Source organism: Cysteiniphilum sp. GTC20157, from assembly GCF_055396795.1.
The window spans coordinates 115,344-230,686 of the sequence record NZ_AP044698.1 but is presented as its reverse complement, the minus strand read 5'-3'; the positions used below and the strand labels follow the sequence as shown (position 1 = coordinate 230,686).

The 115,343-nt window shown below is 37.7% G+C and carries 109 protein-coding genes (2 of these 109 cut by a window edge); 44 read left to right on the top strand and 65 right to left on the bottom strand.

Translation table 11 applies throughout. The features are described from left to right. The 7 genes from ACZ5V8_RS00875 to ACZ5V8_RS00845 all read right to left on the bottom strand — a co-directional run. On the bottom strand, positions 1-144 hold the 5' portion of the coding sequence (locus ACZ5V8_RS00875) for a hypothetical protein (RefSeq protein WP_464217993.1). The gene continues 1,242 nt to the left of window position 1, outside the view; only the first 144 of its 1,386 coding nucleotides appear in the window; its start codon is at positions 142-144; its stop codon lies beyond the left edge, outside the window. 16 nt (positions 145-160) lie between these two features. Then, positions 161-979, bottom strand: coding sequence for an SDR family NAD(P)-dependent oxidoreductase (locus ACZ5V8_RS00870; protein ID WP_464217992.1), 819 nt, complete (start codon positions 977-979; stop codon positions 161-163). Between the two features lie 5 nt (positions 980-984). Continuing rightward, positions 985-1,284, bottom strand: coding sequence for a hypothetical protein (locus ACZ5V8_RS00865; protein WP_464217991.1), 300 nt, complete (start codon positions 1,282-1,284; stop codon positions 985-987). A gap of 37 nt (positions 1,285-1,321) precedes the next feature. Then, on the bottom strand, positions 1,322-2,740 hold the full coding sequence (gene gatB / locus ACZ5V8_RS00860; RefSeq protein WP_464217990.1) for an Asp-tRNA(Asn)/Glu-tRNA(Gln) amidotransferase subunit GatB: 1,419 nt from the start codon (positions 2,738-2,740) through the stop codon (positions 1,322-1,324). After that, positions 2,737-4,188, bottom strand: coding sequence for an Asp-tRNA(Asn)/Glu-tRNA(Gln) amidotransferase subunit GatA (gene gatA, locus ACZ5V8_RS00855; RefSeq protein ID WP_464217989.1), 1,452 nt, complete (start codon positions 4,186-4,188; stop codon positions 2,737-2,739). Before gatA ends, gatB begins: the two co-directional genes overlap by 4 nt. A gap of 11 nt (positions 4,189-4,199) precedes the next feature. Next, positions 4,200-4,487 carry an Asp-tRNA(Asn)/Glu-tRNA(Gln) amidotransferase subunit GatC gene (gene gatC, locus ACZ5V8_RS00850; protein ID WP_440616606.1) on the bottom strand — a complete coding sequence of 96 codons (288 nt, stop codon included), beginning with the start codon at positions 4,485-4,487 and terminating at the stop codon, positions 4,200-4,202. A 132-nt stretch (positions 4,488-4,619) separates the two neighbouring features. Continuing rightward, a complete protein-coding gene (locus ACZ5V8_RS00845; protein ID WP_464217988.1) occupies positions 4,620-6,917 on the bottom strand; it encodes a putative bifunctional diguanylate cyclase/phosphodiesterase in 2,298 nt (765 codons plus the stop codon). A gap of 236 nt (positions 6,918-7,153) precedes the next feature. On the opposite strand from ACZ5V8_RS00845, the gene ubiG reads away from it, so the two are divergent. The 5 genes from ubiG to ACZ5V8_RS00820 all read left to right on the top strand — a co-directional run bounded on the left by ubiG (position 7,154) and on the right by ACZ5V8_RS00820 (position 11,586). Then, positions 7,154-7,855, top strand: coding sequence for a bifunctional 2-polyprenyl-6-hydroxyphenol methylase/3-demethylubiquinol 3-O-methyltransferase UbiG (gene ubiG, locus ACZ5V8_RS00840; RefSeq protein ID WP_464218697.1), 702 nt, complete (start codon positions 7,154-7,156; stop codon positions 7,853-7,855). After that, positions 7,818-8,516, top strand: coding sequence for an HAD family hydrolase (locus tag ACZ5V8_RS00835; protein ID WP_464217987.1), 699 nt, complete (start codon positions 7,818-7,820; stop codon positions 8,514-8,516). Before ubiG ends, ACZ5V8_RS00835 begins: the two co-directional genes overlap by 38 nt. Continuing rightward, a complete protein-coding gene (locus tag ACZ5V8_RS00830) occupies positions 8,492-9,259 on the top strand; it encodes a hypothetical protein (RefSeq protein WP_464217986.1) in 768 nt (255 codons plus the stop codon). Before ACZ5V8_RS00835 ends, ACZ5V8_RS00830 begins: the two co-directional genes overlap by 25 nt. Before the next feature lie 56 nt (positions 9,260-9,315). Then, entirely contained in the window at positions 9,316-10,266 is a 951-nt protein-coding gene (locus ACZ5V8_RS00825; RefSeq protein ID WP_464217985.1) for a hypothetical protein, read from the top strand. A 117-nt stretch (positions 10,267-10,383) separates the two neighbouring features. Continuing rightward, positions 10,384-11,586, top strand: coding sequence for an amino acid permease (locus ACZ5V8_RS00820; RefSeq protein ID WP_464217984.1), 1,203 nt, complete (start codon positions 10,384-10,386; stop codon positions 11,584-11,586). On the opposite strand, the gene ACZ5V8_RS00815 is transcribed toward ACZ5V8_RS00820, so the two are convergent. Then, positions 11,583-12,029, bottom strand: a complete 447-nt coding sequence (locus ACZ5V8_RS00815) for a hypothetical protein (RefSeq protein ID WP_464217982.1) — start codon at positions 12,027-12,029, stop codon at positions 11,583-11,585. The two genes, ACZ5V8_RS00820 and ACZ5V8_RS00815, sit on opposite strands and share 4 nt — an antisense overlap. Before the next feature lie 249 nt (positions 12,030-12,278). Between ACZ5V8_RS00815 and ACZ5V8_RS00810 the strand changes: the two genes are divergently transcribed. From ACZ5V8_RS00810 to ACZ5V8_RS00770, 9 genes are all read left to right on the top strand, one after another. Then, a complete protein-coding gene (locus ACZ5V8_RS00810) occupies positions 12,279-13,094 on the top strand; it encodes a carbon-nitrogen hydrolase family protein (RefSeq protein WP_464217981.1) in 816 nt (271 codons plus the stop codon). A gap of 21 nt (positions 13,095-13,115) precedes the next feature. Beyond that, a complete protein-coding gene (gene rimO / locus ACZ5V8_RS00805; protein WP_464217980.1) occupies positions 13,116-14,453 on the top strand; it encodes a 30S ribosomal protein S12 methylthiotransferase RimO in 1,338 nt (445 codons plus the stop codon). Positions 14,454-14,560: 107 nt separating this feature from the next. Then, positions 14,561-14,761, top strand: coding sequence for a DUF378 domain-containing protein (locus ACZ5V8_RS00800; protein WP_440616616.1), 201 nt, complete (start codon positions 14,561-14,563; stop codon positions 14,759-14,761). A gap of 251 nt (positions 14,762-15,012) precedes the next feature. Further along, a complete protein-coding gene (locus tag ACZ5V8_RS00795) occupies positions 15,013-15,882 on the top strand; it encodes an outer membrane protein (protein WP_464217979.1) in 870 nt (289 codons plus the stop codon). 292 nt (positions 15,883-16,174) lie between these two features. After that, complete coding sequence (locus tag ACZ5V8_RS00790) at positions 16,175-17,728, top strand: ATP-binding protein (protein WP_464217978.1); 1,554 nt, start codon at positions 16,175-16,177, stop codon at positions 17,726-17,728. Positions 17,729-17,844: 116 nt separating this feature from the next. Next, positions 17,845-18,603 carry a bifunctional demethylmenaquinone methyltransferase/2-methoxy-6-polyprenyl-1,4-benzoquinol methylase UbiE gene (ubiE, locus tag ACZ5V8_RS00785; protein ID WP_464217977.1) on the top strand — a complete coding sequence of 253 codons (759 nt, stop codon included), beginning with the start codon at positions 17,845-17,847 and terminating at the stop codon, positions 18,601-18,603. A gap of 9 nt (positions 18,604-18,612) precedes the next feature. After that, positions 18,613-19,233, top strand: a complete 621-nt coding sequence (locus ACZ5V8_RS00780; protein WP_464217976.1) for an SCP2 sterol-binding domain-containing protein — start codon at positions 18,613-18,615, stop codon at positions 19,231-19,233. After that, on the top strand, positions 19,226-20,890 hold the full coding sequence (gene ubiB, locus ACZ5V8_RS00775; protein ID WP_464217975.1) for a ubiquinone biosynthesis regulatory protein kinase UbiB: 1,665 nt from the start codon (positions 19,226-19,228) through the stop codon (positions 20,888-20,890). The genes ACZ5V8_RS00780 and ubiB overlap by 8 nt, the downstream gene beginning before the upstream one ends. Positions 20,891-20,894: 4 nt before the next feature. Then, positions 20,895-21,245, top strand: coding sequence for a histidine triad nucleotide-binding protein (locus tag ACZ5V8_RS00770; RefSeq protein WP_464217974.1), 351 nt, complete (start codon positions 20,895-20,897; stop codon positions 21,243-21,245). Here ACZ5V8_RS00770 and ACZ5V8_RS00765 read toward each other — a convergent pair. Further along, on the bottom strand, positions 21,242-21,823 hold the full coding sequence (locus ACZ5V8_RS00765) for a cysteine hydrolase family protein (protein ID WP_464217973.1): 582 nt from the start codon (positions 21,821-21,823) through the stop codon (positions 21,242-21,244). The genes ACZ5V8_RS00770 and ACZ5V8_RS00765 overlap by 4 nt on opposite strands. A gap of 235 nt (positions 21,824-22,058) precedes the next feature. Beyond that, positions 22,059-23,951, bottom strand: coding sequence for a molecular chaperone HtpG (gene htpG / locus ACZ5V8_RS00760; RefSeq protein WP_464217972.1), 1,893 nt, complete (start codon positions 23,949-23,951; stop codon positions 22,059-22,061). Between the two features lie 270 nt (positions 23,952-24,221). On the opposite strand from htpG, the gene ACZ5V8_RS00755 reads away from it, so the two are divergent. Then, positions 24,222-24,911, top strand: coding sequence for a helix-turn-helix transcriptional regulator (locus ACZ5V8_RS00755; RefSeq protein WP_464217971.1), 690 nt, complete (start codon positions 24,222-24,224; stop codon positions 24,909-24,911). A gap of 94 nt (positions 24,912-25,005) precedes the next feature. Here the strand turns inward: ACZ5V8_RS00755 and ftsH are convergent, their stop codons facing one another. Both ftsH and ACZ5V8_RS00745 read right to left on the bottom strand, forming a co-directional pair. Continuing rightward, a complete protein-coding gene (gene ftsH / locus ACZ5V8_RS00750; protein ID WP_464217970.1) occupies positions 25,006-26,967 on the bottom strand; it encodes an ATP-dependent zinc metalloprotease FtsH in 1,962 nt (653 codons plus the stop codon). A gap of 307 nt (positions 26,968-27,274) precedes the next feature. Next, a complete protein-coding gene (locus ACZ5V8_RS00745) occupies positions 27,275-28,024 on the bottom strand; it encodes a substrate-binding periplasmic protein (RefSeq protein ID WP_464217969.1) in 750 nt (249 codons plus the stop codon). Between the two features lie 203 nt (positions 28,025-28,227). On the opposite strand from ACZ5V8_RS00745, the gene ACZ5V8_RS00740 reads away from it, so the two are divergent. Continuing rightward, on the top strand, positions 28,228-29,103 hold the full coding sequence (locus tag ACZ5V8_RS00740) for an FKBP-type peptidyl-prolyl cis-trans isomerase (RefSeq protein WP_464217968.1): 876 nt from the start codon (positions 28,228-28,230) through the stop codon (positions 29,101-29,103). Positions 29,104-29,180: 77 nt separating this feature from the next. Then, positions 29,181-29,951, top strand: a complete 771-nt coding sequence (locus ACZ5V8_RS00735) for an exodeoxyribonuclease III (protein WP_464217967.1) — start codon at positions 29,181-29,183, stop codon at positions 29,949-29,951. On the opposite strand, the gene ACZ5V8_RS00730 is transcribed toward ACZ5V8_RS00735, so the two are convergent. After that, positions 29,948-30,382, bottom strand: coding sequence for a DUF29 domain-containing protein (locus tag ACZ5V8_RS00730; protein ID WP_464217966.1), 435 nt, complete (start codon positions 30,380-30,382; stop codon positions 29,948-29,950). The two genes, ACZ5V8_RS00735 and ACZ5V8_RS00730, sit on opposite strands and share 4 nt — an antisense overlap. Positions 30,383-30,548: 166 nt before the next feature. Next, positions 30,549-31,931 (bottom strand): LbtU family siderophore porin, encoded by a 1,383-nt coding sequence (locus ACZ5V8_RS00725; RefSeq protein WP_464217965.1) that lies wholly within the window; start codon positions 31,929-31,931, stop codon positions 30,549-30,551. A gap of 193 nt (positions 31,932-32,124) precedes the next feature. On the opposite strand from ACZ5V8_RS00725, the gene ACZ5V8_RS00720 reads away from it, so the two are divergent. Further along, a complete protein-coding gene (locus tag ACZ5V8_RS00720; RefSeq protein ID WP_464217964.1) occupies positions 32,125-33,372 on the top strand; it encodes an NAD(P)/FAD-dependent oxidoreductase in 1,248 nt (415 codons plus the stop codon). On the opposite strand, the gene ACZ5V8_RS00715 is transcribed toward ACZ5V8_RS00720, so the two are convergent. Beyond that, positions 33,366-34,010: a lysoplasmalogenase gene (locus ACZ5V8_RS00715; protein WP_464217963.1), complete on the bottom strand. Its 645-nt coding sequence runs from the start codon at positions 34,008-34,010 to the stop codon at positions 33,366-33,368. The genes ACZ5V8_RS00720 and ACZ5V8_RS00715 overlap by 7 nt on opposite strands. Before the next feature lie 133 nt (positions 34,011-34,143). Between ACZ5V8_RS00715 and ACZ5V8_RS00710 the strand changes: the two genes are divergently transcribed. The 7 genes from ACZ5V8_RS00710 (at position 34,144) to ACZ5V8_RS00680 (ending at position 40,738) form a co-directional block, all read left to right on the top strand. After that, positions 34,144-34,905, top strand: a complete 762-nt coding sequence (locus ACZ5V8_RS00710; protein ID WP_464217962.1) for a glycosyltransferase family 2 protein — start codon at positions 34,144-34,146, stop codon at positions 34,903-34,905. Positions 34,906-34,918: 13 nt separating this feature from the next. After that, the gene (locus ACZ5V8_RS00705) at positions 34,919-35,737 is read left to right on the top strand and encodes a glycosyltransferase family 2 protein (protein ID WP_464217961.1); all 819 of its coding nucleotides are present in this window, start codon (positions 34,919-34,921) and stop codon (positions 35,735-35,737) included. After that, positions 35,734-36,516: a glycosyltransferase family 25 protein gene (locus tag ACZ5V8_RS00700; protein WP_464217960.1), complete on the top strand. Its 783-nt coding sequence runs from the start codon at positions 35,734-35,736 to the stop codon at positions 36,514-36,516. Before ACZ5V8_RS00705 ends, ACZ5V8_RS00700 begins: the two co-directional genes overlap by 4 nt. Positions 36,517-36,565: 49 nt before the next feature. Next, positions 36,566-37,819, top strand: coding sequence for an O-antigen ligase family protein (locus tag ACZ5V8_RS00695; protein ID WP_464217959.1), 1,254 nt, complete (start codon positions 36,566-36,568; stop codon positions 37,817-37,819). Between the two features lie 80 nt (positions 37,820-37,899). Then, complete coding sequence (gene murC, locus ACZ5V8_RS00690; RefSeq protein WP_464217958.1) at positions 37,900-39,285, top strand: UDP-N-acetylmuramate--L-alanine ligase; 1,386 nt, start codon at positions 37,900-37,902, stop codon at positions 39,283-39,285. Then, the gene (rsmI, locus tag ACZ5V8_RS00685; protein WP_464217957.1) at positions 39,282-40,169 is read left to right on the top strand and encodes a 16S rRNA (cytidine(1402)-2'-O)-methyltransferase; all 888 of its coding nucleotides are present in this window, start codon (positions 39,282-39,284) and stop codon (positions 40,167-40,169) included. The genes murC and rsmI overlap by 4 nt, the downstream gene beginning before the upstream one ends. Positions 40,170-40,174: 5 nt before the next feature. Continuing rightward, positions 40,175-40,738, top strand: a complete 564-nt coding sequence (locus ACZ5V8_RS00680) for a YqeG family HAD IIIA-type phosphatase (RefSeq protein ID WP_464217956.1) — start codon at positions 40,175-40,177, stop codon at positions 40,736-40,738. Between the two features lie 142 nt (positions 40,739-40,880). Here the strand turns inward: ACZ5V8_RS00680 and hemC are convergent, their stop codons facing one another. Next, a complete protein-coding gene (gene hemC, locus ACZ5V8_RS00675) occupies positions 40,881-41,804 on the bottom strand; it encodes a hydroxymethylbilane synthase (RefSeq protein WP_464217955.1) in 924 nt (307 codons plus the stop codon). Beyond that, the gene (locus tag ACZ5V8_RS00670; protein WP_464217954.1) at positions 41,788-42,483 is read right to left on the bottom strand and encodes an alpha/beta hydrolase; all 696 of its coding nucleotides are present in this window, start codon (positions 42,481-42,483) and stop codon (positions 41,788-41,790) included. The genes hemC and ACZ5V8_RS00670 overlap by 17 nt, the downstream gene beginning before the upstream one ends. A 137-nt stretch (positions 42,484-42,620) precedes the next feature. On the opposite strand from ACZ5V8_RS00670, the gene ACZ5V8_RS00665 reads away from it, so the two are divergent. Both ACZ5V8_RS00665 and htpX read left to right on the top strand, forming a co-directional pair. Then, positions 42,621-43,199, top strand: coding sequence for a LemA family protein (locus ACZ5V8_RS00665; protein WP_464217953.1), 579 nt, complete (start codon positions 42,621-42,623; stop codon positions 43,197-43,199). Between the two features lie 3 nt (positions 43,200-43,202). Next, positions 43,203-44,261: a zinc metalloprotease HtpX gene (htpX, locus tag ACZ5V8_RS00660; protein ID WP_464217952.1), complete on the top strand. Its 1,059-nt coding sequence runs from the start codon at positions 43,203-43,205 to the stop codon at positions 44,259-44,261. On the opposite strand, the gene ACZ5V8_RS00655 is transcribed toward htpX, so the two are convergent. Together ACZ5V8_RS00655 and ACZ5V8_RS00650 are read right to left on the bottom strand one after the other, a co-directional pair. Beyond that, positions 44,258-44,623 carry a type II toxin-antitoxin system PemK/MazF family toxin gene (locus tag ACZ5V8_RS00655; protein ID WP_464217951.1) on the bottom strand — a complete coding sequence of 122 codons (366 nt, stop codon included), beginning with the start codon at positions 44,621-44,623 and terminating at the stop codon, positions 44,258-44,260. The two genes, htpX and ACZ5V8_RS00655, sit on opposite strands and share 4 nt — an antisense overlap. Then, positions 44,616-44,870 carry an AbrB/MazE/SpoVT family DNA-binding domain-containing protein gene (locus ACZ5V8_RS00650; protein WP_440617311.1) on the bottom strand — a complete coding sequence of 85 codons (255 nt, stop codon included), beginning with the start codon at positions 44,868-44,870 and terminating at the stop codon, positions 44,616-44,618. Before ACZ5V8_RS00650 ends, ACZ5V8_RS00655 begins: the two co-directional genes overlap by 8 nt. Positions 44,871-44,976: 106 nt before the next feature. On the opposite strand from ACZ5V8_RS00650, the gene ACZ5V8_RS00645 reads away from it, so the two are divergent. Continuing rightward, the gene (locus ACZ5V8_RS00645; protein ID WP_464217950.1) at positions 44,977-45,963 is read left to right on the top strand and encodes a hypothetical protein; all 987 of its coding nucleotides are present in this window, start codon (positions 44,977-44,979) and stop codon (positions 45,961-45,963) included. A 122-nt stretch (positions 45,964-46,085) separates the two neighbouring features. On the opposite strand, the gene ACZ5V8_RS00640 is transcribed toward ACZ5V8_RS00645, so the two are convergent. From ACZ5V8_RS00640 to bla, 6 genes are all read right to left on the bottom strand, one after another. Further along, positions 46,086-46,244 (bottom strand): hypothetical protein, encoded by a 159-nt coding sequence (locus tag ACZ5V8_RS00640; protein WP_464217949.1) that lies wholly within the window; start codon positions 46,242-46,244, stop codon positions 46,086-46,088. Positions 46,245-46,262: 18 nt separating this feature from the next. Then, positions 46,263-49,082, bottom strand: a complete 2,820-nt coding sequence (gene uvrA, locus ACZ5V8_RS00635; RefSeq protein ID WP_464217948.1) for an excinuclease ABC subunit UvrA — start codon at positions 49,080-49,082, stop codon at positions 46,263-46,265. Positions 49,083-49,473: 391 nt separating this feature from the next. Further along, positions 49,474-50,406: an RluA family pseudouridine synthase gene (locus tag ACZ5V8_RS00630; protein WP_464218696.1), complete on the bottom strand. Its 933-nt coding sequence runs from the start codon at positions 50,404-50,406 to the stop codon at positions 49,474-49,476. 1 nt (position 50,407) lies between these two features. Next, positions 50,408-50,596 carry a hypothetical protein gene (locus tag ACZ5V8_RS00625; RefSeq protein WP_440617314.1) on the bottom strand — a complete coding sequence of 63 codons (189 nt, stop codon included), beginning with the start codon at positions 50,594-50,596 and terminating at the stop codon, positions 50,408-50,410. A 189-nt stretch (positions 50,597-50,785) separates the two neighbouring features. Beyond that, a complete protein-coding gene (locus ACZ5V8_RS00620) occupies positions 50,786-51,166 on the bottom strand; it encodes a hypothetical protein (RefSeq protein ID WP_464217947.1) in 381 nt (126 codons plus the stop codon). Then, a complete protein-coding gene (bla, locus tag ACZ5V8_RS00615) occupies positions 51,163-52,038 on the bottom strand; it encodes a class A beta-lactamase (RefSeq protein ID WP_464217946.1) in 876 nt (291 codons plus the stop codon). Before bla ends, ACZ5V8_RS00620 begins: the two co-directional genes overlap by 4 nt. 83 nt (positions 52,039-52,121) lie before the next feature. Between bla and ACZ5V8_RS00610 the strand changes: the two genes are divergently transcribed. Next, on the top strand, positions 52,122-52,826 hold the full coding sequence (locus ACZ5V8_RS00610) for an HAD family hydrolase (RefSeq protein ID WP_464217945.1): 705 nt from the start codon (positions 52,122-52,124) through the stop codon (positions 52,824-52,826). On the opposite strand, the gene ACZ5V8_RS00605 is transcribed toward ACZ5V8_RS00610, so the two are convergent. The 3 genes from ACZ5V8_RS00605 to prfB all read right to left on the bottom strand — a co-directional run bounded on the left by ACZ5V8_RS00605 (position 52,823) and on the right by prfB (position 55,836). After that, the gene (locus ACZ5V8_RS00605; RefSeq protein WP_464217944.1) at positions 52,823-53,029 is read right to left on the bottom strand and encodes a hypothetical protein; all 207 of its coding nucleotides are present in this window, start codon (positions 53,027-53,029) and stop codon (positions 52,823-52,825) included. The two genes, ACZ5V8_RS00610 and ACZ5V8_RS00605, sit on opposite strands and share 4 nt — an antisense overlap. A 25-nt stretch (positions 53,030-53,054) precedes the next feature. Further along, positions 53,055-54,593: a lysine--tRNA ligase gene (lysS, locus tag ACZ5V8_RS00600; RefSeq protein WP_464217943.1), complete on the bottom strand. Its 1,539-nt coding sequence runs from the start codon at positions 54,591-54,593 to the stop codon at positions 53,055-53,057. A gap of 147 nt (positions 54,594-54,740) precedes the next feature. After that, positions 54,741-55,836 (bottom strand): peptide chain release factor 2 gene (gene prfB / locus ACZ5V8_RS00595; protein WP_464217942.1). Its coding sequence is split into 2 segments (ribosomal slippage): positions 54,741-55,763 and positions 55,765-55,836, totalling 1,095 coding nucleotides; the frame shifts between segments, so codons are not numbered across the junction. A 449-nt stretch (positions 55,837-56,285) separates the two neighbouring features. Here prfB and ACZ5V8_RS00590 point away from each other — a divergent pair. Beyond that, positions 56,286-57,035, top strand: coding sequence for a response regulator (locus ACZ5V8_RS00590; RefSeq protein ID WP_440617322.1), 750 nt, complete (start codon positions 56,286-56,288; stop codon positions 57,033-57,035). Between the two features lie 502 nt (positions 57,036-57,537). Here ACZ5V8_RS00590 and ACZ5V8_RS00585 read toward each other — a convergent pair. After that, entirely contained in the window at positions 57,538-58,140 is a 603-nt protein-coding gene (locus ACZ5V8_RS00585) for a helix-turn-helix domain-containing protein (RefSeq protein ID WP_464217941.1), read from the bottom strand. Positions 58,141-58,421: 281 nt separating this feature from the next. On the opposite strand from ACZ5V8_RS00585, the gene ACZ5V8_RS00580 reads away from it, so the two are divergent. The 12 genes from ACZ5V8_RS00580 (at position 58,422) to ACZ5V8_RS00525 (ending at position 72,437) form a co-directional block, all read left to right on the top strand. Further along, positions 58,422-59,009, top strand: coding sequence for a hypothetical protein (locus tag ACZ5V8_RS00580; RefSeq protein ID WP_464217940.1), 588 nt, complete (start codon positions 58,422-58,424; stop codon positions 59,007-59,009). 86 nt (positions 59,010-59,095) lie between these two features. Next, the gene (locus tag ACZ5V8_RS00575; protein ID WP_464217939.1) at positions 59,096-59,521 is read left to right on the top strand and encodes a hypothetical protein; all 426 of its coding nucleotides are present in this window, start codon (positions 59,096-59,098) and stop codon (positions 59,519-59,521) included. Positions 59,522-59,584: 63 nt separating this feature from the next. After that, a complete protein-coding gene (locus ACZ5V8_RS00570; protein ID WP_464217938.1) occupies positions 59,585-60,070 on the top strand; it encodes a DotD/TraH family lipoprotein in 486 nt (161 codons plus the stop codon). Positions 60,071-60,081: 11 nt separating this feature from the next. Beyond that, the gene (locus ACZ5V8_RS00565; protein WP_464217937.1) at positions 60,082-60,828 is read left to right on the top strand and encodes a type IV secretory system conjugative DNA transfer family protein; all 747 of its coding nucleotides are present in this window, start codon (positions 60,082-60,084) and stop codon (positions 60,826-60,828) included. Positions 60,829-60,837: 9 nt separating this feature from the next. Then, a complete protein-coding gene (locus ACZ5V8_RS00560) occupies positions 60,838-61,959 on the top strand; it encodes a type IV pilus twitching motility protein PilT (protein WP_464217936.1) in 1,122 nt (373 codons plus the stop codon). A 23-nt stretch (positions 61,960-61,982) separates the two neighbouring features. Beyond that, on the top strand, positions 61,983-62,240 hold the full coding sequence (icmT, locus tag ACZ5V8_RS00555; protein WP_117003638.1) for an IcmT/TraK family protein: 258 nt from the start codon (positions 61,983-61,985) through the stop codon (positions 62,238-62,240). Next, the gene (locus ACZ5V8_RS00550) at positions 62,233-64,584 is read left to right on the top strand and encodes a type IV secretory system conjugative DNA transfer family protein (RefSeq protein WP_464217935.1); all 2,352 of its coding nucleotides are present in this window, start codon (positions 62,233-62,235) and stop codon (positions 64,582-64,584) included. The genes icmT and ACZ5V8_RS00550 overlap by 8 nt, the downstream gene beginning before the upstream one ends. Beyond that, positions 64,581-64,868, top strand: a complete 288-nt coding sequence (locus tag ACZ5V8_RS00545) for a hypothetical protein (protein ID WP_440617335.1) — start codon at positions 64,581-64,583, stop codon at positions 64,866-64,868. The genes ACZ5V8_RS00550 and ACZ5V8_RS00545 overlap by 4 nt, the downstream gene beginning before the upstream one ends. Continuing rightward, on the top strand, positions 64,868-65,947 hold the full coding sequence (locus ACZ5V8_RS00540; RefSeq protein ID WP_464217934.1) for a secretion/conjugation apparatus DotM-related subunit: 1,080 nt from the start codon (positions 64,868-64,870) through the stop codon (positions 65,945-65,947). Before ACZ5V8_RS00545 ends, ACZ5V8_RS00540 begins: the two co-directional genes overlap by 1 nt. Further along, entirely contained in the window at positions 65,934-66,512 is a 579-nt protein-coding gene (locus ACZ5V8_RS00535) for a hypothetical protein (protein ID WP_464217933.1), read from the top strand. Before ACZ5V8_RS00540 ends, ACZ5V8_RS00535 begins: the two co-directional genes overlap by 14 nt. A gap of 157 nt (positions 66,513-66,669) precedes the next feature. Then, on the top strand, positions 66,670-71,196 hold the full coding sequence (locus tag ACZ5V8_RS00530; protein ID WP_464217932.1) for a non-ribosomal peptide synthetase family protein: 4,527 nt from the start codon (positions 66,670-66,672) through the stop codon (positions 71,194-71,196). A 29-nt stretch (positions 71,197-71,225) separates the two neighbouring features. Continuing rightward, positions 71,226-72,437, top strand: coding sequence for a PAS domain-containing sensor histidine kinase (locus ACZ5V8_RS00525; RefSeq protein WP_440616520.1), 1,212 nt, complete (start codon positions 71,226-71,228; stop codon positions 72,435-72,437). A 22-nt stretch (positions 72,438-72,459) separates the two neighbouring features. On the opposite strand, the gene ACZ5V8_RS00520 is transcribed toward ACZ5V8_RS00525, so the two are convergent. From ACZ5V8_RS00520 to ACZ5V8_RS00510, 3 genes are all read right to left on the bottom strand, one after another. Next, the gene (locus tag ACZ5V8_RS00520; protein ID WP_440616519.1) at positions 72,460-73,266 is read right to left on the bottom strand and encodes a helix-turn-helix transcriptional regulator; all 807 of its coding nucleotides are present in this window, start codon (positions 73,264-73,266) and stop codon (positions 72,460-72,462) included. After that, positions 73,214-74,080: a helix-turn-helix transcriptional regulator gene (locus tag ACZ5V8_RS00515; RefSeq protein ID WP_440616523.1), complete on the bottom strand. Its 867-nt coding sequence runs from the start codon at positions 74,078-74,080 to the stop codon at positions 73,214-73,216. Before ACZ5V8_RS00515 ends, ACZ5V8_RS00520 begins: the two co-directional genes overlap by 53 nt. 77 nt (positions 74,081-74,157) lie before the next feature. Then, on the bottom strand, positions 74,158-74,952 hold the full coding sequence (locus ACZ5V8_RS00510; protein WP_464217931.1) for a LuxR C-terminal-related transcriptional regulator: 795 nt from the start codon (positions 74,950-74,952) through the stop codon (positions 74,158-74,160). 214 nt (positions 74,953-75,166) lie between these two features. Here ACZ5V8_RS00510 and ACZ5V8_RS00505 point away from each other — a divergent pair, with 214 nt between their 5' ends. Continuing rightward, on the top strand, positions 75,167-75,925 hold the full coding sequence (locus ACZ5V8_RS00505) for a hypothetical protein (RefSeq protein ID WP_464217930.1): 759 nt from the start codon (positions 75,167-75,169) through the stop codon (positions 75,923-75,925). A 67-nt stretch (positions 75,926-75,992) separates the two neighbouring features. After that, a complete protein-coding gene (locus tag ACZ5V8_RS00500) occupies positions 75,993-77,420 on the top strand; it encodes an alanine-zipper protein (RefSeq protein WP_464217929.1) in 1,428 nt (475 codons plus the stop codon). 79 nt (positions 77,421-77,499) lie between these two features. Here the strand turns inward: ACZ5V8_RS00500 and ACZ5V8_RS00495 are convergent, their stop codons facing one another. The 33 genes from ACZ5V8_RS00495 to ACZ5V8_RS00335 all read right to left on the bottom strand — a co-directional run. After that, the gene (locus ACZ5V8_RS00495; protein ID WP_464217928.1) at positions 77,500-78,711 is read right to left on the bottom strand and encodes an FAD-dependent oxidoreductase; all 1,212 of its coding nucleotides are present in this window, start codon (positions 78,709-78,711) and stop codon (positions 77,500-77,502) included. 161 nt (positions 78,712-78,872) lie between these two features. Continuing rightward, a complete protein-coding gene (locus tag ACZ5V8_RS00490; protein ID WP_464217927.1) occupies positions 78,873-79,664 on the bottom strand; it encodes a hypothetical protein in 792 nt (263 codons plus the stop codon). A gap of 161 nt (positions 79,665-79,825) precedes the next feature. Next, positions 79,826-80,584 (bottom strand): hypothetical protein, encoded by a 759-nt coding sequence (locus ACZ5V8_RS00485; RefSeq protein ID WP_464217926.1) that lies wholly within the window; start codon positions 80,582-80,584, stop codon positions 79,826-79,828. A 36-nt stretch (positions 80,585-80,620) separates the two neighbouring features. Then, positions 80,621-81,760, bottom strand: coding sequence for a hypothetical protein (locus ACZ5V8_RS00480; RefSeq protein ID WP_464217925.1), 1,140 nt, complete (start codon positions 81,758-81,760; stop codon positions 80,621-80,623). A 108-nt stretch (positions 81,761-81,868) separates the two neighbouring features. Further along, positions 81,869-82,102: a hypothetical protein gene (locus ACZ5V8_RS00475; RefSeq protein ID WP_464217924.1), complete on the bottom strand. Its 234-nt coding sequence runs from the start codon at positions 82,100-82,102 to the stop codon at positions 81,869-81,871. Between the two features lie 129 nt (positions 82,103-82,231). Beyond that, the gene (locus ACZ5V8_RS00470; RefSeq protein WP_464217923.1) at positions 82,232-83,047 is read right to left on the bottom strand and encodes a hypothetical protein; all 816 of its coding nucleotides are present in this window, start codon (positions 83,045-83,047) and stop codon (positions 82,232-82,234) included. Between the two features lie 37 nt (positions 83,048-83,084). Next, complete coding sequence (locus ACZ5V8_RS00465) at positions 83,085-86,036, bottom strand: DotA/TraY family protein (RefSeq protein WP_464217922.1); 2,952 nt, start codon at positions 86,034-86,036, stop codon at positions 83,085-83,087. Continuing rightward, positions 86,033-86,488 (bottom strand): hypothetical protein, encoded by a 456-nt coding sequence (locus ACZ5V8_RS00460; protein ID WP_440616508.1) that lies wholly within the window; start codon positions 86,486-86,488, stop codon positions 86,033-86,035. The genes ACZ5V8_RS00465 and ACZ5V8_RS00460 overlap by 4 nt, the downstream gene beginning before the upstream one ends. A gap of 56 nt (positions 86,489-86,544) precedes the next feature. Beyond that, positions 86,545-87,171: a DotI/IcmL family type IV secretion protein gene (locus tag ACZ5V8_RS00455; protein WP_440616506.1), complete on the bottom strand. Its 627-nt coding sequence runs from the start codon at positions 87,169-87,171 to the stop codon at positions 86,545-86,547. Further along, positions 87,161-87,631, bottom strand: a complete 471-nt coding sequence (locus tag ACZ5V8_RS00450) for a type IVB secretion system protein IcmW (RefSeq protein ID WP_440616505.1) — start codon at positions 87,629-87,631, stop codon at positions 87,161-87,163. The genes ACZ5V8_RS00455 and ACZ5V8_RS00450 overlap by 11 nt, the downstream gene beginning before the upstream one ends. After that, on the bottom strand, positions 87,624-90,545 hold the full coding sequence (locus tag ACZ5V8_RS00445; RefSeq protein ID WP_464217921.1) for a hypothetical protein: 2,922 nt from the start codon (positions 90,543-90,545) through the stop codon (positions 87,624-87,626). Before ACZ5V8_RS00445 ends, ACZ5V8_RS00450 begins: the two co-directional genes overlap by 8 nt. A gap of 44 nt (positions 90,546-90,589) precedes the next feature. Beyond that, complete coding sequence (locus ACZ5V8_RS00440; protein ID WP_440616503.1) at positions 90,590-91,378, bottom strand: hypothetical protein; 789 nt, start codon at positions 91,376-91,378, stop codon at positions 90,590-90,592. 78 nt (positions 91,379-91,456) lie between these two features. Continuing rightward, the gene (locus ACZ5V8_RS00435) at positions 91,457-92,602 is read right to left on the bottom strand and encodes a TrbI/VirB10 family protein (protein ID WP_464217920.1); all 1,146 of its coding nucleotides are present in this window, start codon (positions 92,600-92,602) and stop codon (positions 91,457-91,459) included. A gap of 3 nt (positions 92,603-92,605) precedes the next feature. Further along, on the bottom strand, positions 92,606-93,394 hold the full coding sequence (locus ACZ5V8_RS00430) for a DotH/IcmK family type IV secretion protein (protein ID WP_464217919.1): 789 nt from the start codon (positions 93,392-93,394) through the stop codon (positions 92,606-92,608). A gap of 309 nt (positions 93,395-93,703) precedes the next feature. Then, positions 93,704-94,738, bottom strand: coding sequence for a hypothetical protein (locus ACZ5V8_RS00425; protein ID WP_440616500.1), 1,035 nt, complete (start codon positions 94,736-94,738; stop codon positions 93,704-93,706). A 146-nt stretch (positions 94,739-94,884) separates the two neighbouring features. Further along, positions 94,885-97,260, bottom strand: a complete 2,376-nt coding sequence (locus ACZ5V8_RS00420) for a hypothetical protein (protein WP_440616499.1) — start codon at positions 97,258-97,260, stop codon at positions 94,885-94,887. Between the two features lie 106 nt (positions 97,261-97,366). After that, positions 97,367-98,512 (bottom strand): type II secretion system F family protein, encoded by a 1,146-nt coding sequence (locus ACZ5V8_RS00415; RefSeq protein ID WP_440651589.1) that lies wholly within the window; start codon positions 98,510-98,512, stop codon positions 97,367-97,369. Beyond that, positions 98,509-100,137, bottom strand: coding sequence for a GspE/PulE family protein (locus ACZ5V8_RS00410; protein ID WP_440616497.1), 1,629 nt, complete (start codon positions 100,135-100,137; stop codon positions 98,509-98,511). Before ACZ5V8_RS00410 ends, ACZ5V8_RS00415 begins: the two co-directional genes overlap by 4 nt. 20 nt (positions 100,138-100,157) lie before the next feature. Then, positions 100,158-100,670 carry a hypothetical protein gene (locus ACZ5V8_RS00405; protein WP_464217918.1) on the bottom strand — a complete coding sequence of 171 codons (513 nt, stop codon included), beginning with the start codon at positions 100,668-100,670 and terminating at the stop codon, positions 100,158-100,160. Then, on the bottom strand, positions 100,660-102,096 hold the full coding sequence (locus ACZ5V8_RS00400) for a hypothetical protein (RefSeq protein WP_464217917.1): 1,437 nt from the start codon (positions 102,094-102,096) through the stop codon (positions 100,660-100,662). The genes ACZ5V8_RS00405 and ACZ5V8_RS00400 overlap by 11 nt, the downstream gene beginning before the upstream one ends. A 17-nt stretch (positions 102,097-102,113) precedes the next feature. Continuing rightward, positions 102,114-103,709, bottom strand: coding sequence for a hypothetical protein (locus ACZ5V8_RS00395; protein WP_464217916.1), 1,596 nt, complete (start codon positions 103,707-103,709; stop codon positions 102,114-102,116). Positions 103,710-103,719: 10 nt separating this feature from the next. Further along, positions 103,720-104,403, bottom strand: a complete 684-nt coding sequence (locus ACZ5V8_RS00390) for a TcpQ domain-containing protein (protein WP_440616493.1) — start codon at positions 104,401-104,403, stop codon at positions 103,720-103,722. 39 nt (positions 104,404-104,442) lie between these two features. Further along, positions 104,443-105,309, bottom strand: a complete 867-nt coding sequence (locus ACZ5V8_RS00385; protein ID WP_464217915.1) for a pilus assembly FimT family protein — start codon at positions 105,307-105,309, stop codon at positions 104,443-104,445. A 116-nt stretch (positions 105,310-105,425) separates the two neighbouring features. Continuing rightward, positions 105,426-105,965 (bottom strand): type II secretion system protein, encoded by a 540-nt coding sequence (locus tag ACZ5V8_RS00380; RefSeq protein ID WP_464217914.1) that lies wholly within the window; start codon positions 105,963-105,965, stop codon positions 105,426-105,428. Positions 105,966-106,535: 570 nt separating this feature from the next. Then, positions 106,536-108,041, bottom strand: coding sequence for a hypothetical protein (locus ACZ5V8_RS00375; RefSeq protein ID WP_464217913.1), 1,506 nt, complete (start codon positions 108,039-108,041; stop codon positions 106,536-106,538). Between the two features lie 21 nt (positions 108,042-108,062). Then, positions 108,063-108,614, bottom strand: a complete 552-nt coding sequence (locus ACZ5V8_RS00370) for a hypothetical protein (RefSeq protein WP_464217912.1) — start codon at positions 108,612-108,614, stop codon at positions 108,063-108,065. Between the two features lie 9 nt (positions 108,615-108,623). Further along, positions 108,624-109,121: a hypothetical protein gene (locus tag ACZ5V8_RS00365; RefSeq protein ID WP_440651591.1), complete on the bottom strand. Its 498-nt coding sequence runs from the start codon at positions 109,119-109,121 to the stop codon at positions 108,624-108,626. 12 nt (positions 109,122-109,133) lie between these two features. Next, on the bottom strand, positions 109,134-110,039 hold the full coding sequence (locus ACZ5V8_RS00360) for a hypothetical protein (protein ID WP_464217911.1): 906 nt from the start codon (positions 110,037-110,039) through the stop codon (positions 109,134-109,136). Positions 110,040-110,137: 98 nt separating this feature from the next. Continuing rightward, the gene (locus tag ACZ5V8_RS00355) at positions 110,138-112,606 is read right to left on the bottom strand and encodes a TcfC E-set like domain-containing protein (protein ID WP_440616486.1); all 2,469 of its coding nucleotides are present in this window, start codon (positions 112,604-112,606) and stop codon (positions 110,138-110,140) included. Positions 112,607-112,690: 84 nt separating this feature from the next. After that, positions 112,691-113,203, bottom strand: coding sequence for a hypothetical protein (locus ACZ5V8_RS00350; RefSeq protein ID WP_440616484.1), 513 nt, complete (start codon positions 113,201-113,203; stop codon positions 112,691-112,693). Positions 113,204-113,341: 138 nt separating this feature from the next. Then, positions 113,342-114,127: a fimbrial biogenesis chaperone gene (locus ACZ5V8_RS00345; protein WP_440616483.1), complete on the bottom strand. Its 786-nt coding sequence runs from the start codon at positions 114,125-114,127 to the stop codon at positions 113,342-113,344. A gap of 80 nt (positions 114,128-114,207) precedes the next feature. Then, the gene (locus ACZ5V8_RS00340) at positions 114,208-114,906 is read right to left on the bottom strand and encodes a winged helix-turn-helix domain-containing protein (RefSeq protein ID WP_464217910.1); all 699 of its coding nucleotides are present in this window, start codon (positions 114,904-114,906) and stop codon (positions 114,208-114,210) included. 199 nt (positions 114,907-115,105) lie between these two features. Continuing rightward, positions 115,106-115,343, bottom strand: partial view of a hypothetical protein gene (locus ACZ5V8_RS00335; RefSeq protein ID WP_464217909.1) — the 3' end only. Its footprint extends 992 nt past the window's final position; only the last 238 of its 1,230 coding nucleotides appear in the window; the start codon falls outside the window, past its right edge; the stop codon is at positions 115,106-115,108.

Genomic DNA, 115,343 nt, shown 5'->3' with positions numbered 1-115,343 from the left:
TTCAAAGTCATCTTTAAAAACTTGGTTAAAGCTTGAAATACTTTCTGCTAATGCGCGAATAGGGACATAAACAGGCAAAATACAGAAATATAAAATACTCGGATGACGTATACAGTTAAGCAAAAAGGCGCGTTGTGGTGACATCGATGATATTCCTTTATTAAAATCTACTTAATATTCGCTCAAGGGCGCGACTGGATAGCACCCATTTCAATAATTTAGCAATACTGGTAAATTTAGTGATACTGTAGCGTGGTGCTGGATTTTTCGCTTTAAGAATTTTCTCAACCACCTTAGCCACTGCTATCGGCTCTTCATTGAATGGCACAGGCTTATGATTTCCTGACATCAGTTTTTTATAATCACTTAAATGCACTGAAGTTTTAAGCTCAATATTTTTAACCGTTTTCATCGAATTCTCTCTGATTTTACTGCTGATCGGTCCAGTATTAAGTATGCTCATATGAATATTGGAACCTCGTAGTTCTTGGCGCATCGTATCAACCAATCCCTCTATCGCATATTTGCTAGCATTATATGCCCCGCGATATTTAAGTGATACTAATCCCAAAACAGAGCCATGTTGGATAATCTTGCCATAGCCTTGCTTACGCATAATTTTGAGTACTTTGCATGTGAGATTATGAAGCGCAAAAAAGTTAGTATCAAACTGCTCTTTGACGTGTTTTGTCGGAATATCTTCTAAAGCACCGGCTTGTGAATATCCGGCGTTATTAAATAACACATCTAACGTGCCCCCTGTTTTTTGTAGAATATCAGCCAATGCTGCATCTATTTGCGAATCATCTAACACATCAATCAAGTAAGTTTCAAAACCTTCAGCCGTGAGTCTTTTAACATCCTCTGGCTTTCTAGCGGAGGCAAAAACGCGATATCCTTGTGCTTTTAAATATTGCGCTGTAGCGTAACCAATACCGCCATGTGAGCAGCCGGTAATTAATATCGTTTGTTTATCCATTTAAGTTAACTCCAATTGATTTTCACCTTCCAGTCAAATGGTCGGTACATTTCTTGTAATATCTGTGTGATCTGTGCCTGTGCTTGCGCGATATATTGACCACTATTTGCCAGTTGGCTAATCGCTTTTACTTGGGCCACACTTGGATAAAACTTCACATTATCACTAGCCGTATAATGTTGATAAAACCAAGCACCACTAGCACCTGATGCAATACAAATCGCAAGTAGGGTTAATTTAGAAAAAATACGCATCATAGCACCAATACCACAAATAAAGCGATGATTAATATCAATAATATCCAATGTTTTATGCGCACATTTATATCCTTAAATACTGAAGTTATGCATCCAGTTTCTTATTTAGTATTTCATTCACTTGCTTAGGATTTGCTTTGCCTTTGCTATTTTTCATAATCTGACCGACAAAGAAACTCAAAAGCTTCTTGTTTCCGGCACGATAATCTTGCACTTGTTGTGGGTTGTTGGAGATTATCTCATCAACCAAGCTTTCAACGAACCCAAGGTCATTACTTTGGCGCACGCCCAATTGATCAACAATGCTTTGTATCGCTTGTGGTTGCTCATAATAGTGTTGTAATACAGCTTTGGCAGATTTTAAAGAAATCTCATCCTTGTCAACACTAGCAATAATTTCAAGTAATATCTCAACAGGCACGCGCTTTGCATCAAATGTGCTTTGTGCGCGATTAAACACAGCTTGCAACTCAACGGCGACCCAGTTATATGCGGTTCTTGCTGGAATGCTTTTTGCCAATGCACCATAGTAATCCGCGATTGTCGGGTTATCCATTAAGAAGTTGACCTCATCAGCATTAAGCGCCTTAGCATAGGTTTCACGTCGCACTTTTGGCAATAGTGGCATCTGTGAATGTATGTTTTCAATTTCTTCATTAGATAAGATAATGGGCAATAAATCAGGCTCAGGGAAATAGCGATAATCAAAGGCATTTTCCTTGCTACGCATGCTGCGTGTTTCATTGTTATCTGGATCATAAAGCCTTGTTTCTTGAGTGATTATGCCACCTTTGTCAAGGACATTGACTTGACGCTGATACTCATAATGAATGGCACTTTCGATAAAGCGAAATGAATTGATATTCTTAAGCTCAGCTCTTGTGCCAAGATCATCACCGGGTTTGCGAATCGATAGATTAACATCACAACGAAATGAGCCTTCTTGCATATTGCCATCACAAATCCCCAAATGCTGCACCAGTTGATGAAGATCTTTAAGATAACAGATCACCTCTTCAGCGCTACGAAAATCAGGGTGTGTCACAATCTCCAATAATGGCATGCCGGCACGGTTATAGTCCAGACCAGTTTGATCACCAATAAAATCATGCACTGATTTTCCCGCATCTTCTTCAAGGTGAGCGCGTTCAATGCGAATGGTTTTAAGGCCCTTACTCGTTGTAATCTCAAGCTGACCATTCTGCACAATTGGATTATTAGATTGACTGATTTGATAGCCTTTGGGTAAATCTGGATAAAAATAATTCTTGCGTGCAAAAAAACTATTCTTTGAAATTGTTGCATCAACGGCTAAACCAAACATCACCGCCATATCGATTGCCTTTTTATTAACAACAGGCAAAGTGCCAGGTAAAGCAATATCAAGGAAACTTACCTGTGTGTTTGGCTCCTGACCATATAGCGTTGCAGAATTTGAGAATATTTTGGTTTGTGTTTGTAGCTGGACATGCACTTCAAGTCCAATGACCATTTCATAACTCATGCACCGACTCCTTGTAATAGTTGCTGTGGCAGATGAAAGTCTGTTTCACGCTGAAACGCACAAACTGCTTGTAGCAATAAATGATCTTGGAAGTTGTTAGTCATCAATTGCGCACCAAATGGTAAATGTTCAATATTTCCAATAGGGAATGAAATCGCTGGAGCTCCTGTTAAATTCGCAATCAATGTATACATATCCGATAAATAAGTGGTTACTGGATCTTTTTGCGCCCCTAGTTTTGGAGCAGTCGTTGCGGCTGTTGGCAGTAAAACCATATCGACATTTTGGTAAATTGCATCAAGGTCTTGCTTTAATTTGGCGCGCACTTGCTGGGCTTTGTGGTAATAAGCATCGTATTGACTAGCTGCTAATACATAGTTGCCCATGACAATACGGCGTTTGACCTCCGCGCCAAATCCTTCTGTGCGACTGTTGATATATAACTCATCCAGTGTATTTGCCTGCTCACTGCGATAGCCATAACGTACCCCATCAAAGCGGGCTAAGTTAGTGGCAGCCTCAGCCGGTGCCAATATATAGTAGCTTGAAACAGCAGCTTGCAAATCGGGCAATTGAATATCTTTAATCTTCGCACCTTGCTTTTGGTAAACAGCAATACACTCCTGAAACAGTTCTTGTGCCTCAGGTGAGAGTTTTGACAATAATTGCTTATCCACACCAATACTCAGGTTTGTGATATCTTGTTGTAATGATTTGGTAAAAAAATCCGGATCAGTTGCAATATTTGTGCCATCATGATTATCTTTGCCTGCCATTGCCTGCAGTAAATAAGCACAATCCTCGGCATAATGCGCTAACACCCCCACTTGATCAAAAGACGAACCATAAGCCACTAAGCCATAGCGTGACAACGTACCATAACTTGGTTTTATCCCAGTAATACCACAGAAGCTTGCTGGTTGTCTTACGGATCCACCCGTGTCACTACCTGTAGCAAAGGGTGTAAGTCCAGCGGCAACAGCAGCGGCTGAACCACCGGATGAGCCGCCTGAAACATGATTTAAGTCATGAGGGTTTTTAACGGCACCAAAAAAGCTATGCTCATTGGTTGAGCCCATACCAAATTCATCCATATTGGTTTTACCAAGCAACGTCATGCCTTGTTTTTCGAGTTTATCAACAATCGTGGCATTAAATGGTGAGTTATAATTGCTTAATATCTTTGATCCACAGGTTGTGGTTAATATATCAGTACATAGATTATCTTTGTGTGCGATAGAAATCCCAGTTAACAAAGTCGTCTCACCTTTACCTATTAAATCATCCATTTCTTTAGCATGTGCTAAAGCCTGTGAATAATTGATTGATATGAAAGCGTTTAAAGCTTCATTTTTACGCTTTATTTCGGTTAGATATTCTGTTGCTAATTCGACGGCACTTATGGTTTTGCTATCGAGCTTTTGGCGCAATGTTTTTAAAATACTCACAAAACCTCCTCTTATTCAATGACTTTTGGCACAATAAAATAGTGTTCGCTAAATTCAGGCGCGATGCGCTTAAAATCCTGTTCATGGTTTTGTGCTTGAGGTGCATCTTCACGTGCTGGATAATGACTTAATAACGGTGAAATCATTGGTTTAATCTCATGTGTATCCACCAACTTAAGGTTGTCAAATAGATTAAAAATATTATTAAGATCATATTCAAACTGTACCAACTCTTTCGGCTTGGCACTGAGTTTTGAAAGCGTGAGAATGTGCTTTAATTCCTGCTGCGAGATTGCCATTTCCTGATTTCCAAAGCGATTTTTGCATGAGGCTTATCATATACCCATCACAAGGCATTTTACAGAATTTTTTCCTTTGCAACTAAACACCGCAGAATGCTTTACGATGGATGTATCACTATTACATAATAACTAAAACAATTGCTGATGCGGTTTGCGCTCTATAAAATGGGTTGCATCATAGGCGGATAATGGCACACTGAAATAATAGCCTTGAATGTAGTCACACTGCAATCGTTTTAATAATTGATATTGCTCAATGGTTTCAACGCCTTCAGCGACCACAGTGCTCCCTAAACGGTGGCTCAAATCAATAATGCTCTCAATAATAAGCTTATTATTAACATTGATTAACATATCATCAATAAAAATTTTGTCAATTTTGATATTATCAATTTGGGCGTGAGTCAAATAACTCAGCGAACAAAATCCCGTACCAAAATCATCAATTGATATTTTAAATCCCATATTTTTAAGGGTATTTAGCACTTGAGATGTATTGTCTACATTTTCCATAATCACCGTTTCGGTAACTTCAAAGGTAACGTATTCACTAGGGATATCCATTTGCGTCATCAAGCGTTCTAAAAATGCCAACAAAACCGAAGGATTATTTATCTGTACGGCTGAGAGGTTAATGGAGATACTTGGTTTATGGGTAATTGCTTCATCATCATGCCACTGATAAAGCTGGTAAAAGGCTTGGCGGATAACCCAAGTGCCAAGCTCAACAATCAGCTTAAGCTCCTCAGCAACAGGAATGAACTCACTCGGTGACACCTCACCCAAATAACGATTATGCCAACGAAGCAATACTTCAAAATGCATTTGTTGATTATCATTTAAATGAATGATCGGCTGAAACATAAGGTAAAACTCATTGTTTTTTACCGCATTAGCTAAATGCTTACCTAGCTCTAGTTGGCGAAAATAACGGGCGCCTATATTTTCATTAAAGATACAATAACTATTGCCACCTGCTTTTTTACAGTCTCTGATTGCCATATCGGTATATTGCATTAATGTCTCGCGATCATTTGCATGCTCTGGTGATATTGCCGCTCCTATACTTGCTTTAAGACTGATGGGATAATCGTTGACTAAAATTGACTGGTGAACCACTGCAAACAAATGACTTATAACGAGTTTGAGATCATCTAGGGCGCAAATATCTTTAAGCACAATCACAAACTCGTCACCGCCAATACGTGCGACAAAGTCACTTTTACGCACACTCAATTTTAAACGAGTGGCAATCTCGCGCAATACAACATTACCGAAATAGTAGCCAAAGCTGTCATTTATATTTTTAAAATGATCGATATCGATATGAAGTAATGCCACTTTTTTATTGTTTTTATTTGCTTCCACTAACATGTTTTCAAATACTGTTTCGAAATATCTACGATTTGGTAAAGCAGTCTGTTCATCCTCATTCAGTAGTTGATAAAATCGACTATTTTCAACGATGAATTTATTGAGCATGGGGCGCAATAAAAGGTATAGCAATAAGATAAAAATGATAACAAATCCCAAGATTGTTAGTGGGATATGTGATAAATTCCGCCAAACACTTGAGGCAACCGTTTTTTTGTTGACACTCAACGCCAATACTTGTTGTCCATTAATGCGTTCAAAGTAGTATTTTTTATCTTGGATCAAAAGGTTGGAATGTTCTTGTGTTTTTAATTGCGTTAATACTTCGCTTGGCAATGTCGTGAGATTGTTGGCAAAACCTGAGCTTACTGCCCGCCATGAGCTACCAATCTTGATAAACCAATAAAAATCACGCTTCTGTGTCAAATTTTCAGACTCAAACTTATTCAATAGTTTGCTTAAGTCAAAAGAAAGCCGATCATAGCCAATGATTTTTCGATCTTGCCCCATCCGTGTATAGATTGGGCTAGTTACAATTACAGTTAGTCCGCTGCCATCAACGGCAAAGGTAAGTGCTTTTTTATCAAAATGTTGACGTTGTCTTGCGCCTACTTCAACTAGTAGATGTCCATTGCTTTCAAATCGTTGTATTGATTGTAAAGCAGCACTTGAGACAAGCGCTGACGCGAGAATTTGTTTTAAGGCATTAACTTCATCCATAATGGGGGCACCATGCTGGTATTTGCGCTGAATTTCTTCGGTCAACCATGCCGCTTGCGTACGGCTACTTATCTGCAATGCAAGACTTCTTGCCTCTGATAAAGATAGTTGAATCTCTGTTTTATAACTGTCTAACACTTCTTCATAATAATGATTAATTGTGCGCTGTGTTTGTTGATAAAAAGGATAAAATGACAGAACAAAAACAGTAGAAGATAATAGAACAAGCAATACAATAGTGCTGATCAGGACACGCCAGAATATTTGTTTGCCGATGAGCTTGTCGACTTTTTTTGCTTTTCTAGTCTTTTTGATTCGTTCAAATATCTTCAAAACCCGTCATCCTTGTCGCTTTCAACTGCAAGTATTTGCCGTTTTCTCAGTATAGCGCTAATAATTTATTTTACGAGCGATCAACTGAACAATTCATGTATCCTCATCGTAAATCGTCTTGCAATTGGGATCAGCGTTCTCACCATTCGCTATTTGGTAATTTTTTATATCGCAACAATAGCGCGGTTTGTTATGATGATCTAAATTCTAAAACAGCAACATAGAAGCAATAAACTATCATGAATGTTGATCAAGCTGAAATTAATAAATTTAGTGCACTGGCGCACCAATGGTGGTGTGAGGATGGTGAGTTTCGCACATTGCATCAAGTCAATCCCTTGCGTGTGCAGTTTATTGAAGAATGCGCAGGCGATTTGGCGCAATTAAATATTGCTGATATTGGTTGTGGCGGTGGTATTCTCTCTGAGGCACTCGCTAAGAAAAATGCAGTCGTTACCGGACTGGATCTTGCTGAAGCCTCTTTGAGTGTTGCCAAGCTTCATCTACTAGAGTCAAACCTTTCGATTCGTTACTTAAAAGACTCAGTTGAAAATCTAGCGCAAAATGAGCCGCAAAGTTTTGATATCGTCACCTGTATGGAAATGCTTGAGCATGTGCCTGATCCTGAGAGCATTATTCGCTCATGTGCCGAGCTTTGTAAAGCAGGTGGTTGGGTGTTTTTCTCGACATTAAATCGCAATATAAAATCCTTTGCGCTATCCATTGTCATGGCGGAATACGTTATGGGACTTATTCCTAAAGGCACACATGAATATAGTAAGTATATTAAGCCGCTTGAGTTAATTAATACTGCAAAAAAACATGGACTTCGAGTCACTAAAATCAAAGGTGTGCATTATAATCCATTGACTAAAAACCTATCTTTAGGAGGTAATGCTGATGTTAACTACATCGCTGCATTTACCAAAGAACCCTAAATACCCGCTTGATCTATTATTGTTTGACCTTGATGGCACCTTACTTGATTCATCAGATGGCATCTTTGATGCGATCAAGTATGCATTTGCCTGCCATAAGCTCAAAGTTGACTTTAATGCCGACACACTAAGGCAGCATGCCGGTCGCGGTGTTGAATTTCTATTAAAAAAAATTAATCAACAGCTTACTCGTGAGCAATTGGATACGTTAAAGCATGATGCGTTTATGCATTATCAACAACATGCAGCTGAGATGACGCACTCCTTTACTGGCGCACATGAGTTAATGAATGCTTTACATCAGCAACAGCTTAGCTGGGGAATTGTCACTAACAAGACACGCACATTAACGGAAGCAGTGATTGCTAAAGTGCCACACTATCAGGATGCTAAAATCGTGATTTGTGCGGATGATTTATCTTATAAAAAACCGCACCCTATGCCAATCATCCATGCACTTAAAACGCTTAATAAAATACCGCAACATGCTGCTTATATCGGTGATACCAAGCCAGATATGTTGGCTGCCAAACACGCACATTGCTATCGCATTTTCGCTGATTATGGTTATGAAGCAAATACGATGAATGATGATGACTATGATTTAAAAATTTCAAATTTGGAGCAATTACGCCAGTGGATTATCTATACGCTTGTCTAGGCGAAAACACCCCGCGACCAGGATCTATTTATTATTATGCTTATCGCCATTGCTCTGTTGCTAAGACAAAAGTTCTTTATGCCTTGGATCAGTTAAAATATCAATGGCTTAAAGCATCTGAGCTATACTCAGAACCTTATCCTAGTCTACAAAAACTACAATGGTGGCAGCAGGCTTTAACCAATTTAAAGGATCGTCGTGACCACCCGTTGCTTACTACTTTGTGTCAGAATTTTGAGTTTGATATATTGCAAGAATGTTTAGCCAGTGACTTGGATTACGCCTTGCAGACGATTGCTGAAGGGCGCAATTATCAAGACTCTCTTGATCTGAGCAAAAGCTTTCTTGGTATTGCTAGACTTAAAGCACGTACCCTTCAATTTGATGAAACAGATCAAATCAAAACTTTAAACCACATCGATGAGTTATTACGCCACATATTGATGATTGGCAAACATTTTTCACGCAATATTATTTTGCACAGTGCGCTAACGCCACAAATCACGAAAGAAAACTTTCGCAAAGTAATGAATGAATTAATGCAACACATTCATACTTTAAAACGAAATTCAAACCTGACAGCGGCACAAATTAAGCTGCTTAAACCATTGGTTTCATTACATCAGCAACAGATGTTATGCGTGAAAAAATTTATCAAAAAAGTCGATAATCCTTTTATTGAGAGCATTCAGGTTTCGCCACTTGCTTTGCTATTTGCCAGTGTCTTTGCATCAAAACTTTAATCTGCAGTGTTTTTCTTATACAATCATCTATAATTTATTTATGTTGTATTGTTGTTATGAATAGAAAATGCTTAATCTTATTGCTGAGCTTAGTGGCTACCCACGGCGTATTTGCTAATACCAATTCATCCAAGTCGTTAGATAAAAGTGACCCACTATCAATCAAACCTTTGCTCAAAGATTTATTGATGCAAAATCAACAAACGCTTAATCACCTGATGAGCGAAGTGCAAGCGCTACAAAAGACAAGGCAAAAACATGCGCCAACCACACCCCAAAAAGTGAATAAAGCTAATTCGCCAATGGATCGTGAAGCAATGAATAGTCCGATTTTCTTACCCGGTGGTGCACCAATACCAGAAGGATATAATGATCGATATAAAGACCAACAAAAGCAACAACAACCAAGCACGCAGGATAATAAAGATAAATCGGCAGATGACGCCGCAAAAGCAAAAAATCAAAACAACGATAGCGCAAGCACAAGTTCATCTAATTACAATAACCCTTATAGCAACTACAACAATTCCTCTGGTGGTTATTACCCATCCAATTCAACAACCAACCCATTGTTACAATTTAGCCCTCAGCAAGACAAATATACTTATACCATTGCTAATACTAATAATACTGATGGAATTTCTCCATTTAATGAAGCATCAAGCAGCAATAGCATTAAAATTAGCTTTAATTTATCAACCTATAATCGCATTTCGTTTTGCACTTCAAGCAGCTTTAGTGATTGTAGCCAGACATTTAGTCTACCTGTAACAATTACTGATAAGTCAACGATTACCAATATCAGCTACACACCTCAAGCAGTCTCCGGTCAGCCAAGTGGTAGTAAATATTACATTGCGAACTTATATGTTCAGTTGACTAACACGAATAATGCTAATAGCAAAAGAACCTCTACAATATCCTTCCCAATTAAGTGCACGGTACAAAGTGATGCAAACGCTAACTTAAGCTGTACAATTACTAGCACAATGAGTGTAAGCGTGTAAGTGTAAGCAGTATGATTACCTTAAATAACAGACCTTTAATCAGTGACTAACAGCATTGCTGAAGCTTTGATTCATCGTTACAATGCCTAAACTTTATATTATCCATTAGAAATAATTATGTTGTTATCTTCACGCGGATTTGGTTCTGCCATGATCATCACTGGCACAAGTGTTGGTGCTGGGATGCTCGCCATTCCTGCTACAGTTGCTGCTTGCGGCTTTTGGTTGGCAAGCTTGCTATTGATTATGGTTTGGTTTGTTATGATGCTCACCGCTTTGTTGTTAGCCGAAGTAAATCTTGCCATGCCTAACGGTACGAACTTTAGTCGTATGGCACATGCAACTTTAGGTAAAGGGGGACGGCTCATCACATGGGTTTCATACCTATTATTGCTCTACTCATTAACAGCAGCGTATAGTGCTGGCGGCGGCAATCTTGTTGCCAGTGGCTTAAATAGATTAGGATTGTTTTTACCTAATGCAGTAAATAGCGCGATTTTCATTTTGATTTTGGGTTTCTTTGTCTATATTGGCACGCGCGCCGTTGATCATGCCAATAAGACCTTAATGCTTATTAAATTTCTGGCATTCTTTGCCTTTGTTGTTGCGATCGTGCCAAGCATTCAACAGACCTTGCTTGATGTTGAAACACGTTCATTTAATTTTATTTGGATTACATTCCCGATTTTAATCACCTCCTTTGGTTTCCATCATATCATTCCAACACTGCGCAGTTATGTTAATTCTGATCGCGCAACTTTGCGTAAAGCCATTATTTTTGGCAGTTTTATTCCCTTAGTCATTTATCTTGTATGGGTATTATGCACACTTGGATCGATTCCTATCTATGGTGCTGAAAGCTTCCAAAGCATCATTCAAAGTGGCAATACCTCGGCAGGAATTGTTGGCAGCTACCACAGTACACATATTGGTAGCTTTGCCTATCTATTTGAATCAGTTGCAATAACCACCTCCTTTTTGGGTGTCACTTTGGGACTGTTTGATTTTAACCGTGATACATATCGGCTACAAAGACCAACACATATCAATAAAGTGGCTGTTTTTGTGATTACGTTCTTGCCTCCATTTTTATTTGCTGTTTTTTATCCTCAGGGCTTTATTATTGCATTAGGCTACGCCAGCATTTTTGTTGCTATTTTGTTAATTGGATTGCCTGCCGCAATGACCTGGGTTATTCGTGCGCGTCAAAATAAAAACCACCTCCTAAGTAAAGCCTATCTTGGCATTATTTTACTAATCGCTGGCGCGATGATCCTGCTTGAAATATTAACGTTATTTAATGTATTACCAACGCTCTAATGCAGCGTTCTATTCTCACTACTTAGCACCATATCGTAACTATAGCTATTGGTTTTGCCGAGCTCTTCATCGATGAAGTCTTGCCAGTTAAGCAAATCATCGATTTCACCTTGGATCGCAATAAACTGTTGATATTCATCAAGGTAATAATCTAAGGCCTCATCAAGATCCGTTTGATGATCTTTAGCATACATGTACAACTGATATACTAACTCCATTTTTTTGTAGAATTCATCGAGTGTTAATGCGGTAAATACCTGACGCTGCTGCCCTTGATAAAAGACATTCACTGCATAAAGGACAACTTTTTTCTTATCATCGATACAGCATTGCGCTTGTACGTTATAGCCGAAATAAGACAAAGCTAATTCAAAATACTGACAGCAACTGTCAAAATGAATGCGTTGTTGTTTGGTAAACAATTGATCGATTGACGTAGTCATAGCGCATCCTCCTATTGTTGGTTAGCCGCATGGCCCTGCGCCGCCTGTTAGCCCTATGCTTCCAGCGCAGCTAACACCTTACCTACCCTTAGTATAGCAGCATATTAAAATACGCAACCCCTTTTTTGTCTTTTTTACTTTTTTACTTTTTTTGCAAAAAAAAAATATCTCAATGTGCGCTTAACTACTGCTTTATTGTTGCTTGATTGAGTTATATACTAACCCCATAGCTTAAAGGACAGCAGGGATATGATGACAAAGATTGCAATCGCTCAAATCAATGCATGTATGGCAGTTGGAGTTAACTTGCTTTGCTTGAAACGGATGATTGAGCGCGCAGCTGATAGTGGAGCTAAACTGATTATCTTTCCTGATCGCTGTGCGCTGTTTTCAATGAACTCATCAGACTATGAAATCAACAAAGAAATTCTAGGCGAAGGACGTATTCAAGATTATCTGCAGAAATTAAGTCGTGACAATAATATCTGGATTATCGCTAGTGGCATTCCCATTGTGTCGGAATACAGCAAAGAAAAATACTATTTAGCAAGTGTCGTTTATAATAGCGTTGGTGATTTATATGAAGTCTATTATCATTTGGCACCCACCTTACCTTGCGCCTTTCAATGGACGCACAGCTTACTTCAAGATCAAGAATATGGTGAAATGGTTAAAGTGATTAAAACACCGTTTGCCAATATTGGTTTAATTTCGACATATGATTTGTTTTTACCCGAAGTCTTTCGCTATTTGAAGAAACAAGGTGCCGATATTTTTGCAATAAGTGCGGCGTTCACTCAGGATATGGGTGCACACGCTTGGACGACACTTATTAAAGCACGTGCACTTGAGAATAGTAGTATGATCCTTGCTGCCAATCAAAGCGGCATTCATGAAGATGCCGATTTACTCTTCTATGGTAATAGTATGGTTATTGATCACAATGGACAACTTATAGAGCGCGTCGAGATGGGAGAGCAATTACTCTGTGCCGAGATTGATACAAAATATTTTAAAAATATTTGTTTTGACCAAAATCCATTCCAGTTACAATACCGCAGGTAACATTAACCTAAAGGTATTTATATGCAGGTAACCATTCCAAAAATTGGTTTTGTCAGCTTAGGCTGCCCTAAAAATTTAGTTGATTCTGAACGTATTATTACAAAATTAAAAACCGATGGTTATGAAATTGCTGCCGATTATAGTTATGCCGATTTGGTGGTGGTAAATACCTGCGGCTTTCTAAACTCTGCTATTGAAGAGTCGCTTGAGGCGATAGGTGAGGCCCTTGATGAAAATGGCAAAGTTTTAGTGACTGGCTGTTTGGGTAAAAAGTCAGATATGATTCGTGAGAAGTACCCCAAAGTTTTGGGCATTTCAGGTCCACAGGATTATGAGAATCTTGTCAAAGCCGTGCATGATAACCTACCGATTGAACATCATGACTTTACCTCACTGGTTCCTGCTCAAGGCATCAAGTTGACACCAAGGCATTACGCGTATCTTAAAATTTCTGAAGGGTGTAATAACAGCTGTACTTTCTGCATTATTCCCGATATTCGCGGCAAACTAAGCTCACGTAAGCTCGATGATGTTATGCTTGAAGCAAAACGCCTTGTTAATGCAGGAGTCAAAGAGCTTTTGGTCATCTCGCAAGATACTAGTGCTTATGGCGTAGATATCAAATATGCTGAGGCTAAATGGAATGATAAAACCTATCAAAGTCGTTTTATTGATTTAGCGCGCGCCTTATCAACGTTAGATGTTTGGATTCGCATGCATTATGTCTATCCTTACCCGCATGTTGATAAAGTGATCTCGTTAATGGCTGAAGGTAAAATCGCACCCTATTTGGATATCCCTTTTCAACATGCCTCACCACGCATTTTAAAACTAATGAAGCGCCCGGCAAATGCAACAAACACGCTTGAAGCAATCAAACGTTGGCGCGCGATTTGTCCAGAGCTTACCATTCGTAGTACATTTATCGTAGGCTTTCCAGGGGAAACTGAAGAAGATTTTATGACGTTATTAAACTTCCTAGAAGAAGCTGAGCTTGATCGCGTGGGTTGTTTTACTTACTCTGAAGTTGAAGGTGCTAAAGCCAATGATTTACCTGATCTTGTGCCAGAAGATGTTAAACAGCAGCGTCTTGAACGCTTTATGGCAGTGCAATCAAAAATCAGCGCTAAACGTCTGCAACGCCATGTTGGAACTATTCAGAAAGTTATTATTGATGAAATTCGTCATGATGAGAATATTGCATTAGCACGCACACAGTACGATGCGCCAGAAGTTGATGGTGTTGTCATTATTGAAGATGTTAATCATCATAAAGGTATTGCCAAAGGTGTATTCGTAAACGTTGAAATTTTTGCTGCTAATGAGCATGATTTATTTGCAAGGCTAAAAATGGATTAGCAATGAAGCACTGTTCTTTCTCTAGTAATTGAACTAAAATCGCAAGCAGGTTGTTTTCAAAACAAAAACCTACTTGTTTTTATTAATAAACATTATAAGGAGACATCATGCGCTTTTTAAATACACTATTGATGCTGCTGACAATTATCGGTGGCTTTAACTGGTTTATGTCATCAGTCTTTAGTTTCAATATTGTTACGAGTATTTTTCATGGTTCACCAACGTGGCAAAAAATCGCTTATGTGATTATTGGTCTTGCGTCGTTGTACTGCTTAAGTCTGTTGAAGCAAATTTATAAAACCAAATAATTCTGAAATTCTGCATAATCCGTTTGAGCTCATTATCTATTGTGTCAATACCCATTGTAAATCATTTTGCGGTGTTTGGTTGTGAAGTAGTTTGTGAAGATTTTGGCAAGTTGGATTGCAGGTAATAGCTAGGTCTATTATCAAAATGCAACTTGCCAAAAGCACGCAAAATACAAAGCAAAAAATTCTGTAAAATGGTTTGTGATGGGTATATACTCTAGAAAATTATGCGATATGGAAGCTATCTTATTATGTGGAAAAAAAGCATTGTTACTTCATTGTTAATGACTTCGTGTCTGGGCGCAGCATTGGCTGATGATGTCTCTCTCCCTTCGACAAATTTTAATTTTGATGTCAAAACGGTCTCCTCAGATTCGACTTATAAACCGATGTTGGGTTTTGTTGACCAAGGTAAAACCTATATTAAATTTCCACCAACGGTGACAAGCAATAATATGCCGTTGATTCTCGTGGATCAGCTAAGTGATGGTGACGCGCCAATTATTTCATGGGATCAGGGCTATGTTGTCATTAATCAGCCATCAACACATGTTAAGATCTATAACCCACGCACCAAGAAGCTTATCTATGACCTTAGTTTCTCTGATCAGTTTAACTATAGCAAAGTAACGCCTTCACCAAGAATTTTGCCTTATGAGTTTGCTGGATTCTTTATGGGTGCCACTGTTGGGATGTCCAATATTGGCAGCAAAGGTAATTCAGCATCAGGTGGTTTAAAGGCTGGTTATGATTGGCATTTCACTAAAGGATTCCTTGCTGGTTTTGAACTCGGGCTTAACTATGATGGCAAAGTATCAAAAGATTCGGTGGATTATAAGAGCTGGAATATTAATGCGATGCTTAGAGCCAAATATTTATTCCAATCTGGCTTTAATATTACGGGTAAGGCTGGGGTTGCTTATGTTAAAAACAGTCAATCAACACCGTCTGGTCAGCCAACAAATAGCATTGGCAATAGCATAGCTCCGCGTATTGGCACCGAGGTCGGTTATCTATTTACTAATGGTATCGGTTTAAACCTTGAGTATGATCACCTTTTCTCAAACTCAAAAGTGCTATCTGTGAATTCTTTCCAAGTGGGTATTTCTTATATTTTCTAACGCTTCAAGGGATTAATTAACAACGCTAGAAATAATGCACGAATCCAATATCGAATAAATTCATGATTCCGCTGGTTTTTGCTCGGATAATATTGCGATAATTTGCGGTTAAAGCAAAGTTTTGACTTAACGTATAAGCCACACCAACCGCAGGCGCTAAAAAGAAATCGGTACGTGTTGCTTGCTCATCTTGTGTTGACTGACTATTTGCATAGCTATGACTATTCCTAAGTCATGCGTTCTTTGCTACACTCTATGTCAGTAATGGCTTTACTTAAAGACATAATAACGCATGAAAAACTTACCGATTGGCTACTCAACCCTTGAGAAAATGCGTCAACCCAATATGATTTATGTTGATAAAACCAAGCATCTACTTAATTTAATTGAGCAAAATGCCTATTACTTTTTATCTCGTCCACGACGCTTTGGTAAGAGTCTGACTATTGACACATTAAAGCAGCTGTTTCTTGGCAAGTATGAGCTGTTTAAAGGCTTATACATTGAAGATAAGTGGGATTTCAATGAAGTATTTCCCGTGATTCACTTTAGCTTTGGTGGCTCTAAGGCAATCAATAGCGAAAAAACCCTGCTAGAAATCATTGACCAAACGTTACTTAATACCGCCAAGGCTTATGAAGTTGAGCTCCCAGACTTAGAGTACAGTGCTCAATTTGACGTATTAATCAAAGCATTAAAACATAAGTATAATCAACGCGTTGTATTCTTAGTTGATGAGTACGATAAACCCATTCTCGATGTCATTAGCGAATCCGATAAGGCACTACGCAACCGTGAGATCCTCAAAGGACTTTATAGCGTGATCAAAGACAACGATGCGTGTTTACGCTTTGTTTTTTTAACCGGAGTGTCTAAATTTTCCAAAGTCAGCTTGTTTAGTGGCTTAAACAATTTGGAAGACATCTCCTTCCAAGCACGATTTGCAGATCTATGTGGTTATACGCAAGATGAGTTAGAAAAAACTTTTGATGACTATCTACACAATGTTGATCTTGCTAAACTTAAAGCCTGGTACAACGGCTATAATTTCGCAGGTTCTGAAAAACAAAAAGTCTATAACCCTTTTGATATCTTGCTGTTTTTCAGGAATCAACAATATCAAAGCTATTGGTTTGAAACTGGCACACCCACTTTTTTAATCAAGCTCATTAGTAAACGCCGCGACATAATTCCTGAGCTTGAGAATTATGAAGCAACGCCTGATGCGTTAAATAGCATTGATGTTAACAATATTCCAATTGCGGCATTAATGCTGCAAAGTGGTTATCTAACGATAAAAGAGCAATTTTATTTTGGTCAAGATCTTTGGTATCGTTTAGGCTACCCAAATTTTGAAGTGAAAACAGCCCTAAACAGACAACTGACCAAAATTGGGATTACTCAGGAGGATGCCACCGCCAATCAGCTTGCCATTAACCGTGCGCTATTAAGCGATGATTGGGATCAATTCGCCAAAGCCATTCAAAGCTTTTACAGTAGCATTCCCTATGACTACTATACCAAAACACCCTTACATCGCTATGAAGGTTATTATTGCGCGATTATTTATAGCTATTTTGCTGCCCTTGGTTATGACGTTAAATTAGAAGACCACACCTCTGAAGGTCGTATTGATATGTCGATTATTATCACGGGTAAAAAGATCATTATTTTTGAGTTTAAGGTCAGTCAAGGTGAGGACTTAGCCGCTAAGGCTGTACAGCAGATTATCGATAAAAACTATGCATTGAAATTTACCCATCTTGAACTGCCAATCTATCAAGTGGGTATTTCATTTGACTATAATTTACGGACAATCAATGGTTTTGAGGTTATTGAAAGATAATCAAAGCTTTGGCATGGACAATAACCTAGCACACAATAGCAAGCCAAGAAACGCTGTAAAATAGCTTATTATGGGTATATACTGCCTAGCAATAATAAGCTTTGCTCATTAATTTTATGCATAAGAAACCACACGATCAAACCACGCATTTTGGCTTTGAAGAAGTCAACTGGGAAGACAAACAACAAAAGGTTGCCGATGTATTCCATTCGGTAGCGGCAAAATATGACATTATGAATGATGTGATGTCGTTTGGTGTACATCGTTTATGGAAGAAAATCGCCATTCAGAAAGCCTCAGTCAAAATGGGGCAAAAAATCCTTGATTTGGCAGGTGGTACGGGTGACTTAGCTTATCAATTTACTCAAAAAGTCGGTGATCATGGCAAAGTAATATTAAGTGACATCAATGCATCAATGCTCAATGTTGGTCGTGAAAAGCTAACCAACCGCGGTTGTGTTGGCAATATCGAATATGTTCAGGCTAATGCTGAGAGCTTACCCTTTGCCGATAATACATTTGACTGTATCACAATTTCATTTGGTCTTAGAAATGTTACTGATAAAGATGCGGCATTAGCCTCAATGCAGCGCGTATTAAAACCAGGTGGTCGTCTGTTGGTACTTGAGTTTTCAAAACCGATCCTGCCATTATTAAGTGAGATTTATGATCAATACTCTTTTAAGGTTTTACCGTTTATGGGACAACTTATTGCCCAAGATGCCGATAGTTATCGCTATCTAGCTGAATCTATTCGCAAGCACCCCGATCAGGAAACCTTAAAAGATATGATGCTAAATGCCGGCTTTGATAAGGTGGATTATCAGAATATGACCGGTGGCGTTGTCGCCCTACATATGGGCATTAAATATTAAGGTGATCACATGAATGAGCAGATGATCATTAAATCTATCAATTTTATACTCGATAAAGTGCTTAGCTTAGATCCGCAGAAAACCTATTTGCTCCAACAGCTGAGCAATCAGTCCCTGACTGTTGCTATTAGTGATCTTAATCTATGTTTTTGCTTTCAACCTCACGAAGATAACCTTATATTTGCATTAGCTGAAATCACCAATGCACAAAATCTACTTACGGCAAATTCAGGCACATTAATCGCGATGGCATTAAGTCAACATCCACAGAGCTATATTCAGCAAGGTGAAGCAGAGTTTAAGGGGGATATACGTGCGCTTGAGTGTTATCGCGACTTCTTCAAAGCGATTCGCCCCGATCTAATCTTCACGCTAACTTCAGGTCAAACCACTTCACTGAGTTCTTTTTTAGCTAAGCCGCTTGATATCATTAAAGCATGGTTGATGACCAGTAAAGAGCGTCTGCCGCATGAGTTTAGAGAATATATTCAATATGAAAAAGAGCTTTTTCCATGTAAAGAAGAAGTAGAGGATTTTTTCAGTGACATTCAGCTGCTAAAACAGGATTTAGAGCGCATCACTACCAAGATAAATCGCCACATTAATGTCTACGGTGATCAACATGACTAAACTCAAAAAATGGCTACGCCTGATCTATATTGGTTATGTTTTAAACAAATACAACGTCACCACGATGCTGGCGGATTTACCATTATTGCGCATACTTAAAATCACGCTTATCTTTAACCCCTATTATTGGTTTGCACGTAATAAGCTTGATCGCGGCACCCGCTTACGTTTAGCACTGGAGACTTTGGGCCCTATCTTTATTAAGTTTGGGCAAGCACTATCAACGCGTCGCGATTTATTACCACATGATCTTGCTAATGAACTTGCCAAGCTACAAGACAAGGTCCCTCCTTTTTCGGGCGAATATGCACGTAAAGTCATTGAAAAGGCATTGCAGCAACCGATTAGTGATGCCTTTGCACAATTTGATATTACCCCTTTGGCATCAGCGTCGATTGCTCAAGTTCATAGTGCCACGCTTGCTACTGGTCAAGAAGTTGTGGTCAAAGTTTTACGCCCAAATATCGAAAAAGTATTAGTGCAGGATACTGAGCTATTAAAGACCCTTGCACATATGCTTGAGCGTTATGTGCCGGCAACTCGGCGTTTACGTCCTGTTGAAGTCGTGGCTGAAATTAGTCGCAATCTTCTTGATGAGCTGGATTTGCAACGCGAGGCTGCCAATGCCTCACAATTAAAACGCAATTTCAAAGATAGCCACATCCATTACGTACCCGAAGTTTATTGGCAATATTGCCGCAGCAATGTGTTAACTATTGAGAAGATAAAGGGGATTCCTGTCTCTGATATTAATACATTAAAGTCACTCAACACCGATCTTAAACTCTTGGCTGAGCGTGGAGTTGAAATATTTTACACGCAAGTTTTCCGTGATTGTTTTTTTCACGCCGACATGCATCCGGGTAATATTTTTATCGATGCAACCAAACCGCAAGACCCTAAATATATATCTATTGATTTTGGCATTGTTGGTACGCTTACCCGTGAGGATCAACATTATCTTGCGGGCAATTTTCTAGCCTTTTTTAATCGTGATTATAAAAAAGTAGCCGAACTGCATATCGAATCAGGCTGGGTACCTTATGATACTCGTGTTGATGAGTTAGAATCGGCGATCCGTACAGTATGCGAGCCTATTTTTGAGAAACCGTTAGCTGATATCTCATTTGGTTACACATTAATGCGTCTATTCCAAGTGGCAAGACGCTTTAATATGTCAGTGCAACCGCAGTTAGTACTATTACAAAAGACTTTATTAAATATTGAAGGCTTAGGACGTGACCTGTATCCTGAGCTTAACCTATGGGCGACTGCTAAGCCATTTTTAGAGAAATGGATGAAGACACGCGTCGGTTGGCAAGGATTTGTCAAACGCTCTATGGCAAGCATCCCTGATTTGAGTGAGCGTTTACCTGATATGCCTGAGCTATTATTTGACTTATTGAATACCCAAGTCAACCAAGCTAAGCGTGATAGCTTATCTTCTCTAGATCAAAGCAAACAGGTCAAGCACTCTAAACGCCATGGCGTTATGATTGGGTTTGGTATCTCACTAACTGCACTTGGTATTATCTCAGGTTTCCAGGGTGAGCTATTAAACACCTTGCATCAATTTATAGACAAACATTTTGCTGTTGTTGGTGGAGTTGGTGTGGCGCTATTACTATACACTTTTTTCTCAAAACAAAAGGACTAAATCAATGAATGATTGTATTTTTTGTAAGATTATCAATGGTGAAATCAAATCAAACAAAGTCTATGAAGATGCTGATATTTTAGCGTTTCATGATGCTTTTCCGGTCGCTGAAGTCCATGTGCTTGTTGTGCCTAAAAAACACATTGATAGCTTAAATCATCTTGAAGATGAGGACATTTCTCTTGTTGGTAAAATCAATCTAGCGATCCCTAAGATTGCACAAACATTAGGGCTTAAAGCAGGCTTTAAGACTTTGGTAAATACTGGTAAAGCAGGCGGGCAAACTGTTAATCACCTACATTACCATATATTAGGTGGACGCTTTACCAAAAAAGATGCACTGCTGCATACTTAGTTTTCTTTGATGAACTCAGCCGTTGTGGTGATTTGCGCCAGACGCGATAAAGCACTCAAACTTGCTTCATGCGACTCTTTGGTTGCAGCATTACAGGCATCAGCGACAACAACCACTTGATAGTCACGATCATGCAACTCGCGAGCAGTGGCTTCAACCACATAAGTCGTTGACACACCACAAATAACAACACGTTCAATTTTATTTGCTCTTAATACTGGCTCCAAATTAGTACCATATAGCGCACTTACGCGATGCTTAGTAACAATGACGTCTTGCGGCTCAACATCCATTTTTTCATGAAACTCAGTCCCCCATGTACCGAGCTTTAACACACCATACTCTGGGGCTTTACCAAACATCGGTGAATGTTTAGGACATTCTGGGTAATTTTCTTCAAATCCCACTTTAACATGCGCAACTAACACATTATGTTTTCGCGCCCAAGCAATCACTTCATTCGCCTTTTCCATTGTCTTATCTTCAATAATACGTGCTGCATTATGCATACCAAAAGCACCTTTTGGATCAACGATTTCATTAATAAAGTCGGCAATTAAAACCAATGTATTTTGCATAATAAGCTCCTTATGTTTTATGATATTTCATTTAGCTCTACTCAGCGATAAGCAGCTAAACAATCGTTTATAATTAATTGTAGGCTGAGGTTATATTTATAATAACACTACTCAATGCTGCTTAGTTTAATTCAAAATAAAGCTAAACCGTTAATGATAAAAACTAAATAGCCTTATAGAAACTTTAAAGATTACAACCATCCGTAGTACAAGATTCCTTATTAGAAATACGCGATTATACCGCTAAGTATTTATTAACCAAGCCTACAAAGTTCGCAGGATCTTCAAGTTGCGCTCCTTCCACCAACAAGGCTTGTTGATATAAAAGATCTGTCCAGTCAGCAAACTGTGCATCATCTTGCTCTTGCTGCAAGTGCTTCACTAGCTTATGCTCAGCATTGATCTCAAGAATCGGCTTACCACCCATGCCTGGCATCATCATTTGCCCAGCATCTGCCATCATTTTTTGCAAATGCATGCTCATACCATAATCGTTAACAACGATACAGCTTGGCGAATTGGTCAAACGCTTAGAAAGGCGCACATCTTCGACTTTGTCTTTAAGCACTTCTTTCATTTGCTTAATAATGCTTTCAAACTCTTTTTGTGTTTCTTCTTGCTGTTTTTTCTCTTCCTCGGAATCCAAATCACCAAGATCTAAATCACCTTTAGCAACTGATTTTAACGTCTTACCATCAAATTCAGATAAATGTGATGTCATCCATTCATCGACGCGATCGCTTAAAAGCAAGACTTCAATGCCTTTCTTGCGGAACACTTCTAATTGTGGGTTATTCTTCGCTGCATTAAAGCTCTCAGCCGTCACATAATAGATAAACTTCTGATCTTCCTTCATACGTGACACATAATCAGCCAATGACACATCTTGCTCAGCAGTATCTTTGTGCGTTGAGGCAAAGCGTAATAATTTGGCAATTTTATCTTTATTCTCATGATCTTCAGCAGGCGCTTCTTTCAACACCTGTCCAAATGCCTTCCAGAATTTTTCATACTGCTCTTTATCATCTTTTGCCATTTTATCGAGCATATCTAGGACTTTCTTAGCAGTCGCTTTTTTGATCTTATCAATGACTTTATTGTGTTGCAAAATCTCACGTGAGATATTCAATGGCAAATCATTTGAATCAATGACACCTTTAACGAAACGTAAATATGATGGCAGTAAATGCTCATTCTCCATAATAAATACGCGTTGTACGTAAAGCTGCAAACCAGATTTACGCTCGCGATCCCATAAATCAAATGGCGCGCGCTCTGGCAAATATAATAAACTGGTATATTCAAGATTGCCTTCGACCTTATTGTGCGACCAAGTTAATGGATCGGTGAAATCATGTGAAATATGCTTATAAAACTCTTTGTATTCTTCATCGGTAATTTCAGACTTAGAGCGCGTCCACAAGGCTTTTGCCTTGTTAATCGTTTCCCATTCTTTGGTTTCTTTTTCTTTACCTTCTTCATCATGCTCAGTTTTAAACATTTGAATAGGTAATGAGATGTGATCCGAATATTTCTTAACGATTTGACGCAATTTAAAGTCATCAAGCAAATCATGCTCTTCATCCTTAAGATGCAGTACAATCTCAGTGCCACGCGCTTCTTTCGTGATATCTTCAACACTAAATGAACCATCTGCTTTAGACTCCCAACGCACACCTTGTGAAGCTTCAACACCCGCTTTACGTGTATTTACAGTGACTTTATCAGCAACGATATACGCAGAATAAAAACCAACACCAAACTGACCAATCAATTGCGAATCTTTACTCTGGTCACCACTTAATGCCTCTAAGAATTTCTTAGTGCCTGATTTTGCGATTGTGCCCAAATGCTCAATCACTTCATCGCGTGTCATGCCAATGCCATTGTCAGCAATCGTAATCGTTTTAGCCTCTTTATCAAAAGAGATACGCACCTTTAAATCGGCATCATTTTCAAAAATATCAGCATTACTTAATGCTTCAAAACGCAACTTCTCTGCAGCATCTGACGCGTTAGAAATAAGCTCTCTTAAGAAAATTTCACGGTTTGAGTACAGTGAATGGATCACCAAATGTAATAATTGTTTTACTTCCGTTTGAAAGTCAAAAACTTGCTTTTCAGACATGTTCGCTCCTATTTTGATTTGCTTTATTTAAAACTCGACCGCAAACAAATGGGCGTTAAAAAAGATATTTCAAGGAATAATTTAACCTAAATTCAAATTATAAGTGCATCTTTATCTGTTGACATATGTCAACATTGAACTATAATCCAAAATACTCTGATTAACCACACAAATGCATGAGACCTAAACACCCTAATAAAGAAATTGAGAAAGCCATCAAATATGCGGAAGTTAAGGGATGGCGCTATCAATCTAGCGGGAGCTCTGCACATGCTTGGGGTCGATTATTATGCCCACTTGAAAGCAGAGATGGTCACTCAATCAGTATATGGTCAACACCTCGTAGTGCTGAAAATCATGCAAAACAAATTAGAAGAATCGTTGATAACTGTGAGCATCAAGGAGAATAAAATGGCTGAAACTTATGAATTTACACTTATCCTTCAGGGAGTCGATGAAAATACACCTAACTTGGAAGATGCCTTATTTGAGGCAGGTTGTGACGACGCTATTATTAATTTTAAAAATGGCACTGTATATCTTGATTTTGACCGAGAAGATGTAAGCTTTGAACACGCAATTCTTTCCGCAATTAAAGATATTGAATCAGCTCAAATTAATGCTTCTGTAAGTAGTGTTGCGCCAGAACACCTTGTCAACTCAACTGATATTGCAAGTCGGGTTTCATTAAGTAAGCAAGCGCTATCGCTATACATTCTGGGCAAGAGGGGTAATAACACTTTCCCCAAACCAATTTTGAAAATTAGCAATAAAAGTCCACTATGGCGATGGACAACCGTAGCTGAATGGTTCTATCAGCAAGGAAAAATCAAAGATCATAAAATCATTGAGTATGCCACAACTGTAGAAGATATTAATGAGACTTTGGGTGCTCGAGCAAGAAAAGCATTTTCCCATCGTAAAAAAATCTATCATGATTTAGGCGCATTACAGAGGTAATTATTGGGATCCATTCGTTCCCTGAGCGTAGTTGATGGGTACAAGACACAACGGCTTCGACTGACGCTCAGCCAGCGTTGATGTTAAGCTAATATTATTTTTCAGACTGATCATCCGCCTGCTGCGGTTTAGTCGCTTCAGATGGTGCCGTAGTTAGCGCTTCTTTAGCTACTATCGGAGCTGATTTTTCTGATTTTTCTTTCTCATCTTTCGGGGTATAGCTATCACCCCAATCACCTGGCTCTCTGACCTCACGACGTGCCATTAGGTCATCAACCTGCATTGAATCGATTGTCTCATACTTCATTAATGCATCAGCCATGGCGTGCAAGATATCGGTATTTTCCTTAAGAATCGTTTCTGCTCTTGAGTAATTTTCATCAATTAAGCGACGCACTTCACCATCAATATCAAGGGCTGTTTTATCCGAAAAATGTTTCGGACTTTTACCCATGCTTTGCCCCAAGAAAGGCTGCTGGTCATCTTCATCAAATAGAATTGGTCCCATTTTATCAGACAAGCCCCACTTGGTAACCATGCTTCGCGCGATATTGGTTGCTACTTGAATATCATTTGAAGCACCGGTAGTGACTTTGTCATAACCAAAGATAAGCGCTTCAGCAATACGCCCACCAAAGATACTTGATAAACGACTTAATAGCTGCTCACGCGACTGGCTGACTTGATCGCCATCTGGCAAATACATTGTCACACCTAATGCACGCCCTCGAGGAATAATACTGACTTTGTAGACAGGATCATGATCTGGCACTAAGCGCCCAACAATCGCATGTCCGGCTTCATGATAAGCCGTTAAGCGTTTTTGCTCGTCACTCATTGCCATCGAACGACGTTCAGTACCCATCAAAATTTTGTCTTTTGCCTTTTCAAACTCTTCCATGCCAACGATTTCTTTGTTAACACGCGCAGCAAATAACGCTGCTTCATTGACTAAGTTAGCAAGCTCAGCACCTGAGAATCCTGGTGTGCCACGTGCGATCCAATCAACGCGCACCTCATCTGCTACAGCGATTTTGCGCATATGGACTTTTAGAATTTGCTCACGACCTTTGACACTTGGTAAGCCAACTGTTACTTGTCGGTCAAAGCGACCAGGACGCAAAAGGGCAGGATCCAACACATCCGGTCGGTTAGTCGCAGCAATCACGATAACACCTTCATTGTCGGCAAATCCATCCATCTCTACCAACATCTGGTTTAATGTCTGCTCACGTTCATCATGCCCACCTCCAAGACCAGCCCCTCGATGGCGACCCACCGCATCAATCTCATCGATAAAGATAATACAAGGCGCGCGACGCTTGGCTTGCTCAAACATGTCACGCACACGTGATGCACCGACACCGACAAACATTTCAACGAAGTCAGAACCCGAGATTGAGAAGAAAGGCACTTTTGCTTCACCGGCAATCGCACGTGCTAGCAACGTTTTACCAGTTCCTGGAGGACCGACCATCAAGACACCTTTAGGTATCTTGCCACCGATTTTCTCGTATTTGGCAGGATTCTTTAGGAAATCAACGATTTCAGCAACTTCTTCTTTAGCTTCATCCACACCGGCAACATCTGCTAATGTGACTTTGATCTGATCTTCACCTAAAAGTTTCGCCTTACTTTTACCAAATGAAAAAGCACCGCTTTTGCCACCTCCGGCACGCATCATTAGGAAAATAAAAAAGCCGGCAATTAGCAATAATGGCAACCAATTAAACAAAAATGCCAATAATAAACTTGGTTTCTCTGGTGCTTTCGCAGAAACTTCAGCGTTTTTAGTTAGCATCTGATCAACAATACTTTGATCCAACAATGGCGCATAGGTAGTGAACTTCTCACCAGTATCCGTTGTACCAGTAAAAGTGCGACCATCAACGTTAATTGATTGGATGCTGCCGCTATTTAATTGTTGCACAAAACTTGAGTACTTCAGCGTTGTTGATGGATCGGTCTTTGTACTCATGTTGCTAAAAATAAACACTAAACCTACGGCAATCAAGCCCCAGAATAGTGCATTTCGCAAGAACTCATTTTTCTTCATGCAAGTGTAATCCTATTGATTTTGCTTAATTATTTAACTTCCAAGCTCAAACCTAAAAGCCAATTTATTGGTTGGACATTATAGTATATCGCTGACCTTGTCGCGATGGCTTCACAACAAAATTTTGCAAACACTTAATTAGTATCAACCTTAGCACAAAAAAATATCGCTTCACAATTGTAATTCAGCAGATATTTAGCGAATGCGCTAACTCTCTATTTTCTAGCTTAATAAACTACTTATGAACCCAGCATAACGCATGCTCAGCAAGAAATTAAATATATTATCAAAATAAAATCAATAATTATTATTTATCGAAATTACAGTGTAGACTTGGATTAAACTTCATGCTTTTTAACCCTTTATTAAATAAGCTAATCAGTTTGGCTGACCCTGTTTGATCTTTTGCGGCAATCAGGTAATGCGTTTGTTGATCCGCAACAAATGCTTTGGTAAAAAGGCTAGCTCCATCTTTAACATGCGCAATATTTTCAAACGCATCATCACCTGCGTAGACAGCGGTCACACGCTTAGCTTTCAATTGACTAAAACAATCTTGCATCGTTAACGCAGTAATACGCGTCGCTGTTTTTTGCGCAAACATTTCTGCCAAATTACCATAAGCACCATAACCTTGTGGTACACAGACTTTCGCTCCTTGCAAAGCTTTGAAATCAAGGTGGTCATTTTTGCCGTCAGTCAACACCCAAATATAAGCAGATTTGGTATAAAGTGCATCACTATATAGATATTTTTGTGCACGCTCTTTGGTATAGCTCCATGGGAATGAAACAACGTGCAATGAGCCATAAGCTAAGCTTTTTATTGCCACACTCCAAGGCAACCATCTAATCTCGCCAAGATTCACACCTTGACTTTTAAAAACTTTTGTCACAAATTCAGTCAAACAGCCTTTGCTGCTTTCATGCTGATTCACATAAGGATAATAATAATCACCTAACGCATAATTTACTGTGTATTTAGTTTTATCATTAGCATACCCAACACCAATGCTTAGCATAGAGAACAGAATAATACCAAACTTTAACACGCTCACATCGCACTCCTCTTTCGCATTATTTATCCTTAACATTCATGCTCTTAGCATAAACGCAATCAATCCAAAATGCATTAACCATAACATTAACCCGATGAATATAGCATTTTTTTGCCGCATACACATATTGACTTATGCCAAATCAATTTCTACGATGTGATGCGTATTTAAACTAATAAATAATCTCAATCTAAGGAGAACACATGAAAAAGATTATTGCATTAACCACTGCCATGCTATTTGCTGGCTCAATTACAGCTTATGCAGCCGATGCGCAAACAACTGCAAATGCAGTTACTGCGACGCCTGCTGCTAAAACTGATGCAGCCAAGCCTGCTAAAGTTGACATGAAAGAAGTAAGCTATATCATTGGTCAAGAGATGGGTAAAGGCTTCAAATCACAAGATATCAAGCTTGATGTCAAACAATTAAATGCCGGTTTAGAAGCTGGACTTTCTGGCAAAGAATCTAAGGTTTCTGAAGCTAAAAGCAAAGAAATTATGCAAGCTTTCCAAATGGAAATGATTCAAAAAGCGCAAGCCAAAATGAAAGCTGAAGGCGCGGCAAACCAAAAAGCAGCCGATGCATTTATGGCTGATGTTGCCAAAATGCCAAACGTTAAAAAAGCAGCTGATGGTATCTACTACCAAATAATCACTGAAGGCAAAGGTGAAAAACCTGCTAAAACTGATACAGTAACGGTCAACTACACAGGCACAACACCTGCTACTGCTTTCAACAAAGATGCTAAAGCAGGTGCTGCAAAACTAGCCAAAGGCGAGCTTCTTGGTAAAACGTTTGACAGCTCTAAAAAAACTGGCAAACCAGCAACCTTCCCATTGAATCAAGTGATTCCTTGCTGGACGGATGCTTTAAGTCAAATCCCAGTAGGTTCAACAGTCATTCTTTACTGTGCGCCTAAGCAAGCCTATGGAGAGATGGCTCCACCACAAATCGGACCTAATCAAGTATTAAGCTTCAAAGTAGAATTAATCACAGCAGTAAAAGCAGAGAAACCTGCAGCAAATGATGACGCTGCAACTGATACTAAAGCAGACGCAACAGCTGCTGCAAAATAGTTTAACCTAACACACCATAATCTTAAGCCCGCTGTTGCGGGCTTTTTTATTTATTGTAGAAAGACAAGAAGGATGATATGAAAGTTATCTCATTTAATGCCAATGGCATTCGCGCTGCCACGCGCAAAGGCTTTTTTGACTGGTTCACCCAGCAAAACGCTGATTTCTTATGCATTCAAGAAACCAAAGCACAATTTGAGCAACTCAAAGATAATAACATTTATTTCCCTGAAGGCTATCACTACGCCTATACTGATGCCAAGCAAAAAGGTTATAGTGGTGTAGCAATTTACGCTAAGCGCAAACCTAAACGCATCATCCACACGCTTGGCATAGATTGGGCAGATGATGAGGGGCGTTACATTCAATTTGATTATGACGATTTAAGTGTTGCATCTATCTATATCCCTTCAGGCTCCAGTGGTGACGAACGTCAAGCGTATAAAATGGATTTTTTAGATAAATACAAAGATATACTCAAAGATCAAATGTACAACAATAAGCGCTTTATCATCTGTGGTGATGTCAATATTGTACATAAAGAAATTGATATTAAGAATTGGAAACAAAACCAGAAAACATCTGGCGTTTTACCTGAGGAACGCGCCTGGCTTGATCATGTCTTTGATGATATTGGTTGGGTTGATGCATTTCGCGTGATTAATCAACAAGCTGAGCAATACACTTGGTGGTCAAATCGCGGTCAGGCGCGCGCTAAAAATGTCGGTTGGCGGATTGATTATCAATGGATTACACCTGAATTAAAAGATAGCATTATCGCCGATAATATTTACACTGATTCATGGTTTTCAGATCATGCACCTCTGTCAATCACCTATAAAGCTTAAGGGTAAAACTCATCATCTAATAGTTGCACCAATGTATAAGGCAAGCATGCTGGAAACTCACTTTCAGCCAGTCCTGTTTCTTTTTGCGCTGCCAAAATCGCATCACCATAAACATCTTCGAGCATTTCCTCAATTTTTGCTTTTAAACTGGGAGTTTTTTTCAATCTTCTGACAATTTTTCGCCTTTGCTCTTTGATTGTTAACGACCAACTTTTACTTTGATAAGTCGGCTGATGTTCCCACTTAAGCAGGTGCATAATTAAGATAGTTAATCGACTTTCCATCTCGCGCTCTTGACTAACACCCATGTCTTCCAGCTCCTCACTTAGATGATCAAAATCAAGTTGTTCAATATCACGCGCTTTTAAAGCATGTGCCATTTTCATTGCCCATGCATAAAAGTCTCTCTCATATAGCTGTGAAACATTCATAGACTGCTCCATTTATTTAACATTATAAACACTGGCTATTATAGCAACAAACAACTCAATACACAGCACTTCACTCAAGATCAAACAAAAAAGCCTGCAGTTGCAGGCTTAAAATAGCAACAATAGAAGGTTGAGGAGTTCCTCCTAATTTTTACAGCTTTGATCTTTAGAAATATACTGAGATATCTAAAGTATAAGCATTGGTATGCTGATTGTTGTACATATGCATATAAGCATATTCCAAACCAAGCAATACATTCTCAGTAAAGAATGGGCGTTGTGCTGAAGCCACAACCATTTTATTCACGCCAGTAGCTGCTCCATAAGTTGAATAACTTTTATCCGCATTACCCGTTAACGTAATCGGCAAGTCATTGGTGTTATAAGCGCCATTGTAGGCAATATTAAAGTTAGTTGAACGACCATAGATCTCAGGTGAGAAACCAGCTTGCACATACCAAGCACCCGCATAACCATCATTCGTTTTATCTGATTTATTCGTCGTTTGCGCCCAGCCCGCACCAACGCCATAGATATCATAGTTTAAGCTGGCATCAAAGTTAACGGCACCAATGCGTGTTTTATTAGTTGTACCAGAACGAGTTGCATCCTTAAATGAGCTATTACCAGTACCATCAACGTTATAGACATAGCCACCGTTAATTCCATATGCCCACTTGCCAGACTCGCCACCATAAAACGCTGCATAAATAAAGTTACTGGTATGATCATCTGTTTGGAAAAGGGTTACGTTACTGCTTAAACCATCTTTATAATAAGCAAGAGAGACGTTATTAACACGACTTGGTCTAAATAACATCTGTGTTAATGAGCCAGTCCATGGACCACCACCTGAGAATGAGCCCAATGCTAAACGGTTTTTACCGACTGTTGCATAAAGCGGGAAATCATCCAAATTACCAAACATCACAAAAGCATCTTGTGCATTCACTTTATAGCTATCAGATGGATCTGCTGCTAACGTTGTTTCCGCTGTAACATAGCGTCCTAAGTTAGCTGCAACATATAAATTAGCCGTAGTAATTGGTAATCCCTTGCCTGACTGATAAGTTTGATAATCAGGTGCTGAGCTTGTGCCTTTATTATAAGTAATTGGACTACCATGCCAAACCTGTGGATCTGCTTCCAAATATCCGCCAAATACTAACGCACGATCGCTATACATATTACGCTGCTTTAATAACCCCAAGGCAAATTGTGATGAGCTTATCATCCCCATTGGTACTACGCCATCATGAATATCTGAAAATAAGAAATTCTGAATCTGCCCCATATTAGTCGGCACTGTAACATGATCCGTGCTGTCTGAGCCAGTACCCACACTTTCAACACTACCATGTTGCGTTTGAGTTGGCGTAGACTTCGCCATTGCTTCTTGGCTTGCTTGCAGTGCGGCAATCTCTTTTTTCAGCTCTGCAATCTGTGATTGCACTGTTTGATTGTCCGCATTACTGGTGTTAGCGTCTTGCGCATACACTGCCGTAGCAGCAGATGCAGCAAGCATTGCCAATGTGATTTTTTTTAACATTTGTCTTCCCCTTCCTGTTTTCTTTACGGGTAATTTTACCTACGAGCAAAAAATGCTCGATAACAAGATAACTGATGACAAAAAAAAAGAAAAGTACAAAAACTTGCTTTTTATGAAATTATTATAGAGTAACGCTTGGTTTTTGATTACAGTGAGCGCACTAACTTAAAACACTATTACTCAATAACTTCCAATGAATACTAAATCTAATGCCCTTAACGCTGATATTTTAACTATTGGCGCCGGTCCCTCCGGTAGTGTTGCTGCGGCAATATTGGCACAAAGAGGCTATCAAGTCACAATGATTGAATCCTCGAAATTCCCACGTTTTTCCATCGGCGAAAGCCTGCTACCTCAAGCTATGGAGTTTTTAGAGCAGGCTAATTTACTTCCATGTATTGAAGAAGCACACTTTCAATTTAAAAATGGCGCTGCTTTTTCTCGTCAACAACATTATACAGAATTTGATTTTAGCCAAAAATTTAGCATTGGCTTTAATAGCACATTTCAAGTCGAACGCAGTGTTTTTGATCAACGACTTGCCAATCAAGCTGATAAATTGGGGACGAACATTATCTATGAGCAACAGGTAACTGATATTCAACTAAGTGACGAAAGCCAGATGATCACTACGATGGATAAAAATGGCAAAACACATCAATATCACGCACGATTTGTACTTGATGCCAGTGGATTTGCACGCGTATTACCCAATCTATTAAAGCTTAATTTACCAAGTGAATTCCCGCCACGCATGTCTGTCTTTACCCATATCAATAGCGCACTTGATCAAAGACTATTTGACCAGAATAAGATACTGATCACCGTACACCCAACACATAGTGACATTTGGTTTTGGCTAATACCCTTAAGCGACAACAAATACTCACTTGGTGTTGTTGGCGAGCCTCACTTGCTACAACAAAGCGAAGATGACCCCAAAAAAATATTAATGCGACTTGTCAATGAAACACCTAACTTACATCAAATTCTAAAGGATATAAACCTTGATATGCCCGTGCGCAAAATTGTTGGCTATGCCCAAAACGTGAGCACACTGCATGGCACAGGCTATGCACTTCTTGGTAATGCTGGCGAGTTTTTAGACCCTGTATTCTCTTCTGGTGTGACCATTGCTTTAAAATCAGCCGTCCTTGCTGCTGAAACATTAGACAAATCACTACAAGGCGAGAACGTTAACTGGCAACAAGATTTTGCCATTCCGTTACAAAAAGGGGTTAACACTTTTAAAGCCTATGTCCGCGCTTGGTACAGCGGTGAATTACAACAAATTATATTTAGTAACACCCAGCCACCTGAAATCAAAGCAAAGATTTGCTCCATTCTTGCCGGTTACGCTTGGGATGAAACCAATGAATATGCAACTGATGCCAAACGCAAACTCAGTGTACTTGCGAAGGTGTGCAGTCACTTTCAATGAAGAACTATCGCAGCACTTGCAATTAAATATTGCGCCAAATAATAGCTAATCATCACAAGACTTGGTTCGTGTTTTAACTTGCATTTAAACTTATCCCACGCCAACACGGAATCTGAGAACATAAAGCATAGCGCACCTAACATCACATACAGGCTTGGTAACAATCTATTAGCAATATAAACATTAACAGCCACGGCACCCATTAGCACAATAATCACAATATAAACAGCAACGGCAATACGATCTGAGCCCAGTCTTGGATACAGCATGAGATAAAACACTATCGCGTATAGCAACATCACAACAATAACCCACCAATGAAATTGCGTCAGCTTCAATGAAAAAGCTGCAATATAAGCAATATGTGCCAACAAGAAACTAGCAAGCCCACTAGTGAAGCATTGAGCCTTTGTCGAGAGAAGAAAAATATCACCTATCAATGACAGCATTAATCCTAGCAAAATCAATACCACAAACAAGTTAATCTCAGGGCTAAAGCAAACTGCATACACTAAAATCAACAGCGTTGTTAACGGCTTAAATACGTAGCTCACAACACTCATTGTGCGATATTTATCGATAATATGTATGTTAGCGCATACTGCTATTAATAATGTTAATCCAATTATTCCTAACATAAGCTATTTATCCAACATCCAACATCCAACATCCAATTAAAGCATTCTAGCAAATTGTTGTCACAACGCACTCTTGTCATTGCTTAACTTATGTTATGATACTTGGCAATCAAATCCGGTCAACCTTGCACTTATGACTGAAAGAAGAAATACGCTTGGCGTCGTTGTTATCACCAAAAACGAAGAAAAAAATATCGCCCGTTGCTTAGAATCTGTCAAATGGGCGGATGAAATTATTGTTGTTGATTCAGGTAGTACTGATAATACACTTGAAATTGCCAAATCTTATGGAGCCAAAGTTTATCATCAGGATTGGCTCGGGTTTGGTGAGCAAAAAAATATTGCGATTTCTAAAGCGACAAGTAACTGGCTGCTTGCGCTAGATGCAGATGAAGTCATCACCAAGGAACTTAAGAAAGCCATTTTAACAGCCATTGAAAGCAATCGTCACACGGTATACAAATTCAAAAGATTATCTCAATTCTGTGGTCAATGGATTCATCATGGTGATTGGGGAAGAGATGTGATCACACGTTTATTCAAACGTACAGAAGCAAAATATTCAAGTGACATCATTCATGAGCGACTTATTACTACGCATCAACCACATCTTATATCTGGCATATTGCTGCATTACTCACAAGATAGCATCACCAGCTCATTAAAGAAGATGAATGAATATAGCGACGGCACTTCAACAATTCTTTGGCAAAAAGGCAAAAAAACTTCATTGCTAAAAGCCAGTTTTCATAAACATTGGACTTTCCTGCGTGGCTTTATTATGCGACGAGGATTTCTAGATGGTAAACGCGGCTACTTAATTGCTAAACTCTCAGCTTATGGCTCGTATTTTAAATATGTTAAATTATGGGAGAAACAACAAAATGAGCAATAACACCTATCAAGGATTGATTTCAGTTATTGTCTCGACCTATAACTGGCCTGATGCGCTGAAACTTGTTTTAACAGCGTTAAACAATCAAAACGATGAAAATTTCGAGGTCATTATTGTTGATGATGGTTCAACCTCTGCAACCAAAAAGATGATTGAGCAATTTAAAACAGTGGCTCGCTTCCCTATAAATCATTTATGGCAAGAAGATAAAGGATTTCGACTTTCAAGAGCTCGCAATATGGGAATTAAAGAAGCCAGCGGTGATTATATTATTTTTATTGATGGAGACTGCATCGTCAGACCAAAATTTCTGACAAATCACCGAATATTAGCCAAAATTGGACACTATGTTGCAGGCAATCGTATTTTGCTCAGCCCAAAATTCAGTAACACGTTGCTTGACCTGAAACTTGATGTTTCCAAGAAAAGCTTAGCGTATTGGCTGAAACAACGTTTTTTAAAACACATTAATCGCTGGCATACTTTACTAACAGTTGGCTTAAACAGTCAAATAAGATATAAGCATGCGCGAAAATGGCAGAAGGCCAAAGGGTGTAACATGGCTTTTTGGCGACAAGATTTATTAAATATATGCGGCTTTGAAGAAGAAATTTCCGGCTGGGGCTATGAAGACTCTGATTTAATGATCCGTCTTATTAACCATGGTATAAGAAGAAAATCAGGCTACTTTGCAACAACTGTCTTACACCTCTGGCATAAAGAAGCAGATCGTTCACAAGAACAAAACAATCTAAAGCGGCTAAACAACCTCATGAAAAGCAATAAAGCAATGGTGCACAAAAGCCTTCTATTACAAAAGGATGAGTCATGAATATTTTTGTAATCAATCTTAAGAAAGACATCAAGAAAAAAAGGTATATTGAACAGCATTTCAAACATGCTGGAATTTCTGATTTTCATTTCATATCTGGGGTATATGGTAATGACTTAAAAGACAATGAAATTCAATCAGTATATGAAGAAAATCAGGCAATTAAAGATAACAAACGCCCTCTGACACGAGGAGAAATAGGCTGTGCACTAAGTCATTTAAACTGCTACCGGGAAATACTCAAGCGCAATGAAGGTGCATTTATTTTTGAAGATGACTGCAAGCTCAACAACGATTCTCTCGGCATAATGAGAGTAATAGATAGTGAGTTCAGAGCTTCAAATCAAAATGTGATTATTTTACTCTCACTGGCTCGTTACATTCAAAAGAGAAGTCACTTTGCCAGCCTAAATAACAAACATTACCAGCTAAAAAAAGTCCACAAAGCAGCATATGCCCATGCTTATTACATCACCCCACCTGCTGCGAAAGAGATGCTCAATATTTTTCAAATGATTTCACGACCTATTGATACTTGGAACCACATTCGCAGGCATAGCAACATTACTTTATTATGTGTTTACCCATATTGTGTTAGCAACAATGAAAATGCAGTACAAGAATCAAGTATTGCTGAAGATAGAAACAAGTATGAATATAGAAAAAAAAGCTTTCTTAGCTCGCTTGTCAAACGTTTTCGTGATAAGGTAATGAAAGTTTATCTACAGAAAGTTGTATACCTCATCACTGGAATAAAATCTCAAACACATACGTGGTGATTGTACTCGTCCCACCAAAATCATACACCTTAAGGAAGACATTAATATAATGACTAAGTATCACACATACTTTCCACAAGCTCTCTTGGATAGAATGTATTTCACCTTAAGCTTATGCCTAGGAATATTTATTTCTATATCCACCGCCCTAACCAGCATCTTTGCTGTATGTTTACTGCTATTGTTTATTATCAGCGGTGACTATCGTACTAAATTATCTTTAATCAAACGTTTTTATATTTGGCCTGCCATTGCATTAATTGTATTGGCATTGATAAGTTGCCTGTATTCAACGCTACCATTTAATGAATCCGTTGGTTGGGTTGGCAAGTTCTATAAGCTCTTGATTGTTTGGATTATTGGCTATGTATGTTACAAAAGCCCTGAGATTATTAATAAACTTTTATTGGCATTTTTTATTGGCGTGATACTCAATGTCATTGCTATTTTTGTGAACCACTACTTTCTAAGCCCTGAAAGTGCGATTGTTTTTAGTGGCGCAACTTTTCCAGCTGCACAGTCACACTTTGTGACAGGCTTTATCTTTGCTGTTGCTGCATTTATGCTCTTTTCAATGGCTTTAACAACACATAGTAAAAAGCGACGAGTACTTTTTCTGATTCTTGGCATTATCATTATTTGTGCCGAGCTTGGCTTAAACACTAGTCGCACTGGTTATTTGATCGAATTTTCGGTTTTGGCAGTTGGCTTTTTTATGAAATTCCGCTGGAAGGGTTTAATTGCTGCCATTGTCATTGTGCTGAGTGTTTTTGCTGCATTTTATCATTTCTCGCCAAACTTCAAGATGCGTATTGATGAAGCCTACAACAGCACCATTAGCTATTATAATGGTACAAACACGGACACCTCTGCGGGTATTCGCTTGGGTTTTTATCACACTGCTTTGGGAATTTTTGAACATAAACCGCAACGTATTTTCTACGGTTGTGGCACGGGCGCGCAAACACAGTGCAGCACACATTTTATTAATAGCGAGATTCCATCAAATGACAAAAAATATTATCGCGTAATCAACAATCCACATAATCAATATATTTATTTTGCAATGCAATCAGGCATTTGGGCACTAGCAATCTTCATCTTTTTATTACTCGCTTCTTTTTACTATGCTAAAGACATGCCAATGATGATGCGCAATAACACACGTATCCTTATCATTGCTTTTGCTATTGGCTGCTTGGTGAATTCATGGATACTGGATATTGGCCCTGGATTTATCTTTTGCTTTTTGTTACCCGTCGTGTTAGCCCAACGCTATACCAAAGGCACTGATTCACAATAAAACCAAATTCCCCAATATTTTTATCTCTAGTTATATTAAACTACTTAGCAGATATTGATTTGCTGTAATAAAAAATTATCGTGACAACAACACAAAAAATACCACATTATCATTTTATTGGCATTGGCGGCATCGGCATGTCAGCACTTGCAATCTTCTGCCTACAAAAAGGCTATCAAGTATCTGGTTCTGACTTACAATCATCAGAGTTAACGATAAAACTCAAACAAATGGGTGCGCATATTTCATTGGGACACAATACTGGAAACCTGACAAATGCTGATGCCGTGATTTATACCTCAGCCATGCGCAAAGATAATCCAGAATATCAAAAAGCATTGAGTCAAAATATAACAGTTTATCATCGCGCCGAATTTTTAGCCTTTTTAAGCAAAGGCTATGCTGAGCTTATTGCCATTACCGGTACCCATGGCAAAACAACAATTACAAGTCTTTTGGCACATATCATGCATGAGGCAGGACTTGATCCGAGCTTTATTAACGGTGGACTTGCTAATAATTTCACGCATCACGCGCATGCTGGCAATTCACCTTATATGATTGTTGAAGCAGATGAAAGCGATGCCTCTTTTCTTAAGGTTCATCCAAAACACATCATTATCAGCAATGTTGATTTAGACCATATGCAAACCTATCAGCATGAGATTAAAGCACTTATTAAAAGCTTTGCTGATTTTGCTTTAACTGATAATGTCAGTGGTGAGATTCTTATTGGCAGTGGTAACGACAGCGCTTATAAACTAGCCGAAATAATTAAAGCAAAAAAACCAAATGCCAAACATTATGGCTTTAAAAGTGATATGGATATTCAAATTACTCATTTCCAACAAACAACGCAACACGCCGAGTTTGATATTACCATTGCAGGTAAAGCCTACAACACCGTTGTCAGCACACTACCTGGCAAACATAATGCTGAAAATACGCTTGCAGCAATTGCCCTTTGCCTTAAGTTTGGCATTACAGAGAATACGATTAAACAGGCACTATTAAGCTTTAAAGGCATTTATCGTCGTTTTAATCACTACCAAATCATCGTTAATGATCACCCAGCTCAACTCATTGATGATTACGGTCACCATCCGGTTGAGATTCAAAGCACACTGGATGCCATTGCCCAACAATTTCCGCATCAGCGCCTTATCCACATCTATCAGCCACATCGTTATACACGGACGCGTGATTTATTTCATGAGTTTATCAATTGCTTAAACAGTGCGGACATTGTGGTTTTAATGCGCAGTTATGCCGCCAGTGAAAACCCTATTGATGGTGCGCATGCAATTGATTTATTTAACATATTAACAAGCAAACACCCACAGTGTTTTTATGTGGATAATAATGAGGAAGCCAAAACCCTTATCGATAAACTTGCAACAGCAAATGACGTGGTACTCGTGCAAGGGGCAGGGGACATTGCTAATTTAGTGAGTATGTTGCGATGAAAAATCAAATTGAACGCGGTGTGTTATACGTTGTCGCCACACCAATCGGCAATCTACAGGATATTACTTTGCGCGCTTTAGATGCTTTAAAGCAAGCTGAGATAATCTTCGCTGAAGACACACGTGTCACGCGTAAACTGTTAGAGCAATATGCGATTAAGCCGCCGGTTGTTATCTCCTGCCATGAACATAACGAACAGGCGCGTGTTGATTTATTAATTCAACACTTAACTGATCAAAAAACAGTGACTTTAGTCAGTGATGCCGGCACGCCCTTGATTAGCGACCCTGGTTTTCACTTGGTGAAGAACCTACGCGCACGAGGTTATCCCGTGGTGCCATTACCTGGTGCCAATGCTTTGATTACCGCCTTATCAGCAGCCGGTATTGCGACCGATGGTTTTCAATTTAAAGGTTTTTTACCTGTCAAGTCGTCAGCACGCAAAAAGATTTTACAAAGTATCGAAAAATCAACGATCACGACAGCTTTTTATGAGTCAACACATCGAATTATTGCGACATTAACAGATATTCAAGATACACTACCAAATCACACGTTGGTTGTTGCCAAAGAACTGACGAAACAATTTGAGCGTTTCTTTCATGGAACTGCTTGTGATATTTTAGCTGATTTTGCAAAAGACTCTTCATTAACAAAGGGGGAATTTGTTATCCTCATTGAAGGTATTAAGGCAGATAAAAAAGACGATACTATTATTGATGAGCACAAATTGCTTAGCTTATTATTATCAGATTTGCCAATCAAGAAAGCTGTCAGCATTGTAGTGGAGCTTACCCAAGGCAAAAAAAACGCCCTGTATAAACAAGCACTTGCAATACAAGAAGATAAACAAAACAATACCAATAACACATCAGGAATATAAATTTAATGGGACGATTTAGTTTTACGATTAAAATGAGCTGGTATCAACGTAAAAAAATAAAAGCGATTGCCCAGCGCAAACACCAAGTGGAAAATGTCACACAGTTAAATCCTGAAAAACTTAAAAAATCAGGTATCAACTATATTGCACTTGATTTTGATGGCGTACTCGCACCCCATGGTCAGCCATTGCCAAATGAAAAAATTCTCAACTGGCTTAAATCACTCACGAGTAAATACAGTGAGCATCATATTTTTATTCTTTCAAATATGCCAACAGCAGAGCGCGCTCAGTATTTTGCTACACACTTCCCCAATATTCGTTTTATTGATGGTGTCGCCAAAAAACCTTATCCTGATGGCTTATTAAAAATTCAAGAGCTGGTGTCATGCAAAGCACGTGAACTGGCGCTTATCGATGACAGGCTACTGACCGGATGTCTTGCCTGCATTTTGGCAGGTAGCTTTCCTATCCTAGTTATAAGACCTTATAGCAACTACAAGAGACGACCTTTTCAAGAAAGCTTTTTTGGGTTGTTACGCTTTATTGAGAAGTCAATTTTTCTCTGAATTACTATACATTATATAAATGTTGGCTGAGCCCCCAGTCTAAGCTATTTATTATATCTACACCACTCTTCGACTTCATTCAGAGCATGAAGTGTTGCTCGGAAAATGTTGAAGCTTAATCTATTAAGTAAACGACAATACCTTATTGTTGCAATATAGCCTTAGCACCCTTTTCAATCATCTTTTGCGCTAATGCTTTACCCAAATTAACCGCATCATTACCATTTAAGGTCTCACGCATGATTGCTTTGCCATCACTGCTAGCAACCATTGCCGCTAATTGCAACTTTTTAGCATCTTTTTCACAGAATGCCGCAATGGGCACATGACACCCGCCCTGTAATGCTTCATTGAAGCTACGTTCTGCCAAGGCGCATACTCTAGCACCTTCATTATCAATGGCATTTAGCAATGCTTTGATTTTGGAATTTTGCGCTAAGTACTCAACGACGATAATACCTTGCCCCACTGCTGGCAATGATATACTGACATCAATCAAGCTTTTAATGCGCGTGCTTAACTGCAAACGAATTAACCCGGCTGCAGCTAAAATAATCGCATCATACTGACCATCATCGAGCTTTCTGAGTCGTGTTTGGACATTGCCACGCAAATCGCGAATATCTAAATCTGGTCGATAGGCTAACAGTTGTGCTTTACGTCTTAGACTTGATGTGCCAACAATCGCACCTTGTGGTAAATCATCAATACAGGCAAAAGCATTTGATACAAAAGCATCTTGCGGATTTTCGCGCTGACAAAAAGCACCCAGCGCAAAGCCTTGTGGTAATTCATAAGGGACGTCTTTTAATGAATGCACTGCGATATCCGCACGCCCCTCTGTCATTGTTACTTCAAGCTCTTTCATGAAAAGCGCTTTACCACCGATTTGATTCAATGGACGATCGAGAATCTTATCACCTTGTGTTTTCATCGTGATAATGTCACAGATCAATCCCGAATGTGTTTGCTCTAATAATGCCTTAACATAACGGCTCTGCCATAACGCCAACTGGCTGTCACGCGAAGCAATAATCAATTTATCTAGTTTATTTGGCTGTATCATTAATCAGTCCATAACATGATTGAATAAAGCGACTAATATCATGAATCTCAGCCATGCACACGCTATGCTCCATTGGGTAATCATGAAATTCATACTTTATGCCTAATTCATCAAGCTTAGCTTTAAGCATTTGTCCGGCAGCAAATGGCACAACCGGATCATTACTGCCGTGACCTATAAAGAAAGGTGTTTGCTGATTAGCACTGTTAAGCTTTGTCTTAAAATAATCCCAATCAGGTAAATAAGTTGACAAAAGGACAATACCGGCAAATGAGTAAGACATCGTCAGTCCAGCTAATGCAGCAATTGCTCCACCTTGTGAAAATCCTGCAACAATCATATTTTCAGTAGCAATACCGTCATTCATCTGCGCTTGAATAATTTGATCTAATGCAGCCAAAGAATCTTCAATCCCTTTACAATCCACATCACGCTTTATGTCATCGATGCGTTTTATGTCATACCAAGCACGCATTTTGATACCCATATTAATCGTCACAGGCTGCACAGGCGCATGCGGGAAAATAAAACGCACCCTCGCATCAACTGGAAAATTCAATTCAGGCACAATCGCCTCAAAATCATGTCCATCAGCACCCAAACCATGCAACCATATCACCACATGTGTTGCTTTTTTTGTTTCTTTTTGCTTTGGTTCAACAACCACTAAATCAAGCATTTTTCCCAATCTATATTACACTTAATTTTAAAAATGCTGTCATTATGAAACACAATACGCTTGAATGCTAGCAACATACGTGGCAAATTAACACTGTTTGATAATTTAGTAATCAATAAAATTTAGGAGCTAAGACCATGGTTACCCTCATTATTATCGTTGTTATTCTCGCTTTGATTTTTGGCTATGTGCTGATGACTTACAACAGCCTTATTGCTGAAATTGAAGCCGTTAAAAATTCTGAACGTCAAATCGATGTTCAGCTAGATCGTCGCGCCAAAGTCTTTGACTCACTGATTAGTGTTGTTAAGAAATATATGGATTATGAGCAAACGACATTAAAAGACGTCACTGCTCTAAGAAACCAAGCAATACACGCCAAGGAAAAAGGCGACTCTGAAACGCGTATGGCAGCTGAGAATGAAATCTCAAAAATCGCCGGCGGTTTGAATGTCCAATTTGAAAATTATCCTGATTTAAAAGCCAATCAAAACGTCATGCAATTACAGGAAGAAATTACCTCTACCGAGAATAAGCTCGCTTTTTCAAAGCAATCTTTTAATGATAGTATTGAAAAGTACAATGCACACAAGAAATCAATGATTGCCGGAATGGTTGTTAATCTATTTAAAGGCAAACTTGATGAAGATTTCATCTACTGGCAAGTCAGTGATGAGAAACGTCAAGTGCTTGAAGATAGTCGTGTTGAGTTATAAGCCATGTCTGCAATTGATGTCAACGGTGTCGATTGGCGCGAAGTCGTTAAGAAAAACACGCGTAAATCGTATATTGTTATCGCTTTATTTTTAATTATCTTTTTTGCTCTTGGTTTTTTGATTGATCTTGTTTGGCGCTATGGTCAATACGGCGGCATGATGACTTATGCTGGGTATCGTTTAAGTTTTGCTGATATCGCTTATCTTGTTGCCACATTAAAGCTCACCCCATGGGCGACGATTATATCGACTATTATTGCCTTTATTTGGCTTATGGCAACCTTTAGCTATTATGATAAGATCATGCTTGCTGGCACTCAATATCGCGAGATTACAGCAAATGACCCTGACCCACTTTGTCAGCGCATTTATAACGTCACCGAAGAGATGAAAATCGCAGCAAACATGCCTTATATGCCAAAAGTGTATTTGATTGAAGCTGATTATATGAATGCCTTTGCTTCAGGCTTCTCTGAGAAATCATCAATGGTTGCGGTAACTCGCGCACTTGCCAATCGTTTAAATCGCGATGAATTACAAGCCGTCATGGCACATGAATTAACGCATATTCGCAATCAGGATATTAAGCTTAATTTATTTACTGTTGTACTATCGAATATGCTGATGTTTATGATTGAGTTTTTATTTTACTCAACCTTGTTTGGTGGCAATCGCAACCGTCGTGATAATAACAATGGTGGCAATGCGATGGCAATTATCTTTATGGTGATTATGTTATTACGTTTCATATTGCCGCTTATTACCAGCATGATGGTGCTGTTTTTAAGTCGCACACGTGAATACATGGCAGACGCTGGTGCCGTTGAACTGATGCGTGATAACAAGCCGATGGCCAATGCATTGATTAAAATCAGTCAAAATCACAACGAACCACAGACAGCACAAAGCTATGCGCATAATAGCAACGAACGTATGCGTCGCGCCTCTTACCTGTATGATCCAGCCAGTAGCAAGTTTGCTGCAGGTGGCATGGATGATATGTTTTCCACCCACCCAAGCTTAAAAAAACGCTTGGCTTCTATTGGTGCTAATCTGCGCTAGCTTAGTATATCCCGTATTATTTCTTCGGCACCGATTAAAGGCAGTAATCTAAGAATCACATCTTCAAATACGCCTTTTTCAGCTTTAGTAATAAATTGGCACTTGCGATCTTTCCAAGATAATGTTTGCACAATTGATGATGCCACAACAGATGGTTTATCAATATTGTTAATAGGAACTTCAGTAGCACCACCACGAATAGATGTGCTCACTGGACAGCAAATAAGTGTCGCTGTTTTCGAGTTATACTCCTTGGATGATAAGACAAAAGCAGGGCGATATTTACAAATTTCCTTGCCTTTTGTTGGCTCAAAATCAAGCCATACAATATCATTTCGCTCTGGTATGTACTGTTTAGTCACGCCACTCATTGCCCTGTGGTTTTGCTATTAAATCTTGGTGACTACTTTCATCTAAGCTATTAAGTAATGATGATTCCGAGAATGGCAAAATTGTTTTTTGTTTTGCTTTGCGTATAAATAAGCCATCTGCCTTTATTTCAACATCAACAATAGTTCCCGCTTTAAAGTCTGTTAAATCTCTGAGCGCACCTGATAACCTAATACCAAGGCTGTTTCCCCATTTGAGGATTTTTGCATTTGTATGCATGACGGACTCCAGTTATTTAAGTTATACATAGTATAACAACTATTTGATAAATTACCATCAGCAGTCTATATTTTAGTGAGCTTTAAATTATTAATGGATTGCATATATGTTTTTACTAAATTTGAGAATTGCAATATGTCGTAAGGAAGTTGCTTATTATATTAAGTCAGCAGCATCCGAAGAAATATTGAGATTATACGCTGTAACCTTGGCTCTAATTTTTAAGATGTTTAAAGGAATTGAGAGCGTGCTTGATAATCCAATATGTGAAAATAAAAATGCACTGAGTAGGCTTTATCAGCAGTTGGAGGATATAATTATTCAAAACGATATCCAGACCAAACAAAATCAAAAAGTCATAGCTTCATTGACTAAAAGTGACTATCAGATCAAATTTTACGACCAACAAAAAAGAGTCAAAATTGCATTAAATCTCATTATGATTACGATAGCTCTAGGAATTAGTAATAAGAAAAATTCACTGGTTACTTCACTTTGGTATCAGTTAGTCGAAAATGATGGCAATCCGGAGCTTGCAATCGACTACCTTGTAGAATTTGAGCGAGCAACTTTAGCTCTGCTTACAGACGATAGCAATACTAATGGTTTATATTGTCAGTTGGATAAAATTGAATGGTTAAATAAATTTGGTTACATTCCAACTTTCTTAAAAGCTACTAATCATCAATATAGGCTTAGAATTGACTCGGTGCTGCAATCTTTGGGATATAAATTGCTTGATGGTAATGATTCAGTCTTAGATTTATGGACTAAATACGCCAATAACACAGATGCCGAGAATGCTATATTGATTGCTATATATACTATGGCTAGAGATATAAAAAATGGCAAGATGCATATGAATAAACGACTTCAATTTGCTGCAACTAACCTAAAGCCGCTTATATTATGTATAAAAAAATTATACGGAGAAAAATTAATTTCCAAGCAGTGTTTAGACTGGAGTTCAAATGTATTCGGAGTGATGCTTTTGAAGCCAGAAGTTATGGATCAATTAATTGAAGAAATTTTAGAGTCAGACCCTGTTTTAAAAATGAATAAACCAGAACTAGCCAAAAGCATAATTTACTAGGAAACAACAATATCTTTATAAGACTGCTCCATCTTAATACCTCTTTCAGCACCATTCCCAAGATGTTTTATCAGTTCAACATCATACTAATTATCGGATTTTAACACATGATTATCTTGCCATTAGCTATGTAAATACTGTTTTAAATCACTGGCTGAATAGACACTGGACATCACCGTTTTATGCATTGCCTTGTTGTATTTTGGTGGTTTAAACCATGGGATATACACTGAAAAAATAATTGCCAAAGTCCCCAATAAAATAATCATACGTCTTAACATACCCTCCCCCTTAGAACATTAAAGCATCATCTTTAAAAATCTACCCGTGTGCGACTGCGAATTTTTGGCAATATTTGCCGGCGTACCTTCAGCAATAATCTGACCACCGCCATCACCCCCTTCAGGACCTAAGTCAATAATCCAATCTGCCACTTTGATCACATCTAAATTATGCTCAATAATAACAATGGTATTGCCTTGCTCACGCAAACGCATAATGACATTTAATAATTGCTGGATATCATGAAAATGTAGCCCAGTGGTCGGTTCATCAAGAATATATAGTGTTTTTCCAGTAGCAGTTTTTGATAGCTCTTTAGCTAGTTTCACCCTTTGCGCCTCGCCACCTGACAGGGTGGTTGCATTTTGCCCCAAGGTAATATATGACAAACCAACATCCATTAAGGTTTGTAAGCGACGTTTAATCTGAGGAACCGCCGAGAAAAACGCCAAAGCTTCTTCAATGCTCATATCCAATACTTCACTGATATTTTTGCCTTTGTATTGAATTTCTAAAGTCTCACGATTATAACGTTTGCCCTGACAGACATCGCATGGCACATATACATCCGGCAAAAAGTGCATCTCAACTTTTAACACACCATCACCTTGGCATGCTTCACAGCGTCCACCTTTGACATTAAAGCTAAAACGTCCTACCTGATAACCACGTGAACGGGATTCAGCAGTTGCCGCAAACAACTCGCGAATGGGTGTGAAAACGCCAGTATAGGTCGCAGGATTTGAGCGCGGTGTGCGCCCAATCGGGCTTTGATCAATATCGATAACCTTATCTAATAATTCAAAACCTTTGTGTTTATCATAAGCTTGCGCTGTAATGCTATTATTTTTATTCAGGAGCTTTGCCGCTAAGGGGTAAAGTGTACGATTAATCAAGGTTGACTTGCCTGAACCTGACACACCGGTGACACAAGTTAGCAAACCTAAAGGTACTTTTAAATTAACATTTTGCAGGTTATTGCCTTTAGCGCCATAGACCTCAACATATTGCCCTTTTTTTGGCTTTAACTTCTTGCCATTAATGGTAATCTGTTTGCGCTTGGCAAGATAATCTGCCGTTAATGATTTTTCATTATCAATGATTTCACTCAATCGCCCTTCAGCAACGATTTGCCCGCCATGAATGCCCGCACCAGGTCCTATATCGATAATATGATCGGCTTGTTTAATCGCATCTTCATCATGCTCAACCACAATTACCGTATTACCTAAATCACGCAGATGATGCAAGGTGTCTAATAGCTTTTGATTATCACGTTGATGCAGTCCAATCGATGGTTCATCAAGAATATACATCACCCCCACCAAGCCTGCACCGATTTGACTGGCTAGGCGAATCCGCTGTGCTTCACCGCCTGAAAGTGTATCTGCTTGCCGTGAGAGATTTAAATAATCCAAGCCGACATTAACTAAGAAACCTAAGCGCGCCAGAATTTCTTTTAACAGGCGCTCGGCAATCACTTGCTTTTGACCGCCAAGTGTTAAATCATCCAACCATTTGACACTATCTTTAATCGATAATGCTGTTAATTGCGCGATATTCTTACCCGCAATAAACACATTACGCGCCCCCTCATTTAAACGCGTTTCATTGCAACTTGGGCATGGCAAATTACTCATCAGTTTACTTAATTCTTCACGAATCATGTTTGAGTCGGTTTCTTTATAACGACGCTCAAAATTTGCTAACACACCTTCAAATGGCTTTTGTGCTCGATATTCTCTGCCACCTGAGCTTTTGAAATAAATATTAATCTCAGTTTTACCGGAGCCATTTAGTACCAACTCTTTTTGCGCATCCGTGAGTTTATTAAATGGTGTATCCAATGAGAAATCAAAATGCCGAGCCAATGCTTCTAATTGCGCGAAGTAGTAGCCATTACGCTTATCCCAACCGTGGATTACGCCTTGATTTAAACTTAAATTATCATCAACAATAACTTTATCGGCATCAAAGTAAGCCTTTGTACCTAAGCCATCACAGCTTGGACAAGCACCAATCGGACTATTAAATGAAAAGATTCTAGGTGCTAGCTCTTTAAGTGAGTAATTACAATGTGGACAGGCGTGTTTGGATGAAAAAATAATATCGTCTTGCTCACCATCTAAAAACACAAGCTTAGCAATGCCCGCTGATAAGTCTAATGCTGTTTCAAAGGACTCTGCTAAACGCTGTTGGTTTTTCTTTTGTGGTTTAAATCGATCAACGACTACTTCAACCGTATGCTTTTTATAGCGATCCAATTTAGGTGAATCACTCAGCTCATATAATTCACCATTAATACGCGCACGCAAATACCCTTCAGCATAGAGCTTTTCCATTAACTGAATATGCTCGCCCTTTTTATCAACAATCACGGGAGCGACAATCATAAATTTTGTCTCATCATCAAAACTCAGCGTATGATCAACCATCTGACTAATCGTTTGCGCCTTTAGCTCAACTTTATGCTCAGGACACATTGGCTCACCAATACGCGCAAATAATACACGCAAATAATCATAGATCTCCGTTACCGTGCCTACGGTTGAGCGTGGATTATGCGAAGTGGTTTTTTGCTCAATGGAAATCGCAGGGGACAAACCTTCAATATGTTCAACTTCGGGTTTATCCATTAACGATAAAAATTGTCTCGCGTAACTTGATAAAGACTCAACATAGCGACGTTGGCCTTCAGCGTAGAGTGTATCAAATGCCAATGATGATTTACCCGAACCACTTAAACCCGTAATAACCGTTAATTTATCGCGAGGAATCTCTAAGTCGATATTTTTAAGATTATGCGTTTTCGCCCCTTTAATTGTAATTTTATCCATGATGTCATGCCGCAAAAAAGAATGACCAGATTGTAACACAATCATTCAGCGGGTTGAATTATGCGGTTGCACTTCAAACTAGAAGTTAAGTAATCAATCAAGAATAAGTTGCGCTTTAATTCCCCCTCACCCGTGCAGCTTAAGCTGCACGACCTCTCCCGCGAGGGGAGAGGTGCTAGCTGATGTAACTTATTTATGCCTTAATGCACCACCTTAAGAAGTGGCTTGTAAATATAGGCTTTGCAACGAACTTAAATCTATCATCCCTGATAAAATGGATTGCCACGCATCCATGCTCGCAATGACACCCACTGACACGTCATCCTGAGCCAGGAGGGCGTGAGGATCCAATGCGAAGCTGCCATGGATGGTTAGTAATCGAGCTAATGGATTAGGTTTTAAAAGAATTAATAATTTTTTGACAATCACGATCACACGGTGCTTCAAAGCACATATCTTCACCAGTTTTTGGATCCTTAAACGATAAATTGGCAGAATGCAAAAACAAGCGATTAAAGCCTTTTTTTATTAACACTTGGTCTTTATCGGCAATACCGTATTTTTTATCGCAAACGATCGGGCAGTTATATGCCGCAAGATGCACACGAATTTGGTGTGTTCTACCGGTGTGTGGCATTGCTTCCACCAAAGTGTATTGATCAAATTTTTGCAAGATTCTAACACTAGTTAATGCATCCTTACCTTCTGTTTTGTCAACACGCACCATACGCTCACCATGTGATAATAAGTGGCGCTTTAATGGCAAATCAATCTGTTTGACTTTATTTGACCAACTGCCATGCACTAGGGCGTGATAAGTCTTTTGCACTTCACGCTTTTTCAAAGCTTCATGAAAATAAGTCAAGATGCTGTATTTCTTGGCAATGATCATACACCCTGAGGTTTCTTTATCCAAGCGATGTGCAAGCTCAAGTTTTTTAGCCTGAGGACGCAGTTGACGCAAACGCTCTATTAATCCTGAATTAACACCTGATCCTCCGTGAACGGCAATACCTGATGGCTTGTTAATAATCATATAATCTGCATTTTCAAATAGAATAAGTGATTCAAGAAAGGCTAAATGGTCATCACTTACCTTAGCTGGTGCTTCTTCCTCAAGGATAAATGGTGGAACACGCACGATATCACCCGGCTGAACACGATAGGTTTGTTTAATGCGCTTTTTATTAACGCGTAAATCTCCTTTACGAATCCAGCGATATATCAAAGATTTAGGTAGTTTGCTAAACTGTCCAATCAGAAAATTATCAATGCGTTGACCTTCGCGATCAGCATCTACTTCAATATGTTGAACTCCTGCCATCTTAGAACTTAACCACACTACGAATGCTTTCGCCTTTTGCCATTAACTCATCTGTGTGACAAACACCAGAGGCATTAATCTTAATACGCACTTCACCTTTCTGGGGTGGTAATACATCAATAGTTTCAATGGAAAGGGGTTTATCAGCTTGCCAAGCAATGGCTGCTTTAGATTTTATAATATGAGACATATTGATCCTTTGTTACTGCAAAACATTGAGGCTTATTATGCGCGAAACTCCTTAAAGCGCCAAGACTTTCAATGTTTTTGCATCCTGTTTGTCGGCGATGACAATATTTCAACCCACTTTGACTGTATAAGCGCTGGCTGAGCATAAGTCGAAGCCTCTATGAAGTGTTTAGTCTTAGCCTGTTTGTCGTTAATAAATCAAATCCTTTGGATCTATATCGATAAAATCTGGTTCAGGTGTTATCTCAAACTGAATGGCTTGAATGGCTTCTCGATTTTCTAACTTGGCTTTGCATACCCGATGCATTCCATCCATAATTTGCCCATCGGCACACAGCAAAATAGGATAACTCAAATCGGCAGTTTGAATAAGTTTCATGTGTTCAATAATATTCAAACACGTTGGCTTAGCTTCACCCAGCTCATACCAATAACACTGATCTAGCTCTTTAATTTTCTCGACTTTAATCGATATTACTTTTAGATACTGTGATTCTTTAACAAGCTTTTTCACATCCCAAATTAACAGCTGCCCTTTAGCCGACTTTCTGAAATGATACTGCGCCCTCATTCGGCAGTCTGCTCTAAGCAGGAATTGGTTTTACTAAGCTCAGCCATAGCAAGGCTAGTGGCTTTTTGGATCACCACATCTTGTGCTTTAGCATCTTGCTTATCCTGTGTATAGAAAACACTAATTACAACCGGTTTGCACTTGTTTGGCCATATTATGCCAATGTCATTCGTTGTACCGTAATCACCCGTACCTGTCTTATCACCAACGATCCAAGACCTGTTAACACCTGCTTTTATGCGTTTATCTCCCGTGGTATTTGTTTGCATCCATTTGATCAATAAATCGCGCTGCATTGTAGGAAGAACATTACCCAATACAACTTTATCCAGACTTTGTGACATGGCTTTTGCTGTTGTCGTATCTCTTTTATCTCCTGGGATGGCAGTATTTAAATAAGGCTCATAACGGTCTAACCTAAAGGTCGTATCACCAATACTTTGCGCAAACTGATTTAATTTATCCAGACCACCTAACTCTTTAAGCAGTAGGTTTGCTGCCGTATTGTCACTTAACATTGCTGCATGACAGAGCGCTTTAATGCTCATGCCTTTACCCAGATTTTTTTGGGTGTACGGTGAGTACGCATTGACCATATCTTTTTGCGTATAATCAATCTTCTTTTCAAGCAACCTAGGCTCATGAACACTCTTTTTTAATACTGCCGCAACAAGCATCAGCTTAAATGTACTACACATCGGCATGCGTTTATCCGCATGATAATCAACCGCGTGATCATTCGATGTATCAATGGTACTAATTGCCAGTTGCCCACCATATTGTTTTTCAAGTGCCTTAAAATTAGTATCAGCATTTGCAAAACTTGTGAACGTAATTAAAGATAAAGACGCAGCTACCATATATTTATTCATCAACCTCACAACACCCCTTATTGATTTCTATTTGACAAAGTGTACAACGCTTATCATCATATCGACAAATTCAGCATAACACTATGCCAAATACCATGTCTGATATTGCTATTTTTGATCTTGATCACACACTTATTTCTGTTGATTGCTCCAACGAATGGGCAAAGTATTTATGTGATCACAAGCTTGTTAATAATCCAAAAACTTTTATGGCAACCAAAGAAGCATATGATCGCGCCTATCATGCCGGCGAAGTCGATATGCTCGGGTTTTGTCACTTTATTTTACAGCCTCTTATTGGACATAGTGAGAGTTCATTGCAAAGCACATTAAAAGACTTTGCCCACTTTATTGTCAAGAACTTCACTTACCCTGCAGCTCACCAAGCAATTAAAGATCATCAAGCAAAGGGCGATCATATTTTATTAATATCCGCAAGCTTGATTGACTTAGTGCGCCCCATTGGTCTTTTGCTTGGATTTGATCAAGAGAATATTATCGGTGTGCAAAGCATTAAAGAAAATGGCAAACTCACCGGTGGCGTTATCGAACCACTGAGTTTTGGTAGCGGTAAAGTTCACTACTATCAACAATGGCTTCAAAAACAACCTAAAGTATTTGAACGAAGCATTTTCTACTCTGACTCAATTAATGACGTGCCATTATTAACGCTTGTTGATAAAGCAGTTTGCGTGAATCCAGATCCTAAGTTAACGTCATTAGCTCATGATAATAAGTGGGAAATAAGCTGCTGGCAGCAACTGGAAACGGCTCATGACCAAATCTAATGTCGTGTATTTTTGACGCGCTCCTTTAACTCAACAACATCTTTTTGATCGAGACCTGTTATTTCACAAACATCCTCAGTTGCGTAGCCTTTATGTAGCATTTTACATGCTGTTTCTTCTGCTTTTAAACGCGCCCCTTGCTGCATACCCTGCTGCATACCTTTTGCAACACCTTGCGCTTCCCATTTTTCTGCTACTGTCATAACATCACCTCTTAGACTTAACACTCTACTCAGGACGCATATGTGGAAATAAGATCACATCACGAATCGATGCGCTATTGGTGAAAAACATCACTAGTCTATCGATACCAATACCCTCACCCGCGGTCGGTGCCAAACCATATTCTAAAGCACGGATATAATCCGCATCATAAAACATCGCCTCGTCATCTCCGGCATCTTTTGCTGCAACTTGCGCTTTAAAGCGTGCCGCCTGATCTTCTGCGTCATTTAACTCAGAGAAACCATTAGCTATCTCGCGCCCACCAATAAAGAACTCAAAACGATCGGTAATAAAAGGATTGTCATCATTGCGACGCGCCAATGGTGATACCTCTGCCGGATATTCAGTAATAAAGGTTGGTTGAATCAAACGGTGCTCAACAGTTTCTTCAAAAATCTCAGTTTGTACTTTACCTAAGCCGTAGTGTGATTCCACTTTAATGCCTAGCTTTTTAGCGATTGCTACAGCTTGGTCAAAGTCTGCTAACTGCTCTTTAGTAATCTCTTGATTAAAATGTAAAATCGAGTCAAACATACTCATGCGCACAAACGGTTGCGCCAAATCATAATCCTGACCTTGATAATGAATATCGGTAGTGCCTAGCACATCTTCAGCCATCTTGCGCAATAAGTCTTCGGTTAAATCCATCAAATCCTTATAATCAGCATAGGCTTGATAAAATTCAATCATGGTAAACTCAGGATTATGGCGCGTTGATAAACCTTCATTTCTGAAGTTACGATTGATTTCATAAACACGATCAAAACCACCAACAACTAAGCGCTTTAAATAAAGCTCAGGTGCAATACGCAAATAAAGCGGCATATCCAGTGCATTGTGATGCGTCGCAAATGGCTTGGCTGAAGCGCCTCCTGGAATCACGTGCATCATTGGTGTTTCGACTTCCATAAAACGATGCTCATCAAAATAACGGCGAATAAATTGAATCATTTTAGAACGCGTCTGAAAAACCTTGCGACTGTCACTATTGGTCATCAAATCAACATAGCGCTGACGATAACGCGTTTCTTGATCAGACAATCCATGAAACTTATCAGGCAATGGACGAATGGCTTTAGTGAGCAGCTTAATAGTGGCTGCATGCACTGATAACTCTCCGGTATTAGTCTTAAATAATGTCCCTTCAACGCCGACAATATCACCCAAGTCCCAATGCGCATTAAAGCGATCATACTCGCCTTCGGCTAAATCATTTTTGCGAATATATGCTTGAATACGACCAGACATATCCTGAAGCGTGATAAATGACGCTTTACCCATGACACGCTTAAGCATAATGCGTCCGGCAATTTTAACGATTGGCTTATCAGTCAACGCCTCTAACTCTGCTTTTTCGATCTTGCCATATCGTGCTTGCAAGCACGCTGCTGCGGCATTGGGTTTGAAATCATTGGCAAAAGCAATGCCATTATTTGATTCAGTATGCTCTTTAAGCTTTTCTTTGCGCACTTGAATTTGATTATTTTCCTCAATTTGCGCTTCTTCTTTTGTCATCACTTGATCTTGAACTTGTTCTGTCATGGCTATTATTCCAATTTTTTATTTTAACCTTTATTTGAGGGCGTATTCAATACGCCCCTACGCTACATCATTTTCAATACGCCCCTACGCCACATTATATGCAACATGCCCCAACGGTGTATTGCGCCAACTTTAGCAACCTGGCTATCACAAACCCATTTTCAAGCTGGCTTCGATAAATTTATCTAAATCACCGTCAAGCACTGCTTGTGTATTGGTATTCTCTACAGAGGTTCTTAAGTCCTTAATTCTTGATTGATCCAGTACATAAGAACGAATTTGACTGCCCCAACCAATATCTGATTTTGACTCCTCAAGCGCCTGCTTTTCCGCATTACGCTTGTGCATCTCTAGTTCATATAGCTTTGACTTTAGCTGCTTCATTGCTTGATCTTTGTTTTTGTGTTGCGAGCGATCATTCTGACATTGCACAACAATACCTGATGGCTCATGCGTAATACGCACCGCTGAATCTGTACGGTTGACATGCTGCCCACCGGCGCCTGACGCGCGATAAGTATCAATGCGCAAATCTGCAGGGTTAATCTCAATCTCAATATCATCACTGACCTCGGGGGAGACAAAAACCGATGCGAATGACGTATGACGTCGGTTGCCTGAGTCAAACGGTGACTTACGCACCAAACGATGTACACCCGTTTCAGTTCTAAGCCAACCATAGGCATACTCACCTTCAAAGCGAATCGTGCAGCTCTTAATACCTGCAACATCACCATCCGACACTTCAATCAACTCCGTTTTCAAGCCATGCGCCTCACCCCAGCGCAGATACATACGCATCAACATTTGCGCCCAATCTTGTGCTTCAGTACCACCTGAGCCAGATTGGACATCTAAGAATGCATCATTTGGATCCATTGGATTGTTAAACATACGCATAAACTCAAGCTTGGCTAACGCGGATTCCAAATGATCAATTTCAGCAATCACTTCTTGCAAGATGCTCTCATCATCAGCTTCTTGCGCAAACTCAATCATCTCTAGCGCATCAGTAATACCTTTATCAAGAGTTATGACGTTATTGACAACCACTTCAAGAGCTGTTTTTTCTTTACCTAGCGTTTGCGCATTTTCTGGGTCATTCCAAATCTCTGGATTTTCCAACTCCATTAATACTTCATCTAAACGCTCTTTTTTATGGGCAAAGTCAAAGATACCCCCGAAGTGTATCCAAACGCAAAGACATCTCTTTTAATTGTGTTTTATAGCTATTTACTTCCATTATAGAAAATTTATTTCATTGGCGTTAAAGTGGTCGATATTCTAACACAAGAGCCACTCAGCTGCGAATTGTTTCTTTGCCTGCCTTAACGATTGCCAGAAACCATATGAAGGTTTAAAACAAATCGAGCTCACCTTCCTAATAGCCAACCTCAAGCTTGAGTTGACTAACTGTAACACTGCCCCTAAAAGCACTTTGCAAGCTTTTTTGCATAAAATTCACATTTTGTCTTTTTTAGTTACATTGAGTCTTAAAGCCGATTGCAACTATTGAGTTCTTATTTTTTGCTCTATACACTCTGCATCTTAAGTGTAATGCTTTGCTGAATGAGAGCGTTCTCCAATACTGTTGAGTCTTGTGTTTGCTGTACCCGGTGTCTGCATAGCTGACTTAAGCGCAAACATTCCGCCCTGAAGCGTATAATTTACTAGACTATAAAGAGCAAAACAATGCAAGAAACTATTTTAATCATTGATGATGACGGTGAAGTTAGAAGCCTACTATCCGATATGCTGACTCGAAACAACTTTAAAGCATGCGCAGCAGCTAATGCCCATGATGCAAGTAGACATATTAAGCAGGATCCACCTGATTTAATCCTACTAGACATCGACCTTCCCCTAGAAAATGGCATCGATTTTTGTAGAAAACTGCATACCGAATCTCCTATACCAACCATTATGCTCACAGCTTCAGACGATGACATTGACAGAGTTTTATCTTATGAGGTAGGAGCAGATCACTACATAACAAAGCCCTTCAACCCCAAAGTGCTCATAGCTGCAATCAAAGCAGTCCTACGACGATCACTAGAATCACAGACCTTGAAATTAGAACAAAAACGCTCTCACTACGCCTATTTCAAAGATTGGTGCTTCAATATTAAAGAGAGATCACTAACACACACTAATGGTATCTCTATTGAACTGACAACAAAAGAATTTGAGGTACTGCAATTACTCATTGAGCATCATGGGGAACCGTTGTCTAGAGATAATCTCATTATGAAACTATACGGTAGAGAATATAATGGTTTGGATAGAAACTTGGACATGATGGTTCTAAGAATTAGAAGGAAAATAGAAAACGATCCTCAAACCCCTCAAATAATTAAAACCGTACATGGGACAGGGTATATGTTCAGCTCCCCAATTCGCTGGGAAAACTCAACAGAAGGGGGTCTTCCTGAAAAACCATGAAATATAAAATTACAACAAATAACTATCCTTTTCATTAAAAAACTTAGCTTGGTTGGATATATTACAGATTACAAGAGATAATACGCTGTTCGTGAATCATTTTGCAATGTTTAATTTGATGCTTCTGAATGATTGAGTTACACGTAATAGCTAGGACTATTAACAAAATCCAAGCATTCAAAAGTACGATAGATTAAATAATAAAAATTCTGTGAAATGATTCGCAGGCGGTATAGTATCAGATGGGTTAGTGTCTTTAACCACAAGCTCGAAATGGATGTAATATAATAAGGAGATAATGTATGCATTTGCTATTATCCTATCAAACACAGGCTGTACACGAAAATAATCTGTACAGTGCAGAGGTTATGCTCGCAGAAGGAGTTCCTCTTTCCATTGTATCAAAGGTATTTGAAGAAATACCTTTGAACGCCCTTTTAAGAATGAAGCCTGCTTGAGAGATGGGGAAAAATAACGCCTTTTGCTTCCCCACAAGCTTTGGCTAAAAATTTTCACTCAACAAATGTATGGTCAATTTATTAAGCCAGCAGCCTAAATCATAGTAACGAGTAAGGGTGACAAAGTCATACACCTCAAAAAGACAGTATAAGTCCTGAACAATATTTCTTACTGTGGATTCAGCACGAAAGATGCGATTAGCAATCTCGAGGTTGTTGTGTCCTCTACATTTTAATGTGAGTACATAAAACTTCAAAAGTGACAATTTGACGGGTTTAAAGTAATTCCATATTGTCAGGCTTTTGCCATCCCAAGTTACAGGAGTCTTTGCTATTTTAAAAAAGAAGCCTCTGATCTCGACTTTTTCCAAATTGAGATATGTTCTGGTCGTAATAATTGACTCCGGACCTTTATCACTGAAATAAAATAATTCTTTTTGTATAGAAACCCCTTTAAGTAAGCGCGCTTCCTTTTCACCTGTTGAGTAGATTCTATGAAATGGTTTTAGTTCTGCTATATCCACTTCAGTCTTTCCCTGCAATTCTTTCTCATCTTCGACACCGAGATATGATAAGTACTGCTTATTAACATTAACTAATCTACCCAATTTATCCTTTTCAAAAAAAGCAAATTCATGCTGCGTCATAATAATCCCCATAATGACAAAAAATCTTAAACATAATTACCTTCTCTAGCAACCACAAATGGTATATGAATGATTTTAGGAAAAAAAGCGTAAAACTACGTAACAATTAATAATTTATAAAAACTTAAAGCAACTATAATTGTCATTTTGCAAAACAAAGAAACGACAGGGCATCGTTTAAGACAAAATGATGAAGTTATCGCAATTCGATTGAAAGAGAACCATTTGTCGCGAAAAATTCACTTTAAGCGAAATTAGAAAGCAAAAGCACATGTAATCGTATGGATAACGAAGTTATAAAATATATTGCTAATATCATCCAAAATCTACTTGGTACAACTGGCAAAGGCGGTATGGATTTTACGGTTTTTGATTTCGTCCGTGGAATAGGCATCATTATGGGACTATGTATATTATCTGTTGCAATTATTCGTCTATCTAAGCATGGAAAAACACAGCAAATGTTTCGTTATTATGCACCCTCCACTACTGTGCTTATGTTTTTTGCTGGCGTGATGTTACTATCAATGAGTGGCTTTTTGGATATGGTTAGCACCACTTTATTCCCCCAAAATATGACGCTTGATCCAATTAAGACAATTAGTGAATATGCGTCCGTTGCAGAAAATGCTCAAGAGGTAGATATTGCACAGAAGTATTTGATTTTTTCCCTGCTTGCTATTGTTGGCTTTATTTCTTTGATCCGTGGAATTTTTCTTCTAATTAAAGTCTCTGAAGGACAACGAGAAGGCGGTATTGGTCAAGTTGTTAGTCATCTTATTGCCGGCATCATTGGCATGAATGCGGCAGCTTGTTTTACTATTTTAAATAATATTTATGATTTCGAAAAATATTGGCATGGTGGCTAATCATCAATAGTTAAATAGCGACATTAATGAATAAATTATGTTATTCAATTTATACAACATAAATCTAAAAAAAACGGAGAACTAAAATGGTGAAAATCAATCAATCCACAATTAAAAAAGTTTGCGCAATAGTCGCTATCTTATTCCTTACCTGTGCGGTAAGCTACGCTGCAGATCCTGACCCTGGAACAATAGGCAATTTCAAAGCGTGGGCAAAAGGTATCATCACTTTTTTTAGCCAAATCAAAACATTTATCACCATTGTAGCGACATTAGTTGGTATGTGGTTTATCTATAGTGCAATCCAGTTATTTAGGAAACACCACAATCAAGGCGCACAAAGTCAAGGTGAACATATTAAAAACGGTGGAGGTCATCTGGTACTTGGTGTTTTATTAACTTGCCTTGTCCCTAGTATCCAAATGTTTCAATCAACCATCTCCAAAGACATGGGCAAAGCTGGTTCTGTTCAAGAGTTTACAGTTGACAAAGACATTTTTAATAATACGTAATAATAAAAACACATCATTAGCTTAAGTGCTTTTAATTAATTTTGTCAGGATGAAAATTTACTTATGAAAACACATTTATCCATTTTAAGCTTAGTCTTGCTTAGTGCATGCAGTCATATAGACAGCAATTCACCCGAAAAATACCACCCTGAGTATGTTAATAACATTGTTATCAACGAACTTAAAAATGCCAGTGAATCTGTCCAGCAATCATTGAATGAACTTAATCGTTCAAACACCATTCGCTATGGAAATCCTGAAATTCCTTTTGCTAACATTGAAGATCAGGCGCTTTTGAAAAAACTGTCGCTTACATATTATGGTCCATTGGAAAATGTACTCACTCAAATTGGCTTAGCGGTAAACTTTAAAGTGCAATATTTCGGCAAAACACCACCCTTCCCAATTATCGTGGTCATTGGTCAGCTTAATGCTCCCGTTGAGGATTCAGCCATTAATATTTTAAGAGACCTTGCTGTTCAAACAGGTAAGCAAGCAAGTTTGAATATTAATACAGAAGCAAAAGTTATCAGTGTCAGGTATTTATAAGCATGATCGCAATGGACTTACATCAACTAGAAAATTTAACCAGCAATACTCCCATTGTTCAATACGATAGAGCCAACCTTACATTAAGGCAAAAAGCAGTAAAAGAAGCCGCATTGGAATTAGGCACGCAAAGCGGGCTTTATGAAGGACAAAACATGATTAATAAATATCTTGATAAACTTTCAGCCATGTTGTATCAAACCTATAACTTCAATGGTTTGTTACTGAATGAACATATTCTACCGCCGGTCATTGAGACAGGATACAATAAGTCGAGCATTAATACAGACAATCGTAAAATTACACTTAATGGTCAAATCTATCATATTACAAAGCAGGCCTATTTTGTCTCAAATGTCCCTACTTGGCGGGACTACCTGGTCACTAATTTTTCTAGACCTGAAATTCCAGATCGCTCAGTTTTACCCGCCAATGCTCAAGAACAAAAGATTTGGAAGCTAGCTATTTACTATGGCTGGGGAAAAGGTGTTGAGCAAGCGATTGATATTTTTAAACAAAACATACACGAATTAAGCAGGGACTTCAGCGGAATGCTGATGTACTATGAGTTGATCAATCGCAATATGATTACCTCTCCGTATGTGACAACAGCAACAAAAGCAATTTTGTCTGATCAAAGCAATTTAGCGATTGATAATAAAGAAATCAATCTGGAGGTTGTGCCTCAATTTCAAGACAATCCAACACGATGGCAGGCAATGCTTGATCCATTGCATAACCTTTTACCGACTGATTAAGGCGAGGTTATGACAACAGCAATATCTACATTATTTACACATGATCCGCCTTATTTTTTGCATTGTCATTATGATATGTTACTAACTTACACTGCAGAAAATGATATTAGTGATTTAACACTACAAATAGATAGCCCGATTTTTGCTGTTCGCTACGGTCAGCAGCTAAAACTTACCGATAGAGGGCTAAGTGGCAGTGAAATTGAAGATTTTATTAACTTGTTATATGGGAGCAATGCAGCAGCTAAGGTACTAAGTGGGAGTGACTTGGATTTTAGCTATACGCATCGAGTCAACTCAGAGCATAAATTAAGATTCAGAATCAATGCAAGTTTGATCAACCAATATGAAAAGCTTGGGATTCAGGTCTCTATGCGCATGTTAACGACAACACCACCATCTATAGATACATTACGGTTACCTGAAGAGCTCGTTAAGTTAAGCTTCATTAATGAAGGCATTGTCCTTGTCTGCGGCGCAACTGGCTCAGGGAAGTCAACATTATTGGCATCCATGCTTGCATTAAGAGCAGCAAAGAGTGTCTCAGGGGAAAAGATCATCACTTTTGAATCTCCTATAGAATACATCCTACCTGCACACACCGAAAACTCTATTACTTCGCAGTCTGAGGTCCCCAGATGTCTGCCTAGCTTTGCCTACGCTATTAGAAATGCTTTAAGGCGCACCCCAACAGCAATCATGGTTGGAGAGTCACGAGACAATGCAACAATCTCGGCAGTCATCGAAGCTGCTCTTACTGGGCATAGCGTGTTTAGCACACTACACAGCCAATCTATCATGCAGGCGATTAATCGATTACTCATGCTTTTTCCGCACGAAGAAAAGCAACGCATTTATTATGATTTTTTTAGTACGGTTTCCGCCATTATTTGGCAAACTCTTATTCCAAGCAATGATGGGAAAAGAGTTGCTTTAAGGGAATATGTCGTAGTTGATGCAGCACTTAGAGCAAAGTTACTATCTGCATCAAATGAGATGATGGCGCCTATTATCAAACAAGCAATGGAACAACGCCAAACCTCGCTTACAGACCACGCAACCACATTATTGTCCACGGGACATATTAGCACACAAACTTATGACTTATATTGCCAACCCCATCACAATTAATAATAGTAAAGAGAGATTTTTCAATGTATAACACTCAAGCTCACTGGAGAGACTCAGGTAGAAAGCCTAAATTTTTTATTATTGAAGCGCAAGTATTTATTCCAATCCTATTATGCTTGTTCCATTTTAGAGTATGGACCATCTCGCTAAGTATTGGAACCTGTGTTCTCCTTTTCATACTCAATCGCTATCAAATAACGCTATGGGTATTTCTATTAAACTTACGCGAATGGTCATTTGGTCGTGAAAAACTAACTGAGAAATGCTATTCAAATGAGTAAAGGTTTAAGAGGGCTCTCACGCACACAAGAAGCACGCCCAAACGAGAGCATTCGTGATACTCGCGGCTTAATCTTCCAGCTTTATGAACTTTGCTCATCACGCTTAGGAAGTATTTGTGTTATTGTATTATCACTCGTCGCGTTGACTTGGCTACCACTTATCAGTGACTTACTGTTTGTATTTATATTATTAATCTTCTGGAATGCATTTTGGCAAATTCCAAGATTGCCTTTTCGCTTACCTTTAGGCGCCAAACATCCCGATTTGTCAAATAGCAATCTAGTGCAAAAAAAAATCTCCAAACCTTCTGGACTTTACTTTTTTGGCAATGAAATTGCCAGCAAACAAGAAGTTTGGTTTAGTGATGAAGATATGCGTACTCATGCATTAATCTTGGGCTCAACAGGCTCTGGTAAAACTCAAACCTTACTTTCAATTGCTTTTAATGCACTATCCCAAGGCTCAGGTTTTATTTATGTTGATGGAAAAGGTGATAACTCCCTCTATGCCCAAGTTTTTTCAATGGCTAAATTCATGGGACGCGAGGATGATTTGCTGGTAATTAATTATATGACTGGTGCTGAGGACATTATTGGGCCACAAAAAGATATGATATCCAATACACTTAATCCATTTGCCTTAGGCTCCTCAAGCATGCTATCACAATTAATTGTTAGCATGATGTCTTCTTCGGATAGCGGTGGCGGTGATGGGGATATGTGGAAAGGAAGAGCAATATCCTTTGTTGAAGCATTAATGCGTTTGCTTGTTTATCTTAGAGACAAAGGTTACTTACTGCTTGAAGCCAATACGATTCGCCGCTATTTTATCCTTGATGTTGTCGAGGATTTACTTCATAAGCAAAAAATCCTTGATCACAATAACAGTACAGTTGTCATACGGGAAAAACTTCCTACTGACGTTACCGATCCAATGTATAACTACCTTGCAACATTACCTGGTTATCAGGAAAAAAACGTCGGTAAGCAATCTGACAAAACATATGAACAACACGGCTATATCACCATGCAATTAACACGTATATTTGGTTCACTTGCCGATGTTTACGCACATATTATGCGTACCAACCTTGCAGATGTTGATTTTAGTGATGTTATTCTAAATCGCCGCATTCTAGTCGTCTTATTGCCTGCACTAGAGAAATCGCCAGACGAGTTGTCAAATCTAGGAAAATTGATTATTGCTTCATTAAAAGCCATGCTTGCTGCAGGCCTTGGCTCAAAAATACAAGGTGAATATAAAGAAGTTATCGAATCTAAACCTTCTAATTCTGATACGCCTTTCTTATGCATTTTAGACGAGTATGGCTATTATGCTGTAGAAGGGTTTGCTGTTGTTCCTGCTCAAGCGCGATCACTTGGTTTCTCTGTGGTGTTTGCTGGACAAGATATTCCTGCTTTCCAAAAAGCATCCAAAGAAGAAGCTGCTTCCATTTTTGCAAATACAAACATTAAGTTGTGTATGAAATTAGAAGACCCTACTGAAACATGGGACTTTTTTAACAAAACAGCAGGAGAAGCCTATGTATCAACCGTCAGAAGTTACAACATGGGGCAAGATGGCAATAGTTTGGGCTATAAAGATTCCAAAGAAGCAGGCATTGAAAAACGAGCACGACTGGACCTTATGGATTTGAAGGATCAATTACCTGGTGAGGCGCATGTGTTTTTTAAATCAAACATTGTCAGAATGCGATCATTTTACGCTGCACCTAAAAAAACAAAACATATTGCGATTAATCAGTTCTTGAAAGTAGAGCCTTATACTATCGCTTTCATTGAATCAGCTAAAGTTGCTTTTGGCAAACATCATTACAAGAAATTAGACGCATTACCACTAAGTTCGGCCTTACTGCAAGAAGGTATGGCCAGCAATATTAACATTTCACATGCAGAAGATGAGTCATTTCTAACGGCCGAAGCTGAGCAAGCTCATCATGGTTCACAAGAAAGTCCTGATCAAACACGATATGAAAAAAAGGATCCACTTGCTGACATTAATTCTCTGATAAAAAACAGTCTACTATTTGATGCTATCGATCTTGAGGATAAACTCAATAACGATTATTTTGATTTGACACAGTCAAATATGACACTTCATTTGATTAACGCTCAAGAATTGCAAAAGCTATTTTATAAACTCAATACCATGCTTGGCGTTAAGCTCAATGAAAATAAAACACAAATTCTTGAGAAACTCAAACATATCAGCCACCTTTCCAAGCAATACTCACAGCAAAAATCACAAGTCAATTTGAAGGATCTGTTTCAACAAACATTAGCTGAGAGCAATACAACATCTAATAAAAAGAGTGCAAAATGATTTTAACTAACATTATGAAACATCTCATCCAAGAGCATCATCTAACCTTTATTGAGAATCAACAAACAAAAGATTTTGGGAAATTAACTCAGGTAGAGATCTTTATCAAAGCATTAATATCACAAGCTGATAATAACTACCTTTATGTTTTTGATAGCTCAATGACAAGAAGTATTAGTGACACAAACTTTGATCTAATACAGGTTTTATTTATTTACGACGCTTTGCTTAACCTGATTGATGAAGGCGTTATCAACATTGATAAACTATTGGGAGATAATTAATGTCTAACTCTGCTAATAGCAGTAATGATGACGGAATGGCACCAACTTATATCGTTGTCATTATCCTGCTAGCACTACTCCTGTTTTACTGGCTTTTCCACAATCAGCTTATTAAAGCAATATTTATCATAAAACGCTTTGAGTTATCGATTATTATGCTGTGGGATGCCCACTATAGTATGTTGATGAATTGGTGTAATCATGTATTAGAATCGACCGTCACACTGAAGCAGCTCAAATATTTAGGCTACAATACCAGTGACGCTTTAATGTCTATTTTTTGGGGTGTTGGCATAACATTGATCACCATCATATTTTTCTTCCATCCCAATAGAAAATATAGACAAACCTTCTCAATGCCGAGTTTATCTCAATTCATTGCTCAACGCTTTAATAAGGTTTATACGCCAAAAAATGAAACGCGATCCAAAACCAACCTTGGCACAGCATTAACACCCGTTGAATATTTGCAACATCATCATTTGATCCCAAATAAAAAACTTGACCTTATTGCACTACATAGTAATTTAAGTCAACAACTTGGCAATCGTTGTATCAATATCGCACAGGAGCCTCTTGAAATATCCGGCCTAGCTGTCGTTTTTTCCTTATACATTCTGGATAAGCGCAAGCAAGCTGACACGCTTTTAAGTTATCTAAACTACGAATTCAGCCAACATAACAATCAGTTTAAAAACTTTATCAATCGATACAAACTCAACAAATATTTAAATAAACATTTAATGGAATGTATGTCTCACGATAATATTCAGAAAATTGTAACAAAACATCACTACACTTATACCATGTTATGCTCACTGTTAAGTACTGCAAGAAAAGGAGGTATTGTTCCTACTTCATCATTCTTATGGTTAAAACCCGTTAATCGAACTTTATGGTATGCTTTAAATAATGTTGGCAGAAAAACACTTTTTAGTGAAGGCGCTGCTGTTATCTCACATTGGCAATTTGAACTTTCATTAAACATGCCTTTTTCTTCACCCATGATCGACAACGTATCCAAAGCATTACAGCAAGAATATCAACTTTATGAGTCTTTACATCATGATAAATCCTGATATTAAACTAAAGCTTCTAGCTTCTTCGAATCATACCCATGCATTTCTAAAACGCTTTAAAGCACCAAAATACAGTAATTGCAAGCAAAAACTACTTGAGGAAAGCACCAGTTGCTATTTTTGTCAACAACAGCAAACTGATCTCTATATTATCAATCTTGATCTTAATTACACTAATAATCATTTTAGCAATCTCGCACTTGCCTGCCATTTTTGTACCTATGTTCAGCATCTGGATTTGAGTGATCAATACAAACATCTGCTACAACATATTATTTATTTACCTGATATTTCTCAACAGGAACTTAATCAGCATTATCATCAATGGCAGAATATGATTAAGCAAAAACAGAATATTTTTGCTATTCAGGAAGCCATTTCTGAATTATCGGAGCGATCTGAATTAATCGATGAAATTATTGGATTTAAAACTAATTTCAAAGATCAGCTAGGTCTATTGCTCAAGCCCTACAATAATGGACATTCATTATTGTCTCACCTACGCTGGCTACCCAGTTTTGAACTCTTGAGATCTTTTGACCCTACAATACTTTTTGATTCATAAACCAAAACACATCAATCGCACAATACCTCATCGCCTTTGAGATATAGCTATACCGCCCACAAAATGATTCACGAGCGGTATACATTATATGACTACTTGTTACTGGCATTATGATCCTGTTTGAGAGTATGCTGTCAGGCACCGATAAGAGCACTGAATGATATGGTGGAAAATGGTGTGCCTTCAGTTAACAAAACAACAAGATGAGTTATGGTATGCCTACAAGCTCAATCCAAAGGCAGATAGCTATAATATTTCTGTATTGTATCGTGTTGAAGGTAACTTAGATATAAAAAAATTCAAGTCAATTTATTTAACTATCGGTCATTACTTTGAAGCATTTAAAACACGCTTTATTGAAAAAGATGGTAGAGTATCTCAAATTATACGTGACCATTTTGACGGTGAATTTATCTATCAAACACTTAATAATTCAACTGATCAAGAAGCCCTTGACGCAATTGAAGCATTAAGAGCCAAGCCATTTAACCTTGAAAAAGATTGGTTATTTAGAGCTATTTTAATCAAGGCGAATGATCAGAAGCATTATTTTCAATTTGTCTGGCATCATATTATTTCCGATGGACTAACGACAACTATATTTAGCAAAGCCTTTGAAAAGCTTTATAACGAGTGCTTAGAAGCTATTGACCAATTCAAAACCTACCCTCTAGGGGATTATTTACAGTATGAAGCTTCAATAATCGATGACAAGAAAAAAGAAACGATTAATTACTGGCAAAACTATCTTAAAGATTGTCAGCAAAATGAGCTTGCCAAATACACGCATGATGACACAGGAAAAATTAATCGTAAACGGCTAAATATCGACTCTAAAGCCCTAAAAAATCTGCTTAAAACACACAAGACAACGCCCTTTATATTTTTCAATGCACTCATTAGTGCCTTTATTTTTAGATGCTTTCACTTAACGGATATTCTGTTATCTTACCCAAAAAATATACGACCAAAGGAGTTTGACAAGATAGTCGGCTATTTCGTCAGTATGTTTCCTATGCGTGTGCAAGTATCAGGAGAGATGACTTTTGCTAGCTTGCTTTATAATATAAAAAAGCGGTATAAAGAAGATAGAAATTATCAGGAAATTGCTTTTGAGGAAATACGCAAAGCATTAAAGTTTGATGTAAAACCCAATATATCCGTAATGGAAACCTGTCTTTTATCTCAACCAATACAGTTGGATAATCTTACAGTTAAACATTTAGAGTTTTTCTATGGTAACAAAATAACCACACTGAGTTTTGCATATGATAAAAATGCTTTGTGTTATGAAATCGTTTATCGTGCAAACTATATCCCTAACTATTTCATTGGATATTTTGAAAATTTGATCAATGAGATTTTAGCCAGCGCAGATAAAAAGATATCTGAATATGAACTAATGTCAATTGATCAAAAAAAACTACTCTGCGACTGGAATAATACGGATAAACCCTATCCAAAAGATAAAACTATTCACCAACTATTTGAAGAGCAAGTTAAAAGAAATCCTGACAATATCGCCATTGTTTTTGAGAGCGAACAACTTAACTATGCGCAGTTAAATGCCAAAGCTAATCAACTAGCACGCTATATCGGATCGATCAATACCATTTATCCTGATGATTTAATCGCTTTATATCTAGATAAAAGCTTAGAGATGATTGTTGGCATTTTGGCTATTTTGAAATCAGGAGCGGCATATGTGCCGATTGACCCCAGCTACCCTGATGAAAGAGTGAAGTATATCCTTAATGATACTCAAGCATTTTTGGTATTATCACAATCACATTATATCTCAAGACTGCAAGCTATTTCTAAGGCACCCGTCATATCACTTGAGAGTGATTGCTACGAAAGCCTCTCAAGTGAGAATTTAATGCCAGCAAGCACCGCCAATGATTTGGCTTATGTGATATATACTTCGGGTACGACTGGGCAACCTAAAGGTGTTTGTATATCACACAAAAATTTATGTAATATGGCATTTTCACAGCAAAAAAAGTTAACGATCAATGAAAAATCAAAAATTTTGCAATTTGCATCAATTGGTTTTGATGCCTCAGTATGGGAGATTTTTGGTGCTTTAAGTTTTGGTGCTCAGTTACATATTCTATCGGACACAAAAAAATTACAACTTAAATATCTGGAAAGCTATTTATTATTCAATAAAATTTCACATGCTACATTACCACCCAGACTCATAGAAAACTTGAATGCAAAATGTTTACCTAATTGTTTATGCTCCGCAGGAGAAGTTTTAAATATAAAAATTTTACAAAAATTAATTGCACAAGAGTATTTTATGAATGCGTATGGTTTAACTGAAACTTCAGTATGTTCAACTATACATAAATGCAACCGTAACAGCCTAAATAACACTATTGGTAAATCAATTGATAATAATAAATGCTATGTTGTTGATATATGCAACAATCTTGTGCCAATTGGTGTTATTGGTGAATTATATATCGGCGGGGCAGGGTTAGCACATGGTTATCTTAACAAACCTGAATTAACCACTGAAAAATTTATTCCTAACCCATTTGCTACTGAAACCGACAAAGCCAATGGCTATGATCGTTTATATAAAACAGGGGATTTAGTTCGCTGGCTGCCTGATGGCAACCTAGAGTATATTGGACGCAAAGATAACCAAGTTAAAATACGTGGCTTTAGAATTGAATTGGCTGAAATTGAAAGTGCCTTAATCAATATTACAGGTATTCAACAAGCTATCGTTATCAATAGAGTAGTGAATGATGAACAATGCCTTTTTGCTTATTACACTGCCAATGAGCAAATTAATCCTGAATTAATAATAGATAAACTCACTAACAAACTGCCAAATTACATGGTGCCAAGTGCTGCCTTGCAAATTAATGAGATACCACTCACCATTAATGGCAAAATTGATATCAATGCTTTACCTGAGATTAGATTTGAAAGCGATCAAGCTTATATTGAAGCAAGAACAGAACAGGAAAGAATTGTTTGTCAGGCATTCTCTAATTTACTACTTATTGAAAAAGTAGGCATTGATGATGATTTCTTTAAGTTGGGAGGCAATTCTATTAAAGCCATTCAACTCGCTATGATGTTACAGTCAAATCTTGAGGTCGATGTTGCTGAAATTTTTGATTTACGCACACCTAGGAAACTGGCGCACAATAAGCAAATTACCCATGATCTATTGATTTCCAAATTAGAAAAAATTAAACATGAGTATGCCAACCAAAAGATTAAAGGACATGAAAAACTTAACACAGCGATGTCACTTAAAAAAGAGCAGTATTTATCACAAATAGCTAATATACCCGCAGTAAAATATACAACCAAATCCATCCAAAATGTCCTATTAACCGGAGCCACCGGTTTTTTAGGATGCAACCTTCTCAACCAATTACTAACCTTAACACCCTATCGTATTTATCTATGCATTAGAGCCAAAGATAAGACACATGCCATGGAGCGTATGGCGCATAAATACCGGTTTTATTTTGATATTACTCTGGAAAAGTATTTTGCTGATCGCCTAGTTTATATCCCCTGTGATTTGGAAAAAGAACAAATCGGTGTATCAGATGAGCAATATTATCAACTGATACAAAATATCGATAGCATTATCCATTGTGCTGCGTTAGCAAAACATTTTGGTATTGAGCAGACGTTTTATAGAGCCAATGTTACATCAACGATTAATTTACTTAAGCTTTGTGAGCTAACCAATTTAAAAGATTTCCATTATATTTCAAGCTATTCTGTGATGACAGGTGTTGTCAATGATAATGAAACTGTCCTGACTGAGGATGATCAATTAACGATTGATGGCGAATGGAATTCACCATATACCAAAACCAAATACCTCGGTGAGATCAATACCATTAAATGGCGCGAAAAAGGCATTAATAGTAGCGTCTATCGTGTCGGGAACTTAGCTTTTATGCAACAAAATGGTAAGGTGCAGGAAGATGTCAAAGATAATGCATTTGCAACCTATATTACCTTTATCCGCAAATTGGGCTGTATCGCTGATAATATGAATGAAATAGAGATTTCACCTGCTGATATAACGGCAACAGCAATGGTGAAAATGTTTGATAAACGACAATTAAACAATCAGACACATCATGTATTTAATCCAAATAAGATCAAATTATCTCAAATGCTGAGTACGAAAAATCACACAATCACCATTGTAAATTTTGAAACTTTTATTGATGGGTTAGTTAACTATTTACAGCATAATGATGATTGTGATTTAATTGGACGGTTTCTGTTACGCATGGAATGGCACGCCGATGGTAAAAATGGTCATTTTATTGGAAGTAATGGTAGCGCTATTTTGCAAAACAAAACGGGATCCGTATTTAAGATGATAGATTTTCAATGGACAAGAATTAGTAACATGCAATTAAAATTCTATATTGAGAAATTGAACACTATGCTTGATATAAATTTAGGAACGCCAACAAATGCACCTAAACCTTTTAAGGTACACATCTGGTTGAAAAGTATCAGAAGATTGTTAAATGAAGCCAAGCTTAAGGCGTTAAATATATTCAAAACACATAAAAAAGTGGTTGCAGTTATCAGTAGTGTATTAATTATAGCGCCATTATTATATACCTTAGAACTGTTAGATATAATCACTATGCTACAATTTGCGGATGACACTGTTTAAAACTTAAAATTAGGATCAAGGATGTAGAGATGCTCATAACGAACAAAAAAGATTTAACCTCATCATTTAGTGAGTTTTCAAATCTTATCCCCAGTGGTGTCTATTGGCTTAACACAAACCATGAGTTAATGGGTGCAAATGATTTCATACTTAAAACTGCAGGGATGAAACTTGAAGATATATTAGGAAAAACACCACTCGAAATGCATCCAAAGGATATGGGTACTGAAATTATTGCTCATCACAAGCAAGTAATAAAAACAGGGAAACAAGTTTATTGTCAAGAACAAATCGTAAATCCAGAGTCTGGAAACATTGTTTATTTCGATGTTGCACTTTCACCATTATTCGATGAATGTGGTAACATTTTTGGGGTTTGTGGTATTTCTTATGATATCACCGAACGCAAACGCCTTGAAGAAGAAACCATACACCAAAAGAATCAATTGGAGAAAAAAATAGCATTTCAACGAAACTACCTTAGATCATATGGTTATGAATGGGTAGATGCCCTTAAAAATATTTCGCACGCAATTGATAATATAGGGGCGCAATTAATAGGATCTACTGTTCCAGAAAGCCTTGAGATTGCTGTGAATGATGAACTCTACAAAATCAACGAAAGCTTATCTGAAATGTATACCATGTATCAAAAGATTAATAGCACAATTATCAGCGAAAATGATTCTCTTAACTCACTTAATTCGATTTGTACAAAACCTATGCTCTTAAAAGGTTTGATCGCACCAGAAATTGGCATTGCAAATGCCTCAATTAGTGCGAGATTTGATGTTGAAGTATCATTTGAAATGGATAACCAATCACAACAAAAAGTCTATGTGGATTATAAAAAACTTCGCCACATTATTAGAACACTACTTGCTAATTATACAAAAGGAATCAGTAAAAATGCTCAAAAGAATATTAACTTAAAAATTACCGCCAGAGACAGAGCACATGACAAACTTTACATAACATTTGAATTTAAAGGCACTATGCCATTTATTGAGCTAGAAGATGATAATATTAGCGCAGAGTACTTCACGGATCCTAAAAACACCAATGTCGCCATGGATAAACATGAGTTTGCATATGATCTTGCTTTGGCTAAACATTATGTTAAGTTACTTTGTGAAAATGAAGTTGAGTTAAATAATCACTTATTTGAAGGATCTGAGTTTTCATTTACTCTACCATTTGTCACAGTAGATGACGACGAGATGGATGAGATCATCGAGTAAATTGACATAAAAGCATCTCAGGTTATTTATACGCAATGTATGCTAAATATCTCCTGTGCTCATGCGACTGAGATATTTTAACAAAGAGTTCATAACGATTGTTCACCCCTAGTTTCTGTACCATTGAGGCAATCAGTCCCTCAATGGTTCTCGGTGAGCGATCAATACATAATGCAAGTGCTTTCACCTCGTAATTGCCATTATAAATAGCTAAAAAGCACAGGTTCTCAGTATACGTTAACTCGCTAAACTGCGGAGTGGGTATGTACTTTGTAAGCAAATTTTTGGATGGGTTTACATTTTTAAATGTGAATCCATTCAAATCAATATCAAACGTATTTTGCAAAACTAATTGATCAAGCGTTTGATGTAGCTGCCTGAAATGTCCTCCATAAAATAATGTATTTGCAATAAGAACTTCTTTTTTCTTTACAAATATGCACAAGAAACTAATTGAATGGTCAGGGTGGTAATGTAAATGCCATGGCAAAGCGTGTCTTTCCTCCTTGGTAAGAATATGATCAACACAAAAAGACTGGTTATATGACTGATATACTGCATTTTTATAACCCACATCATTAATCGTCGGAGATAGTAGCAAAGTTTCAAAGTCAAGAAAAATTCTTTTATCTGCCTCAGGCAAAGTATAATAATCGCTCAAACTATCATCTGCTAATAAGGGTAGCGCAAGCACTCTACCATTAGAATAACAGCGATGGTATATTAACGATTCTACAGATAAAGCTAAATTTGCACTCTTTAAGATTTTATTTAATTTATACGCATATCTTTGGTAACTTTTTGTGTAGATCGCCTCTACTGTGTTCATTTGCTACTCCATAACCTTCATTATCAGCCATTATATGGCTTAAACATGAGTAATCACCCCCTATTTTCACAAAGAGTTCATACCTATTTTTGCACTCTAACTTGTGTAAAACACTACGCATTAAACCTTCGATTGTTCGAACAGATAGATTTAAATATATTGCAACTTGCTTTGTCTCATAATACCCTTGAGATATTGCAAATAAAAATGACTTTTCTGATCGTGTTAAATTGGGAAATATTTTTGGCATGTGATGCTGTTTAAAACACAGTTGATCCTGTCTTGTATTGACCAAAAAATCATGGACCAAATAATGATATTCTTGCCGCAAAGAATCAAATAGTTTTCGTGTTAACGCCAGAATATTAAGGTGCGCATATTGAATACTAGCCTCAAGATAGTTACTCTTTTTAATGAATATACATAAATTGGCGATTGATTGACTCCCTACCTTGAAATACTGAATAGGCAACATATTAAATGCTTCTTGTGTTACAAAAGACAAGTGATATGGGTAACTATCTTCAGAGCAAATATTTAATTCGTCTAATGTCATAACTTTTGGTCGATTAAGCACGTTGAGAAAAGAGGATATATGCGCTTTTTCAGACTGAGCCCAATCATGAAAACTCTCCAGATATTTTAGTGGAATATTAATAGCCATTCCTGAACTAAAAGTTTCTGTATAAGTCAAACCTTCAATGTCAAACGGGAAATCCATAGATTGAACAATCTTCTTAAAAGTATGCTCATATTTTTTCCAATGATAGTGATGTATGTCTTGCAAGGTAAATTGTTGATTTGCAAACTCCATTATATTCAAGAAACTCCATAAGTTGATTTACTTTTTAGTTTTATCGTAATCATTAAAACAATAGCGATTATTTTTGCCTACCAGCCTTTCATTACCACACAGCGCATCACATCATGCATTTTGCTTATTTTCACCGCTAACTCATATTTGTTATTGCAACTGAGCTTCTGTGAGAGTCGCGCGACGATTCCTTCAACTGTTCTGTATGATTTATGCAGTTTTAACGCAATCTCCTTTGACTCATAATGTCCTGCATAAATTAATTTAAGACAAGCCAATTCTTGCTTTGTCAGTTTAGATAAAAGCTCAATAACCATATTTTCATTAGCTCCTTTAAACATAATAGGAGCAATATCGCTGGAAATATCAAACTCTATAGCAATAAGTGTCTTGCAGTCAAACAAATAGGATTCGATTGCCGCTATGCATTGATCTAACAAAAACTGTTTATCGCTAAAAAAACCCATAAATTTGCATCGGGTAATTACAGAAATCCTACTGATTGAATTATCGTCATTATATTTAAGGTAAGTCAAACAATAATCAAATTTATTGATACTTCTAATAAAAGCATAGCTAGACTGATCGTCACTGGATAAAAAAGGACTTAATTCATGATACCATATCATTTTTGGAATTTTAGTGAGGTTGCTCAAACAAAATGCAGGATCTTTGGTCGGGTTTCCTTCTAACCAGGAACCACATATATCATGCTCTAGAACCGGTACGTCAATCACTTCTCCATTTGCAAATAATCTCGTATAAGATAATCCGGTAACACACAATGTATCGATCATAGGAGAGATTAATCTCTTTAGTATGTTTTTATATTTTACGAAGCTGAATCTGTGCACTTCTTGGATTGTTGGCATTTATTTAATGTGTGACGATGATGTTATGGGTGTATTATACGCAATATTAAAATATTGTCCACTCATCCGATGGATAAATTATGTACTGCGCTACGCTAATAAGTATCATTTCATTATAAAATCATCATTTTGTCCGGTTTTTGAGACTATCATCGCTCCGATGGTGTTTTTCCCTAATAATCTCCTCTGTTTTATAACCTTGTAGAGATTTTTGATGAGAAGAATTTATTTTATATTACCGGCTTTATTCTTTATACAAAGCATAAGCTACGCAAATAGCAAACCCATTAATTCAGCATCTGATCTAGATACTGCTATTCAAATGTCATTAAGCGAAGATGACAGCAGAACGACACTTGCTGCAAACGACTGGTTTTATATGAATGTTTATGGCGGGTTGTCTTATAAGGCTTTCCCACAATCTGAACAAACTGTTTTTCGCTCAGATGTTGGGACTTATGATATTTACCAACCAGCCAAGCGCTATTCTCCTTACCTTGCTGCTGAGTTTGGAATACGCCCATGGAGGTATCTAACATTTGGCATAAGGTATTGGAATACGTTCAATACCAATGCTCAACTGATTGATAATACTGGCACGGACAGGTTTCCTAATGGTGACATTAAGATGTCCTTTTCCGGAATTAATATTTTAGTAAGTGCACACCTACCAATTCCTGCAATTAACAGTGAAATTATATTGTCAACGGGGCCTGCAATTATTTTCTCTCAATTTAATCCAACAACTGCTATTGCCAGTTATGATAACCCTGCGTTGAAAAAGACAAACAACACAAACATTCGACCTTTTGTTGCAATAGGCTATCAATATTTATTGCCATATTCATTAACACTTGGATTAGAAGCACAATATATTTTTGGCATTGGAAAAAATATCTATTCACCATATTACGGCGGTAGCTATGTACCTAATATGTTCAATCTGTCATTAAGCATAGGATATCACTTTTAATAACATCACTAGCACTTACAAATCATTTTATAGTTCATAAAATATCATATAAATAGGAGAAAACTCGATGAAAATTAAAGCATTGATCAGTGGGGTCACACTAGGAATTAGCACTATGGCTAATGCTAACGTCCCACATCTTGACCCTCATGCTTTACCAACACTTAGAAGTTTAATTGAAGCACTTAATGACTGGGAAAGTCCAATTAATGCAACTTCCTCACAAGCAGCAAATGCTGAAACGCATGCTAACAATGCTGAGTCTTATGCAAATTCAGCATTGCAAACAGCAACCAGCGCCAATTCAACCGCTCAGCAAGCAGCAACAACTGTTAAGACGTTTGATAGCAGATTAATTACGGCAGAAGGCAATGCCACTTCAGCTAAGACAGCTGCTTCTTCTGCCAATGAGCAAGCAGCCAATGCATCACAAACAGCGCAAGCTGCTTTTGCTAAAGCTAATAGCTATGAAAATCGCATTAGCGTAGCTGAGAAGAATGCCTCAGAAGCACAACAAACTGCCAATACGGCTAAACAAACAGCCGATAATATTAAAGGCACTGCGGATGAAGCTAAACAAACAGCAGATAAAGCAAGTGAGCTTGCCAATAGCGCATCAGAAACGGCAAATATGGCAAAGACAACGGCCGATAATGCTAAGTCCTCAGCAGATAGGGTGGATCAGTTTGATCAAAGAATTACAGAAGCACAAGAGAGCGCCAAAGAAGCTCAAGAATCTACCGACACAATCGAGAAAAACATAGGGTTTACAATGGAAGATCGTGTAATTTATGGACATAAAGGACAGTCTCTACAAGATTTGATCAATAAAGCACAGAATGACGAGAGCATTACTCCAAAGCTTGACTCTGAACACCCTGTTGTTATTAAGCTTGCCCCTATTACTTATGACCTATCAAAAAATGCTGTAAGCGTTCCTCAGGGTATTATTATTGATGGCGAAGATCATGCCATATTAAAAGGTGGTAATCTTAAGATTCAACCAAATACAACATTTGAGAATTTTAAGGCAGTTAATGCTGGTACTTTTTTCTACTTAAACAGCGATCAAAATATCAGCACAAATAGCATCTCCTTTAAAAATATTAATTATACGAATGTTAGCCACTTTATTTCAGCTGAGGCTATAGAACAAAGCACACCAATAAACATCATATATTTTGAAAATATTATTGATGAGAACGTGGATATCGCAAATAAAAAGAGCGGACCTAACAAGTTATTTGATGTTAGTAATCTAAAACAATATGTAAAACAAATTATTGCCAAAGACTCGATATTTAGTGCTATTGAATCAAATTGCTCAAGTTACATAAGCAATACTCAGCTATTAATAACTAACAGCATGTATTATCCATATTGCACATACTATTCTCCCTCGTATGAAATAGACTACTATTCTCCAACCCATATAAATAGCTACCGTATAGACACTGGGAAGGTTGAACAAACGACAACATTGCAGGTGGCATGACGTATGTAGAAGGATAAGTTTTTAAAAAATTATATTGAACAACCATCAGGTCACTTAGTTTGATTCAAATTTATACTTTTTACTCCAGGTTAATTCTTTTAAATAATCCAGATTTCACACCAAAAAGTATTTCTAGCATCTGTTGCCTTATAAAAGGTATTTTACCCATTGATCCAAAAAATGTATCGCGCAACCATGCAGGAAATATGCTATCTGACTGGAAAAACGGGGTTAAGCAACGACTTGCAGATTGATAAAAATGAACATGTCTCTTTCTGGACAAATCATACTCGTTTATCGCATCATTAAGACAATGATTTGTTTTTAAACACTCACAAAAGCTTAAAGCATCCATTAACCCGAGGTTTGCGCCCTGACCTAATTGAGGGCTAGTCGAATGCGCAGCATCACCCATAAATACAATTCGATCCTGATAAAATTTACTAAGTATAACATCACTATATATAGAATGAATAAGGTCTGAATGTATGTGAAAATTTGAAGTTAAATAGTCAATCTCAGGCCATAACCGCTTTACCTTATTTTTCCAGTTTTCAAGAGGTTCATTTTTCCACTTGATATAATCATCATTTTTTAGACTCCAGAAAAAAGTAGTATGATTACATCTGTCATTTTCCTGCGCCTTTCCAATAGGTAATATACCAATCATAGTTTTAGCTTGAACATACCTCTGTTGAAGGATCTCCTGATTAATTAAATTATTTTGATCTTTGCTAACTCCCCAAATTGCACCATATGGATAAACTCTACTTAGTTTAACATTAGCATATTTCTCTCGTATTACAGAATGCATACCACTTGAATCAATAACGATATCAAATGCTTCAGAATGTTCGAACTTAATGCTATTGATTACATATTTGTTATCAATATATTTATCAATACTACAAACATCAAAATCATTTATAATAGGGATATTCAGTGATACAACTTTTTGATATAGAATTTGAAATAGCGCACCTCTGTGAATGCCCAAGCCAAAAAAATGGGGAGCTAAATCAGCATAAGATAGATCAAAAATGCATTTTCCCGAAGCGGTTTTGCCACTAAGAGCACCAATTTTAGCTCCCAGATTAATTAAACTTTGATCGACTCCCAATTTCTTCAAACACATCAAACCCGTTGGCTGTAATAAAAGACCTGCACCAAGCGCTCTAGGTTGTTTGAATTTCTCAAACACTTTAACCACATAACCAGCTTCATTTAAAAAAGCTGCAGCAGCTAATCCAGTTACCCCTGCTCCAATTATTGCTATTTTATAATTTTTCATTGGAATGTATTTACACCTAAACTTTGTATCAAATCAATTTCAACACGTGCAAATCCTTTAATAAATATTTTCTTAAGAGAATAGACAAAATGTCCTTATTATACGCAGTAATTAATTCTTAAAAAATTTGTCAAATTTTATAGCGATAGATTCCCTTTTTCTCAAGCCAACAACCAATAGCGTTTTGCATATTCAAATAACTCATAACTTTCTGTCAATCCAAGTAATTGCTTAAGACGCTGTGTATAGTTATCAACACTGCGATGAGAGACTTGCATGTTCTCAGCTAATGCTTTTTTCTCAGTGATACCATGACCTAATAGCGTAAAACATTGCATTTCTTTATCACTTAAATTAAGTGCTGCCTGAATATTTTTATCTTGCAGCGGTTTAAGCCAATGCGGTGGCAAAGTCAGCAGCACAAGATTCTCTGGATGTAGCGCGAACTTAGCATAATACTTTATGGTTAAAGGCGCAATATCAGCTACTAGATCATGCAGCATGTGATATAGCTCTGCTACCTTTAGGTAAAGTGAAGTTATATTGTGTATACTATCAAAATATAGCACAAAGCGATGCGCATTATTTTCCAACCAAAAATAATAAGAGACCGCATAACAATCCCCATATTTAGAATGCTCTGGCGTAAACAGACTCTGCCAAGCTTGTGCATGCACCGCAATTTCAGATAAATGACAAAGTCGCGGCAGTAATCCAATCAACTCATAGCTAAAATAAGGATCCTCATAACGGTAGTGGTTATTACTATGAAAGCGATAAGCATATTTATGCAGCTGCAAAGGTGCGCACCATGTGAAAGACTCATTAACCAATGCATAGTCAATACCACAGCAATTGAAAGTACTCATTACTTGTTTAAGCTTTTCTTCCAAAGCAAACTGATTAACCACTTCCAGACTATTTGTCATCGTGACGGTATCATCTTGAATCACTTTTCCTTTATGAGGTATCGACGGCATCCAACTAAAAATAGATAAACTAGAGATATAAGAATATTACGTTACATTCAATATAATTTCAACGCAAATGAGAAAATCATCGTGTACAAATGTCAATGGTCAACGAAGTTGGCTTTGATTGCATTATAACGACACTAACCTTGTGTGCAAGCAAATACATTCAATTTGCACTTGAATTGATCATCACTATTAAATAACGACGCAGTATATTGGGACTGGTGCTCATCATTTGGTGATAACATACAAGATAACTCATCAATATACGCAAGGCATTTATCATTTAACTTACCTGGCTGACGCTTACATGGATTTAAACAAATATTCTCTTTTAGCCATTGACAGCTGAGCATCTCACGCACAACGGCAATTGTATTTTGCAACCCATGCTCAGTTAGATCAAAGGATAACTGACAAGGAGTCTGCCGATCTAGTGCACCAACAAAATCTTTTATCTGCTCAATCGTCATCGGTGCATCTTTAGGAATATCCATCATTGATGCTATTACTTGATTATCACTGTCGCTAAAACTTTCAGCCTGTGTGGCATCAACGCGCTCTTGCTTTAGCTGCTCCTGAAATTTTCCTCGCTTATCCTCATAAGCGATTCTTAATTCTTGATAAAAAGTTTTGATCTCTTCAAGATTTTGATCTAATGATTCTTGCATTTGTTCACTTACCGTCTCTTGGTGACGATGCGCTAATGCAGCTGTCTTAAGATAACGATGCAATCGAGCTACTAGTTGATCTAATTGGTTCTGTAAATACTCAATTTTATTGTGTTCTTGATGTAATTGGTTTAAGAAAGCAAGTAAAGGCTTTTTAAACTCGAATTGTTGTCGCTGATGTAATAGCTCTTGATATATATTCTTAATTTTTGACTGTAATAATGACATAACACCCCCTCAATTAGGTATAGGTTCATAGAAATTTCAATTTATTGAAGTAGTTACTGATACCTCTTGATCTTTACTTCCCATGTAGTAATCACAAAATGTTGTTAGTTTACTTTCATTGTCTTTATGATGAATATCAAAAATATCGGTCAATTTCTGACGCGCTTGCTCTGAGAATACAAAATGACCTTGCTCATCCTTTTGCTCAATCATTGATTTGGCATTCACAAGGTAGCCCTTTTTATGCCAATTATCGGCAATTTGCTGATATTTTTCATAGTCCAAATATTCATCATCTTTATTGTTATCTTTCTTTTTATATATTGGAGCTAGATTTTCAAAAGTGACTGTCGGTACTGACATGCCTACCTCTTGTTCTTCCCTATCACTTTTATCACTTTCCTTTACTAACTTTGACGGCTGAGACGATTTTTGTACTTCTTCATTTGCCATTTTAGGTGGTGGTGTTAAGATACCCAACATTTGCTTTGCACGTTTATACTTTTCAACTCGATCTTCGATATCTTTTATTGCACCTATAACCTGTGATTTTAAGTTGGCTTTTGTATTGGCACGTAGTAAATCGGCAGTTTCTAACAGACGATTTGAGAATTCCATTGGATCACCCTTTGACTTAATATTTGTTGATCCATCATGGTTTTGTATAACTGTATATTCTTGCTTTCCCGCTGTTAGCTCATAAATCGCTTGATTTTCTTTGTCCTTTTTAGTGAATTTTTTAAGCTTATATTCCTCTGCAGTATTGCTTGTACTTTTATCCTTTAAACGTGCATTTAAAATATCAACCAACGACTGGGCTTCTTGTTCGGTATCAATATGCTTTAAATTTGTTAACTTAGCAAAGTTATAATCAATCTCTTTCTCAAACTCGATTGTATTTTCTTCCGCCTGCCAATTTTTGCCAAAGATGCCTTCTAATTCCTCTTTTGTATATTCTGCCTTGATTAGCTTAACTTCATTTTTTTTACCATCTTGTAGCACTTTTTTGCGTTGATCTTTTGTTAATGCATTAACATTAAGCAAATAAGCCTCCTGTGCCTGATTGCTCCAATTCTCTTTAGCATAAAAATCACTTTTGATTGCTGCACGAATTGTATAGTTATCCTTGCTGTTCTTTATTGCATAAAAAATAGTATTTTCAAGCTGAAATGACATAAAACTCTCCTGTCTTAGCTATAAATTTGTGATGTTTATCCATCGCAAAGTGACTTACGATAGACGTCAAGAAAATATTTTGAAAGGTATCGAAACGCTAGGAAGCTATTACTTTTTAGGTGTATGATCTTTGTTAACATTTAAATTAGTATTAAACATACTACCATTGTACTCTCCTTCAACCATTTGCTGTGGGGTCTGAGCGTACCAGCTCTGTTTTAATGCACTGTCAGACCTATCATACTCAAGTTTGGCAGCATTTTTAAAAGTTGCTCTTAGCGCTTTGTGTGCCGCTTCGTCTGACACAATATTCACTCTGTATCTGTCTTTATTATCACTCATGTTTCCCCCTAGAGTGCGTTCATTTGCTATATTGCAATTATAGGCACATAATACCAAAGAGGCTACATAGTTACTGCATATTCATCAATTTGATGACATTTGCATTCGGCATACAGCGATATTCGCACGTCAATATATTGATTCAAATACAAAATTCAAATGATCAACTTTTCCTTTAACCCAAGGGCATGCACTTGTTCCAAAACCTTTGGATTGACAAACAAAAACAATCGCAGATTTATCTTTAATATAACGCGCTGCCGTCCCCATATTACAAGCCAAAGACCCCTCCTTGATTTGCATGCCACTATCCAATGTTATACGACATAAATCAGGAGAATTTGCAAATCCAATGCTTAAGTAATTATCAACATTTTCTGTATTTTTACATGGATTACGATAATAACCACCTCCAATTTGAGCTGCATGCTGACCACATGCTGTAACATCTAGCTTCCCTAATCCTAATGAAATAAATTTATAAGGGAAAAAATTTGTTTTCAATTTAACAACGATTGTTAACTCTTCAGGGTCATCTTTATCATCAATCTTATCTGAAACATCTAGCAAGTTATCATCTGAATTACTCGATGAATAAAATGAATAAACATCTCTATCCGCATGGCGATCCATATTGAAAGTTCCTGTTGCTTGATACTTTGAGAACTCGACACTCTGATAAGTTATACTCCCTGAAACGCGTGTATCTTCCCCTCCTTTTCCGCTTTTAGCGTTTATTCTAATTTGCTGACTTTTGCTATTTGCGGCAACAGTTTTATCAAATTCATTACTATCAAAGGAGCCTCGGCTAAAGTAATGTGAAACATACTTTAAATCCCATGGTGTCTTATTATCAATCGTAATATAATAGTCAGTTCCTGTTGCCATTAGAAAAACTGGCAATAACAATATAGTTTTTATCAATGATTTAATTAAACGCTTCATTATCGTCTCCCTTGGTACTTTAAAAAAGTATTCCTTTTTATGATTGCTTCTTGTTAGGGTTTAAAGGGTTGTCAACGTGCGCGCTATTTCCGCCACTTCCACCGCCAGCTGCTTGCTTTCTATGATGTTTGTAATTATCCACCGAAGTTGCAACATGCCCAGCACTTGAGCCCAAGTTTTGCACACCATGCATTTGCTCTTGACGCCCTTGGTTGTGCTTCTCTACTGTTTGTGTACCTGACTGCGCCATGCCTTGAGCATTTTGCGTGCTTGAAGATTTCATCTCCTGCATATCTTGCTCACCAGCACGTTCATTGTGTGTACCACCCACCCAATGCAAAACCTTATCGGGTAAGATATAAATCAACGAAAAGCATTTATAAAAAGCCAAACTAATAAAGCTTGCGTACATAAATACCAATAAAATATTTAATGACCCAGTAACATAGCTATCGCTTGACGTACCATATACATTACTGATTTGCGTTGCCACAGCATGAAAACCTTTTGCTGAAATAGCTATAACAAGATAAGTCAAAATAATCCCTGTAATTAATCCACATATCATCAATACAGGCCTTAGCACCAGATTAAGCATGATTTGAATGGCAGGTTCTGCCTTACCATACACCTCATGTCCTTCTGGATAAACAAGTCCAAGTGCGACAACGGGCGCTGCAACTAGCGCCTCGATAATTAATAATAGCCAAGCAATCTTACCTGCCCAAAATAAAATAAATGGTGTCAATGGAATAATAAGTGCAAATAAAACCGCATTGGTAAATAAAGTGACCAACACAAAAAAGACAAGTGGTAGCCATATCAATGACATAGTTAAATTTGTCATTGTGATAAACGTTGCTAATTGCGCACCAAAATCGCCAATAGATGAAATAACACTAGGTAACCCAGGCGTAAAGTAGCTAAAAGCAGCAGCTCCTAATGCTGCCGATTTTGACACTCCTTGAATCGTACCGACTTCCCATTTAACATCGTTTAGCGCTTTATCTGCCTTTTTAGTAATCGCCACCAGTGTATCAACAACCATCTTAATTAATGATTGTCCCACACCTTGAATTTGCTTTAAAGCTGAAAAGGCATTGTCCATGGGAGCGCCAGGTGTTACTGATTCACCAATATTATATATTTGATTTAAAATGCCTCCTGCATTTGCATTAAGACTCATTTTTTGAAAAATCTCATTGATAAACTGCTCTGCAGGTGAGGCGATATCAGCAACCACTGCCCCTTCATGGAAAAAGCTGACATGATTTAACTGAAACAGGCGTACTAAGTATAGAAATTGCTCAACATAATTCTTTTTCTGGTCTTTTATATCAGCACCTTGCTTACTATTTTCAAGCGCTGTCTGAATCACCAAAAAATATTTACCAATATCAGAGGAAATAGAAGAAGGAATAACAGCATCTATTAATGACGTACAGTTAAAATCCTTACTAATATGCATATCTTGACCAAAAAGCGCCTTATATGTCGTTTTGCAAGATTCAACATCATTCCCAAAAACATCAATTATCTGCTGTTTAAGCTTACTAAGATCTAGCTGAATAAACTTATCTGTTTTATCTTTTTCCGTAAAATCAGTTAGCCGAACTTCTTTACTGTGCTGCGGATTTTTTTCATCCTCGCGAGTATCAGGATGAATACCATAATTAAGTGAGCCATTAATTGCATTATCAACTAAACTATCAAGATTGCTGCTATTTTTGAGATATTGTAAAGTAACTCCTACTTTGGAAATATCAATTTGATTTTGCTGGTCGTTATATAGCAAGTCATCAAACACCGCAAAACTATCATGAAATTTCTTTAACACATCTTCAAAATTACCATCTAACTTAAAATACTTTTGGTCAGCATTCCACCAATCATTATCCCTTTCTTTCTGCTCGTCATCTGTGACACCATCACTGCGCTGTGAATTTTTTTCCCCTGATTTTAGTTGATCTTGAAACCCTCTGGCAATCGATTGAGATAGTGTTGCAATTATATCTTTATGCTTTATATTATCATTTTTCAGATAGGATTCAATTTTCGTTCTATCATTATAAAAATCCTCAATCGTATCAACTGCATTTAGGCAAGAGCTTGATGGTTCTTTAGGACAATAAGGCTCCAATACATCACTAAGAATGTGCTCATCAGGCTGACTAACAGGCAACCTAAAAATATAATGATTGATAATTTTATATATGTAGTATTGCTCATAATTATTATCTGAAAGAACCGACCATTGCTGCATACCTTGTTTTAGGCGTTCAATATTACCTGTATTAATTGTATTTTTATCATGATTATCTTTTCCAATATAAATATCATCCAATTGATCATCATCTATCATCTGCTGGGTAATATTGCTTTCAATCTTCATTGCCGCCTGTACAATGGACATCTGATCAACTTTGGGTGTGTCATAGGCATCATATTTATCTTTACCCTGTTGTCCTTGTACCGGGCTACCTATATTTTTTAGCATTTTTGATGAAAAGCCAGCTAAAAGATATAAAGCAGTATCTGTTTTGACACCATCCGCGATATCATAGCTCATTACTGGTGGGACCTTGTTTTGATCCAACTTTGTGTAAGTTTCCTTCCACACATCATTGGCAAACTGGATACTCACGGACACCATCAAGAAGATCAGGTATTGCGCCATACAAAACCCTGACTTTAAAGGAATAGCAAAGGTGGAGCCCAGAATAACGCGCAAAGGAATCCAATATGAACTCCAATTTTTACCTAGAAAAGTCCCATCTTTCGCCGTATTGATCGTACCAATCACTAGTATAAAGGCATAAATGGCTATGACTGCCATCAAAATACCGACGTTAAAGTAGTAAATCAAAGTTCGAAAAGCAGCATCTGAGGCTTGCCCAGAAAATACAGCTGACGCGGATGTGTTATTCGGATCAAAAGCAAAGAGCTGATTTAAAACCTGCCACGCACTCCAATTTTCTGACAGCATCATTTCACTCCTTTAAATAAATCAACAAACCATTCATGAAAGGTACAACCGAGTTTTTTTCGATACAGTTGATAGCGCCAGAAATGATATTTAAACGCATTGGCAAGCATGAGCATCATTAATGATAAAGCAATACATCCAACCAATATATAACCTTTGATAAACAAATAAAGCGCATAAAAATAGATAATAACCGCAACTAATAAACATAGACGCAGCAGAAAGGTGAATTTTTTTATAATATAACTTATGCTGGTCTCATCAATACCAGATTTTGCCAAATCTGCATAAGCCATGTCATGTTCAGATTTTTTTAGCTTTAAAATGCTTTTAAATACATTGCCAATAAAATGATGTTGCTTATGAAAAGCATCGATTAAAAACATGCGCTTCGTTCGACGAAATCTGACTTTTGTTTTCTTCTCTTTTGTTTTCTTCTCTTTTGTTTTTTTCATATCAAAAATACTCAAGGTTTGCTTGTGATAAATAGGTAGATATTAGCTAAAAATAATTATTTACTATTTAGCTGAATAATCTGCGCGATCCCAAAATATTGACCTTTTGCCAAATCCTGCATCCTACTATTTTCCTGTATGGTTAGTTTTAAGATAATGTGATTGTTTGACACCTCAGCTCCTTGAGAGAAGGTAACTAATACCGGCACTTGAACTTGCCAACTGCTCACGCCAGCAATATGCCCTACGGCGGTGATGATTGGTACTCCATCTAAAGCCGCTTTTGCGACCATTTTGTGCTCCACCACCTGATCAACTGTCTCCTTAAATGCTTCATTAAAGGCATACCATCCTTGTTGAGTAAACAGTGGTTTTAGTGTTAGAATTTGTTCTTTATAATTTAAAAAATCAAACTTATACAACTTAGCAGTATTTAAACTGACCCAATTAACCAACATGTCATCAGTAACCACTACTTTTTTAGGTAGATCAAGTGATTTAACTATCCCTTGATCGTTAACTGCCAAAAAGTAATATTCATTATCCTTATGGCTATACCATAAGCAAGTGAATAAAATTACATTCAATAGAATACTAATAAATAAGACTTTAATGATTAGCCTAAAATTACTTTTATAAAATTCTGCCCTTTTAGCAATCACTTTAAGCACATTAGTTTGCATAATTTTCATCCAGCACTTTATTTAATACATTTTCTACCTTTAATAAACGAGCCTCACTACAAACTCTGACCAAAATCAGATTTTTCTCAAATGACATGCAACGCTTATACAACAACTCATAATCTAGATTATTGCTGAGTCTTTGATAAATCATCTGAAATAAATCCCCATTTTTCTTGTTAATATTCTGCATCATGAACATCATTAGTGCCGTAGGCAGCTTGTCACACAAATGAATGATGGCATCAGCATACTCTTCACTAGGTTCTTTTTGTTGACGAGCCTCAAGATAAACTTCGTATAGCCGATCATAAATCTCATTGGACAACTCAGATTCAGACTCCTTGTTTTCTTTAATATCATAAACCGTTAACATATCCACCAACTCAGGCTTACCAAATCCATGCCAATAATTGATAATTTCTGCTTTAAAATGATGCATCTCACTTCTATTATCCATGTTTGACACTCCTGTAATATTGCTCAATAAAATTTTCTATTAATTCATTAGCGATCTCTTTGACTGATCTATCCACCTGTAAATTCGATTGAGTTTCAAGATAAGCTTTGGCGCTCCCAGTTGAAAAGCTCTGAGCTAACAGCAATAAACTTGGCATCACACCTATATGCTCAGAGAGCTTTTCTTTCAAATAACAATCCTCGGCTGTTGTTGTAAATAACCACAACTCATAAGCACTTAAACATAAATTGAGTAACTGGGTATTGATACCATTGACCGTGTGAAACTGACCAATAAAATTCATCCCTTCACTTGTTGGCCCATGTACCGCATATTTTAATGCAGAAGCCTCTGTTTGATTTAAACCAAAATGTGAGCGAGTGGTTTCTAATGTGCTTTGATTTCCTCCACTTAAGATAAAAATTGAAGTGGCAAACTCAAGCATCGTATGGCTAAAATCACTCAATGATTGTGAAGCTAATGCAATTTGTACATTATGTTTTCTACCCTCACGCATATCGGTTAGCACTTGCCTTAAAATTGGCGCACAGCCTCGCGTACGGTGAAATTCATCAAAAACAATACGTTTGGGGATATTATATAGTTCTTGCAATTTTTCTTTGTGATACCCCTGATAGCTTACTGATAACTGCTCTAAATCTTGGACTTTCACAAAAAAGTAGCCCGCCGTTAAATGACGCACTAACATATAAGCAATAACTGAAATACGTGCATCATTCGCAGAAACCGCCGACATGACTGATGCCAAATCAAACGCCACCACCCTTGCATCAACATCTATCCGTGTCACAAGGTTCAAAGACGGCAGGTTTTTTATTACCGTGGTAATATTGCGACAAAAATATTGAATATAATCTTCACTACTTGCTAGATTTAATCCTTTATATAGATCGATAACACTTGTTTGATTCACTGCATTAATTAAGTCTGATAACAAAGGCATAGCATAACGTTGCGTCTTTTGTGCCAAACGAATCTCATTTTTTTGAAAGAGTACATCAGTAATTTGCCACCATGATCTGCCTTGAGTATCAACATGTAATTCCTGCAACTTGCTATCAATCTCTTGATTAACTCCTAGCTGATATCGCTTGGGTTGTTGATCGTCACTTGTTAATTTATAAACCTCATCAATAACTAAGCTTAGCATAGCTTCCATGCCATCTGGCAAGCTTTCTTGTATATTTTCTAACAATAGTACTGTCAAAAAATTCACTAAAAATGCTTTATGTGCATGTCCTGGATAGCGTGCGCCAAGATGAGTATCAAAGGGATTAATCGCATCCGTATGACTAAAAGTAAATTGATAGTGCTCCGCCACCGAGCTGCCTCCGACAGCTTTTAATAAATCAATCACACCTTTTGAAGAAGGTCCAATATCCAGAATTGAAATATATGGCAATGCCTCCAAACCATTACATAAGCACGCAGAAAGGTTAAGTGAATTCAATAATACTGACTTACCCGAACCCGATCGCGCATAAATTAACTCAATCCAACTCACTTGCTTAGACGAACCACTTTGATATGGCCACAATTTGCCATCAGGTGTACGAAATAAAGTTGCACCATAGTCCCATGAAAGAGCAGGTCTAAAAAATGGCATCAGCTTTACTGCATCGTTTAATGGCGCACCCACAGCACAAGGAAAACCCCGACGATTTAAAGCCAAGAAACTTGATTGAACCACGTCAAATGGATCGCCGAAATTTTCCGTTGTTTGCGCGCCCCCCCAATTCTGAATTGCTTTATGTAAAGCCGCCTTGCGTTTCTGAAAAGTCATTAAGTCAGACTTATCTGCCCATGTAATTAAATTCACGGAAAGCCTGATAACCGGCATATCGGTATTACTTTGAATATGCTTTAGTAAATCATGCGCATGGCAAATTAGTTTATTTTCATGCGAACTAAACGTTAAGAATTGAGCTAAAAGCGACTTGATTTGGCTTATTTTGATTCCATTTGGCGCCAATGAGAAAGAGATTTGCCAAGGTAGCTGATACTCTTTCAATGTTTGGAATAATGCATAAAATGCCTGAATATGCTTGGGAAATAAACTAATCGTAATCGGCGCATAGCGGTAATTGCCAACAATACACTCTGACATATTGACATTGTTACTTTCCTCTGCAAAGAGCTGATAACTTAAGCTTGGCCACAACCAACTGGTCCAATCACTACCTTCACAACCTAGCTGTAGTTTGTCTCCAGGCAGATGTGCCTGCCAACCCTTATCTGTTGTATCAGGTGAAATCTGCTGCTTAACTGCTTTTAGTAAAGGGTCAACTTCCATCAGTTTGACACTTAATCCCATTGCAAAAAAAGACTCCATCAAAACAGTCACCAATGCAGTATGCTGTAACCTCACTTCATTAATGACATGTAAGAAATGCTGTGCCTTTGATGAGATTTTTATATTGTGGCTCTTAAGCTGCTCCAGTTTATTTCGATATGCTTGTTTTTGTGCAGGCGCTGTCAATAGATCTGATGAACTCCAAATACACAAGTAGCACTTCTCAAAGACACAAGCTTGTCCCAACGTTTGTCTTTTGGCATCAAAATAATCTTCAAGTTTTAAATTTAATCGTTTGGCACTTTTTTGTGATGGCAATAATAACTCATCTATTTCCTGTGCTGTACTTTGTGCATCGTAGCGAAAAAAGCATTTGATTTTTACACCTTGCTTTTTAAGTAACGGCGTTAAAGTGGCAGTGATTTCATCACATAAATGATGATACTCATCATTACCTACCATGTGTTTGACACCATTAATTTCAAGCACCGAGACCAAACTACCATCTTTGGTAATCAGAGTGTGCTCATCATCAGCACTTTCAAGCTCACAATAGTTATAGATACTTTTGTTGCTGATACTATTTAACCAGGAAAACATTCCCTCGACAGTGTTATACAAGAAGTTCATTATTTATCTCTAACTTATTCAAATACAAAGCCAGATGCTGTGTAGACTTTATAAGTCTGGCCGTCAATTTTTAACACTTTGCCGTAGCCTTCCAGCTGTGCCCCCTCTTTAACAGTGAATGATCGACCTTTCTTATCTTCTAACCACGCAATACCATCAATAATTGCGGTTAAATGAAGCTTCTCATTCATATTAATTTCTTTGGCATTCATGTATTGCAGTTGTCGCTGCAGCTCACTCACAAGAGAAATTAACGTTTTGCTTTGATCGCTTTGTTGCATATCGTCAATAACAGACGCCATTTTCTGCATGTCTTTTAGTAACTGCTCTTGCTGTGACTCAAGCTTTTTTATGTGCTGTGCGATTTCAATGCTTGTCTTTTCAGAGCGCTTACCGATACTGCTTTGCAACTCATTAAGTGTGTTTAATTGTGCTTTTAGTTCCTGTAATTGCTTTACATTAACCTGAGCATTTTCCGTGTGAATTTTTCTTGATTCTGTTTTAACAAACGATGGCATGTTAGTAGCTTGTGTTTTAACTTGAGCTTTTACAGAACTAGAAGATCTGTCATCACTGCCAAATAGTGTCCCTAGTACATAATAGGCACCAAATACAAACACCAGTCCTGCCACAGCATAGACAAGATAAATTTTTTCAAATTTAAATGAGTTTAACTTTCCCTTTAACCCTGATGCCACCTCGTTATCTACAGAGATATTCCCATCTGATTGCTTAGACTCTTCTGCCACGCTGTCAGCTTGCTTTTTCCTATCGTCATCTTCAAAAAAATCATAATTGCTCATGTACTTTTATCCTTTGCTTTACTCATTACTTTTTTATATGTACAAACCAAACTTTTTAAAACGGTTATCTTGTTGTGATTAACTTTTTAGTGGATTAACATCTTGCATAATTAATACACCGATCGCACTACCTTGATCTAAGGTAACAGTCGGTGGTTTATCAAATTGTTTTGACATCGAGCTGCTTAATGCTGTACCAATCTGCCCAAGCCCCGAATAAGCTGCATTTTTAGCGCTCATAGCAACTTCGCTACCTTGGCAAACTTCTCGACCAGTAATCCGATCTGTATAACACCAGCGATTATTATTCTGCTGTGCATTACTAAAATAAGTCCCAAAACCTTGCAAAAAGGATGCCGCAAATAAACTGCCATAGCGCAATACATAATGATGATCAACGTCACTTGCCAAAGCAGTTTGCGCGGTATGTTGATCAATAGCATACGCATTGATTGAAATACTTTTTGCATGATTTTCAATTGATAAAGTGTTGAATCTGACCACTAATCGATCTTCTTCTCTAACAAAACTCCCCAGAAGCTTGGCATGTTTATATGGCCCCACAACGATATGCGCTAATACTGGCGTATTTGGCTGATCACTATTAACACTGGTATCAATGATAGCAATCAAGATATCACCTGCTTTAAACATGGTCATTAGATCATTGCTAGCGGCAGACATGCCACCAGAAAAGTCACCATTGCTAAGCTCGCTTTGCTCTTCTTTCATTGATGGTGATTTATTCCAAGTTTTTAAAATAACCTCAAAATTCTTTTGTGCCACTTTAGGATCAATTTGAAACTGATTTTCTTGATTATTGGCACTCTTAATCTGCGACTGTTGAGCATCTGTTTTTTTCTGCTGATGCTTATAATCATAAAATGCAACTGGATCCATCTGCTTTTCTTGACTGCTGTTATTGATATCGTTATCTGTTTTTTCCTTAGTTGTCGATGAAAAAACATCTTCAATATAACTATCACTACTTTGTTCAGCTTGCTGGATGTGTTGCTGTCTTTCTTTAGCAATAAGTTCTTGGCGTTTATTATCTACTATTGGATTTTTTTGATTTACTTCAATTTTGTTATCACTTACTTCTGAACGCAAATATGTCTGGCTATTTTTAGAGCACATGGACAACATACCAATTGAAATCACAATAATAATTAGAAAAATAATCAAGACACGTAATCGCGGATGATTTTTTAAAAATTTCAACATTGCCTACTCATCCTTTAAATTAACTTTATGTAACCCTGAGTCATTCGATATCATCACCACAGGAGTTGGATTAATCTCATAAACATGAGTAGCACCCATCGTTTTATCCTCAATATGATTGGTATAACCTGGAGAAATCAGTGTGCCCGATGTCAAAATAAGATATCGATCGTTATAGCTCCAAAACTTACCCACTCCTTGTTCACCAGTGTTAGATAATTTTTTGGCACCATTTGGTACAACACCTGATAGTAAAGACAATAGATACGATGCTTGCTGAACACCCCCAAGCTGCGCATCATCTTCTGGCTTAGTGACACGAACATACAGCTCGTAATCCCACTCCTTTTGCGTTGATTGCAACATTAAAGTGATTGGTGTTGCCCGTCCCTGTAACATCACTGCCATATTTGTATTAGCATAGGGTTTCTTCGATTGAAGCATAATAATGCCACCTTTTTTATCCCAATTAACGGTAAAATTTTCTGCATCTCCAATCACATAACTTGTTACTGGCCAAACAACTCCCTTTGAGTCAGTGAAAATCAATGAACTCACCACACCAATGCCTAATCTCACATTCGGAGGTGCTGTCGAAAATCCTGGTTTGGTATTGGCAATAACAATGCGCGAAACACCATTAACATTACTCATGGCCGGCATAACAGCTGCAGCCTTTTGTCTTGAGCTAATCTCAGTTTTTGACTGCTCAATATCAGTTGATGTTAATGGAAACATGCTGTTGACAATATTGTTGACCATCATCTGATCGTTGGCACATACCATATTCATCCACAACAAACTACTTAAGGCTATTACACATCGTAAAGCAGTTTTTAGAGATAGATACTTACTACACAATAGACTTTTAATGGGCTGCTTTGCCGCTAGATACCACAAAATGATTTGCTCACGGCACAAATACATGACTGATTTCACAATAATATTTAAACTAAGTACACCTTCCATAGCAACGTATACTAGATGTCAATTGATGAATATTCTTCCGTTTGGAAACAATCTCATCAGTTTGATGAGATTGATGATTATAAGTGCGTGACTTTGTAACTAAAGACTGTAAGATGATTTGCGAGTGGTATATTACAAATCATGTATATCTATTGGTGTTCCACGATATATAATCCGGTTTTTCCCATCTTTAGCACACGACACCTTGGAAGGCTTTAAGTGAATATCATTGCAAGCATCTATATTTTGAGAGGCTTCTTGATAACACTTCATATAGCTATTAGATATTGCCTCTGGATAAATACGTGTGCCTAAGCTGCACTCTTTGTTAAGCTGTTTAGCAATTTCAATCTTTTCACCAAAGTTATTACCAACTAAACCCAAATCACCGCCATCAGTTTTAAAAGCTTTGTAGGCATCTGTCTCACTTAATAATTTTTCAATCTTAATCCCTTTATTGATCGAGCTAAAGGAAGGTTCATAGCATAAATAACCATTATCACAAACGAAAGAAAAGCTCGTATGTGGCCCATAAATTGAACCATATTTATAGTAATTTCTGAGATAAATTCCAATCTGACCTGTTACTGAAGTCAATGACTGCAGAGCAACTTTGGTATTATTTCTAGCATTTATAGCATCTTTAATTGTCGCTTGCGAGAGCTTCATGCCATTGGCATGTTCTTGTGAGAACCTTTCTTTAAATTCTTGTTCGTATATTCCTGTGATCATTTGGTTATATACGTCTCTCACCACCTTATTTTCTGGGTTTAATAGAAGGTTAACTTGATTTTCTACTGCTATATATTTAAATCTCTCAAAACTTACCAAAGATTTAAAATAAGTTGGCTGCCTTTCATAAACATTGAGTGATAGCGCTAAACATTGCTCATCTCGCGCTTGTGCCGATGATAATGAGCAATCATCTTTAACCATATCCATAACCATTTCTTGAGCCAATCTATTGCCATTTAAAGCATCTACAATTAGCTCACTTATATCAGACATATTAGAATTTTCTCCCAATATGTCTGACATATCTGTTTTTGTTAAAGCTGGCTGATAATCTGTTGAATTTGTTACGTTCCTCAGGTGTGCACTATATGCACTATTACATAACACGACACACATAACGCTAGTATTAATCAGTGCTATTAATTTCTTCATTTTAATTTTCTCCCATAATTTCATAATTTTAAGACAAACCTTGTGAGTTATGCCAATCAACAACACCTCACAGGTCTTATCCTACACTGATTATTCTCAATAAAGCCTTTAACTTCGATATAACGGACAAGCAGTCCTAGTGGTTTTTATACACGCCGACTATCCGGTTTTGCCTCAAAGCGCATACTGATATCTTTGTAGACCAGACTTTGTCTAACGGGAATTTGATAACCTTGGTTTTTTGATTTTCTTTGGTGCTTGCCCTTTGTCATTTTCTTCGCTTTTTGCTCGAGAGAGATATTTGTGGAAGCAACGAGATCTCCAACAGCACTACCCGTTTCAGCAGCTATAATCGGTACAGTCAGACCTAACTTGATATGACTATTATTTGGTGCGTCTTCATCTAAAACCACATTGACAACTTCTTTTTTATTCGTAGAATCTAGCCCAATTTCAATCCCCCTTGCGAACGCACTTTCAATAAAAGTATTCGTCAACGGTGCTACAGCACCTTGATGCGATTCTAAGATTAAACGCCTTTCATGCTCAGATAATTTTCTACTCAAATGATTTTCAATGCTTTGCAAAACGACTTCACTAAGCACATCATCACTATGCGCATCGTTAATATAGGGGGAGTTATTGGTTTGATAAGCCAATAATATAAGCGATGTAAGACCGTTAAAGCCAATGGTTCTTTGTATATCGTTAAGGAAACTAATACCGACCTCATCTTGTGGCTGATCACGATTATAATTTTCAACAAGTTGATACAACTGAGTAAAGTAATTACGCAACCAAATAGATACTCTATTACGCTGTTGTACACTCTGCGGATTTAGTTCAAATAAACTATCTTGCGCACCATTTACAAGCCCCAGATCATGTACAACACGCGAGAAGCCTCTATTTATTAATCTATGCATAAGATAGGTCACATAGAATCCACAATCATTACCTGCCTGTATTCCTCTAGAGTACACCAATGGTGTCACACGTTCGTGAGTTTGCTGTTGCAGTTGCTCAATAACGCCCCTAGCTAAGGATGAGTTTTGAGTATTTATACCTGCCGAGTCAAATACCAAGACTTGATAATCACCATTCTCAGTCCTATGGATTGCAATCAAATAAAAATGACCATCTCTTAATATTGGAAACAATCGCGTCTGATCGGCTTCCAGCCCATGGGCAACATTAACGATATTGTTGATTGCCCCAGCCACAGATACACTACCAGCAGAGTCATTCATATCAGCATGGCTAATCCTAATAATATTATTTCCAATAACAATATCATCACCAATTTCATTAGCAGCATCACCAAGTTCACGCAGAAAATCATTAATTTCACTATTATTAACATCATTATCTATAGGGCCTGGTATATTGACTGTGCTTTGCCCTGCTAGATTTGCTCTTTCAATTGCTTGACTATACATCAGCGTGAGCACGTTTGACATATGAACAGGAGACATCGCTGAACCTAAGTCATATTCCCTACCAACACCTTCTAGTAGCTGATTATTGAATAAAACCGTCAATGACTGGTTGTTAATACGGATATCCCATGAGCGTTCAATGTCGTTGATTAAAGTTCTTACATCTGCCCTTTCTGTTAAGGAACACTCGACAGTATCTGCACTACGCTGACATTTTTTTAGTTTATTTACAGCAGCTAGGGTATTAGCGTCTTGCTCTGATTGCTCTGTTTGGCTATTATCCTGCAATCTACCCCAGACAACTGCTGCAGGAATAGCCGCTGACGCCGCAACTGCTCCTCCTGTTATTGATACATTACTCGCATTAAGAATATCTGCTTTGTAAGGTGACGTATTACGATCTAGTTCACCAAAAGAAGGCTTTCCATCATCAAACCCTTTATTATCAAAACCACTATCAGTTTGCCCACTATCTTGCATTGATGAATTTTGCAGGGCATTAGAAGTGAATAAATGATCTGAAGACCTTGACTCTGAATGATCATAAAAAGCTTTGCCCGCTTTAGTGTTTTTTAATATTTCACAATCTGATTTATACTGAGCACTTTGTATATCAGCACAGTATGCCATTAATTTGGAAAACTGATTTTTTCCAAAGTGTTTATCAACCCATCTCAAAGCAGCAGGGGAATTAAGCCAACTAATGGCTGCGTTGTTAAAAACCCAAGTGTTTTTTGCATTTTCTTGCAGCCAATGAAGCCATTGAGCCTGTTTCAACCATTCATCACCAGCATGGGTCTCTATCCAATACTGACCTGCATTAGATAAGATAAATTTACCAAACTCTGAATGCTGATACCAATTGTATTGATCTCCTTTATCCATTTTACTAACACGGCTATATAGCAAATTCTGTAAATATTGATTGTTTTTAATCTTATTTAAACCCTCCAAGGTATTTAATGCACTATCATCCAAGTGCAACTGTCGTATCTCATCTCCCACTGCTTTACTCTCTAAGGCAATTGCGTTACCCAGAGGCATTACGCCTAATGCAAACAATACTATACATATTTTTTTCATAATAGCTCCCATAATGAAATTAGTAATAAAGACAGCGCTAAAGAATTCCACGCCATCCATTTATAGACAATTCCCCTATAATAAACACCCCATCCTTAAGAACTTTTTAGCGCATACTGTCTGATAATGTCGCCACTGAAAAATAAAAGAAACCGATGTAGCCCATTGATAAACCTAAAATCACAAACCCTAGCATTTTCATCTTTGCCACAATCGCATTGATTTCAGTTTCCAGAACACGGTCACTCAACGCAAGTAACCCCTCCTCAATCGCCCCCGCATCGGTATAAATATCCAACAGCAGTGATGTATTGTTATTAAAAAGATTCACACTCGCTAGCGCGCGACCAGCTGAAAGCCCGTCTTGCGACATCATTTCTCTTATCCTGACAATATATGGTTTGAGATAATATGAACAATTTGTTTCAATCAACATAAATGCCATATTAAAACTTTTGCCAGAACTCAGCAGTGATGCTAATGAAATCAGAATGCTTGTCGCTTGAATCCTCTTATACTCAGTAAACCCCCATATTTTATCGAATAAGCGATAGCGCATGCGAAAAGTCCAGCGCTTAATTATTATTGGCACTGTAATAATCAACACAATAGCGATCGAAACAATATACCATGCATGACTGGTGATAGCGTTATTCAATGCAATAAAATCTGCAATATTGCCAGATAAATTATCAGCAGGTAGTGATTCCAATAGCATTGGAATGACCTTAAGCGAACAACCAATAATGACCGCAATTAAAATCAATGTTGCAATGACTGGCATAATCATTCCAATTGCAATTTTCTTAGTTAATAATGCAAACTTTCTTGTCAATGTACTGGCATAATCAAGCGCATTAATAGGGTCATCAAAATTCGCCTTAATCATCATATGCTCATTTCTTGGAACATAAGATTTAATCGCCTCATCAAACGCCATTCCCTCATACTCAATTCGTCTAATCCAATCATTTAAAATCATTGACAATATGCTGTTATTAAACGATCGATAGTATGTATACTTCTCTTTAAGAGCCACCAGTGTGCCGTAAATACTCAAGCTACTATTGCTCATCACCAGAATAATATTTTGATATAACGAGGCTCGCACACGATTAGAAAAAAATAAACGCAAAACAAAAATCAAGAAGATATTGTAATTTCTAATATTTCTAACATTCATTTGACTTTTATCTTGCCCAAATTTCAACTTGAAGCGATCAAAGATTGACTTCATGGCAAAGCCTTTCATTGCCCTACCTCCATTTCATCCAGACGTCCCATTTTATACTCATACATCGTCGGACACAGTAAACCTGATAACACCTTTGCAAAAGCATGAGCAGCCATATTTTGCCCACCGATGTGATACCATATTTCTTTTGCCTCACTCATTCGACCTAAACGCATTTTTTCCAATAACGCTTCTGTGGGTATAAGCACCTCAGCAACAACCTCACGACCAATAACGGCTTTATGATCACAGTGGTCACACCCTTCACGATTGGCAAAGCGTACATTTTGAAGCACTTTATCATCATTGCCATATTGATGAATAATGTGCTCTAGTCGATACAGCACCTTACAATCTGGATAAATCGATCGATATTTTTCATAACCCCAAGAGCACTCAGGACAAACGATTGGCACAAGTGTTTGATGAACAATCATTGATAAGAATTTAGGTGACAATAACACCTCCTTGTCAATGCCAATACCCATTAAACGCTCAACACACAAAAAAGCATTCTGGGCATGCAGGGTTGTCAAGACCTTATGTCCAGATTGCACGGCTTGTTGCAATAATACGGCAGATGATCTATCACGTATTTCTCCCGCCATAATAACATCTGGATCTAGGCGCATGGCTGCTTTAAACGTATGGTTAAATTTCTCCAATGTCATTTGACTGGTATCATCCGCTGTTTCATGCACGGGGATTTGACAAGCCCCATCAATAATATATTCAGGCGGCGACTCAATCGTTAGTATTTTCTTCTGACGACGACTGCGGTCTACCATTAGCTTCAGAACCACAGATAATGATGTACTTTTGCCTGAACCAGTTTCACCTGAGAAAATAATCACGCCTTCTGGTGAAACCAGTGCCTTATCCATCAGCTCAACCTGCTCAGGTGCATAGCCTAACGAGTGTATTGTCTGGTTCTGTTTTTTCCCCATAGATAACACTCGCATCACCACATTATAACCGTATGGATATAGTGGCGTACTTTGAAAACGCAAGCGATAAACGACTCCATCAATATGCTGATCAATGACAGCCTGTTGTGCTTTGTTGTATAGATCTAACTGTTTATCAACTGTACCGTAATGTCCTTTGGTATTATAAATTGCTCGCAAGATCTTAAGCATCACCTCGGCATCATACGCTTTATGCAGATAGACCAGCCCATTAATACGATGCTTTAACTCAACTCGTGTCGCCGTTGCTTCAATATGGATATCAGATGCTTTGTGATCTACTGCTTCTTTTACGATGGTATAAAATTCACTTAAAATACCTGTGTCAATTTCATCTCTCAAAGACAACGTAATAAGTTCATCTAGTAATGAGGCAACAACAGGCTGAACCGTAATGGTCAGATCATCTTTGAGATAGTTTTTCCCTTGCTTTTTAATATGTTCATATCGCGCCTTGGGAACCTCATTAGAAATAAATACAACGCCAATTTCTTGCTGTCCGTTTTTAAGCGCCTTTGCAAAAACATGTTGCTCTTTTTTAGCTGATGCTTGAATCACATCTTGAATCACAAAATCTAGTTCATGCACCGAAGTAGCAGGACGATCATTACTATTTTCTAATGACTGATAAATATCACCATAAATATCATCGATCGTTTGATAGCTCTTACTCATAACCATACACACCCAAAAATTTAATCAATATTAACGCTAAAGGTTTGAGTATTATTTGCAAGATCGACAAAAGTCACGCTGTCAGGGTGAATAGACTCCACCTTGTAACGCTTACCAACTAACTGACCAACACTAAGCGCATACTTTTTTGCCTGAAACCATATAACAGCTTCCCATATATCACCAATTTGTGAGATCTCACTGACACTTAACTCACCATGACCATATCTAACTGAAGTAGTGTTCAACACTCCTTTAGATTTACTGGCAGCAGCTAGTTGACGCTGCAATTTATGATTTGCTATCTTTTGTTGCATCACCTGATTTTCGAGCGCCTGCTGCTGAATTTGCGCATGTAAATAATCCTCTGCCTGAATGCTCTGATAATAGTGATGGCTAGAATCAATAGCATAGGTTTGTTCTGCGTTTTTCGTTTGCGCATAAGCAGTTGCTGTGATCGCGCTCAATGCAAATAAAAAAGTTGGAAATCTCAAAAAAGATAGATGAGTACCACGTGATTGTTTATGCTTCATAGATTTCTCCTTTAACAATCCAAGAGACTGGTTTGTCTTGATTATTCTGTATTTCAATACTGACTAAAACAAAGGTACTTAATGCTTTTGCCATTGCTGTTAATGATATAAGCTCACGCATGCTGTGTCCTATAACAGTGATCCCATGTTTAGCAATGCCATAAGAGGATTGAGGTAGGACTAATTTGAAGTCTATCCCCCTTAGTTTCAACTCCTCTACAAATTGATTAAAGCGATAGCTTTCAGCTGCTTTATCTTTCAAACGTACCATCGACTGATCGGTGAGCGCATGCTCGTTACGAATGAGCTTAAAGCGCACATCAGCCATATTATTAGTCGCTTCATTTACCTCAGTTGCCTGTAATGACTGAATATGAGCAAATGCTGCCTTTGTTAGAGCAGCTTTATGCTTTTTATTGTTTAACACATAAACCGCACTTACATCATTCAATGCCCCCGGCTGATAACTAACTTTTTGGATATGCCACTGCAATACCGACGTAGGCAAATTGCCAACGGCATTGACAAACTTAATAATCAAAGGGTAAGCATTCTTATGCTGAATGTCTGATTCAACTTTCTGAATATAGGCTTTTTCCTGCTGTAGTTTCATCTCATTGGCATCTTTATTGTTAGAACTTTTTGATGATGTATTATTTGAAAAATACATATATCCTCCTACAGCTAATACTAGCGATAACACCCCGTAACTAACGAGTTTACGTCTTGATGTAGAAACATTTTCCTTACGAGAAACAGGCTTACTGTCTACCTTTTTGACATGTTTAGGCAATGCCTTAATCACAAACTGGCGCGAGTCTTCGTCTTTGATATTTATCAATAATTGCGTCAGTGCGTTTCTTTTGATTAGTGTCCTATCAATGGCAAAATCTAAGACAATCTTATCAATCAACGGATTATCAACCGCTGTATCACACTGTAAAATTCGCCCAAAAGTATCAACTGAAAAAACTTTGGCTAAATAACGCATACATTGATGTAAAGAAGCCTCATCAACAATCATATCGCCAGATAATTCAATCTCCCCATTTAATGACTCTATATTGTCATTTTGAAAACTTGCTTCTTGATTGACCGGTAATTTGACCGTTGGTAAAATCACACCGTTTTTTACGACACACAACCAATACTTATCTATTGAATTACCCGCTTTATCAAACAAGCGAAAGATATAAATAGCATCTTTTGCCAATAGTTCACTAAGCACGGCAGCAAGTGAGACAGCACCAATCACCTCACTTTGTGTTACATTTGACGGCATAGCTGCAGCAATATTGCGCTTTACATCCATTACAAAGCTTTGACAGTCAATATGATAAAGTGCATCAAATAATTTATGTTCACTATCCGCAATAAACCAAGTTAAGCCAATGGCATAACGTTTATTGTCTATAGCAATAATCATGTGTTTCTCCATAGTTGTTAACGTATCAGATACGGTGTGACAACAATCACCGTGACCGTTGAGTTATTTGACGCCGCCTGCGAACCACCTAACATCCAAGTGCTTTGCGGACCAACACTGTCGGTTTGCGCAATATCTTTCTTGTCTTCAAAGCCGGCTAAAATAACCGTTTGACCTGATTTTAATGGCACTGACTGCATAAAGCTTTTGTTACGAATAGATGGCAGTTTAATGGTTTGTGGCTCTTTACTACCATGAACAGGCACTTTTGACTCATCCATACGCACCAGATTGGTCAGATTAACACTTAAGTCAACCAAAATTTCATTGCCTTTAACGACAATTGGGAGCACTTTAATCTCATAACCTTCATTGTATTCACTCGGCGTCGCTGACTGCTCCACGATTGGTGTATCACCACCCCCTTTCACTACCACATCAACCTTTTTAATATAGGCAGTGGTTGTTGATACTTGAATCGGCACCGGACGACCACTGACAGTATACATTGTCGTACCGGTAACATGTGTGGTTTTACCCATGGTTTGCAATGCTTGGATAATTAATTTTGAAGTACTCCACGGTCCTGATGAAATCGCACTGGTTAGCGTGCCATAGCTGCCCGTTAAAGCTGTTGCTGTCTTCAAATCGATTGCCCCCTTAGTTCCTTGATATAGTGCATTCCAATCAAAACCGTAATTGGAGGTATTTTTCTGATCAACATCATAGACATCCAGTCTAATGACGACTTTCTTTCTTGCCGTGCGATTAATCTCCTCAAGATATTGGGCGACTTGACGCATCAATAGTGGCGTGGTCTTGACTGTAATCAGATTAAGCGTTGAGTTCTCATCAACACTGCCTGATTGACCAATAATCGATTTAATGGTTTTAATCACCGCAGCCCAAGGATTATCGTACTCTGCTTCATTTTCAGTCTTAAGTGAAGCCGATTGATTAACACCCGTACTCGAGTTACTGCCAACTTTAGTCGTCGTTTTAATCTTATCTGTTAAAATATCTACATGAAATGTCTTGGTTTCCGTTCTGAAGAATTCAAGCGTGTTTCTGCTTTGATCATACTTCCAGAAAACACCCAGCTTAAATGCAACATAGTCCAAGAATCCAGCAATATCACCTACATAGTCACAATGTAGCATCACATCTTGAATATCTGCGACTTCATAAGCGACTTTTTCTTTCTTTGCCACATCAGCTTCAGGCATGGCAGCATGCTCACGCTCAAGAATATAGGCAATCGCACCTTCTGAAACAATCACTTTAGCTTGCGTGATTTTATGTATCTTGGAGATCAAAGTTTCCAATGCAACACCCGTTGCGGCAGTAGTATATTGAAAGGAACGTTGGAATATTTGAGGCAAAGCATTTTCTGCTTCAATATCAATAAGATCACCTTGCACATAAGGCGCATCACTCACCGTCACAAATTGCTCTGATGCCGGTTTTTTAAGGCTTGACATCATGTTATTTGCTTTTGCAATATGATCATCTGTGTTTTTATCAATCGTTTTATAAACGGCAGTGCTGCATGCTGTTAAGGACAACAGCAAACTGCTTAATAAGACATTCAATATTTTGTTATTATTTTTCATAAGACAACCTTCAGTCATTTTGCATAACAACCATATTTGAAGAATATGATTTGGCTTTAATTACCAGCACGTTATTGGCTTTTAATTGCGCCTGTAATGGATGATCAGCCTCCTCAAACGCCTTTAACAGATTGTTTAATGCGCCATCGGCTGCAAAAAGCTTACCTTCAAATACAGCAGATGCAACAAGCTTATAATCGACAGATGCCTCCCATATCAGTTTAACCCCTTGATAAGAAAGCCAACGTTCAATCGTCTGTTTTAAGGTTTGTCCCTTTAGGGCATAGAAGACTTCTCGTGGGTGCTTTGCCAATAAATCGGCTTCTTTTTGTGTTTGCGCAATGGCAACCGTGTTATCCTCAAGATTAACACCAATTGCATAGCGCGTATCCTCTTGACCAAAAATCATATGCATCTCTTCAGACGACAAATCATCTAAAATATTATCGGCAATCATTAATGTAAAACCGTTATACTCATCATCCGAAACAATCTTGCCTACGCCTCGGGATTGCTTAATATCAATGTCAGCACAATGTTCAGATAAGGCACAGTTAAGACTCACCACTTTAAAAGAACTCTCTGAAACCGACTCCTGTGCTAGCGCACGTTGATAAAACAGCGCAATCACCAGTAAAACAGTTACAAAACATACTAAACATGGCAGCTTTTGCCAGATTCTGTTATCGCTCACTTTCCTTTACCTTTTCTATTTTTTTATTTTTCTATATTTTTATGATTTTTTATAATCTTTTCTTTCAATATGGATATAAATCGACTGATTACTTTTCTCCAAATAATTACTTGTCTCAACATCCGTTTCACAAGCAAATGGATTGGACGGCAACCGATAGGGGTTTTTTAGCTCCCCCATACACACCGCAAACTTTAATTGTGGTGTATCAACGAGATGTCTCTTTAAATGTGCCAACATTCTCAATGCCAAGCCACTATCGACCTCCCCACCAAGCTCAGGATATGGCACGCGTAACAATACAGATTTAGGTGTTTCACTATCCTCACCCCAAATCGGCTGCATATCAATCTCAGCCGGTATCATATTGATAAATCCGGCATAGCCAATTTTTTGATTAACGCATCGGCAAACCGAACGATATTCATTATTAAAATAATTCATTTGACGCGCCTTAAGACAAGATAAAAACGTCTGACTCTGCGTAATCGGCGGACGACTCATGCCACACACTGCAGATAAATCAGGTTTATCATAAAACGTCTGTAAAGTTACCCATCCAGCATTTTTATCACTTTCCTTCTTCCACTTTGCGTGAATCTCATTCGCCTGACCTTGTAGCGCTTTTACCCGTATTTCTTGTTGATCTTTTGAATTGCCTTTCGCCCTTTCAATCATTGCCATTGGCTCATAAATGGCATCACCAATGCTATTGGCAACACTAACCATCTGTGTCGCTGCTGTTTCTGCTCGATCCAGCTGCTGTTTTTTGACCAAGCGCATATATTCATTGATTGCAATCAGCCCTAAAATCACCAATGACACCATTAATGAAATGAGGATATAGCCTTGTTGCTTAGATTTTAGCTGGCGGCAATTTTGTTTTTTTGAAAATATATGCTGCACTAGGATCACCTAAGTTTATTTTTGTTCAGAAAATTCTAAAATGGTAATGATGCTCAATGGTTTTTATTTATTTTAACCATCGGTCATCATAGTTGGTGCATTACTCGATTTGAGTATTAACGTTTAAAAGTTACTTCCAATGGATACTTAGTACCTACAACCGAAGTTTCAGCTAAACAATCTGTAGCAATATCCGCAGATGTAATTGGCACTGCCCTTTCTGTTTGTGTCCCTATCTTTAGCTTCAAGGCATCAGACATAGCTACTGCATTTGATAATGCATCACAGGCTTGCTGAGACATACTATCAAATTTAATCGTATATTCAGTGCCTTTTGCAGCACCTTTGACTGTAAAGCTTCCACCAAATGGCGTAACAATATCTGTACCACTAATGTATTTCTTAGCAATACGATCACTATCGACTAAGAGCTTGTCATTAATCTCTCGCCCCAGATCCATTTGTGTGACATCATGTATGGTTGATTGCACCGTGCCAATTAAAGCCGTTGTTTCTAAAATACGATTTTTCTGCGCCGCTTTCGCAAACTGTGAAATCACAATGGCAGTCAGTACCCCAATAATAACCAGCACAACCATTAACTCAATTAATGAAAAACCTTTTTGCTTGTTCATTTTGTTTATTTTCTTCATCATTATTTTCTCCTTTTTGTTGTTAAACCTTTAATTAATTAGTTTTAATATCACTTATATTTTGTTTACTATAATTACTCTAAAGTCAGTTCGATTTATCTGCCTTAGCAGATTAGCCTCAGATAACAGCGCTCTTATCACCAACTCAAAACACTTACCTAAATCAATAGATATTGTGCGATTTGCCTGTAAGCTCAAGGTACACAGCCCATGTTCAAAACTCAATATCCAGAAGCTTTATCGGACAGATTGATAGAACAATGCTGGCAATAAAACAGTACTTAAACTTAAACCCCATATTTCCCCTTAAACTACAAAAAACATAACAATGATCAGCCCTTTAATTACCACATCAAATAACTACTTGAGAAACCAACCAACCCATAACCATTTACGCATAGAGTCTGATTTAAGTCACGCCACAAGATGTTAGACTATGTCACCAAGTGCAACATGGATACTCATCATGCTGTCAAGAACAGATGAGCATGTTATTAGAAAACACCATTGATATTTATTTAATAAAAGAAATTAATTGATCTTATTTTGATATATAAAATCCAATCAACAGCTTTATTGTTTAGACAAAGCTTTTACATATAACTTCCCAGCTTTTGTATTTTTCACCGCAGAGCAGCTAGAGTTATATATCATGCCATCTTTACATTTCTCAGCATCCCATTGATTTAAAATAGTTTTAAACTGGGTCTTTGCATCATTTGATTGTATCCATTCTACAGCAGCTGGCGTATTTAACCATTTAATAACAGAATACTCCCAAAACCAACCATTTCGGGCACTTTTCAACCAACTCTGCCAACTATTACCTTTCATCCATTCTTTGCCAACATCGGTTGTTAACCACATACCAGCAGCTTTTGAGGATATAAATTGCGATAATTCGGACTCATAATACCAATTTTTGGAATCATCATGATTATCCATACTTTCAATATGCTCAAGAATGATCTTTTGTAAATCTGCATTGGTTTTAATTACTCCTACAGTGGAATCTTTATTTAACCATTCGTTAAAAATTGGACGCATCTTACCTTTTGAATCGACCTGCCACTGACTGCCATCATAAGTTTGCAGCCATGAAATTCCTGTAGAACTTGCTAACCACAATCCACCCACATAAGTAGATAAAAATTGATCTAAATCAGAAGCATGCCAATAGCCCGCGATTGTATTTGCCTTATTGACTTTGTTAAGTAGAACTTGTTCCATTTGTTGTACGACTTGATTGATCTTATTAGGACTCCCATTATGTATAATGCCCTTTGCAACACTGTGACCATTTTTATTTCCTTCCAATAAGCTTAATCTATCCTGACCTTCTGAATCCATAAGCCACTGAGAACCTTGTGGACTCACTAGCCACTTAATACCACTTTCGGTATACAACCATTGCTGTCCTGCTTTTGTTATGAATACTTTATCTAAGTCTGATTTAAAGCTGGTGCAAGCATTTACTACTGATTGAGTTAGTTTAAAAGCTGCTAATCCAGCTATTGCCATTGCAGCTCCTGCACTAAGTTTTTGTTTCACGTCACCATCATAGTATTTGTAGCCAGCAACACCACCAACTCCTGCTGCTCCATAACCAATAATACTCGCGAAACTTGGCCACCACTTAGCATCTAAAGAATTCAAATTAAGCGCTTTTTCATCCGAAAGCGAATTTACTTTTGCAAGCATCGACTGCTGCCCTTCATGTGTTAAGACCCAAGATTTTGCGTCTTCTGTATCTAACCAACGATTAACAACCAACGAATCTGATAAAAACCAGTTATGACCAACTTTGCTTACTAGCCAATTTTTCCCTGCTGGTGATTGAAGCCACAAAAAGCCTTTATCTGTAGCTAGCAAATTATCTAACTGCTCTTTATGGTATGTTTCTGTGGTTACTGTCTTATCAAAGTCTGGATCTAATACTTGCTCATGCAAAGTATAGTTAGCTGGAATGCTAATAGGCTCACTAGAACCTACCCCACTATCTACATTATTGCTATAACCAATACTGCTCATACCCATTAAACCTGATAATATGTAAACGTAAGTACTCTTTTTTCTCATGCTATTTTCTCCTTATGTGTGTTAAATAAAACTTGCTTTAAATGTCAACGAAAAGTCTCCTATAAACTTCTCACTATTTGAGCCCAATGGAATAAGATCACCCCCACTACCCTGAATATAAATACTAAACGGTATATTGCTTCGCTTCTGATTGAGCTTAATGATTTGGTTATTTAAACTATCCTTACAAAAAGGACTTTTACGCTCAACAGACAAGCAAACCTGATAACTTATTTTGCAAGCTGGACACTGTCCACTCGCATCGTTTGCATGTAAGACACAGTGCCCCTTATCTTGATTCTGACAGGTTATTGAAACCTCCAGTACATTGCTATTGGTTAACAACACTTGCCCTTGTAATTCTTTAGATTTAAAAGGAGGTAGTTTCTGATCTTTATCAAGCTTAATCTGCCCAATATTTAAATGTTGATTGGATAGATCAACTTCGACCGTTGGCATTTTGCTAGTATCAAGCGTTAAATTAAACAGAACTTGTTGTGGTGGAAGTGAACTCCCAACTGATACAATTGCTAACAGTATTCCACTTAAAAAAATAATCGTTTTTCGCATCATAACTTCCACCTAATAGTCTACCGAAACATGACAAACAAGCTGCCCTTTATAGATACCTCTTTGATAAGAGGCATTTCCGCCAACTTTTTTAACTAAAAGTAAAAATTCAGTACCTCGTTGTGGCACTCGCCTATTCCTAGCTCCTAACGGTTCCGCTTGGTTTTCTATACAAACATAACTCTCTAAAGTAATTGTATGAGAAGATTCATGATGTTTCATCGTTGCTTGTTCACATTTCATGCGATAACTAGGGTTAGGAATATTGCTTAGAAAACTTATATTTGAAGATTTACCTGCATAAACATAGTCAGCCTCATTAGCTACCGAACAGTTGTGGGTAACCGTCTTTACTTGTGATGTAAAATCAATATTGTTGCTACCATCGACTTGAACAGTAAACCAAGGCTTTACCTCAAGCTCGCTATCAATTGTAACCTCTGCTGTATTAGAAGCAATACAACTCAACGGAAATATAAACAGTCCTACCCATTTTATTATTTTGTTCATTGCCATCTCTCCCTAAAAGTTTGCCGTAAGTACAAGCACAGTCTTATTTGTGTACTTGCCTACCTTTGCCTGTTTAACCGCAGCTGCAGCCGCAAGTAAATCGACATTTAGTTCATTGGAAGCTTGCCGTATAGCGATAGATTGATTTTGATCCGTTTTTAATTCCTGATTATTTATTTTTAATGTCAATGGAATGTGTTCGTCATCACCATTTTTCAAAACACAACCGTCTTGATAGCTGTCACAGCTTTTAAGTTTTACTTGAACGTTATTAGCATTAGTCACATAAGGTATACTAGCCGTTGCATGATAATTACCGGAGCTACTATTTTCAGTGAGTGTGACCTTATATGATGACGGCCCTTTTAACTTTATGTAAGGCAAAAAATTAAGCGTCATCTGTATTTGATTATCAACTTTAATTTCCTTATATTCCTTCGGATTACGATCATGTTGATTTTGATATCGATTAAGCCAAAAACTGCCATTAAGCTTGACTTTACCCGAGCAATTTGAAATTCCTGCTGAATCAGCAAGCTGGATATTATCAAACCTAAAATGCAATTTCTTAATATGATATAAATCAGAAGAACGAATAGATAAGTGACCAGGACTCTTACCGAAGGATTTTACAGGAGAATTGTTCAAGTAAAAATTATCACCTTCTGAGGTCACTGTGCCGGTTAACTCAACACCATTGTTACAACTTAAACTGATCTTGTTAGATAGTGTCCCTTTAGAGTTAGCGTTGCAATAATTGTAAAAGCTATATCCACAATAATAATTAAAATGCCCATTTAAAGATTGATTTATTTTTCCATTTAAATCTAGCTGCCCTACATCAAAAATTAGCTGACGATCAAATGTCACCTTAGAGGTTATAATTCCCCCAGTCTGTGTAATCTTTTTCTCAGCCAAATCAACGTTAATGCTTATTGTATTGGCACTTATATAGCAAAAGCTCATTAATAGATACCCTACCAATATATTAGAACATTTTCTTACCATCACACACCTCAACACGTAAATGCACCAACCCAATAACCAGGTTGAGCACTTGTTATTTCATTTGCATTTAAATCATAAGCACATTTCTCGGCTTTCGTTGCAATCGTTAACGCAGGTTTTACCTTACTCACACTTGTGACAAAAAATCCTGACTCATCGCTATAAGTTGCCATATCGCCATAGCTTAATAGTTTGGCACCGCGAATTGGATTGCCTTTGCCATCAATAACTTGACCAACAACCTCAATCACCGGAAATGCTGCTCTTGACAGATAATAAATAGAACCAGGATAAAGACTGACAAACTCTCGCTTATCTGAGTACTGTAGCAATTGCGCTTCATCTTGATGATCACTCAATGAAACCTTGTATTGTTTATAATGAGGCAGTGCAATGAAGTTATTCCCCTTATAAACTGGATAACTGACACCATTGATCTGTGCTGCCATCTTGTGGTTTTTATCTTCTGTATCCAGATGAATAACCACACCTGACTTACCACGGTGATCATTGTGTAGCGCAATGCTTTGTGGCGTGAGACTTATACCACCATAGAGACTACCTGAAGCGGAATAATTTTCACGATTATTTTGACTGACCACGGATGTTGCTAGATCCCCCTGCAGATAACTTGACGCCAGACTTGTTGACAACATACCATTAACATAATCTTTACGATAATCAACATTGGCATTGATATATCTTATATGCTCATTGTCTAGATTTGGTCTGAAGCTTAAGCCATTAGAAATCTGCTTATCACTCGGTGAATAGCGTAAGTAATCACTTAACGTATTACCACTACCAAAGGTATAAGAAATATTGAGCATAAAGGCGTAATTATTTTGCTTCTCCCCGTCTCCTTGCAAACTTCTGTCATAACTTATCGATGCATTAACATACCAATTATGTCGTTGATACAACGTATGAAAATACGAAGCATTCAGATTATCCTTATTGGTGTGAAAACTATAACTATAAGTACCCGAAATCGACCCTAACTTGATCGATTCTAAATTTAGATAAGGTGATAGCCCAACTCTATTGTAACGTGATTTAAAGGGGCTATAAGCATTATCACTTTTGCTATTTGTATTGTACCAAGCGCTCACTGAAAAATATCTAAAATAGCTATTAGACAACTGCAGGTTATAACCATAGTTAGCCCCAGAATCTACGGCAACTGTCTGCGTTATTTGTGTATTTAAAGGCAAAGAAACTTCGCTATCCCATTCAGCAACTGCCAAGTTATTTACACCATAACCACCAAAATTCATAATCATTGTCTCATTGATCGCAGTTGCAAAACTTCCACCCAAGTAAGGAGCTTTGATCACTGAGTCTTGATCTTTAGCTACTACACCCAACCACACACGATAGTTTTTATTATTATCGTGAAGCTTTGATAAAGACGATGGTTTATTGATCATCGCTGTCTTAGTTTGAACTACTTGACCTGCCTGAGTAATTTCGATTCTGACCGGGTAAATACCACTTGGAAAACTCTCTGTTTGTAATAAGTGATTGCCTGCGCTAAAATTCTGCACCGAAATTAAACGACCATCTTTGTAGACATTGACTACTGAATTGGCATTGATAAACAAAGGTATCGGAATAAGTGATGCTTTTTGTGATGACAACGATAAATTATCAGAGCTACCTAGTTCGCTAATCACACCTGTGCCATTAAACGCATAATTCAAGCTATACGTATTCTGACCACTGTAAAAATTAGCATTATTAAAATAGCCTAAACGTGAATACATCGTCTCTTTATCATATTGCCAATAGACATTATTCACTCGCACATCACTGCTTTGGCGATTTTGCTGCAAAAAAACGCTGCTATTTAAATGATTACGACCATAGCCTGTGGCATTATCAAGCTCAAGATAATAATTAGTATCACGATGATCTGCATAATTAAAATTAAATCGATAACCAAAAAATGAACTTAGATGAGTAACCTCGGGCGCACTAAGATATTTATCATTTTGCTGTGACTGATAGCTAAATGCTTCAGCAGGCAGCCATAACTTCAAACGCATACTATTTAAATCTAATTGTGTCATCATAAAAGGTAAATTACGCTGACACAAACCACTTTGATCCCACACAGGTGAGCAATCAATGGTTTTACTGGAATCAACCCCTTGAGCAAATAGTTGATTTAAAATCAATCGCGCACCATCTTTCAGATGAACACTGGTATTGTCAAACAAACCATTTGACTCAAGGAAAATTTTACCTTTATCTAGTCGAATCATATGCTGCCCCAATTCAACCCCCAAAATAGAGACGTCCACCTCAATGGCATCAGCTAATTGTGAGGCAAAATCTTCTGGGATCGTTTCTAGACCCTCAATCCCGTTTTTGAATTTATCATCCAAAGAAACAGAAAGAGTTGCCCCTATTGGCAAGGGCAACAAACCTATCCAAACAAATGACAAGAGCTGTTTAAACCTTTTAAATCTCATCTAAATGACTCTCTCGACTATATTTTTATGTTATTGAACAACTCCCCATCGTAAAATGATTTACGACAGGGATAGTAAATTTAGTTAAAAATCAGTTGATATCTTAAAGGTGAAGTTTCCTGAATATTCGCCTTCTGGATAAGCGCTAGAGCCATCACCATAGGTTACTACTAACTCTTTGGTATCACCTGATGAGTTTAGCTTCAGCTTTTTGTCGCTCCCAGAAGTCTCATTAATCTCTTTATCATCTATGCTAAAAGCCACAGGCATTTTGTTTTCACCTGATTTAATGACATATGATCCACCATCTTTATCCCCACTAGCAACCGTCACAACTACCTCTCCTGATGTAGTATCATTCCACGTAATAAAGTTATCAATCCTTGAAGTTCCTTTATTTGTTTCTAACGCACCCCTTTTCACAGCACTAGTAGATGTATCTTCTGTCATCTTAAGTTTATCCTGAAGAGTTTTTGCCCCCACCTCAATCTCAACTGTAATCTTTTTTGTAACGCTGTCACTTGCATCTGCAAAACATGCACTGCTAAACAATGCTGTTACAACACCTGCCATTAAGATTTTCTTACTTTTTAACATAATATTCTCTCCTTTTGGTTTGATAATATGAGCTCTAACCTTTCAGCAAGCAAAAGCTTACGAGAAAGATCAAAACTCTGTTGGTTAAACTTGAAACAATAAATAGCTAATCGGATTTATTTGATTTGCCCGCTTGGACTAGACAATTGAATAACTTTGGCTGTAAGCACGCTTACCGTTTTCAAAAACCTCAACATTAACACTATCAGCCAATGGCACTGTGTCTATTATTTTGGGATTTGATGGGTAAACTTTATATCTTTGTTCAAATAGATTTTGATCATCACAATGTTGCTCTTTCAAGTCTACAGACAACTTCTGTAGCTCCTCTTTAGGTTTACATTTTGCCTTGACTCCAACCTCAACTAGCGCATTACCATCATTGTCAATTTCAATATGCTTATCTTTGAATTTAACACTCGTCTGATAATTGGTATTTTGCGGCTGAACCACTAAGATACTCGAGAAGCCGATCATAATGCCAACGCCCGCAGATATCTCACCACTTGACAAAGCTTCTTCATCATTAATCTCAAACCCATCTTCTTTCTTCGGTAATACTGGAATCATATTGACACGATAATAGCTAATCTGATCTTTGCTCCTACCTTTTGGATGGTAAAAACGAATATTTTTGGACTGTCCCGGTGGAATAATCAATCTACTTGGCGTAATAAATAATCCTTCTGACATTTCTTTAGAAGATAGCATTTTCTCGACTTTATCTTTAGACAAAGGATTCTTCACTTCCAACAATTCAACTTTGACATAGGCTGTTTTGCTTGAATCATTGTTATGAATAGTCTTTGAAAACGCAAGCTTATCTTCAGACCAAATATCATAAAGACTATCCACAGCAATATTTGCAGATGCCACGCCTGTCATGCTTAACAATCCCACTAAAATCAATTTTTTGAATCTCACTAATTTACTCCCATCAAACTTTGCGAATTAATTACAACACTCAAAAATCTAAAATGCACTTGATATAATGTACCCATTTGTTAACAACAAGGCACATTCAGCATATACCCCCCTCGGTTGACAGTTTTAATTAACGGTTTGTTTGTTTTTTGAGCATGTAATTTTTTTCTTAATTTACACATCAAAACATCAATGGTTCTATCCATGCCATCATAAGGGCGATCATATACCCACCAATAAAGCTCATCTCTTGAAACAACTTGATTTTGGCGCTGTGCCAACAAATCAAGCGCAAATGACTCTGACTGTGTTAACTTGTACTGAGTCCCCTTATGGTCAACTAGAATTTTCCTATCTATATTAAACCGATAATCGCCAATAATAATATCTTCAGACTGATTACAATGCTCATCAGCTTTTAACACCCGCAAGGTTGACTCAATTTTTCGTGAGAGTATTTTGATATTCATATCTCCACACAAGTAATCCACAACACCAGCACAATAAAAGGACATTTCTAATTCAGCATCCTCAACATCTCCTATGACAATAATAGGAAGCTTGAAATATTGCTTACAGAGTCTATCGCATATAGCAACATTTGTTTGATGTCCATCAAATGCTGACATCACTAGAAGGGAAATCTTTTCCGCCTTAATGAGCTTCTGCAACTGTAAAGTATGCTTACAAATGAGAATACGGCAACTTGGTAAGCACAAAGTTAATTGCTGTATCTGCGCTTTATGTATACCAAATAGTAAGATATTATTTTTGAACACACCCCAGACCTATACTTTCGTCAATAGAAAACTCTCGAGTGGTATCCTAAAATAACCATGCCAATTAGTTAGGTAATAAAAAGTCTAATGATATATTTTTATGATTATTTAGGTGGGATATATTATTTTTTTGTCATAAAATGTCACAAATAAGAACGTTATTTTCGGAAAATCTGCCATTTTCCCTTTTAATTATTTTTTACTTATATAAAATAAATTCGCATTCTTTAGGCGTATTGAACAACATAGGCATGCCTTGATCAGCATTGTTATTGGTTAAATCAACACTTTCTATGGTCTTGTTAAAAATATCATTGTCATCATCGAAGTACTCACTTTTTGTAGTATGAATAGATAAAACATCACCTTGATCATTACTATATTGACTTTTTATCGTATTTACAGACCCTGGGTTATAGTTACTCTCTGCCTCACTA

Coding starts and splice junctions, on each gene's coding strand:
- ACZ5V8_RS00825 (WP_464217985.1), top strand. CDS start 9,316: ATGAATAGAAAATGCTTAATCTTATTGCTGAGCTTAGTGGCTACCCAC.
- ACZ5V8_RS00415 (WP_440651589.1), bottom strand. CDS start 98,512: ATGAAAGGCTTTGCCATGAAGTCAATCTTTGATCGCTTCAAGTTGAAA.
- ACZ5V8_RS00590 (WP_440617322.1), top strand. CDS start 56,286: ATGCAAGAAACTATTTTAATCATTGATGATGACGGTGAAGTTAGAAGC.
- ACZ5V8_RS00820 (WP_464217984.1), top strand. CDS start 10,384: ATGTTGTTATCTTCACGCGGATTTGGTTCTGCCATGATCATCACTGGC.
- ACZ5V8_RS00430 (WP_464217919.1), bottom strand. CDS start 93,394: ATGAATATGGTATGTGCCAACGATCAGATGATGGTCAACAATATTGTC.
- icmT (WP_117003638.1), top strand. CDS start 61,983: ATGTATAACACTCAAGCTCACTGGAGAGACTCAGGTAGAAAGCCTAAA.
- ACZ5V8_RS00715 (WP_464217963.1), bottom strand. CDS start 34,010: ATGTTAGGAATAATTGGATTAACATTATTAATAGCAGTATGCGCTAAC.
- ACZ5V8_RS00380 (WP_464217914.1), bottom strand. CDS start 105,965: ATGATGAAGAAAATAAACAAAATGAACAAGCAAAAAGGTTTTTCATTA.
- ACZ5V8_RS00605 (WP_464217944.1), bottom strand. CDS start 53,029: ATGACAGTAGCAGAAAAATGGGAAGCGCAAGGTGTTGCAAAAGGTATG.
- ACZ5V8_RS00475 (WP_464217924.1), bottom strand. CDS start 82,102: ATGAGTGATAATAAAGACAGATACAGAGTGAATATTGTGTCAGACGAA.
- ACZ5V8_RS00515 (WP_440616523.1), bottom strand. CDS start 74,080: ATGGAGTTTGCAAATCAACAATTTACCTTGCAAGACATACATCACTAT.
- ACZ5V8_RS00815 (WP_464217982.1), bottom strand. CDS start 12,029: ATGACTACGTCAATCGATCAATTGTTTACCAAACAACAACGCATTCAT.
- ACZ5V8_RS00730 (WP_464217966.1), bottom strand. CDS start 30,382: ATGAATGTTTCACAGCTATATGAGAGAGACTTTTATGCATGGGCAATG.
- ACZ5V8_RS00495 (WP_464217928.1), bottom strand. CDS start 78,711: ATGAAAAATTATAAAATAGCAATAATTGGAGCAGGGGTAACTGGATTA.
- ubiE (WP_464217977.1), top strand. CDS start 17,845: ATGCATAAGAAACCACACGATCAAACCACGCATTTTGGCTTTGAAGAA.
- ACZ5V8_RS00870 (WP_464217992.1), bottom strand. CDS start 979: ATGGATAAACAAACGATATTAATTACCGGCTGCTCACATGGCGGTATT.
- ACZ5V8_RS00780 (WP_464217976.1), top strand. CDS start 18,613: ATGAATGAGCAGATGATCATTAAATCTATCAATTTTATACTCGATAAA.
- ACZ5V8_RS00420 (WP_440616499.1), bottom strand. CDS start 97,260: ATGAAAAAAATATGTATAGTATTGTTTGCATTAGGCGTAATGCCTCTG.
- ACZ5V8_RS00565 (WP_464217937.1), top strand. CDS start 60,082: ATGGACTTACATCAACTAGAAAATTTAACCAGCAATACTCCCATTGTT.
- ACZ5V8_RS00765 (WP_464217973.1), bottom strand. CDS start 21,823: ATGCAAAATACATTGGTTTTAATTGCCGACTTTATTAATGAAATCGTT.
- ACZ5V8_RS00375 (WP_464217913.1), bottom strand. CDS start 108,041: ATGAGAAAAAAGAGTACTTACGTTTACATATTATCAGGTTTAATGGGT.
- ACZ5V8_RS00435 (WP_464217920.1), bottom strand. CDS start 92,602: ATGTTGAAATTTTTAAAAAATCATCCGCGATTACGTGTCTTGATTATT.
- ACZ5V8_RS00680 (WP_464217956.1), top strand. CDS start 40,175: ATGGGACGATTTAGTTTTACGATTAAAATGAGCTGGTATCAACGTAAA.
- ACZ5V8_RS00695 (WP_464217959.1), top strand. CDS start 36,566: ATGACTAAGTATCACACATACTTTCCACAAGCTCTCTTGGATAGAATG.
- ACZ5V8_RS00795 (WP_464217979.1), top strand. CDS start 15,013: ATGTGGAAAAAAAGCATTGTTACTTCATTGTTAATGACTTCGTGTCTG.
- ACZ5V8_RS00440 (WP_440616503.1), bottom strand. CDS start 91,378: ATGAGCAATTATGATTTTTTTGAAGATGACGATAGGAAAAAGCAAGCT.
- ACZ5V8_RS00725 (WP_464217965.1), bottom strand. CDS start 31,931: ATGTTAAAAAAAATCACATTGGCAATGCTTGCTGCATCTGCTGCTACG.
- ACZ5V8_RS00500 (WP_464217929.1), top strand. CDS start 75,993: ATGAAAATTAAAGCATTGATCAGTGGGGTCACACTAGGAATTAGCACT.
- ACZ5V8_RS00810 (WP_464217981.1), top strand. CDS start 12,279: ATGATGACAAAGATTGCAATCGCTCAAATCAATGCATGTATGGCAGTT.
- ACZ5V8_RS00670 (WP_464217954.1), bottom strand. CDS start 42,483: ATGCTTGATTTAGTGGTTGTTGAACCAAAGCAAAAAGAAACAAAAAAA.
- ACZ5V8_RS00350 (WP_440616484.1), bottom strand. CDS start 113,203: ATGTTAAAAAGTAAGAAAATCTTAATGGCAGGTGTTGTAACAGCATTG.
- ACZ5V8_RS00710 (WP_464217962.1), top strand. CDS start 34,144: ATGACTGAAAGAAGAAATACGCTTGGCGTCGTTGTTATCACCAAAAAC.
- ACZ5V8_RS00665 (WP_464217953.1), top strand. CDS start 42,621: ATGGTTACCCTCATTATTATCGTTGTTATTCTCGCTTTGATTTTTGGC.
- gatC (WP_440616606.1), bottom strand. CDS start 4,487: ATGGCAATCTCGCAGCAGGAATTAAAGCACATTCTCACGCTTTCAAAA.
- ACZ5V8_RS00790 (WP_464217978.1), top strand. CDS start 16,175: ATGAAAAACTTACCGATTGGCTACTCAACCCTTGAGAAAATGCGTCAA.
- ACZ5V8_RS00560 (WP_464217936.1), top strand. CDS start 60,838: ATGACAACAGCAATATCTACATTATTTACACATGATCCGCCTTATTTT.
- ACZ5V8_RS00585 (WP_464217941.1), bottom strand. CDS start 58,140: ATGACGCAGCATGAATTTGCTTTTTTTGAAAAGGATAAATTGGGTAGA.
- ACZ5V8_RS00610 (WP_464217945.1), top strand. CDS start 52,122: ATGCCAAATACCATGTCTGATATTGCTATTTTTGATCTTGATCACACA.
- ACZ5V8_RS00700 (WP_464217960.1), top strand. CDS start 35,734: ATGAATATTTTTGTAATCAATCTTAAGAAAGACATCAAGAAAAAAAGG.
- ACZ5V8_RS00835 (WP_464217987.1), top strand. CDS start 7,818: ATGTTAACTACATCGCTGCATTTACCAAAGAACCCTAAATACCCGCTT.
- ACZ5V8_RS00550 (WP_464217935.1), top strand. CDS start 62,233: ATGAGTAAAGGTTTAAGAGGGCTCTCACGCACACAAGAAGCACGCCCA.
- ACZ5V8_RS00460 (WP_440616508.1), bottom strand. CDS start 86,488: ATGAAAAAAACAAAAGAGAAGAAAACAAAAGAGAAGAAAACAAAAGTC.
- ACZ5V8_RS00520 (WP_440616519.1), bottom strand. CDS start 73,266: ATGAACACAGTAGAGGCGATCTACACAAAAAGTTACCAAAGATATGCG.
- rimO (WP_464217980.1), top strand. CDS start 13,116: ATGCAGGTAACCATTCCAAAAATTGGTTTTGTCAGCTTAGGCTGCCCT.
- ACZ5V8_RS00630 (WP_464218696.1), bottom strand. CDS start 50,406: ATGGCAGGAGTTCAACATATTGAAGTAGATGCTGATCGCGAAGGTCAA.
- ACZ5V8_RS00535 (WP_464217933.1), top strand. CDS start 65,934: ATGATAAATCCTGATATTAAACTAAAGCTTCTAGCTTCTTCGAATCAT.
- ACZ5V8_RS00405 (WP_464217918.1), bottom strand. CDS start 100,670: ATGAAGCATAAACAATCACGTGGTACTCATCTATCTTTTTTGAGATTT.
- ACZ5V8_RS00740 (WP_464217968.1), top strand. CDS start 28,228: ATGAAAAAGATTATTGCATTAACCACTGCCATGCTATTTGCTGGCTCA.
- htpG (WP_464217972.1), bottom strand. CDS start 23,951: ATGTCTGAAAAGCAAGTTTTTGACTTTCAAACGGAAGTAAAACAATTA.
- ACZ5V8_RS00485 (WP_464217926.1), bottom strand. CDS start 80,584: ATGTCATTATTACAGTCAAAAATTAAGAATATATATCAAGAGCTATTA.
- ACZ5V8_RS00480 (WP_464217925.1), bottom strand. CDS start 81,760: ATGTCATTTCAGCTTGAAAATACTATTTTTTATGCAATAAAGAACAGC.
- ubiB (WP_464217975.1), top strand. CDS start 19,226: ATGACTAAACTCAAAAAATGGCTACGCCTGATCTATATTGGTTATGTT.
- ACZ5V8_RS00545 (WP_440617335.1), top strand. CDS start 64,581: ATGATTTTAACTAACATTATGAAACATCTCATCCAAGAGCATCATCTA.
- ACZ5V8_RS00410 (WP_440616497.1), bottom strand. CDS start 100,137: ATGAGTAAGAGCTATCAAACGATCGATGATATTTATGGTGATATTTAT.
- gatB (WP_464217990.1), bottom strand. CDS start 2,740: ATGAGTTATGAAATGGTCATTGGACTTGAAGTGCATGTCCAGCTACAA.
- ACZ5V8_RS00770 (WP_464217974.1), top strand. CDS start 20,895: ATGAATGATTGTATTTTTTGTAAGATTATCAATGGTGAAATCAAATCA.
- ACZ5V8_RS00370 (WP_464217912.1), bottom strand. CDS start 108,614: ATGATGCGAAAAACGATTATTTTTTTAAGTGGAATACTGTTAGCAATT.
- ACZ5V8_RS00400 (WP_464217917.1), bottom strand. CDS start 102,096: ATGATTATTGCTATAGACAATAAACGTTATGCCATTGGCTTAACTTGG.
- ftsH (WP_464217970.1), bottom strand. CDS start 26,967: ATGAAGAAAAATGAGTTCTTGCGAAATGCACTATTCTGGGGCTTGATT.
- ACZ5V8_RS00450 (WP_440616505.1), bottom strand. CDS start 87,631: ATGGATAATAGAAGTGAGATGCATCATTTTAAAGCAGAAATTATCAAT.
- bla (WP_464217946.1), bottom strand. CDS start 52,038: ATGAATAAATATATGGTAGCTGCGTCTTTATCTTTAATTACGTTCACA.
- ACZ5V8_RS00735 (WP_464217967.1), top strand. CDS start 29,181: ATGAAAGTTATCTCATTTAATGCCAATGGCATTCGCGCTGCCACGCGC.
- ACZ5V8_RS00640 (WP_464217949.1), bottom strand. CDS start 46,244: ATGTTAAGACGTATGATTATTTTATTGGGGACTTTGGCAATTATTTTT.
- ACZ5V8_RS00570 (WP_464217938.1), top strand. CDS start 59,585: ATGAAAACACATTTATCCATTTTAAGCTTAGTCTTGCTTAGTGCATGC.
- rsmI (WP_464217957.1), top strand. CDS start 39,282: ATGAAAAATCAAATTGAACGCGGTGTGTTATACGTTGTCGCCACACCA.
- ACZ5V8_RS00470 (WP_464217923.1), bottom strand. CDS start 83,047: ATGAAGCGTTTAATTAAATCATTGATAAAAACTATATTGTTATTGCCA.
- ACZ5V8_RS00625 (WP_440617314.1), bottom strand. CDS start 50,596: ATGTCTCATATTATAAAATCTAAAGCAGCCATTGCTTGGCAAGCTGAT.
- ACZ5V8_RS00465 (WP_464217922.1), bottom strand. CDS start 86,036: ATGATGCTGTCAGAAAATTGGAGTGCGTGGCAGGTTTTAAATCAGCTC.
- ACZ5V8_RS00510 (WP_464217931.1), bottom strand. CDS start 74,952: ATGCCAACAATCCAAGAAGTGCACAGATTCAGCTTCGTAAAATATAAA.
- ACZ5V8_RS00800 (WP_440616616.1), top strand. CDS start 14,561: ATGCGCTTTTTAAATACACTATTGATGCTGCTGACAATTATCGGTGGC.
- ACZ5V8_RS00365 (WP_440651591.1), bottom strand. CDS start 109,121: ATGAACAAAATAATAAAATGGGTAGGACTGTTTATATTTCCGTTGAGT.
- ACZ5V8_RS00355 (WP_440616486.1), bottom strand. CDS start 112,606: ATGAGATTTAAAAGGTTTAAACAGCTCTTGTCATTTGTTTGGATAGGT.
- ACZ5V8_RS00540 (WP_464217934.1), top strand. CDS start 64,868: ATGTCTAACTCTGCTAATAGCAGTAATGATGACGGAATGGCACCAACT.
- ACZ5V8_RS00445 (WP_464217921.1), bottom strand. CDS start 90,545: ATGTTTTCCTGGTTAAATAGTATCAGCAACAAAAGTATCTATAACTAT.
- ACZ5V8_RS00395 (WP_464217916.1), bottom strand. CDS start 103,709: ATGAAAAATAATAACAAAATATTGAATGTCTTATTAAGCAGTTTGCTG.
- htpX (WP_464217952.1), top strand. CDS start 43,203: ATGTCTGCAATTGATGTCAACGGTGTCGATTGGCGCGAAGTCGTTAAG.
- ACZ5V8_RS00525 (WP_440616520.1), top strand. CDS start 71,226: ATGCTCATAACGAACAAAAAAGATTTAACCTCATCATTTAGTGAGTTT.
- ACZ5V8_RS00720 (WP_464217964.1), top strand. CDS start 32,125: ATGAATACTAAATCTAATGCCCTTAACGCTGATATTTTAACTATTGGC.
- ACZ5V8_RS00505 (WP_464217930.1), top strand. CDS start 75,167: ATGAGAAGAATTTATTTTATATTACCGGCTTTATTCTTTATACAAAGC.
- ACZ5V8_RS00530 (WP_464217932.1), top strand. CDS start 66,670: ATGATATGGTGGAAAATGGTGTGCCTTCAGTTAACAAAACAACAAGAT.
- ACZ5V8_RS00575 (WP_464217939.1), top strand. CDS start 59,096: ATGGTGAAAATCAATCAATCCACAATTAAAAAAGTTTGCGCAATAGTC.
- ACZ5V8_RS00620 (WP_464217947.1), bottom strand. CDS start 51,166: ATGAGGGCGCAGTATCATTTCAGAAAGTCGGCTAAAGGGCAGCTGTTA.
- ACZ5V8_RS00645 (WP_464217950.1), top strand. CDS start 44,977: ATGTTTTTACTAAATTTGAGAATTGCAATATGTCGTAAGGAAGTTGCT.
- lysS (WP_464217943.1), bottom strand. CDS start 54,593: ATGACAGAACAAGTTCAAGATCAAGTGATGACAAAAGAAGAAGCGCAA.
- ACZ5V8_RS00580 (WP_464217940.1), top strand. CDS start 58,422: ATGGATAACGAAGTTATAAAATATATTGCTAATATCATCCAAAATCTA.
- ACZ5V8_RS00755 (WP_464217971.1), top strand. CDS start 24,222: ATGCTTGGGGTCGATTATTATGCCCACTTGAAAGCAGAGATGGTCACT.
- ACZ5V8_RS00425 (WP_440616500.1), bottom strand. CDS start 94,738: ATGAAGAAATTAATAGCACTGATTAATACTAGCGTTATGTGTGTCGTG.
- uvrA (WP_464217948.1), bottom strand. CDS start 49,082: ATGGATAAAATTACAATTAAAGGGGCGAAAACGCATAATCTTAAAAAT.
- hemC (WP_464217955.1), bottom strand. CDS start 41,804: ATGATACAGCCAAATAAACTAGATAAATTGATTATTGCTTCGCGTGAC.
- ACZ5V8_RS00650 (WP_440617311.1), bottom strand. CDS start 44,870: ATGCATACAAATGCAAAAATCCTCAAATGGGGAAACAGCCTTGGTATT.
- ACZ5V8_RS00455 (WP_440616506.1), bottom strand. CDS start 87,171: ATGCAAACTAATGTGCTTAAAGTGATTGCTAAAAGGGCAGAATTTTAT.